The organism is Nostoc sp. CALU 1950 (assembly GCF_051172895.1).
Classification (GTDB): Bacteria; Cyanobacteriota; Cyanobacteriia; order Cyanobacteriales; family Nostocaceae; genus Nostoc; species Nostoc edaphicum_A.
Genome location: NZ_JBDNJQ010000002.1, coordinates 1 through 115343 on the forward strand (window position 1 = coordinate 1; position 115343 = coordinate 115343).

Sequence of the window (115343 nt, forward strand, 5' to 3'; positions counted from 1 at the left end):
CTAAGGCTATATATGTCATATGTATAAGTGGCCAAATATCTAATGCTGTTTTACTAGCACGCAACCGAGCGAATCCTTGCAGATAACTGCGCCAAAATCCTAACAAGAATAGCCCTAACCCTAAAAAACCCAAATCCAGGCAAATAGCTAGATAACCATTGTGGGGGTGGGTTGGCACCCATCCAACTATGCGCCAAATATAAGCAGATTCGCCATCCCATCCTTGCCAGAATCCGCCATAACCATAACCAAGCCAAGGATGTTTCAAAATCCTATCGATCACTAATGGCCAAATTTCTGTTCGGCCTGTCAGTGTAGCATCTTTACCAACTGAAGTGAACAGGACATCAGAGTTATTGGAAAACCAAAAATAGAAAGTTTGGATGATAGTTGCCACCATTACTAGTGTTGGTATCATGACCTGGTATGACCAACGCCAAATTTGAAAAGCAAAAAATGCCAATATTAAAATTAATAGATTAAGTAGAGATGAAGTGGAAGAGGAAAGTATTAAGAGTAGTATTGATAAACTAAACCCCCCCCAGAAAAGCCAACTACGTCCTTTAGCTTGATAAGCAAGGATAAAAAAAACTATACCACTAATTACCATCCTGCCTCCCAGACCGTTTTTGTGCGCGAATACTCCACGCCACATTGGGCTACCAAGATCGGTCTGTATGCCGTATTTAGGCAAGGCTATAGCAAAAACGAAGCTCAATACTATAATAATTCCAAAGTTACAAGCAAGTAAATGTAATTGCTCTTTTAAGGTGTATCGGGAGGCCAAATATATACCAAATAAACTGGAATTAACTAGTGTAAAACTATTTTTTAATGTTGTTGATGGCTCGAAAGACCAGGTGATAGAAGCAACTGTTAATATGATTAAATAAAAAAGCCAAATGTCGTTACTTAATATAAAGAAGTAAAGAGTTTTTTTCCAACGCAGGACTATTAGTAAGAAGGTAACTAAGTATATTAAGAAAAAAATAACCCGTATTAAGGAGCTATCATATTCTGCCAAATCATTCTGTCCTGCTCCTCCTGACAGAATGAGGTTTAAGATTGCCCCTGAATACATCAGCAAAGATACAATTGTGAATCCCTGCTCCGCAAAAATTAGTATTTTTCTCATACAGTAATTTTAAATAGATCGTGAACACTTATCTGTATTTGAAGAAGAATTCAGAAGTCAGAATAAAGACGCTCGCGGACTCGCTATCAGTCGGGGATTCAGACCCGCGACTAAATTGTTGCCACCACCAAGTTTTCAATTTGGTGGGGGTGCAAAAACGCCGATTATTCAGACGCTCCTGCGTCGCTAACGCTGCGAAGCACCGCCAGTCATACAGAAAACATTGCTGAATTCTGACTCCTGACTCCTGAATTCTGTTCGATAAAGAATCGAAGGAAAAAACTGGGTGGTTAACAACGAATTTAAACAAGAACTTAACACTGCATAAAATGACTTGCATAAAATATAAAATTGGCGGACAAAATTTTTGCCTTGTAACTAGAGATATTCTAGAGGATCTTGTTCAGGAGCCTAAAGAGTAAGACGAATACAGGTGATTTTCGACTATTTGCTAGGTAAAGGTAGATTTTAGTTAATTTAAGCATCATACTTACGTATTTAAAACGTATTATGTTAACTTACTAACAAAATACTTGCGTACTTAAAACATATTATTTTAACTTATGCTGTAATAGCTTAGTTTTTGAATCAAAATTAGCTCCATATTATTGCTCGATATAATCGAATACTTCGTCCTTTTGTTCGCAAGCTATTTATTTAGAATCGCTGTAAATTAACTAAATATTTATTTTTGCGTATTCATTTCTCTATGATAGATTTCGGCTGTTTGAGCGGCAATATTTGACCAATTTAAATCTTGCTGACAACGAGCTAGTGCGGCAGTTTGCATACTTTGTTGCAAGCTGCGATCGCGTAACAAACAAATAATAGCATCCGCTAGAGTTGGAACATCACGGGGTGGAACTAACAAACCATCTTTTTTGTGCTGAACTATCTCACTCAATCCCCCCACATCAGTAGCTACGATCAGCGTTCCCATTCCATAAGACAAGGCTGCCACACCACTTTGAGAGGCTTCGATATATGGCAAAACTGTTACTGTGCTACGTTGAAATAGATTACCTACTTCTTCAAGGGGGATAAACTCATTAATAATCTCGTAGCGTTTTTCATCATAACCATTAGGGAAATACTGGCTAATGTTTCCTCCCCTTCCAGCAATAATCAGCTTGACTTCAGGTATAGATTCAGCAATTAAGGGCATAGCATCAAGCAAATATTTTAATCCCTTATAGGGTAAGATACGTCCAAAAAATAGCAAAGTATATGGCTCACGGACTTGAATATTTTTATTACCTCGACGCTGATACAAACTACCAAGTTCCCCATGAGGTAAAACATTGACTTTCTCTTGAGGTATACGAAATTGTTCAATAAGAATGTTTTTTAGTTGATGAGTATGGACAATCAACTGTTGTGAACGGTAGAAACTAATACGTCTGGTATACTCAGAACCAAACACACTCATATTATCCCCTGGGTGACGAAATACATCGTGGATAGTTGTCACCAATGGCGGCATTTTGTTGAGTAACAAAGTCCAATCGTACCAAGGATCGTTAGTTTCCTGTACATGTAAAACATCTGGCTGTATATCTTTGATGATACGCATCATAGCGCTCATAGACAATAAGTTGCGTGGGTCGCGAATCCGTGGTTTTTTAAAGCTAATGACGCGGATTCTGGAGTCAAGAACATTGCTACAGACATTTGAGACTTTTTCCGGCTGAATTAGCGTTAAATCAACATATTTAACCAGACTGTTTGCTAATTCGATGGTGTAGTCTTCAAAGGAAAAATGTAGTAAAGCAACCTTGATCATAAAATTAAATTTTTATACAATATTTATTTGTTGATCAGACTTTTATCACTTTATATTTTAAATTTCTATATTTTTTCTGAACTCATACTGAATAATTTTACCCATACAGCCCGGACACCTCCGAACTTATTGATCACTAAGAAACCAGCAAGCAAACTATAAACGCAAGTTAAGATAAGCAAAACAAATATAAAGTCTAGTCTAAATTCTTGTAGTATTAACAATACCAATACCATACCAGCGCTAATTAGCAGGGGACGGCGTATTATTCGCCATACACGCAATGAAAATAACTTACTATAAACAGCATATATGAGTAATGTAAAACCAGTAAAACCCATTGCTAATTGCATAAACACTGCACCCATGAGTTTATATTGTGAAATCAATACTACACCTGATAATATTCCAACAATATTAGTAACGATAACCTGCCGTAAGTTAAATTTTTCAAATCCATTAGCTAAAAGTAGATAGACAAATGTCCGCACAAATGGATAGGTAATGAGCGATAAAGAACTTATCTTCAAAACTAAATTTACTTGATTGAAATTTGGGTCTTTATAAATAAATGTTATTAAATCATTTCCCAGAAAAATTATTACAACAATAAGTGGCAATGATACACACAAAAGCATTTCTATAACGTTTTCAGTAATCTGACGCAACTTTTCCAATCCTAAAGGTACTGCCTTTGTCATAACAGGAAAAGCAGCCATACATATACTATCGCAAACCAATGTGAAGGGCAGCATCAATTGTCCGATTACACCATAAAGACCAACCATCAATTCACTTCCTAATAGTGAGATAATTAAAATGGCCATTCTACTACTAACTATGCCTACTGCATCAGTAAGCATAAATGTTCGAGCAGATTTAAATAAGTGCAATACAAAATCTTGCTTAATTTGCCATTTTGGCTTAATTACTCTTGTAAGCAAAACCCATTCAATTACAAAAACTAAAGTTTCGGAAATTGCTAAAATTCCAGCTAAATAATTTACTCCATAATTCAGATGCAGAAACCAGAGCATTACTGGTAAACGTAAGACGTAGACTGGCACTGTAGAGATAGAAATCAAATTCATTCTCTCTTGAGCCTGAAAAATTGCCTCCGTGATGTTAGAAAGCGAAAACGGAATTATTGTTAATCCCATGATGTAGCAAGTCATTGAAGTGTCTGAATTATATGGCAGTAAAAACACCACAACGACCTGTGCTACATAAGCAATAACGCTTAAAAGTATTTGCAAGAAAGTACCACTCACTAGGTAAACAGGCATTTCTTGTGGATTGCGAGACAGTTCTCGTGTAAACAAGGTTCTTAGACCCTGCGAAGCAATCACCATAAAGATGTAGTAGTAGCTAAATGCTAGTAGATATCTCCCTAATTCATACGCTCCTAGAGTACGAGCTATGGATGCCACTAACACAAAGCTTGTGATACTTTGTACTAACCGATTGATCAACAATGAGAGAGAATTTGTTAGTAGTTTTCGTTGTCCCATTGTCTGTAAGCTATAGTTAAATTGATACTAAGATGAACTTGTTTGCAATATTTTATATTTTATTTTTGGGCAACTAAAAAAATATTGTCTGCAAACAAATAAACTTTTCTCAACAATTTACTAAAAGAACGACGCAGTTTTTTACTAGGAATTACGAAAAGAGCATTTTCCACAATCAACATCAGATTCAAATAGAAAACACCAATTCCTATTATTTCTTCTTCTTTTTTAATGCCCAGTATAGATAAAATTTTTGTCAAGTTAGCTGGAACAGCGCAATAAATACGCTTATATCCAGCCATCTTTAAGGAATCATATAATTCACTATATGTGTACTCTTTCAGATGCATACATTGAGGATTATCATAGCCAAAAACTAATGATATATCGTGAGGTCCTGTATGACAATGAGGTGTTGTAAAAATGTATTTTCCTTGATTAACGAGAATTTTATAAGCACTTTTAAAGTGTGTAATTAAATCGTCTGGATGAAAATGCTCAATAACTTGATTAGATACGACTAAATCATAAAATTCAGTTGGTTCAAAATGGTCTAGATGTACACCATCAGAGTTGCCCCAAGACAAGTTAAGTAACGTATCAGTTACATGTTTTGAACCACGTTCTCTTGTAACTTCTGTAGCTTTGCATTCAAATCCACATTTAGCTAAATATGCTATCATCTTTCCTTTACCAGAACCAACCTCATAAATTTTCTTGGGTGGAGAGCCTATCATTTGTAGCCAAGTTTTATATCTCTCTATGGTAGGTGTGCTATCTACCACAAAAGAATTTTGCCATTCTAATTTACTATAAAGAGTAGTATAGGCTTGCTCAAATACTTCCCATCGATTTTCTGGGTTCGATTCTAAAAGGTCTTTTGTCAATTTTCTTTCTAGCTCCCAATGTTCAAGGATCATTTGCTCCGTAATTTCTGCCTCAGCAGGGATGCAGTAGTTGCGTTTATACCGAGTTATTAGCTCAAGTCCTCTGGGTTCCATAATTAAACTCCTTTAGTTTTACGGGTTGATGTCGAAATGAAATAAAGCAAAGCTTTTTATCCCACTTTATGCTTTTTAATATTTAGATAAAAACATTTTGTCTTAGACCCTGGTAGCCTTATGTATGGATTCAAAGCTAGCTTTTGCAATTTTTAAATTCAGTATTTAATAATTGGTTAGATACAGATCAGACTAATGGAAAAAACTAAATTTATTAGAATCAAAAACATCATTTCTTCACTAAGTTACTTATCTTTACTAAGTTACTTGTTTTTTTCATACTACACTTTTAGTATGCACCTTCTTTTTTCAAAACTACCATAAATGTTTTGAGGAGAATTTCAAAGTCTAACCCAAGCGACCAATTTTCGATGTAGTTAAGATCAAGATTAATAACTTGTTCAAAATCTAAAATATCTGAGCGACCTGAGACTTGCCAAAGACCTGTAATACCAGGTAAAACTTCATGCCTAATAAAATGATGTTCAGAAAACTTATCTACATCTCTAGTAGGTAAAGGGCGAGGTCCTACTATACTCATTTCTCCGAAGATAACATTAAAAAGTTGGGGTAATTCGTCTAAGCTGTAACGACGCAGGAATTTTCCAACACGGGTAATGCGAGGATCATCTTTAATTTTAAAGATAATTCCATCTTTCGTTTCATTTAAAGCTTCTAATTCTTTCTGTAATTTTTCCGCATCAGACCTCATCGTTCTGAATTTCCAGACTTTAAACTGTTGCCCATGTAAACCTATACGAGTTTGTCTGTAAAACACTGTACCGGAAGAATCCAGTTTTATAGCTATAGCTATAGCTATATAAATAGGAAAGGACAACATTACAAATAAAGTCGCTAAACAGAAGTCACAACTACGCTTTATCCAAAAATCTTTACCTGTAATTATCGGACAATCCAAGCTCAGACAAGGCATTCCCCCTATTTTATTAAACTCTACATTCTTATAAATTGGCTTTAATTCCATCGGTAAAATATGTACTTGGATGCCAGATGCTTGAAATAACCAGCATAAAAACATTCTATTTTTTAGAGCATCCCAAGATATAAAAACTTCTGTTATACCTAATTGATTAAGTTGATTCAAGGTTTGCTGACGTTGATATCTGTCTAATGCATTAGCATGTGCAGTTCCAGATACAATGTAGTGCTTTTCTTTTTTGATAAAGCTAGCAATCTGCTCATGATCTTGAGGATCACAAATGATGAAGACAGAAGAACGAACTATTTTCTTCTGCTTACGGAGATATTCAAGAGTAATATTGACAGCGTATCTACCAGTACAAATAAACAATATACTCAGCAACCAAGATAATAAAATTAGTCTTGGGCGTGTAATATCAATAATTGGTTGATACAAAACACAAACAAGTAGTATTAATCCATGAGCAAAAGTTAGCGATTTGATAATATTCAAATAGTCATAGCGTTTTTGACCTTCTCGATAAATACCTTCGAGAGCTAGCGATCCTATTTGAATCCCAATCGTGATTAAAATTGGTAAGTAATTACTAGGTATATCCCAAGCAAAATTGCCATAATCAGATTGATATCCAGCGAAAACCCAAGCTAAGGATAAAAGAGTATAGTCTACTAAAAACAGTGTGATTAATCTTAACCACCACGAACCCTTGCGTACCTTGACCAATGAAGATGCACGTAAATCTAAAGGCACTTCACTCAATTTATTTGTTGCAATGCTTTGATTACTCATAGTTAGTAACAGTTGGTGTAGTTAAAATTTGATGAAAAACTATACAATTGGGCTATCTCACGTTTGACTTTTAAAGAAATCTCTCCTTTATAGTCTACATATTAATCATTTTCTTCAGAGTAACTTTAAGTTCTTGATCAAAAGCATCTTCCAGGATTGGTTTGAGTGTGGCGACTATCCGAAGTCTTAGATTTTTTTGCAGGATAGCATCCAGTGTTTTCTGAAAGTTTTGAGCTTTAATGCCAAGGAAAAGATTTGTTGTTGAGCTAAGTTATTGTTAAATACAATTCCTGGCATTTTATAGTAAAGCAGGTAAAGTAAAAATATTAGAATTTTTAAGGTAGGTAATAAATAGTTGGGCTTAGTGATTGCAGATTATTGCTTCCAGAGTAGAGATACAATGATATCTCTTTACGAATTACTGTAGCATATCTACTTATACTGGCTCAGTTCTGCTTAGAACAGGTTTTGTTTGTTTACGCATAATTACTGATTAACAAAACTTACACACATAACATATAACGAAATGCACCAAAAGTTTGACAATTGTTACAAAGCTTAACATAAATAAACATCGTGGCTGAACTTGGGTCAGCTTCATGGGCATCTCTAGATAATTGGTCACAGACTAGTGAGAATAAATTTTAATAACTGGAAGTAGAATTAGCAATGTGTGGTTTATGTTAGTCTTGTTAAATCTGCATTCTAGACATTTTTGCCTCCTGATAAAGAGTTATTTTTTCTGATATATTTTGGACTGTTATAATCTTGATTATCAAAAAAATTAGACCTTTCGCACAGTAGTATTACCATAAAACAATCAACACTGGATTTGCTGCAAGTCTTTAGTTTTTAGCCAAATAGCTTGAATGGGTGTTTGCTGGGAGAATAAGTAAAGATTTATTCTGTATCTTAGGTTACACTGTCATGGGTGTGAAATCCATGTGCAAGGTTTTAGCTTTATGTATGCTTTATATATAGTAAGATGAAACTCACTTGACGATGGGTTCACTGAGTCAGCATCAAAAAATGTAACTATCTAAAGAAAGATAAACGAGGCTAAAACCCAATACGGTTCAGTTAAGGGCTAATTGTACAAAATTGTGGGTTTACGAGACGCGATAAATCGCCGTCTCTACAAGTGTTTTGGTCTTATCTGAACTGTATTGGGCTAAAACCCTCTTTTTTCCTACTTTCTGCCTCTTTGAAGTTTCTATGCCTGCGTCGGGCTACCCCAACACAGGAAGCCGACGCTCTAACTTCTCTCTGGCTCCTGCCTGATTGCAATGAAAAATCTTTACACTGATTTACTTAACTATTTTAGCAAATCATAATTATAGCTTTACACGATTTTTACATATGCAGAATCACAATGAAGATTCGGTAATAATTATTTTTTCTCTCAGTAATTTTTTATAAAAAAGGATAGAGTCTCTTCAGTATTGAATTTTATCTATTGTAATTTTATAAAGAAACAAAAAATTATTTTTCAACTATTGAACTAAAGCTAAATTAGCTAATATAAAGTCTTATCTGTGTTTATAGTTAATAATTTAAGATTAAAAGTATGAGAATTGTTATATTGATTGCCAATCAATTTGCTAGACATTTAAATACCTGTTTTATTTGAAGATGTATATGAAAACTGCTTGCTAAAAAGCAGATTTGGTATGTCTTTGAGGAAGCAAGCTACACACAGCGACCCCCTCTGAAGGCTATCTAGGATTTGTTTCCGAGCCAGTAGCTTCTACTCTGAAGGATTTGTGTGCAGCCTCAGTTGGTATAAACACATATACAATAAATAATAAAATAAAAAATGGCATTTCCTGATGGAGTTGATATATAGAAAATGCAGATAAGTAGCCAGACTTCAGATTATAAGCAAAATATTCCGTCAGATACCTTAACTCACATCATCGGCACTCAAGTTCTACAGGAATGGAATGATACCCAAGTCGTTTATCATCAGGCTCTATGCATCCATCAAATGTTTGAGATGCAAGTAGAGCGATCGCCCCAAGGCATTGCTGTAGTATATGAGAATACACAACTTACTTATCAGCAGTTAAACCAGCGGGCAAATGAACTAGCGCACTACCTACGTACTTTAGGTGTTGGGCCTGATGTACTTGTGGGCATTTGCCTGGAGCGCTCCTTGGAGATGATCGTAGGACTACTGGGCATTCTGAAAGCTGGAGGCGCTTATGTGCCTTTAGATCCAACATATCCCTCAGAACGTTTAGCTTTCATCTTGGAAGACACCCAAACACCAGTATTGTTAACCCAAGAGAAATTGGTCAAGAACTTGCCACCGCATCAGGCGCAAGTAATTTGTCTGGACTCAAACTGGCAAGGGAATATCCCAAACAGTCAAGAAAATCCTGTAAATGAAACGACGGCTGAGAATCTCATCTATGTAATCTACACATCTGGTTCTACAGGACAGCCCAAAGGTGTAATGATCCCTCATCGTGGGATTTGCAATCAACTCCACTGGAAGCAAACAACCTTTGGATTAACTCACGCAGACAAAGTTTTACTGACTATTTCTTTTAGTTTCGACCCTTCAGTGTGGCAGATATTCTGGCCATTGTGTTTTGGAGGGCAGTTATTCATGGCTCGCCCTGGTGGACATAAAGACCCTGCCTACATTGTACAGGTAATTACTGAGCAGCAAATCACCGTTTTGGCCTTAGTACCTTCCATCCTCCGTGTCTTACTGGAAGAGAAGGGAATTGAGAATTGCCGATTTCTCAGACACATTATCTGCGGTGGTGAAGCTTTACCTGGCGAACTCATAGAACGTTTCTTTGCTCAATTGAATTTGGATAATGTTCTACATAATTGTTATGGCCCGACAGAAGCTTCCATTGATACCACTTTCTGGACTTGCCAGCGCGGCACTAATTACACCATTGCTCCCATTGGTCGCCCGATTACTAATGCAGAGATTCACATCCTCAATGAAAACTTACAGCCAGTTCCTATTGGTGAATCAGGTGAACTGCATATAGGCGGTATTGGTTTAGCGCGAGGCTATCTTAACCGTGCAGAATTGACCACAGAGAAGTTCATTGTCAACCCTTTTAACTCTGAACCTGGGGCACGTCTTTACAAAACTGGGGATTTGGCGCGTTATTTGAGCGATGGTAATATCGAATTCCTTGGTCGGATTGACTACCAAGTAAAGATTCGTGGCTTCCGTATTGAATTGGGAGAAATTGAAGCCAGATTAGGTCAACATCCGGCACTGACACAGGCTTTAGTCATAGCCAGAGAGGATGTTCCTGGGGACAAGCAACTCGTGGCATATATTGTTGCTAGTCCAGAGCAAATTCCTAGTCAGGTTGAATTGCGTCGCTTTTTGGAAGGTCAACTACCTGAATACATGGTGCCCGCTTCCTTTGTATTTTTGGACACCTTGCCACTAAATCCCAATGGGAAAATAGACCGTCAGGCTTTACCAGCACCGGATACATTTGCTCTTAGTCTATCAACTAACTTTGTCCCACCTCAGAATCCTAGAGAAGAAGTCTTAGCTACCATCTGGGCAACAGTTTTGCGTCTGGAACAAGTAGGCATCCACGACAATTTTTTTGAGTTGGGAGGTCATTCACTGCTGGCCACTCAAGTAATGTCTAGGGTTCGCCAAGCCTTTCGGATAGAAATACCGTTGCAACTTTTGTTTGAGAATCCCACGATCGCTACTTTAGCTCAAGCGATGCCTACGGCAACCCGAAACGGGAACGCCCAAAATCAGACTCAAGACAATGATCCCCAAAATCAGACTATTCCTCAAGTAGCCAACCGCGAGTCAGCCCCTTTATCCTTTGCCCAACAGCGAGTGTGGTTTTTGCAGCAGTTGCAACCCAACAGTCAAGCATATATCGTCTCAAATGCACAGCGCTTAACAGGCAAGTTAAATGCAGATATATTGCAAAAGTCACTAGATGCGATCGTTGTTCATCATGAAGCACTGCGAACAAACTTCATCTCATCACTTGATGGTAGTCCCATACAAGTAATTGGTACGCCTCGGCCAGTGGAACTCAAGGTAATTGAGGTAACACAGGAGCAAGTGGAATGTCTGCTAAACCAAGAGGCGCAACGCCCCTTCAACTTAGAAACTGACTTGATGCTGCGAGCTACATTGCTCCAAATAGACCAACAGCAACATGTACTCCTGTTAGTCATGCACCACATCGCCTCAGATGGGTGGTCAATAGGTATTCTCTGGCAGCAGTTAGCAGCTGTTTATGAAGCCTTATTGAGTGGTAAGCCTTCTCCCCTGGCAAAATTGCCCATTCAGTATGCCGATTTTGCCGTCTGGCAACACCAATGGCTATCGGATGAAATACTTTCTAGCCAAATCAACTACTGGAAAACCCAGTTAGCAGGTGCTAATACTGTATTAGAATTACCAACCGACCGACCACGGCCACCAGTTCAAACTTACCAGGGAACAGTGCAATCCCTGATGCTACCCCAAACCCTGAGTGCATCGCTAAAAAAACTCTCACATCAGCAGGGTGTCACCCTATTCATGACATTGCTGGCGGCTTTTGGGACAACACTGCACCGCTACACTGGGCAAGAAGATATTCTCATCGGTTCTCCGATTGCTGGTCGCAACCAAGTTGAAACCGAAGGGTTGATTGGGTTCTTTGTCAATACCTTAGCCATACGTACTAACCTTTCAGGCAACCCAAGTTTCCGGCAGTTACTTAGTCAAGTTCGAGAAGTAACACTAGGAGCTTATGCTCACCAAGACCTGCCCTTCGAGAAGCTAGTAGAAGAACTACAGCCAGAACGAAATCTGAGCCATTCACCGTTGTTTCAGGTAATGTTTGCCTTCCACAATACTCCAAGCGAACTCTGGGAACTTCCGGGATTGAACATTACCCCTCTAGAAGTCCATAACGGCGCAGCAAAGTTCGATCTCACCCTCGACCTGGAAGAAACTTCAGAGGGGATCAAAGGTGGAATTGAATACAACACAGATTTATTCGATGCTACAACTATTGCTCGAATGCTAGGGCATTTCCAAACTTTACTTGAAGGTATTGTCGCCAATCCAGAACAGCATATTTCAGATTTACCTCTGTTAACAGTAGCCGAACAGCATCAGCTACTCAAAGAGTGGAATAATACTGAAGCTGACTATGATTTATCTCAATGTCTGCACCAATTATTTGAAGCGCAGGTAGAGAAAACACCAAATGCGATCGCTGTAAAATTTGCAGACAAGCATCTTACCTACAATGAGCTAAATTGTCGCGCCAATCAGCTAGCAAACTACTTGCAAACCTGTGGAGTCCAGCCAAATGTACTCGTAGCCATTTGTGTTGAGCGTTCCTTAGAAATGGTTGTCGGATTGTTAGGGATTCTCAAGGCTGGTGGCGCTTATGTACCTATTGATCCCGAATATCCTCAAGAGCGTATAGCATATATGCTAGAGGATTGTCAAGCTCCAGTGCTGCTCACCCAAAGTAGTTTAGTGGAGCATCTACCCGGAAAAACTCAGAAAATTTGCTTGGATACCGAGTGGGAAACAATCTCACAACAAAGCGATCGCAATCCCAATTCCAGCGTCAAGCCTCTGGATCTAGCTTATGTAATTTACACCTCTGGTTCCACCGGCAAACCAAAGGGCGCAATGAACACCCATCGGGGAATTTGCAATCGTTTACTGTGGATGCAAGACGCTTACCAACTAAATGCAACTGATAGCGTTCTGCAAAAAACGCCTTTTAGTTTCGACGTTTCCGTTTGGGAGTTTTTCTGGCCCCTATTGGCAGGGGCGCGTTTAGTGATGGCTCAACCAGGCGGACAGCGAGATGCGACTTACTTAATCAACACCATCGCCCAAGAGAAAATTACAACACTGCATTTTGTACCCTCCATGTTGCAGATATTTCTAGAAACCAAAGGGCTAGAATGTTGCAAATCTTTAAAACGGGTATTTTGTAGTGGCGAAGCCTTACCAGTTGACCTTCAGGAGCGGTTTTTTCAGCGGATGGGATGTGAACTACACAACCTTTACGGCCCTACCGAAGCAGCAATTGATGTCACATTTTGGCAGTGTCAAACAGAGAGTAACTTAACAAGTGTACCGATTGGGAGAGCGATCGCTAACACTCAACTTTATATCCTCGACTCCCATTTGCAACCAGTTCCCTTGGGTGCGAAAGGCGAACTTTATATTGGTGGTGTTGGAGTTGCTACAGGTTATCTCAACCGTCCAGACTTAACAGCCGAGCGATTTATTTCCCATCCTTTTAACAAAGGCGAAAAGCTTTACAAAACTGGAGACTTAGCCCGTTATCTTCCCGATGGCAACATTGAATACATCGGGAGAATTGATCATCAGGTAAAAATTCGTGGTTTCCGCATTGAACTTGGAGAAATTGAAGCTTTACTAGCACAACACCCTGGCATACAGCAAACTGTCGTCACAGCTAGATTTGATAATCCACAAAACCAGCGACTAGTCGCCTACATCGTTCCTCACCCAGAACAGACACCAACCATAGACGAACTGCGGCACTTTCTCAAACAAAAATTGCCAGAATATATGGTGCCTAGTGCTTTCGTTTTACTAGACACCCTACCCCTAACCCCCAACGGCAAAATCGACCGTCGCGCTTTACCAGCACCAAACTCAACAAAGCTTGATTCAGAAAACACCTATGTAGCTCCTCGTGATGAATTAGAATTCCAACTGACCAAAATTTGGGAACAAATTCTGGGTGTCCAACCCATTGGCGTCAAGGATAACTTCTTTGAGCTAGGAGGACACTCGATATTAGCAGTAAAACTGTTTTGGCAAATTGAGAAGACATTTAAGAAAAATCTACCTCTTGCGATTCTCTTCCAGTCAGGTACCGTAGAGGCTCTAGCTAAAATCATCTGCCAAGAAGAAGATTTAACAAAAAACTTGGCTTCAGTAAATACCTTGGACAAATCAAAACCTGCCTGGTCATCCCTGGTAGAAATTCAACCCAATGGTTCCAAGCCACCTTTTTTCTGTATTCACGGACTGGGTGGAGAAGTTTTGTGTTTCCGTGAATTGGCAGTGCATCTAGGTTCAGAGCAACCATTCTACGGACTACAGCCACAAGGGTTAGATGAAAAATACCCTTTCCATACGCGGATTGAAGACATGGCAACTCACTATATTCAGGAAATACAGACCCTTCAGCCCAAGGGGCCTTATTTTTTGGGAGGTTATTCTTTTGGAGGTATAGTTGCTTTCGAGATGGCTCAACAACTCCAAGAGCAAGGTGAACAAGTTGGTATTCTAGTTATGCTTGATAGTTGTCGTCCAGGTTATAGTTGGCGGGCATCATTTCTCAAGCGAGGTTTTTTGCATTTAAAGAATATGCTTCAACAAGGGCCTAGCTATCTTTTGCAAAAGGCTGTGAAATGGAGCTATTGGCGTAAGCGGCATCTCCGAAATAAATATAACCGTTACTTGGAAGAGTTACTGAATTTACCTGAGAATGACAAGCACTTAAAGAGTATAGATGCTAATACTCAAGCCATTAGTGAATATATCTTCTCACCTTACCTTGGTCAAGCTATTCTCTTGCGGACAGAGGATGAGAATCGAAGTGAAGCTGTGGGCACACAATACGATCCTCAATTCGGCTGGGATGAGATAGTAAATGGAGAATTAAATATCCATTACCTTCCCGGATCTCACCTTGGAATACTTAAAGAACCCCACGTACAGGTGTTAGCAAAAATATTGGGAAATTGCTTAACTCAGGCGCAGTCTCCAAAGAATTAATTTGAACTTTTTCCCTCGATTCAGGATTTCGAGGGTACGACCGTCAATCGAAGGGTTTTCGAGACGCGATAAATCGCCGTCTCTACAAGTTTTTTGGTCTTATCTGAACTGTATTGTGGTATAATTTTACTTTTTTAGATTTTGGTAGATATACAGTGAAGATATTGTATTTAAATCTATTTCTTTACGCTCATCGTCATTGTCATTAGTATTTTTAAACAGAACTGTAAACGCACCAGCACCTAACTTATCTTGAGGAAACATCCGATAACAATGCATCGTAGTTAAATGCGACTGATATTTGGCTAAATTACTAATTTCTATTGCCTGAAAATGGGGAAAGCGTTCCAAAAACCATTCACATACTTGCTCATTTTCTTCGGGTGAATATGTACAAGTCATATAAGCAAGATAGCCTTGTGATGAAACAATTTTCGCCGAGTTAGCTATAATGCGCTTTTGTCGATTTGCACTCTTATTAATAGCAGTTGGGTGAAAACATCCAGGCGCTTTTTCACCTTTAGCAAGTAAAGATTGTCCAGTACAAGGAGCATCTACTATTACTAGATTGCTAGAGCAGGGAAAAATTTGAGCAAATATACTCGAATCTCTATTAACCACTGCACTAGGGCTAATCTGGCAACGCTTCAAATTAGAAATTAGCATTCCCAGACGTTTGCCAATTACTTCATTACTGATGATTAAGTCAGGTTGTAAAGCTTTCCATGCGAAGATACTTTTACCTCCTGGTGCAGCACACATATCAAAAACTAAACGCACTGACTGAGGAATAGCTAACAAAGTAGTAGCTGCAAACACCGAAGAAAAATCTAAACAATAAAAATATCCTTTTTCATGCAAGGGATGCCGTCCGGGTTTTTCTCCCAAAGATAAGCGGTCTATAGATTGTGGTTGCCAAGAAGTTGGTGTTTCCACTGCAAAAGGCAAAGTTTCTGACTTTTCTTGACACCAAAGAATACTTGGTGAAAAAGGCTGAGGATTCATCAAAGCCTCAATAAATTTTTCTTGATCATCTAGATTAGTGAACAAACGTCGCGAGACTTTAAGTAATAAATTAGAAGGTTTTTCCATGTGAATAAATATAATACCAATTTTCAATTATCTGTAACTTAAGTTTCTTAATTACGAATTACGAATTACAAATTTATAGGTTGTATCACAATCCAAATAAAACTGTTACACAAGAACAATGTAATTAAGGCTTTTGGCTTCATACTCAAAATATAATGACCGCCATTGGGATCGCAATGGCCAAGCTACCCCACTGCACCGGAGAAGGTCATGTTCTTAGATAGTTTTCAGGAAAAATTACGCAAACAAGCACAACTATGGAGGGATGAAGGATTAATTAGTTCTTCGCAATATGAGCAAATAGCAGAGCGTTATCAATTTAAAAACCTGGAAGCTGCTGCACGCGATCGCAACAAAGCGATCGCAATTGCTGTAGGCAGTGTACTTTTATGCTTAGGCATAATTACCTTTGTATCAGGAAACTGGCAAGGAGGATCGCGAGAAGTCAAATTTATTCTGATGATAAGTTTGTTTTTTGCGATCGCAATCACTGGATTTTACAGTTGGAGACCACCTGAAGGAAAGAAGCCAGAACGAAGCAAACGCATACTGGGAGAAGGGCTGCTAATTTTAAGCGCCTTCATCTTCGGTGCAAATTTACTGCTAATGGCCCAGATGTTCAATATCACTGGTTCAGCTTCCCAACTGTTTCTCGCCTGGGGGTTGGGTGTTGTGGTGATGGCCTTCAGTTTGTCCTTAAATTCTTTAGGAGTTCTGTCAATTGTCCTCGTGGAAATTGGCTATTGGACGGGATTAGAAGACTTGTGGTACGCTTCAGGTGAGTTAACTTGGTCGCGCCTAGTAGTCCAGCATATGCCTTTGTTGGCATGGCTGGTATTTGTACCCTTAGCCTACTTCTGTCGATCGCGTTGGATTTTTGGTCTAGCAGCCTTTGTTTTTGCTAGTTCCTTACAAGCCAACCTTAATCCTCTGCCACTGCTGAATTATGCTGATATAGCCCCTTGGGTGGCATCTTTTGCTTTTGCACTCCCACCTGCATTATTCTGGAGTTATGATGACCTGCTGTTTCCAACCATAAATTACAGGTTGTTTCAATCTCTAGCCCGTAATTTAGCGTTGGTAAGCTTCGGCGTTGTCTTTTACATTCTGTCTTTTCGTTGGGTCTGGGAATCTCCATATAGTTTTAATCAGCCAACGAATTTGACAAACTTGTTCGAGTCTCTGCCGATCATCGATTTGGGGATTCTCAGCGGCTTGGCGGTATTGCAATGGTTGTTTCTACTGCGCCAAAGAAATAACCCTCCGCGTCGAGAAGTAATTTTCACGACTGCTGTCATTAGTACATTTCTTGTCTTTATTACCCTAGTACCTTTTTGGCATCAAACTATCAGCCGGATTGATGAACTTGGCATTTTTATTTTCAATGTACTTCTTGCAACATTAGCTTGGGGACTAATTCAAGAAGGATTGAAATTAAGTAACAGAAGTTCCTTTTGGGGCGGTATGCTGTTATTAACACTGCAAATTATCAGTCGCGTGCAGGAGTACGATACAGACTTACTTTTTAAGTCTTTGGTCTTCGTCCTGTGCGGTTCTGCTTTAATTAGCGCCGGACTCTGGTTTGAACGCCGCCTACCTGGTGGTAGCTCTACAAGTAAAAAGTAGTGCAAAAGATGAAAGAATTCAGGAGTCAGAATTCAGGAGTCAGAATTCAGGAAAAGTTCACTAAATCTAAAATTGAATGATTCCTAACTCTTAACTCCTAACCCCTAACTCCTAACTGAAAATCTCTGTAAGTTAAAGTTTTTAAAGTTTCTCTGCGTCAGTCCTAATCTCATTACTTTGACCTCCTCAAGACCTCTGCTTTTTAGGACTACGCTCATGACTAATAGTTCTTCTGAATCTAAAAATAAAACCTTGTCTCCCGAAGCCGAATTCTCCAGTAAGGTGACTTTTCGGGATTACTTGATTGCCACTGAACAAAAATCGAATAAGCCCTTACCTTTTTGGCGGTTACTAGCTCCCCTGGCGCTGCAAACGGGGTTAATTATGGCAGTACCAGCCCAAGCGGTTTATACAGATGTGACAGGTAAGACGGTGATTTTGCAAACCGTACCTGTAGATCCTAGCAATGTGCTTCAAGGTAACACCTTAGCGTTAGATTACAACATATCCCGTACCGCAAATTTGAGCAGACTGCCTGGTTGGCAACCATTAGTCAGCAAAGGTCGTGGAAGTGGCAGAAGATTGCCTGAAGGAACTAACATCTATGTGATCTTGCAAGAGCAACTATCCTCTGGTCGGGGTGTTCCTAGAGCTTGGAGACCGTTACGAGTAACTAGCGATCGCCCCACAACTCTTAGAGCCAACCAAGTAGCCTTAAAAGGTGTTTATCAGGATGGCTCTGTTAACTACGGCTTGGAAACATATTACATCCCAGAAAACCAACGTCAGCAAATTCGGAACGACTTGCAAGCACAACGCGCTCGCAGGGGACAAGTACCACCCATTGTGGTAAAGGCGAAAGTAGATCCACAGGGTAAAGCAGTGCCAGTTAGTATGTGGGTGCGCGATCGCAACTATCGCTTTTAAGCTCTTAGGCAAATAAACATTGCATGTTTACACGCCAAGTTTTTTTCCAAAGTTCTGAGCGTCGGCTTCCAACGCTCAGAACTTTCTGTTTGTCATTAGATATTTGGTGAAAAAGAATGTAGAGATGCGATAAATCGCGTCTTTAAAAACCAATTATCTACACCAATAACCCTTAACCCAAACCTATTGTCATATATCGCCCAAAACACTTGTAGAGACGGCGATTTATCGCGTCTCGAAAACCCAATTGTAATGATATATCGCCTACATTTAGGATGAAATAGTCCTGGATTAGAGACTTCCAAGAAATAAATTATCCAATATCGTGGGGTGGGCATCTTGTCCGCCCAGTTCATAGGGTGGGCATCTTGCCCACCCCACAAGAATTAGTTGAGTCTTTTTTTTTTATTTATTTGTCAGTCCTTTACAGCAAAGACTCAAAACAGTATATTTCAGAGTAAGATTATCAGCAGGTTTTCGTTGCTGATAATATATGATTTTCCGTGGATTGAGTCGAAAAACAAGGCTAATATTTACGAGATTTTTACCGCTAGTGTTCATAGCAGTAATTGCAATTTGGCAACTTTCCTCAACACAACCCCAGTTATTACAGCAAGAAAGCAATTACGCGATCCATATTCAACAAAAATTTAATCAATCTGGTTTTTATCCCGTTGCCCAAATTCCATCTGCAAACATTTATAAACCTATTGGCGACTGGGTAGGAAGGTTAATTTTACCAACGAAACAGCAATTACAAGATGGTTTAGATTGGGTGTGGATAGAAGTTCAATATGCACCACCTACAGCCCAAAATTTGGTAGGTAAAATTGTGCGTTTGGAATGGAAAAAGAATAAAGATTTGCTTGCTTTCGATCAAGCGGTAACACAAGATATAAATTTCACTCCTGAAGTGATTAAAAGTCAAAAACAAGGAAATATTCATCCTTTTCGACTAAATGGAGTTCGTCAGGTAGGGATTTTACGCTCTTTGGCTGGTGCAAATCCTGATGATGAAACAATTGTTGCTTTAGATTCAAGTACAATCATTGATGCAAGTAAAGAAAAAGCTATTTTGCAAATTGAACGCGAACCTATTTTGGCAACTGGTAGGTTTTATGGCTTGGTAAAAATAGTTAAACCGATTAAATCTAGTTATAAAAATAGTTTATCTCCAGAGCCAAAACAGGATAACGATTATTTTTTAGTACAGCATTATAATCCGATTTCAAATAAGTTTGATGGTCTTCAAGAAACTATTCGTATTCCCCAACAAATAATAGATCAGCGAAATTTTGCTCCTTCAAGTTTGCAGCAAATCGAACAATCACCTGCTGGTGAAGATGGGTGGTATATTTATGGCGCTCCCGATGCAAAGGGCGTATTTACCGTAGTAGCACTTGCACCTCGTTCTCTATTTCAAATTCAACCCAATCAAATCATTACTGGTGAAGAATTAGGGCTAAATTACATCCGAGATGTAAATTGGCAAAATACCGAGAAAAATAAAGGTAAATTGAATACTGTATTATTAAAATCTGTAGAAACGCAAAATTTACTTAATCAATCTATATCAACATGGCAAGAAGGCAATAAAGCTATTGTTCTACACCTATTTGGTGGAATTGGCGGAAGTAAAGGTGAATCAGTGGGAGTACCTTATACTATCACCGGACATTTTGCTTTTGGAATTGCAGAAGTTGTCCGCGACGAGTTTACTAATGAATTACGCTTCGAGACTAAATACCACCAAATTTATGCCCATAACCCTGATGGCATTATTGCCGGAACGCATACATGGGCTGATTATATGGGTAATTTACAACGTGGTTGGTTAGCAACACGTCCAGTATCGGATATTCTCATCAAATTCGACCCTGTAACGCAGGATTATGATTTTGATGGTGTTAAACTTTCACCTTTAGAAGAATTCCAGCAACAATTAAAGGTAACAATGGCACGTTATCGGGTTGGCGATGGAACTGGTGGCGCAATGGTGTCACCTGCGACTTCATGCGTCCAAGACTCAAACCAAGCACTTTATGCTGCGATATTGGCAATTAAAAACCAAGTTGCTACAACTCCTCAAATTCAAACTTGGGTACGCACAAACCCCAATCACCCGCAAACATTACGCTTTCAGCAGCTAGTTGAATTAGGTCAATCTTTAGAACAACAGTTAGCACCCTTGGGTATAGTTCGCGCTGATTGGCATAGTCAAGCAGGAATACTCGCAGGTACGGGAATAGGAAAAGCATTTCAAGATCGTAGTATTTGGGCTGGTTTGACAACATGGCGAACAATAATGCCTAGACTTGCACACGACGACCTTGCCGCAATATTTTTAAAGCATGGTGCAATTATGCAAGTATTGCGGACTAATCAAGTCGGTGGTTGGGAACCTAATATTACACCCATTGCTCCAACAGTACTTCTGGGACAAATTAAGATTCCCTTTACCAATATTTCACCACTTTCAATTCTTTTAAATCGCACTTTAGCGTCCTTAGTATTTCCAAGGCTAAAAGATTGGTTCGTTGTTGTTGTACTGCTGATAATTTATAGTATTATTGCTCTACTTTATGGTTGGAAATTTGGATTTTTACAGATAGAAGTTTGGTCTGCAAATTGGATTGATAAATGCTTGTTAATACTGCGTTGTCTATTTTCACCTGCGATTGTTGAAGAACTATTTTTTCGCGTTTTTTTGCTTCCTCATCCTAGCGAAATCAACAACTGGCTCCAATGGTCTTTGTGGGCAATAGTGAGTCTATTTTTATTTATTTTGTATCATCCATTGAATGCTAAAACATTTTTTAAAGCTGGAATATCCACATTTTATAATCATATTTTTCTTGTTTTAGCTGCATTTTTAGGAATTATATGTACTGTTGCATATACCCTAACAGGATCTTTGTTTGTAATAGTTTTAATTCACTGGGTTGTAGTAGTAGTTTGGTTAATTGTTTTTGGAGGAATTAGAAAATTAGATAATCATCAAAAAATTCAGTAAGGAGGCAGGAGGCAGGAGTCAGGAGGCAATAATGCTCGGTTAAGGCTAAAACTAGATGCCCATATTTAGCATCACTAAATCTAGGACAACCTTACCCCAGCCGCCTTTTTGCAAAAACCGCAGAATTTTTTATTAGCGATCGCACTACAACTAGTATTCCGCAACACACTTCTAAGGCACAATCAGCACTGGGCAAGGAGAAAGGTTAATCACGCGGGTGGTAACACTATCATCCGCTCCCTCTTCAGTCAAGCCTAGCCCCCGACAGCCCATGATAATTAAATCTGCCCCGATTTCATCAGCAACATCGCAGATAGTAAAAGCTGGTTTGCCTTGCCTTTCCAGGATTTCAGATTGAATTCCTTGCCCAGAAAATAAAGATTGGGCATTTTCTAGCAGTTTAGCAACTACCTCTGGCGACACCATCGGATCGGCACTAGGCGCATCTGGAGGTGGTTCTTCTACCACAGACAGCAGCACCAAGCGACTGCTGTACTTTTTAACTACGTTGGTAACAACGTCAGCAGCTTCCCGCGTTTCCCGACTTTGATCAATAGGAAATAGTACTGTCTTAAATATATCTGTCACTTGGGTACCCCTGACTCCGGTAAAATCTTGATGGTTCTACTTTCAAAACAATAACAAAAAGGCAATCAGGAGAGTTTGGTGTGTCCAAAAAAAGTTTAGCAAGTTTATCTTCGGCTGATATCTCTGGGAAACGTGCCTTAGTGCGGGTTGATTTTAACGTGCCTGTGGACGATCAAGGCAACATTACCGACGATACTCGCATTCGCGCCGCTCTACCAACCATCCAAGATTTGACGCAGAAGGGAGCTAAGGTCATTCTCGCCAGCCATTTTGGCCGTCCCAAGGGTGTGGATGACAAATTACGCCTAACTCCCGTTGCCAAGCGTCTGTCTGAGTTACTGGGGCAAGAAGTCATTAAAACTGATGACTCTATTGGCGATGAAGTTGCAGCTAAAGTTGGCGCTTTGCAAAATGGCCAAGTGCTGTTACTAGAAAATGTCCGTTTTTACAAAGAAGAAGAAAAGAACGACCCAGAATTTGCGAAAAAATTGGCAGCTAATGCTGATTTTTATGTAAATGATGCTTTTGGTACTGCACACCGCGCCCATGCTTCTACAGAAGGTGTGACTAAATTCCTCAGTCCTTCTGTGGCTGGATATTTGGTTGAGAAGGAATTGCAATATCTGCAAAACGCCATTGAAAATCCCCAACGTCCTTTAGCGGCAATTATTGGTGGTTCCAAAGTTTCCAGCAAAATTGGCGTAATTGAAACACTGCTGGAGAAGTGCGACAAGCTGATCATCGGCGGTGGGATGATTTTCACCTTCTACAAAGCCCGTGGTTTGAATGTTGGTAAGTCGTTGGTGGAAGAAGACAAGCTGGAACTAGCGAAGTCTTTGGAAGCTAAGGCTAAAGAACGTGGTGTTGCTTTATTGCTTCCTACAGATGTGGTATTGGCAGATAACTTTGCCCCAGATGCCAATTCTCAAACCGTTAGCATTGAGAATATCCCCGATGGTTGGATGGGTTTGGATATTGGGCCAGACTCGGTGAAATTTTTCCAAGAAGCCCTTGCAGATACCAAAACGGTAATTTGGAACGGGCCAATGGGTGTGTTTGAGTTTGATAAGTTTGCAGCAGGTACGGAAGCGATCGCTCATACCCTCGCCGAAATCGGTAAAACTGGCACAACCACCATCATTGGCGGCGGTGACTCAGTAGCGGCTGTGGAAAAGGTTGGTTTAGCCGATCAAATGAGCCACATCTCCACCGGCGGCGGCGCTAGCTTGGAGTTACTTGAAGGTAAGGTATTGCCTGGAATTGCAGCTTTAGATGATGCGTAATTAGGAATTGGGGACTAGGGACTAGGGACTGGGGAATAAGATTAAAAATACTATTTTCCAATTCCCAATTCCCAGTACCCAATACCTAAGCCACTACATGAGAAAAATATATGCAACCTAAATGGCTGGAATGGACGCAAAAGTTACAAGCGATCGCTCAAAATGGGTTAACTTATTCTGAGGGCGTGTTTGATATTGAACGTTACAAACAATTACGAGCGATCGCCACAGAAATTATGGCGACTTACTCAAATGTAGAACACAGCTATATCCTCGATTTATTTAGCCGTGAAATAGGATATGCAACTCCCAAAGTTGACGTGCGGGCAGCTATTTTCCGTGATGACACTATATTGTTAGTCAAGGAAAGAGTAGACGGGTGCTGGAGTTTACCTGGTGGATGGGCTGATGTTGGTGAGTCGCCCAGTCAGGTAGTTGTGAAAGAAGTATATGAAGAATCTGGATATCAAGCACGCGCTATTAAACTTTTAGGAGTCTATGACAGAAACAAACAGGGACATCCACCATTACCGTTTTATGTCTACAAACTGTTTTTTCACTGTGAACTCATTGGCGGTTCTCCATCATCAAGTATTGAAACTGAAGATGTAGGTTTTTTTCCTGAAGATGGGTTACCAGAACTTTCTATTGGACGTGTGACACCAGCGCAAATCACGCGACTTTTTCAACATTATCGCCAACCAGATTTACCGACAGACTTTGATTAGTAGTTCCTTCAATATTTAATATACTTTGCCAAATTTTTTAGGCAATATACTACTACACAAATTTCCTATCTACACTAATTAACTATCCCTCTTTCGTCACTTTCTTTCGGCAACACAAATTCTGAAACCTTTATTTAAAACCTATCTTCCGCACCCTTAACTGTCACAAAGTGAAATTACGGAGAGAGAAAAGTCAAGAAAGAATAAAAACAGACATTTGAAGTTAAAAAAAGATATGAGCCATCATGAATCAGAAAAAAATGGCATCAAAACTAATTATCAATAAGGAGCAATAAGCACTGGTAGCATTGAGAGAAAGTCTAAGATAAATAAATGAAGATGTTAAAGGCTCAGAGCATAAATGAAACTAATAGAATGAAGTTAAAACATAAATTATTGACATGGTGAAATAGAGCTATTAATCAAAGAGATTAGCTAATTATCCGGCAGAAATTAAATTAATAGAGATAAGAATTATGGGGCTAATTGATAATAAAATAAACAACTATCTGGCAAAAGATTTAGGATAAAATCTCTTTCCTGAGTCCAATTAGAGATGTATTTTCCCTGGTTAATTTCAACTAAATGAATAGACTGAAAGCATTGAAATATCCAACGTAAAGTGGGGCGGTTAGTCGATTTGCCCAACTGATTCTTAATCGTTGATTGAGCATCTTTGAGTGCGGCTCTGATTTGACGTTGAGCCAAGGTATAAACCAGCAGACATAAACCCATAATCATTGCCAAAGACTCAATTCTTTCTGGACTATAATAAAAAATATTGTATCTAGCCCTTTTATAAATAGTTTATCCATGACTCTCCCCAGTTTATCGTCGTTGAGATATTCTGGTTTTACTCCGGCTCCTATTAAATGTTCACAGGCTATTGTTTCAAAATATTTGGGGAACATATATAAAGGTTGAGATACAAATCCTAACCCGTTCAATATCATTGCTTTCACAACATGACCAGGACTGACTTTTTCTCCTTTTTCCTTACCAATTAATTCATTGATTATTTCTACTACTCCTATCTCGTCTATTATCCCTGCTACTATTCCTAGATGGTCTATGTTTTGAATTTCCATTTCTTGTGGTTTAATCACAACATAATTCTCCACAACTTCTGTTGTGATTAAACCATTTCTTTTTCTGTTATCAATTAATTTTCTGAATCTTGACGTTTCCCTTTCTTTTGTCTTTTTTACAAAACTTCACTTTATCCCCCAATCCCCAGATTAATGCTACTTATTCTTATTAATCTTCCTCGCCCTTGAATTATCTTTAGTTCTGGCGTACTACTTTGACGGCCTTTTTTGATTTGTGACAGTTTAGGGTGCGGAAGGTGGGTTAAAAAGGTTTTTATAGCAGTCCTAAATCATTCGTGAAAAATTAGATCCCCGACTTCTTAAAGAAGTCGGGGATCTGGACAACGCAAATTTTCACAACTTTCACGTCGCGCATCTCGGTTCAATACCTAGTAGGGACTATTATGTTCCCGGACGAGAGCGAATATGATCGGGTATATGATGTCGATCGCCTAATATTTCTAACAAAGGCCCATGAACGTCAAATTTAACCATACTTACCGACGCAACCAAGATATTCACCCGATAGCGATAGCGTCCCAAATCAATTCCCAGTAAACTGCAAAGCGTAATCCGAATCGTGGCTTTATGGGAAACTACTAAAACATTACCGTGGGGATATTTTTCTTGAATTTCAGCAATTACAGGCATAGAACGGTTAGCAATATCTACCGCAGTTTCTCCACCTTTGGGTGCATTCCAAGCGGGTTCTGTCAACCATTTTACATAGTTTTCTGCGTAATTCTCTTGGGCAAACGATTTACTCTTAGCTTCCCATTCGCCGTAACTACCTTCTCTAAGTCCGTCACGCAACTGCATATCCATACCGATAGCATCACAAAATGGCTTGGCAGTTGCAATTGCGCGCTTCATCGGGCTGACATAAACAGCCTCCCACTTCAATTTTTGATAAACATCGGCAAAACTCTTTGCCATCTGCATCCCTTCAGAAGTCAACTCTGCATCAGTTTCACCGCAGAAATTACCACTTTGACTAAAAGTAGTTTCTCCATGTCGCAGTAAATATAAATTGAGTGTCATAGTTTGTATTGCGATTGGGATCAAGGAGTTTGTGCAAAAATAAACTACCATCAATCTCGCAATCAAGTCTGTGATACCAGGACAAAATAATCAACCAAAAAAGTCAATCAACTACTACAAACTTTTGAAATCGAAGACAACTAGTACAGCACGGCGGAAATAAACCACCCATTCTCAATCAACAAAACCTTTACGCTGTTTTAATTTTTAATTTTTAATTTTTAATTCCGCCTTGCGGTACTAGGGCGTTGTCTCCTGTGTCGGTGTCGGTGTCGGTTCAGGTGTGGAGGTTTCTGTGGGAGTTGGTGTAGGTGTTTCTGTGGGTGTGGGAGTTTCTGTGGGTGTTTCTGTAGGCGTTGGTGTTTCCGTGGGCGTTGGTGTTGGCGATGGGGGAGGGGTGGGATTTTCTGCTGTAATACTGAGTTTATAATCTACTGGTTTCGATGCTGTGGAAACCACGACAAACTCGTAAAATCCGTTTTCTGGTAATTTAATTGACAAACTACGCTGGGTAGAATCTTCTAAAAATCGAATTTTGCCAGAGGGTGAATAGACTGATAACAAAACTTGGGAATTTGCTTGTAGGTTCAAGTCTAGAGATTGGTCTTTGGCAAGTTCAGCAATGAATACTTTACCACCACCAGGTTGGAGAGTACCACTGACTGTTTTACCAGTAGCCCCCGGATCAAAGACAATTTTCTGGAAAGCACTACCGGCGAGAATAGCACTGAGTTTATCGCTAACAAATCCGTACCAAACTTGTCCAATCGGCTGCTCTTGGAAATTTTTACCCCGCTGCTCAGGGAATACACGTAAGAAAACCGCATCTCCTAAATCATACAAAGAACGACTACCAACGTTAATTTTATTGACTTCCACTTTCCAGCGATCGCGTTCAGCAGTTGTGTAAGTTCCCAACTGTCGTCGTGTATTGGAACTCAATGGTGCAAGTTTTTCCAGCAATTCTGAAGCTGTTTTATCCCATTCTGCCCGCAAACCTTCATCTTCAGGGCCATTGCTGAGAGTACGTCCTCGCAAACTGGGATTTCTATCCCAAAAAACTTGATTCACCAAATTCACGTAGAAGTTAGAACTAATACCCAACTGTTGACGGCGATCGCTTAATTTTTCTTTGCGTTCCCGTTCTGCTGGTGAATATTGCGCTAAGGGATCGGTTGGTTGTTCACTGGTTGGAATTGGACTGGCTGTAGGTGTAGGTTCGACTTCACCGACATCTCGCCTGCTATTCAATCCCCACGAAATTAATCCAACACTACCAACGACTAACGCCGCCACAAGGAAGATTTTTGTTGGTGTCCACCAGCTTGTGGGTTGAGGAGATGGGGAGGATGGGGAGGATGAGGGGGATGGGGGAGGTGGAGAGACGGCGACGGTGGCGGATGTGGCTTGTGGTTGTGGTGGTGTGGGGTATTGAGTTGGGGGAAAGTTAGCTGGGGGCGAGTTGATAGCTTGGAGTACTTGACGGGCTGATTGATAGCGATCGCTTGGTCTAGCAGATAGCATTTTATCTAATACCTCTGCCAAAGTTTGACTCAGGCTTACTTCCCGTCGCCACTGCCAACTAAGAGTGTAGGTATCAATTAATTCTTGAGGTTGTTTCCCTGTCAGTAAAACCAACATGGTTGCTGCTAAAGCATACAAGTCGCTGTGGGGAGATACTAGCCCAGTTTGCATCTGTTCTGGAGGCGCAAATCCTATCTTACCTAGTAGGGTTGGTGATGGGGAAGATGCAACTACGCCGGGTTGGTAATATTGGGAAGCAACTACTGCTACTACTTGTTTGACACCGCCAAAATCAATTAATACTGGCAGTTTGTCAACAGTGCGAAGCATTAAATTATCTGGAGAAATATCTCGATGAATTACTCCTAGTGAGTGGATGTATTCCAACACTGGCAAAATTTGCTGCAATAATTGGCGTACTTCTACTTCTGTAAAGCGCAAACCTTGCTTTATCCGAGCATCTAACAACGAGTTGTAAGTTTCCCCTTCTACATAATCTTGCACCAAAAACAGATATTCTTTGCCTCCTAAGTTCATCCGCAGCAGTTCCCGGAAGCGGGGAATTTGGGGATGTTGCAGTTTATAAAGAACACTCGCTTCCCTCTCAAACAGTTCTTCAGCTTTTTGGACAACGTAAGCGGTTTGAACTTGGGGAGAGAATTCTTTTAAAACACAAAGTTCGCGGAAACGGTTGACATCTTCAGCTAAATAAGTGCGTCCAAAGCCACCCTGGCCAATTTGACGTACAATCACATAGCGATCGCCTAAAGTTAATCCTGGTTGGATACCATAACTCATGGGCGTATCCAACAAATTTTCACCACACTGGAGACAAAAGCGACTACCTGGAGTATTTTCATGTCCTTTAGAACAATATATTTTAGTCATTAGTTATTAGTCATTTGTCATTTGTTATTAGTAACTCTTCTCCAGTCCCCAGTCCCCAGTCCCCTTACTTGCCAGATTGTACTTTACTGACTTGATCAGCTGCGATCGCATACCAAATTTGACCGAAAGTCTGTTGATTGAGTTTTCCACGCTGCTGATCAGGAAACAACCGATCAAATTTTTCATTTGTGTCTTTGGTCAGCTGATCAATTGTATAGTTCCCAAACTGCCCCGATCGCGCTTGTCTTCTCCATGTATCGTAATCTTTTTGACTATAGTTACCCAATTGCCGACGAGCTGCGGTACTGAGGTTAGCCTGTTCTAGTTTATTCAATAAATTATTAGCAATACCAGACCATTCATCTCGTAAACCAGCGTCTTCAGGTTTAGATGACAGGCTACGTCCTTTTAATTCTGGTTTTTTTGTATAAAATAAATCATCTACTGAGCGAATAAAAAATCCTTCAGAAATTTCTAGCTCTTGGCGACGACTGATAATTTCCTGGAGATTGCTGTTTTTTCCTTTATCGCTGACTGGTTTACCAATCGGATTTGGAAACTGGGGAATTTCCGGTAAGGAAATTGTTGGAATGGTAATTGAAGTTACGCTGCGAATGACTGCATTTACTACCGCCCAAGCACCCGCGCCAGTTAAAACAACTAAAGCCGTCCCACCAAGACTCATCACAAAAGGGCGAATCCAAATAGGTAAAGACATTGGTTTAGCAATGGCTTGCGTTCTGCTCTGGAATCTACTCACAACAGCACTGGCGCGTTGTCTTCCTGGAGCAACGACCATTGTATTGATTTTGCTAGTAATATAATTACCTGGGGATTTAATCGCAGTTGACGATGGTAAATCTTTGAGGGTTTGCTCGGCTCGTTGGTAGCGATCGCTAGGTTTATAAGCCAGCATCTTTTTTAACACCGCTTCCAGTTGAGGACTAACTCTGATTTGTTTTCCCCATCCCCAAATTCCCTGATAGCTGTCGTATAATTTTTGCGGTTCTTGTCCTGTGAGCAACACTAATGTTGTTACCGCCAAAGAGTATAAATCACTACTAAAAAAAGCTTTTCCCTGACGTAGCTGTTCTTCTGGGGCGTAGCCCTTTTTACCTAGCAAAGTATTATTTTCAGCTAGCTTAGTCTGCCAAAAACCTTGAGAAGCCGGCAATTGCTTAACACCACCAAAATCAATCAGCACCGGGAGATTATCAGAACGCCGCCAAATTAAATTATCGGGAGAGATATCACGGTGAACTACATCTTGTGAGTGGATGTAGGATAACACTGGTAAAATCTGTTGCAGTAAAGTGATTACTTCCTCTTCACTAAAGGTTTTTCCTTGAGTTTCCCGCTGTTCTAACAATTGGTAATAATTATCACCATCCACGTAATCTTGTACTAGAAAGAAAAAATCTTTAGTACCGATTTTCACTTGTAGCGAGGCGTGAAAACGCGGAATTTGTGGATGCTGGAGTTTTTTGAGAACATTGGCTTCTCGTTCAAATAACTCTTTAGCTTTTTGTAAATCTTGATGTTCTTGTACTTGGGGTGCAAATTCCTTCAACACACAGGTTTGATGGGATTTATTTATATCCTCAGCCAAATAGGTGCGTCCAAAGCCGCCCTGCCCTAATTGACGGATAATTTGATAGCGATTATCCACAACCTGTCCCACACCAAGAGGTAATGGCTCACCGCAATGGGTACAAAAGCGGTTACTACCATTATTTGTGTGTTGTTTACTGCAATAGAGCTGCATGGTGCCCAAGGATAAATTAAGGTTTTATTGAGTAACTACAACGCGCCTATCCTCATTTTCGGATATCCTACCAAAGGTTAGGAGCATTTGTTTGATGCTGTTAGCGTATAGCTAGGGTTTAGCCCGTGCGATTATTGTTTTTTTAACTCAGCACTAGTTACTCAGCACTCAGCACTGTTTAACGGTGTTGGTTTACTTCAGGATAAACAACAAGCGTCATGAACCACAAATCAAGACAGCAGCAGGTAATTAAAGCATTTGAAGATTTTTTGTCTACCCCCCTAGAAACGCTACTGCAACGGCATCTCAACACTCAAACTTCGGCAGCTTTGAGTTTATTTCACGATGTGGCGGCTAATGTGCCAGCCTACAAGGCTTTTTTAGCAGAAAGGGAAATTAATCCCGCAACTATTCAAACCTTGGAAGAGTTTCAAAAACTCCCAGCGATCGCTAAACAAAATTATATACTGCGTTATCCCTTAGCTGACTTGTGCCGCAACGGACAACTCCAAGGTTGCGACATGATAGCTGCTTCATCAGGTTCCAGTGGGAAACCGACATTTTGGCCTCGTTTTTTCACAGATGAACTCCAAATCGCCACACGCTTTGAACAGATTTTTCACGATAGTTTCTATGCAGATACGAGACGTACCCTAGCAGTAATTTGTTTCACTTTGGGCACTTGGGTAGGTGGGATGTTTACTACTAATTGCTGTCGTTATCTTGCTAGCAAAGGTTATCCCATCACCGTAATTACTCCTGGTAACAATAAAGAAGAAATATTGCGAGTTGTGCAGGAATTAGGTTCAGCTTTTGAACAGGTGGTGTTATTGGGATACCCGCCATTTTTAAAAGATGTGATTGATACTGGTATCGCTCGTGGTGTGGAGTGGCAGCAATATCAGATTAAATTAGTGATGGCGGGAGAAGTATTTAGTGAAGAATGGCGGAGTTTAGTTGGCGAGAGAGTTGGTTCACAAAATCCTTGCTATGATTTTGCATCACTTTACGGCACTGCGGATGCGGGAGTTTTGGGTAATGAAACACCGTTAAGTATCTGCATTCGTCGTTTTTTGGCAGAAAATCCCGATGCAGCTAGAGCTTTATTTGGGGAATCGCGTTTACCCACGCTAGTACAATATGATCCTTGCAATCGCTTTTTTGAAGTTCACGATGGCGGATTGCTGTTTTCGGGAGATAACGGTATTCCCTTAGTGCGTTATGACATTTTAGATACTGGCGGGATAATTAGTTATGATGCCATACTGCAATTTTTAGCAGAATGGGGATTTAATGCTGTTGCAGCGTTACAGAATGAGAGTCACAATTCAGAATCCAACACTCCAAATTCAGAACTCAGCACTCAGCACTCAGCACTCAGCACTCAGCACTCACCTAGAGGTATTCATCAGCTACCTTTCGTTTATGTCTTTGGGCGTTCTAACTTTACAGTTTCCTACTTTGGCGCAAATATCTATCCCGAAAATGTGACGGTGGGATTAGAGCAACCAGGAATTCAAGAATGGGTGACGGGTAAATTTGTGTTGCAGGTGAAGGAAGATGCAGATAAGAATCGATTTTTATCTGTGGTTGTGGAGTTAGGAGCAGGGGTAGAGTGTAGTGAAGATCAAAGAGTTGCGATCGCATCTTCTATTCTTTCACAACTGCTACGTCTCAATAGCGAGTTTGCTAATTATGTTCCGGCAGAATATCAAACACCACAAGTTACGTTAGCGCCTATGGGGGATGCAGAATATTTTCCGATTGGGGTTAAGCATCGTTATACGCGTAAATAGCGATGAATTAGCAAGAAGACGCGATGAATCGCGTCTCTACAAGGGGGGATGGGGTGGTTGTTCGCGATCGTGTTCCCAATTGATTGGGTTATTGATAATATATTGTCTAATGCGATCGCGGGCGAATTCATTACGAATTATGTTGTCATGAAACCTTTCTTGCCATCCAAAACCTTCATATATTTGATTAATTTCAAATGAACATCGTCCTTTGTACCACCTAACAATTTTAGAAAGAGAATTTTTAGACAACATCGGATTAAATAACCCAGTAACCCCACCCCGTTGCCCATCCCCCCGTTGACTTGTAGAGACGCGATTCATCGCGTCTTCTTGCGTTTGATTATTCATCACGTCCTCTTCTCGTATTTGATTAATAACCAAAATCCCATGAATATGATTAGGCATGACGCAAAATGAATCTATCTGGCAATTAGAAAAATGATTAGGAATCTCGTACCACAATTTCTGAGCAATTTCTCCAATTGATGATATGTGCATTTCACCCTGTACAACCTCACCAAAAAAGCATTTTTTACCGTCGGTGCAAATAGTAATGAAATATCCGGCATTGCTAGCATAACTCCATGCTGGTAAACGTGTTGAATCAATTCGATATTTACCTTCGTATTTGGGTTTATTGTTTTCTGGTTGAGGATCGGAATGATTCATGATTACATCTTTGATTGATACAAAAATTTATGCAATTATTGCTTTGCATTGATGTAATTGCCAACCCAAAAAACTCGGAATTATTTGCGGTATGTAAATGTTGGGAAGGAGGAAGACGCGATGAATCGCCGTCTCTACAAGGGGGGCGATCGCCTCTGTCGCAGTTTCTTCTAAGATAACCAAAGCACTTGGAAGATTTGATGCATAATAAAAACTAAACCTTGAAATTATGAAGTAGGCAATGAATACTACCGATAATTCTCCGATGGATGATGGGTCATCAGCAGATTTGATCTCTGTCGCAGAGTTACAGCAACAGCTTAATGACTTACTCCAGCAACTATCTCCAGAGCGATTACGGGTGCTGACTGATTTTGCTGCTTATTTGGCAAATGCTGAAAGCGAAGCTGCAACCCAAGAACTTTTGGCAATTCCTGGATTGTTAGAGCGAGTTAAGCAAAATCAAGTAACGCCTAAAGCCCAATACACCGCCTGGAGAACTCTTCGCTCTGATGTATGAAGTTATTCTTCATCCCGATGTCCAAGAAGTTTATGTCAATGCTGACAAAGCTTTTGCTAAGAAAATTGCCCGATGTTTGCAGCAGCTAGAACAAACTCCTCGATCGCACCCCAACATTAAAGCCCTGAAGGGAGATTATGCAGGTTACTATCGCTACCGAATCGGGGATTACAGGGTCATTTATTCTATAGACGATGAAGTTGTGCAGGTACTTGTTGTGGCGATTGCTCATCGCAGTGAGGTATATAAACCATAAAGGCGATCGCTTAATTAATTCATCGCGGCGATCGCATTCCCATTCTGTTCGCAATATCTGTTTTATTATTAGGGGCGATCGCATAGCGTTGTAGAGACGGCGATTTATCGCGTCTCAAAAACCTGTTTCCACATTTCCCTTATGTTTTGGCTAGAGGAAGTATTTTTCTTTCCTACTCTCCATCTTTCACTTTCTCTTGTTGATGCCAAGCTTGATAAAAAGCCGGATAGGTCATATTTTCGGCGCAATGGTAGAGTGTCCAATAGCAATCAAAGTAGAAAGCACGATTATTTTGACAAACTGAATCTTGTAAGTAGAAACTTAACTTGGCAACTGCTAAAGAAAATAGATTATCTCTAAGGATTATTCCTAAACATGCAACAGGACTAACAAATCCAACTAAGCCATCATTGTCTATTAAATTAATGATAAACTTAAATACATTTTCATTGCCAATACCAATAGCTGTTAAAGCCGAGATAGCATGTTCTTTAATTGCATAATTTTCACGATATGCATGATTATTGATGATTAAAATCAGAATACTTATTAACTCTGGATTACCACTTCCAATTCTTCTTACATATTCAAGAGCCTTAAACAAAAGGTAGCGATCAGAGTCTTCGTTGGAATGCAGCGATCGCTTAAGAACTTCAATAATGGGAGGAATAGCCTCTGGATTCCCAGTAATTATTTTCTCTAATCTCAACATGGTCTCAACCTGTTGTGGAATACCATCCTCAATATTGTTTAGGGAGTAAATCAAATCTATTATTTCTTCTTTACTAATATGATTCTCTTCTTCGAGTGCTTCAGACGATATTTCAATAGGTCGTGAATCCAAAAACACATGCCGTCTTATAGCTTCAACTTGTTCGTTAAATTCACGATTATTCAACCAAAAAGGTGGAACAAAGTAATCATCGCTATTATTAATTAGTTCCTTAAGGACTTCGCAAGCTTCAAAGTTATCAGGAGAAAAATCTAATAAAGTTAATGCAACTTGTCCAAGAATTATTTCATCGAATTTATTACTATTTTTATCAGTAAGTTGTCTGCGAATTTCTTTATCTTGGCATAAATGTAACAATTTAGTAAGTTCAATAACAACTTTACTGCGGTCAGTATCTCGAATTATTGTTCGAGCTTTTTTATCAAGTGGAAGGAAAGACCGCCACCCATGTTTAGTAGTATCAAAGTAACCAAAAGCCCATTGAACTATCTGTGCTACTATTTCATCACCACGACTACAATCCCTAAATTCTGCAATACAATTGGCTGCTAAAAAGTAGGCTTGAAACCAATAAAATTTGCCGAAACCATCATCAAATTCTACCAACGCCTGAATAAACTCTTCTTTCTCTTCCCCCGCCACATCCTTACGCCCCAACCACAGCAAAATCACCTCTTTCCACTGCGGGGCAAAAATGCGATAAACGCCTTGCGCGGGGTTGTCGGGAACATGATTCAGAAACTCGTGCCAATTCTCAACTGCCAACGCTGCAAAATATTCCTCAAATGTGGGATGGTAGAAAGCGTAAACTTTCTCTTTCGTTGCTGATTCCGCAGCCAGTCCAACTTCATTTAGCCATCCCAACTTTAACGCTAACCAAAATAAAGAATTTTGCTGTTTTGGATCGCTTAATTCCTCACGCACAAACTTATGCCGTAGCCGAAACCGTGACGTTTCTTGATCAATTGCCCGTTTTGCCAAACGTCCCAACGCTGCGTTTAATTCCTCTTGCTGTTGTTCGGTGGTAGGGAAGCGGTTTTCTTTCCACTTGTAAACCTCTTCCACAAACTGCTGATAAAGTCGGGCTTTAGTTTCCGGTAAACCTTTATCTGAACCTTGCCAAGTGCTACACAACAGCGCCAACCGCAAAGGATTTTTAACTAAATCTTGGATGCGCTGACGTTCAGCTTTATCTAATTCCTGCCATAATCTTTCCCCTTTGTCTGCATCCTTGTTGTGAAACCAACGCCCAATAAACTCTTGCACTTGTTGCGGATATTCAAAATTGAGTAACCGATACGTCTCAAAATTTTCTAAAGCGTTGGCGTTTGCTTCCCAAACATTCACCCGACAAGTCAGCACAACCCGCGCATTTTTCACCCATCCCGTCAACTGCTGGGAAATCTCAGTTAATGGTTGGGGTGAAGACATTTCATCTGCTGCATCCAACAACAACCACACACGATTATTCTTGAATAAATCTGCGAAAGCGTTTTCCTGTTCTTCTTTTACGCGTACCACTTCCAAAGCATTCTTCAGCCAATCTTGCAGCAGATAATTTTCTACTCTCTTTCCTTGCAAGTCTGCCAAAGAAATCCAAATTGGTAAACCCAGATTGTTGTTTAATATCCAAAAAGCTATAGTTTGCAACTGAGTAGTTTTTCCCGCACCCGGTTCCCCAATTAAAGCGATGCGGTGTCCTTGAGTTTTACCAACACCATCACGGATAATTTGCTCTAAAAAAGCCTCATGTTCAAATCGCTGCTTTTCTTCATAACTCGGTTCGTAAAGTCGCGAACCTTGTTCTGCGGAAATATCCTCGCTGCACTTCTTCGGTTTGTTACGCTCCACCAATGCTAAAGGGACATGAATTGCCTCTAGCTCAAATTTCATCTCATCATCAGCAAACAGTAATTCATTTGTGGTGAGACGCTTGTGCTTTTCCAGCATAGCGCGGCATTTTTCTTGCCAATCCAAGCTATTATCTGTTGTTTCTACCTGGAATGTTTCTTTTAAATTCGTCTTTTGGTGTTCCCTCCACTTCTGCTTAACCACCTCCAGATTCTCTTTTATCGTCGCTGTCTGATGTTTTAGCGTCAGGGTAAATTTCCAATAACCTTGACTCTTTGTAGATTTTTGGTCTTCTCGCACTCCCAACTCTTTCAACCAGTCGAGTGCAGTTTGAAGCTCGTCTAATTCTCTTTTTTCCTGAGAAACGTTAAATTCTGCTTTCTGCGGGGGAAGTTTTAAAGTTTTGCCAGCATCTTTAATCTGGTTGAGTAAATATTCCTTCTTTGTACCAACTTCAGTTGTTTTGCTTCTGTTTCCTCTTGTCTGTTCGCTTTTATATCCGGTAATTCGCAGCTTATCAGCATTCCAGACAACGCAAAGTGGAAATTTTGATTCACAATCTTGCTCTACCGACAGTTGCAGCAATGCTTCTACCAGACTGAGTACATTCTCTAAAGCTGATTTATCTGCACGAATATTTCTTGACATCAGCCAAATAATTTTGAATTACCCAAACAAACAAGCTTCCCCAAGCCGCAAAACCTGACGATACAAGCATTATAGATGTTGCGTGGGGGATGTGTCTGGGGAAATACCCAAAAAAATAATTGACCTTGTAAGCCTAAAAACAAGGTGAATTCAGATGTCAGCTAAAAAACGTGGTACAAATGCAAGTCAAAAAGCGATGTCTACGAGGGCCACTGAGCGCAGCCGTTCGCGCAGCGTCTCGCAGAGAAGTGCGGGCTACGCCTACGCTTTCTTACTAATTCTGCAAACAATATTAATTGGTGTAAATGCCGAAAACCGCATTCAGCAAGGAGACTCACCAATCGAGGTTTTAATCTGGATGATTAATCAGTGTATTCCAGTCTTGAAACAAGCCAGCAGTTTGCAAGAAAAACAGAAAAAGAGCTTGTTACCTAAACATCGCCATTCTGAGGATCAATAATATCACAAGCCCCTCTTTGCTTGCAGAGAGGGGCTGTGGCTATATTGGTTAATTTATATAGGAATCCGGTTTAATTGTGTGAAAAAATCTAATAACAATTTAATTAATGATTGCAACACATCCTTGGTTTAAGACGCGATGAATCGTGGGATGAAGAAGACGCGATGAATCGCGTCTCTACAAGATGTATGGTCTATTTGTTACGTTTCTCGATTGCGTGCAATCCGGTTCGGATAGGGTTTTTTGATAAAAATTATAATAGATGACAAAAACGCCTTGTAGAGACGGCGATTTATCGCGTCTCTCTTGCTCGTCCACAACACAAGCCCATTCGTTCAGAACACCACCCCATTTGTCTAGAACACAACCCCATTCGTTCACAACACAAGCCCATTCGTTCAGAAAACCACCCCATTCGTCCAGAACACAACCCTATTCGTTCAGAATACGAGCTTATTCGTTCAGAACACAACCCTATTCGTCCACAACACAAGTTTATTGTCGTGTAATTACTGAACCAGCAATCCAATCTTATTACAAAAAACACCTTTTTTTGCAAGTTTTACTGAACCACTACATCGCTCCATTGAGACACTCTAGAAAGATAAAGTTTAGTAAAAAGTCTGCATTGATGCCACGCCAAAAAAGAAGCTCTACCGTGCTAGAAAAAACCGAACAGAGAGTAATCGGATTTAAATCAATTAATTCCAGCCTCGACTTTGGTGATTCGATCAGCTTAAACCATTTAACCGAGTTAACCGGGCAACTCCGCAACCAGATTGACCAGTATAATATGATGCTAACTGCCATTGACACAGCAAAGGAACAAATAGAAACCCTTGAAAAGACCATTCGCGAAACTTCAGAGCGCTTAGTCAGTGGTGTAGTGTTAAAATATGGCAAAGACAGCCGGGAATACGAGATGACAGGCGGGGTACGCAAAAGCGATCGCATTCGTAAAGCCACCATTACCCGGTTAAAATCCACCGCAGACTCAAAAGCGGCTTCTACACAGACGGCGTAATGAGCAACAAATAGGCATCATTCACCATGAATGATGCCCATGTTATCGAAGTTTTATTCCTCAATCAACTCAAAATCAACCCGTTCATAAATATCACGCAAGGCAATTTGAAATTCAATAGAATCTAAGACTAAAATTGCCTCTTCACCTTCATATTCCTTAAAAATCCATTGACCTTCTGCTTGCTTTGCAAATTGCTCCACAGCAAAACTATACTGGTCAATCATAATATATTCTTGAAAACCAGGGATTGAACGATAATATTTAAACTTATCTGTTTTGTCATAATTTTTAGTTGAATTTGATAAGACTTCAACAATTAATAAAGGATTAGTAATAATCGTTGTACCTGTTCCCTCATAAATAGGCTTACCTTTGATGACAATTACATCAGGATAAGTATAAAGGCGATAACGGGGTATTGATACTTTAACATCAGCCATATATATGTCATAAGCTTGACCTTCTACTGTCAGAGGAAACTTGCGACAAAAATTAAGTGCAATTTTGTTGTGGTTAGTTGTTCCCCCAGTCATGGGTATAATTTCTCCATCTCTGTATTCATTTTTATATTCAGCCTTCTCTTCTAATTCCAAATATTCTTCTGGGGTGTAGTAGCGCTTTTCTGTTTGTAAAACCATATTAATTAACTCATAAAATGGGGGAATGGTTCTGTTATCAATAGCGTAACGTACCCGAAAGATAGCGAAAATAAATAATTTTGTTATACAAATACGGTTGCAGACAATGTAACAATAGCGATCGCAAGCAAATATTTTTAGCCATACCCACCAGTGAACGCCCCTACCAATATCTCTGCACAAACTCAGAATCGCAAAGCGGATCACATTCGGATCTGCTTAGAGGAAGATGTTCAGTCTCATCAAATCACCAATGGACTGGAACGTTATCGTTTCACCCATTCTTGCTTACCCGAACTAAACCACAACGATATTGATGTCAGCACAACTTTCCTGGGGAAACACCTTGGCGCACCCTTATTAATTTCTTCCATGACTGGCGGAACAGAACAAGCCGCAATGATTAACCAACGTTTGGCCCAAGTCGCGCAACACTACAAAATTGCAATGGGTGTTGGTTCCCAGCGAGTAGCGGTAGAAAAACCCCAAGTGGCTGATACTTTTGCTGTCCGCAAGTATGCGCCCGATGCTCTGTTATTTGCCAACTTAGGGGCTGTGCAACTTAACTATAAGTACGGCTTAGATGAATGTTTGCGCGTAGTTGATATTCTAGAGGCTGATGCCCTGATTTTACACATTAACCCTCTACAAGAGTGCATTCAACCCAAAGGTGATACTAATTTTCGGGGCTTGATTGACAAAATATCTAATTTATGCAGTAAACTACCAGTGCCAGTGATTGCGAAGGAAGTTGGTAACGGCATTTCAGCAGCGATTGCACAGAAACTAATTGCCGCTGGAGTAGCAGCAATAGATGTGGCGGGTGCGGGAGGTACTTCTTGGGCAAAAGTAGAAAGTGAAAGGGCAGAAAATCCTTTGCAACGTCGCTTAGGGATGACTTTTGCCGATTGGGGTTTACCGACAGCAGAGTGCATTACAACTATTAGAGCGATTGCACCAGATGTACCCTTAATTGCTTCAGGAGGTTTGCGTCATGGATTGGATGTCGCAACTGCGATCGCCTTGGGAGCAGATATAGCTGGTTTAGCCATGCCTTTCTTGCAAGCAGCAGCAATATCAGAGACAGCAGTTGCGGAACTTGCTGAAGTATTAATCGCCGAAATCACCACAGTCTTATTCTGCACTGGCAACACCATCTTGTATCAGTTAAAGCACTCTGGAAGTTTACAGCGCATAGAATAAATTAAGTAGGTCATTAGTCATTAGTCATTAGTCATTTGTCCTTTGTGAATGACCAATGCCCAATGCCCAATGCCCCATGCTCCATGCCCAATGCCCCATGCCCAATGACTAATGACTAATGACTAACTTTATTAAACAAACTTTTGCTAGTTTAGTTGGCACCTTACTAGGACTAATTATTTTCGGTGGTTTGGGAGCCACTGGACTGTTTCTCCTGATATTGGCTGCTACCTCCTCTAAAGATACTGGGCCAAATGTGAAAGATAAGTCAGTGCTGGTTTTTGACTTGTCAATGAAAATTACTGATGGCGAACCTAGTTCAGACCAACTGTTTCAAAACACAATATCAGGTGTGGATGAAGAAAGAATAACACTCCGCAAAGTTGTGGAAACTTTGGAAAAGGCTCGACGCGATCCGCGAATTATCGGGATCTACCTGGATGCGACAAACACAAGCCAAGCTAGTAACGTCGGCTATGCCTCCCTGAAAGAAATTCGGAAAGCACTGGAAGAGTTTCGCGCTGCTGGGAAAAAAATTGTCGCCTATGGCAGTGATTGGAGTGAAAAAGGATATTACGTTAGTTCAGTGGCAGATTCCATTGTACTTAATCCTCTAGGAATGATGGAAGTCAACGGTTTGAGTTCACAACCAGTATTCTTAGCGGGAGCATTGCAGAAATATGGCATTGGTATTCAAGTCGTGCGAGTGGGGAAATTTAAGGGAGCTGTTGAACCGTTTCTCTTGACAAAGTTAAGTCCAGAAAACCGCGAACAAACTCAGAAATTGTTAGATGATGTTTGGGGAGAGTGGCGCACTGCTGTGGGCGCAAGTCGGAAAATTGAACCTAACCAGTTGCAAGCGATCGCAGATAATCAGGCACTACTAGAAGCCACACAAGCCAAAACCAGCCGTTTAATTGATCAAGTACAATACCCCGATGAAGTGGTAACTGACCTCAAAAAGTTGACAGATAGCGATAAAGAAGACAAAACATTTCGTCAAATTAGCCTGAATAGCTACGCCCAAGTTTCCGGCAAATCTTTGGGTGTAGAACGTAGCTCAAAAAATCAAATTGCCGTAGTTTATGCTGAGGGCGAGATTGTCGATGGAAAAGGAGAAGATGGGCAAGTAGGAGGCGATCGCTTTGCCAAAATCTTCAACAGACTGCGACAAGATCAGGATGTCAAGGCGGTTGTATTACGAATTAATAGTCCTGGTGGTAGTGCTACCGCATCTGAAGTCATGCAGCGAGAAGTGAAATTAACTCGTGAGGCAAAACCAGTTGTAGTCTCAATGGGTGATATTGCCGCCTCTGGTGGTTATTGGATTGCTAGCGACTCCAATCGCATTTTTGCCGAACCAAATACCATCACAGGCTCAATAGGTGTGTTTGGAGTGCTATTTAATGGGCAAAAGCTGGCTAATGACAATGGTATTACCTGGGATTCGGTGAAAACCGCACGCTATGCTGATAGTCAAACAGTTTCGCGTCCGAAATCACCTCAAGAGTTGGCACTTTATCAGCGCAGTGTTAACCGCATTTATAATATGTTTCTGAATAAAGTTTCTCAAGGTCGCAAACTCCCAGAACAAAAAGTGGCAGAAATTGCCCAAGGAAGGGTTTGGTCAGGTGTGGCGGCCAAAGAAATTGGTTTGGTGGATGAAATTGGTGGTTTGAATACTGCGATCGCTTATGCTGCCAAACAGGCGAAACTAGGAGAAGACTGGGAAGTGCAAGAATATCCCCGCACTAGCAGCTTCGGAGAACGCTTTTTTGGGCGTGTAACAGAAGAGGCGCAGACTGTTTTCGGAATTGAGGGTACGCAACTTAAACAATCCAATCCCCTCACCGCTGAATTTCAAAAGCTGCAACAAGAAGTAGAGATTCTGCAAAGGATGAACGATCCACAAGGAGTTTACGCCCGCTTACCTTTCAACTTGAAGATTGAGTAGATGCTGTTTTGAGCATCAGTGGGCAAAAACTCAATACAGTTCAGATAAACCCAAAACGCAGATTGTAGAGACGCGATTTATCGCGTCTTGAAAGACCAATTATCTACACCAATAACTTTAAAGACAGACCAGTACAGCGAGGCCCATGAGTTTGCCTCATCAGCCATAAACCAGCTGACATTTGCTGCCTAGATGTGTAAAGTAGTTGAGAGTCAACTACAATTTCCAACCTTTGACAGAATTTTAGATTTGGAATTTTGCTGAAGCAGCCCGATTAAACAGTGGCTCAAGTATGGAAAAATCTAAAATTTTTTATCCAGACCAAGTGTATTTACATGCTTCTCCAACCTAAAGTCTAAAATACAAAATTGAGTAAAACATCCATCTATGGCTAGAAAAACACAACGTCTTTTGCTGCTAATTGTTTCTTGTAGTATCACTGGTGTAATTTTAGGAGGTACTGCTGGTTGGGCAGAAAGTAGTCTCTGCTTGGGAGACAGTAAAGTTACCAGTGAATGCCTAACCCAAGATCCAATCCAAAAAACTATCCAAGGAATGAGTACTGGATTGGTAGCTGGGGCTGGGGCCGCTTTTGGGGCAGTATGGCAATTACGGCATGAAGATTGAGCATGAACTACCACTAACCCGAAATTTCGGGTTAGATTAGGTTTCTGTACTAATTAGCCAGTGCCTCCACTTTTACTTTCGCCCAGCATAAAGTCATCTGGGTCAATAATCCTGATTTATATAGCTTTGGAAGAATACCGATCTATATAATGCACGAGCAAATTTCTGGTGTTGTTCAGCTAGATATTGAGAAGAGATAAACTGAGCATTGTCCATGAAGCGGTACACCCAGCGACAAAACTCTTCCAGCGATCGCTTAAGAAGTTTAACAATATAATCTATGTAAGTAATTTCTGTGATTATGCCAGAAGAACTGTGAGCCTACAAGTTTCAATCCCTAATAGAGATTTGGTTAATTGCAATCTTAGTGGTAAATGCGATCGCTCTTAGCTGTGGCATAGGAGTATAACGATGAGGATTGGTATTTGGAGTGAAGAATTGGGACATTTCTAAGTACAGAAGTATTTATTTCCATAAATTGGGCAAAATTAATCACCTGTGCCATATTGGTAAAACCCAATACAAGTATGAGATAAAAAACTATGGATTTTATTGATGCGGTTAAAGATGTTGCCCAGCATATTGAAAGACTAAAAGACTCGGTACAAACTGAACAAGCTGCAAAAACTGCTTTTGTTTTACCTTTAATTCAAGCTTTAGGATATAAGATTTTTGATACAACTGAAGTCTGTCCTGAATATATAGCTGCTACACCAGGCTTAAAAGGTGAAAAAGTTGATTATGCTATTTTAATAAATGGAGTGCCATCAATTTTAATAGAATGTAAATTTCATAAAAATGATTTAGCACATCCCAAAAATTGCTCACAATTATTCAAGTATTTTAGTGCAACACAAGCAAGATTTTCGGTGTTGACTAATGGAATCCATTATTGGTTCTACACGGATACAGAAAAAACTCACATCATGGATGAAAAATCTTTTTTTGAGTTTAATATATTAGATTTCAATGAGTCGTCAATAAATGAACTTAAAAAGTTCTCTAGGGAAGTATTTAACCCTGATGAAATGGCTAGTTGTGCAAGACAGCTTTTATATAAAAAGGAAATTAACCGATTAATATCAGAACAGTTTACAAATCCTTCTCCTGATTTTGTTAAGCTCTTTGCTGCTCAGGTGTACAAAGGACACATGGTTGCACCAGTTGTAGAAAAATTTACTGAAATTTTCAAAGGTTGTCTTAAAGATTATATTAACGAGCGAATTAATGACAAGCTCAGATCCGCTATGGATATTGTTGATATTTTTGATACAACAAAAACAGACGTGCCAGACCCACTCAACACCGAAGTTATTGATACTATCGTAACTACAGCAGATGAGATGGAAAGCTTTTACATTATTAAATCAATGTTGCGTGATGTTATCGAATTACCTCGCATTCAGTATAAAGATACCAAAAATTATTTTGGAGTTAACATTGACGGTAAATCTGGCAAAACTATTTGTCGTTTATGGCTGAATTCTGAAAAAAAATCTATTGGTTTTCTGGATATAAATAATAAAGAAGTTAAAACGCCAATTAACTCTTTAGACGAAATTTACAAATTTGCAAAAATATTAAAAGATAGGGCAATATTTTTAGCTAAAAATAAGATACAAGCAGAAGTAACTGAACAATAAAATTTTGATTATGAATTTTTACTACTGCCCGTTGTCGTCAAAACATTGTAGGCTGTGGATCACAGGGTCTACAGTAATGCAATGAAGGTGAATCGGCACGGATGCGCCAAGGTTCTCACTACTGTGCTAACACTTAGCTGCAACAGACTGAATCGATATCTGGGTTAGGATGCAAAGAAGCAAGCGTCTGGGCGCATTGCATTCTTGGTAGCTTATAGAGAAGATGCACAAATTGAGAGCGGGTTAACCTATCTCCATGACTTAGAATTGGAAGTCTGGGATGACACTAAAGCAACTGATTGGTAAAGGCTATAAAAATATGCAGCGAAAAGTACAGCTAGCTGTGCTTTTTTTTAATCTCTCACTATATCAATACTGCGTAGGTTTTGAAGATTCGTAGGTTGGTTTGAAGGTCGTGAAACCCAACAAAGCCTTGAAAATGTTGGGTTTTCTTCCTCAACCAAACCTACCCCAGAGTGCTTTTTTAGGTTTAACCGAGCAGTATTGCTTAAAGTCGTGGAAACACTTAAATATTCTTATAACATACATTATCACTACAAGATGTATTGAATTGCCAACCGTTTCATTATTGGCTTAATACACATAAAACAAGCTTGTTTTGCGTATATTAACTTATTGTTTTTTTGCGTTCTTTGTGAGATGCTCCTTTACATAACAGTTAAATGCATTAAATCGATAGAGTTACCGTATTTAAATAAAAGCCAGAAATATGAAAATCTCTATGAGGCTGAAACTCAAGCCAGCACTGTTGAATTGTAGGGTACGGTATTAGCAAGATTCTCTGCCAAGCCCAAAAATTGCGTAGGCGCAGCCCACCATAGGCATAGCTATTGAGAATAATATCAATAGTTGTTGGTTCAAGAGAAAAGTGAAAGAAAAACCTTTAACCCAAACCCAGTAACCTTTTCCCCAAACCAAATTCTGAGTTTAAAATCCTTAACCGAATAGTATTGGAATTAATCTGATGTCTCAGAGTAAATCTGTAGAACCTGCTTCAGTCCACAGTCGAATACTCGTGCCTCAGCGGTATCACAGGCAACCTGTAATTTCCCGGCTGGTGTCTCGTTATGGTTTAACCGTCAATATCAAAGCTGCATCCCTGACATCAGACAGTGACAGCGATGGCTGGTTTGATTTGGAACTTTCGGGAAATCCCCAAAAGCTGACAAATAGCCTATCTTACTTGCAAGGATTGGGAGTGAATTTGCTGCAACTAGCGATCGCAAACCACATTCAACTCAACCAACACTCTCTACCTTTTCCAAATCCAGCTAGCAAACTGAATCCCAAAGACTCTGCATGGCTGACAAATCAATGGCAAGAACAATTCCAGCAATGGATTTCTCTGGGTCAAACTAATCGATTGCGCTTGCAACTGTGTGTATTAAAATCCTATTACGAAGAACCGGTGATTTCCGAGTTAGTTTCTCGTTATGGACTAACAGTCAATATCACCAGTGCCCTACTTCAACCCGATACCGAAGATGACGGCTGGTTTGACTTAGATTTGTGGGGGAGAACCAAGCAACTCTACTCCAGCCTGAGTTATTTAGAAAAACTGGGGCTACCGATTTGGCTAGATTTGTCTAGCGTTTATAGCGATCGCTAAGGTAAGAATTCAGAATGCTGAAATCATCTAAATTTCGTAGTACCAAATTTCTTCTTCTCGCAACACAATTCGATGCAGGGAGAGACGATTAATCAAGCCCTCTTGCTCAAACTGCCCAAGAACACGAGTGATGGTAACACGAGTTGAACCGAGCATTTCTGCCAAGTCTTCATGAGTCAGACGCATATCTATTAAACGTCCCTTCTCAACTTCCGAACCAAACTTTTTGGATAACCATGCCAACAATTTAATGAGCATAGTATCCACTTTTTTATGGCTACGAATGATCATCAATTCTTGAGCCTGTTGAATATGGGCAAGTAGAGTTTCTGTTAGTTCAGTCCACTCTTCTAAAGGTAAGACTGTTGCCTCCACTTTAGTTAGGCATTCCATCTGATAAGGTTCTATTTTTGACAAAGTTCTGCCAACGACATCTCCAGGGCCCCACAATCCCAGAGCGACAGTTGTACCATCTTCCAGATAGGTAAAAGTTCGGACAAAACCCGTTTCAATCTTCCAAAGTCCGTTTTGATGCTCTGGTAGAAATGACCTACGGGCAAAAACATGCTTAGTATTATTACTGGCGGAGCTAGATAAGCTTGTGTACAAAAACACCATGTTATATAAAACTACTCTCCGATAAACTAACCGTAGTATTATATTTATATCAGGTTCTAAGAACCTATGGATATTTTAAAGAGGGGAGCAGGGAGCAAGGAGCAAGGGAAAAGAGTTTTCCCCTCTGCCTATTTCCCATGCCCCATGCCCAATTCCCAATGCCCCAAATTAAATTCCCGCACCATCAAGAAAATCTTCAATCATCCCATCAGAATTTGTGCTTTTAGGCTTGTTGCAAGGCTCCGTTGGGGACAAGCTTGATTGATCTTGCAACTGCTCAAACTGTTTCTCTAGAGACTTGACGCGTTCAAATAAAGCGCGGATTACTTCAGCTTCTACGTCGCGGACTTTATCATGATCTAGAACATTGCTAGACAAGTTGTTCTGACGAGTCACGCGCCCTGGAATCCCAACTACAGTAGTATTGCTGGGGACATCTCGTAGCACCACAGAACCGGCTCCAATCCGGACGCGATCGCCAATTTGAATATTTCCCAATACCTTTGCACCCGCTCCCACAACTACATGAGAGCCTAAAGTCGGATGGCGTTTGCCGCTTTCTTTCCCAGTCCCGCCAAGGGTGACACCTTGATAAATCAGTGCATAGTCGCCCACGATCGCAGTCTCACCAATCACAACTCCCATCCCGTGATCAATAAACACTCCCTGGCCAATTAATGCCCCTGGATGGATTTCAATCCCGGTTAAAAACCGACTAATATGAGAAATAAACCTTGGTATAAACGGAATTCCAATTTTGTACAGCCAGTGTGCCAATCGATGGCATATTAGGGCTTGGAGTCCAGGGTAACAGAACAATACTTCTAGCCAGTTACGTGCTGCTGGATCACGCTCAAAAATGGTTCGCAAATCGGTTAATAGCATACTCTGTTGAGATTTTTGTTGGTAGGTGAGGCTCTGAAAACAGAAACTCAGGATAATTCCCACAAAAAGATCAAATTATTTATGGGAATTGTGTAAAATAACAATCTACGGTAAGTCGATAGAATATAGTGTTTTTGTGAGTAGTAAGTGGGATGCTATCACATTCCACACTTGGAAAAAATTAATTTCGCATAAACTGCGATAAGTCTCTCAATTCACCGTAGTATGTTGAGTACAGTCTTGAATAGCCAAAACTACGCTCTCTTGGATCTGTCTTCCAAAGTGGAATACGCGCTGCTGGCACTATTAGAACTGGCAAGCCACCACGGAAAAAAACTTCCTCTAACCATGAGCGAGATCACTGCCAAGCAACCCATACCTGAACGCTATTTGGAACAAATTTTGACCAATCTCCGGCGTTCTGGTGTGGTGCAGAGTCAACGCGGCTCTAAAGGAGGTTTCGTTTTAGTTCGTGAACCTTGGCAGATTACACTGCTGGAAATTGTCACTTTGGTTGAAGGTGAGCGGAAAGAGAAAGATACCTCTGACTCTACGACTCTGGAAAAGACTCTGATTTATGAAGTTTGGGAGCAAGCTAACGCTGCCTCAATTGAAGTTTTGGGTCGTTATACACTCCAAGACTTGTGCGAGGAAAGAGAAACTCGCGCCCAGCAAAGCCCGATGTATTATATTTAGACACGACGGAGTACCCACATGCGGATAGCGAAAGATATCACAGAGTTAATCGGCCGAACTCCTTTAGTTCAATTAAATAAAATTCCCCAAGCTTCAGGAGCGGTTGCTCGGATTGTGGTGAAGCTAGAAAGCATGAATCCAGCATCATCTGTGAAAGACCGGATTGGCGCGAGTATGGTGGAAGCGGCGGAAGAAGCAGGCTTGATTCACCCTGGAAAAACTGTTTTAGTAGAGCCGACTTCTGGAAATACAGGAATTGCGCTGGCGATGGTGGCGGCCGCCAAGGGATACCATCTTATTCTAACGATGCCTGACACAATGAGCCACGAAAGACGATCCATGCTCAAAGCTTATGGCGCTCAATTAGAGTTAACGCCAGGGGTAGAAGGGATGCGAGGAGCGATCGCTCATGCAGAACAGCTTGTAGCTAAAACACCCAATGCTTATATGTTGCAGCAGTTCCGTAACCCCGCAAACCCGAAAGTTCACGCCGAAACCACAGCCGAAGAAATCTGGGATGATACCGATGGAGAGGTAGATATTCTGGTGGCGGGAGTGGGTACTGGTGGGACGATTACGGGAGTTTCAGAAGTTATAAAAAAACGGAAGCCGAGTTTTCAAGCGATCGCAGTTGAACCAACCAACAGTCCGGTATTAACAGGTGGTAAATCAGGCCCTCACAAAATCCAAGGTATCGGTGCAGGATTTGTCCCAGCAATTTACCGTTCAGAACTGGTAGATGAAGTGATTCAGGTAGCAGATGAGCAAGCGATCGCTTACAGCCGTCGTCTAGCAAAAGAAGAAGGATTACTATCGGGGATTTCTACTGGCGCTGCTTTATACGCCGCTATTCAAGTAGCACAACGGCCAGAAAATGCAGGTCGTTTAATCGTGATGATCCAGCCTAGCTTCGGTGAACGCTACCTCAGCACCTCACTGTTCAAAGATCCAGAAGAGAATGAGTGGTTGAGTAAAGTTTGATTCCCAATACCAATTTTAGATTTTAGATTTTTGATCTAAGTAGCTAGGCGTAAATAAATTAAAGTTTGTAGTAAGGACTTTAGTCCTGATAATCATTGTTTTGAGCGATGAATCGCTCACTACGAACTAGCATTTTATTTTATGTTTAATTCTATCTACTTACTTAAATCTAAATCTAAAATTGGCTTAATTATCTACTAGAATTTTCACCTATTTCATCGGTACTTTCATTATTTCTCACCAAAATCATTAAACAGACACCACTAGCAGCTAGCTTTATTGGACTTAAAGCTTCACTTTTTAATACAATAAAAGCGCCTAATCCTATAAGAACAAAAGGCACAAGATTATTAACGTAGTGAGTCAATATATCAGCTATGACTCTATTGTTAGTTAATTTGTATGCAGCGTAGCACCAAAGTCCTAACAAGAGAAAAAATGATCCGATAATTACCACAAAACTCTCTAAATTGCTGCTAGCAAATAAAGGCACGTAGACACTAATATTATCGCTACCATTGGCAATTGTAACAGCTGCCACACTATAAGCTTGGGGAGAGAAAAAACTAGTAATTGTTGATGCTTCAGCTTCTTCTGTTGCAGCTACAACTTCTCTTGATGAATCTTCTTCCCGATTTACTAAGCTACTGATACCTATGGAAATTGGGAGTAAACCAAGTAATCCAATCCAGCTTTTTGATAAAACTAACCCACCAAATAAACCTGGAAGACTAAGGATTAACAGAACTGTAAAACCTAGAAACTGTCCAACAACTATATGCCGGGGACGAAAGTTAGTATTTATTTGAGAAAAAAACAACAATAGAATCACAATATCATCTATGTTAGTGGCAATGAACGCAATTGCCCCTGTAGTAATTGCAGTAACTAACTCGTTCATATTTTAAAATAAAGAAGAATTCAGGAGTCAGTAATAATTACTGTGTAATTTTAAATCTAAGTTGTGCCAGAAGCGTGAGGATTTCCCGAATAATTACGAATTACGAATTACGAATTAGTGAATTTGGTATGGTGGTAAATCATCTGACTTTTCACGGCATGTGGAAAAGGTAACGATTAACCTAACCCCCTAACCCCCAACTCGTCGCGGGAAGGGGGAAAATTCAAAGTCTCTCTCCTTTTAGGAGAGAGAAATAGAAGAGAGGTTTTCCAGATACCGTGAAAAGTCAGGATAAATCATAGGTTCTAAAAATACAGGATGAGTAAGCTAGGGACAGCCTTCAGTGAAGGGATAATTGCCTTCATCGCCACTAACATAGATGACATCATTATCTTGTTAATCTTTTTTTCACAAGTAGATGTTAATTTTCGGCGACGGCATATCTTGCTAGGTCAATATGTAGGTTTTGCAGCCATTATCATCGCTAGCTCACCAGGATTTTTTGGTGGTTTGGTTGTACAGCGAGAATGGATAGGATTACTAGGACTGCTACCAGTAGGAATTGGTATTCAACAATTAATATCTAGAAAAGAAGAAACTATATCAGTTCAGACAGTCAGCAGTGATTTTAGACAGGCCACACCGACTAACCCAGTATTGTCTTTTATTTTGAGCGTTTTGCATCCCCAAACCTATAAAGTGGCAGCAGTAACGATCGCAAATGGTGGTGACAATATCAGTATATATATCCCTTTATTCGCTGGTCAGGATCTTGCCAGTTTGGGAGTAATTTTAGGTATATTTTTTATCATGGTAGGGGTTTGGTGTGCGATCGCTTATTTTTTAAGCCGTCAACCTACCATTGCTTATGTTTTAAGTCGCTACGGTAAAGCTGTCGTACCTTTTGTGTTAATTGGTTTGGGTCTGTTCATTATGTATGAACGAGGCACATTTACTCTACTACCTTGGGTGAGAAGTTGATCAATTTTGGATGTTGAATGATGGATTTGGGATTGAAAATCTCAAATTGCTTATACCTGATGAACCAATTTCCAACTCACCATCATCAAAATAGCGTAAATAATAAACCGTAGTGGGCGTTGTGGGGCTATCTGGCAGATTTTAGCACCTAGTAACACTCCTGGTACAGAGCCTAACCATATAGGTAGTACCAAACTCCAATCAACTGTTCCTAAGCTGAGATGACCAAGGGCTGTAAACAGCAGTAAAATCGCTGCGTGCGAAATATCTGTACCCACTAATTTCCGTGCATCCAGGCGGAAAAACCCAATCAGCACTAGGGCAAACATTGAACCTGATGAGACGCTAGTTAGACCGACGAAACAGCCTAAAATTGCTCCCAAAGCGATTGTTAGGAAACGACCAAAGTTAGTTTCTAAATCTAACTTTGGCAGTTCGGGTAAATTAAATTTTGGGAAAAAAGTCAATAACAACAATTGCACTAGTGCCGACACTGTGACTAGCAAAATCATCCCGCCAAGCAAACGGAGCAAGATGTTATCCAGGTTATACTCACCTGTACGTTTAATAAAGTGCAAAATTCCCACCCCGAACAGTGAACCTGGAACACTCCCAAATGCCAACCATTTGACAACTTCTGTGTCAAGGGTTTTCTGTTCCCAATGCTTGACGCTACCAACAATCTTCATCAATGTGGCAGCCACAACATCAGAACTCACAGCAATGGAAGGCGGAACCTGAAAGACAAAAATCAACATTGGGGTGATGAGAGAGGCTCCGCCAATTCCTGTTAAACCAACGATGATGCCAACAAAAAAGCTTAAGAATGGTAGTAACAAATAGTGCATAATCTTTGGGGTTTCAACAATTAGTTATCAGTTATCAGAGTCCTGTTGAGCTTTCCTTCCACTTCTATAAGTGAGCAGTTTCGGTTAAGTAAATCCCCCAACGAAGCTTTGATAACTGTTCACTGACTTAACTACGAGCAGCTAGAACTGAAAGTTAGCTAAAGAGCATCAAGTCAGCCAAACTATAGCCCAGTGGTAAACAGAGCTAGTGATGGCAAATTATTGTGTTTCTCAAGGGATGAGTGACACAAAGGTTATCCAGCTAAAAGTTAGGCAGAGGATTTCTGGACAACTTAAAACCTGTCTGGAAGTTTTTGTAAGCATGACAACTTAACATTTAGCTGAAACAGACTTTGATAACTGCTTATGGGTCAGTTGCTCTGCTAAAATCAACTTCTAACGGGTTTTTCTGCGATTTTACATGTAAAAGCCGGTAAGGCGATACACTTACCGTATTTTACTCGTAAGCATGATTAAACGTCTAGCGTATTCGCGTTGTATATCCTTCAATTATCTGGATAAGACTCCGCAACAGTTTGGACTTGTGGAATTGGTTGCTAAAAAAATACCTAAATGAGTACGATATTTACCTATGCTTGCGATCGCTCTTGAGTAAAGCTTGGCGATTTACTGAAATTCATAATCTAATGTCAGATGACCAATTACTTTCGCTCTAATGTTGACGCAATGGCTAGCTATGTTCCTGGTGAGCAGCCTCAACGCGGCACACAGATCATAAAACTTAACAGCAACGAGAACCCCTATCCTCCTTCCCCAGCGGCATTAGCTGTGTTACGAAATATCGATGGTGAGTGGTTACGGCGGTATCCAGAACCTTTCGGTGGGGAGTTCCGACAAGCTGCAAGTAAAGTTTTAGGAGTTCCTAGTGATTGGATTATTGTCGGAAATGGCAGTGACGAATTGTTGAGTGTAATCATTCGAGCTTGTGCAGAACCGGGGAAGAAAGTTGTTTACCCGATGCCAACTTACGTGCTATATCGCACATTAACAGAAATGCAAGCAGCGGAAATTCTTGAGATTCCCTACAGCGAAGATTACAGCTTACCTTTGAAAGAACTAGTTGCTGCCAATGGGGCTGTGACATTTATTGCATCACCCAATAGTCCATCGGGGCACGTAGTCACAACAGATGACTTGCGAAAATTAGCCAGCCAGTTATCTGGAGTTTTAGTGATAGATGAAGCATATATAGATTTTACCGAAGACAATAATGCATTGGCTTTGGTGAAGGAATACGAAAACGTCATCGTGATTCGGACATTATCTAAGGGATACTCGTTAGCAGGATTGCGATTGGGCTTTGGAGTAGCAAATCCCAAACTGTTGCAGGGATTGTTTAAGGTGAAAGATAGCTATAACATTGATGCGATCGCTTGTGCAATTGGCACGGCTGCTATTACCGACCAAGCTTATAAAAATGCTTGTATAGCAAAGATTAAGGCATCACGGATTAAGTTGGCAAAAGACCTGAAACAATTAGGTTTTCATATTTGGGATTCCCAAACTAACTTTTTGCTGGCACAGCCAAAAGAGGGAAACGCAGAATATCTTTATCAAAAACTGAAGGAACGGGGAATTTTAATCCGCTACTTCAAGCAACCTGGACTAGACGATAAATTACGCATCACTGTTGGTACTGATGAGCAAAATCAGGCTTTAGTAGAGGCACTAATTTGTTTGTTAGAGATTGGGGAATGGGAGCAACCGGAAAAAGTGGGATTATGATGAAGAGGGCAGGGGATGCAGGGGACGCAGGGGATGCAGGGGAGGTAAAACAATGAATAAAGAAGCAATTAAAGATCATAAAGATTTGGGGATTTATAAAATTGCCTTTGAAGCAGCAATGAAAATTTTTGAGCTATCAAAGAAGTTCCCTGTGGAGGAGAGATATTCGTTAACTGATCAAATTCGTAGATCCTCACGCTCTGTTTGTGCTAATTTAGCTGAAGCATGGAGAAAACGACGTTATGAAGCAGCTTTTGTCGCTAAATTAAATGATTGTGAGGCTGAAGCCGCTGAAACTCAAACTTGGATTGAATTTGCTGTCAAATGCAACTACATGAATGTAGAAGTAGGACGAGAAGTTTATGCAAATTACAACCAAGTTTTATCCGGTTTGGTGAATATGATTAATAATCCATCCCCTTGGTTGAGAAATCATTAATCTCCCCCTGCATCCCCTGCCTCCCCTGCTCTTTTCACGATGATCTAACTTTTTCGCGTTGCTCCCACCAAATCTTACTCATATTTTCTTGCCCAGTCCCCTATCCCCTATCCCCTAAAAGTCTGAGAATATCACTTGGAGAATGGGCAATGAAGTCAGCACCATGAGCTTTTAATTCCTCTTCAGTTCCATAGCCATAGGTCACGCCAATGGAAGCGATGTCATGGCGCTTGGCTCCAATGATGTCATGTGAGCGATCGCCTACCATCATCACACTAGAAGATGAAAGATTTTCCGTCACTAAGATGTGATGAATCAAGTCGCCTTTGATGCTCCGGGTTCCGTCAAGTTCACTACCATAAACGCTATCAAAAAGCAACGATAAGTCAAAATATTCAATAATCTGCGTAGCATAAATATATGGTTTGGAAGTCGCAACAAAAGTTTTATAACCAGCAAAACGAATGGCTTTTAGGATTTCTGGAATTTGGGGATAAAGGGAGTTTTCAAACAATCCAATGGTGGCAAAGCGATGACGATACAGTAAAATAGCCTGTTCAATTAAAGTGCCATCTAAGGTGTTGAGTAATTGCGAAAAGCTGTCTTTCAATGGAGGGCCAATACACCAATGCAATTCATCAGCATTCGGTGGTTTGTAACCGAGTTCAGAGAGCGCATATTGAATGCAACCAGTGATTCCAGGCTTAGGATCTGTCAAAGTCCCGTCAAGATCAAAAAGGACGGCGGAAGAAGGCATATTGTATCCCACTGTAATTTGTAATGATGGAATGGCACTAAGAAAAGAGAAAATCGTTGAGGCAGCAGGGGAGCAGAGGAGCAGGGGAGAAAGAAGAAATTTTAGGCATTGCGTTCAGATATTTAGAAATTCCCCTCTGCCCCCCTGCTCCCCTGCCCCTCTGCAATCCCTACGCCGCTTACTTTTCAGCTTAACTTAGTGCCATTCCGTAATGATGCTCTCTACAAGACAAGGAGTAAGCGGCGCTAATGCTGCGCTTTTTGGCTGGAAACCTTTAAATTCCCTTGAATCCCATACTACTTTCTACCTGTTGCTGTGTTGTAGTAGAATTCACCTTACCAGATGCAACTCTCTTAGAAGTCTGAAGCCATGTACCAACTTGGCTCAAGAATATGCCTACTAAAATCAAGCTACCGCCAATATATTGAGGTAGGTTAGGGGCTTCACCCAAAATTAAATATGCTGCGAGGATGCCTACAATTGGGCCAAATGAACCAATTAAGGAAGCCGTAGATACATTAGAAGTTTTCAAGCCTTTAATCCAAAAAGATTGGCCTACCACTACAATCAACCCACCATAGAGAAACATCCACTGCCACAAGAATGGTGATAAGACATCAGCGAAATGATCTCTGCCATAGAGGACTAAAGCAATGAGGAAAAAGATTACGGTTCCTAGTGCAGTCCGAAAGATGCTATAGATTCCCAGAGGAATCTGTGAAAGGTGTTTTTTGCCAATAATCGTAGAAACAGCTATAACCACAGATCCCACTGCTGCCAAAAGTTCCCCTATGCCTAAACCGAAACCTTCCATGTTCATCATGGTTTCTCCTGGAGGCTGAAGGATAATAGTTAGGATAACGCCAATAAAGGCTGCGATCGCTCCGATAAATTCCCAAATATTTACCCGTTCCTTCAATAACCACACTGATAAAGCCAGACTTAGAGGCGGTTCCAAGCGTCCTACCAAGATGACATTGTTCACCCCTGTGAGTGCCAGTGCTTGGAAAATTAAGCCAGGGGCCAATGCTCCCGATAAAATAGCTACTGCTGTCAGACTGACCCAATCCTTCCTTGAAAGTTGCTTCAAAGTAGCCTTGTTCCACTGTCGCCCATAGATTAGGATCAAAAGTATCAAGGCGCAAAGGTTTCCCACGAATAAAACATTACACAAAGAAATTGGATTGCGATTGCCGATGAAATGTTGAGCACCAATTTCTGTTAGCTTCCGGGTAACGGCACTAGATGCTCCAAAAATTAGCATTGCTAGCCAAAGATATGTTTGTCCGGGAATTCTATGGATTAGGCGATGTGGTCTTCTGGGTCTGGTCACAATAACACTACTGCAATGAAAGCATTGCTCATTATATTATGTTGTCCTCATCCACTTCAGAATGAGGTTTTGTTGAGAAAATACTTAAATTATGCTGTGACTTAGAGTTACCATCATTGCCTGAGAAATTGCTGAGAATTAACTAAATTTTCTCAAGGGATAAATTCATGAAAATAGTGGTCAAGTTTCAATAAGCTCTCACTCCTTCCTGAGATGCTTTGGATGTTCAGGATAAAACAAAAAAGAGAAGTAGCAAATGAAACTCGCATCCCTACTTACAAGTGTTGCTTTGGTTGGTTTTTTCACAGTTTGGGACGCACCATTAAAAGCGATCAATCCGTTATTAGTGCAGGCATCAGCAGCCGAAGAATTGTCTGTAGCACAGAAAATAGACTTGCTGACTAAGAATAAAGGTCAGATTGGTAGTGGCGATCAACTGCGTCGTTTCTTTTTTACTGACTTGGAGCCAATCGGTATCCAGCCAGGTGGTGTAAGTCACGTAGTTAACCTTTATAACAAAGCCAATAATGTCACATTTGCTTACTGTTCACACTACGATGTGATTGTTGCCGTGAAAAAAGGTAAGGTGACTAAGTTTGAACCCAGTGAAGTGAAGTAATAATGAAGAGTGCTTAGTTCCGAGTGCTGTTAGCGGTAGCGGGGCGTTTAGCCCGTGCTGAGTTAAAAGACCACGCCACTTGCGGGTGGGGTATCAACCTTCTCCTGACTGTATGATTCCGCTTGACTTTGGGCGGGGCTTTTACCAAGTACATAAACACTGAGTAATTCTTAATTCACTCAGCACGGACTAAACGCCCCGCTACCGCTAACAGGACTCAGGACTCAGCACTGAGTTGGTAAATCTACTTTGATTTCTGAACTAATTTGCGTAGGTAGGCAATAGGCAATAGGCAACAGGAAAGAAGGCTGAATCAGGGTTTTGGCTGTTGTTTGTGTAAGGTCTGTGCTATTCCAAGTCATTGTGGGTTGTTGACCAAAAGAATGGGATACAAGCCCCGTCGTTCTACGACGGCTTTTCTTGATTTCTGATGTACTGCTTTAGGATATCTAATGGCGCACCCCCAACAGACACAGCGAAATAACTAGGACTCCATAAGGCTTCTTTGTGGGGTTTTTTGTATCCGGCTTGCCCATACCTGCGGCTAGCAACACCTTTCAAGGCATTAACTATTTGAGAGATGGACAGCTTAGGCGGATATTCAATAAGTGCGTGAACATGGTTATCCTCGCCGTTAAATTCAATTACTTGAAAATCCATTTTTTTGGCTACTTCTCTAAACGTTTTATCAATTAATTCAAGGCTTTCTTTTGTAAATACAGACCTACGATATTTGGTAACGCAGACCAAATGAATTTTTAAGTCTGTAACAGAGTGTCTTTCTTTGCGGAACTGGCTTGTCACTTTTTGTAGACCAATGTACAATACTTCTACAGACCAATTATACATTATCGATGAAAGCTAGATATCAATTCCGTTTCTACCCAACAGACCAACAACAGCAGCTTTTAGCTCAGTTGTTTGGATGTGTTCGCGTAGTTTGGAATGATGCACTGGCTATTTGCAAACAGTCCGTTAGCGTAGCCTTCGCGAGTACCCGCAAGGCAAAGTTACCAAGTAACAACGACTTGCAAAAGTTAGTGATTACGCAAGCTAAAAAGACTGATGAACGTTTATGGCTATCTGATGTTTCTAATATCCCATTGCAACAATCTGTTGCTGATTTGGGAATTGCCTACAAAAACTTTTTTGATTCCCTTAAGGGTAAGCGTAAAGGCAAAAAGGTCGGTAGCCCTAAATTCAAAAAGAAGGCGCAAAGACAATCAGCGAGATTTAGAATTGGTGGATTCTCAATCAAAGGAGACGAAGTATATCTAGCCAAAATTGGTAATGTTAAGCCTATTTGGTCAAGGCAGCTACCATCTGCACCAAGTAGCGTAACTGTTATTAAAGATTGTGCTAACCGCTATTTTCTCAGCTTTATTGTAGAGATAGAACCTGTTGGTACTGATGCTAAAAACCAAAGCATTGGTATTGATTTAGGGCTGAAAACTTTTGCAGTTATGAGTAATGGGGAGAAAGCAATCAGCCCTGATTACTCGAAGAAAGACCGCAAAATTCGTAAACTACAACGCAAGCTAGCAAGGCAGCAGAAAGGCTCTAAACGTCGTGAACGTACCCGCATAAAAATTGCAAAACAACACAATCAAATCGCAGATACTCGCAAAGATTTCCTGCATAAACTATCAACCAAAGTAGTTAGTCAGAACCAAGCTATTATTTTGGAAGATTTGAACGTGTCAGGAATGGTCAAAAACCGTAGGCTAGCAAGAGTGATTAGCTTGCAAGGATGGCGGGAATTTCGGGTATTATGCGAGGCTAAATCTGAAAAACTTGGTCGAGATTTCAGAGTAATCAATAGATGGGAACCTACCAGCCAAACTTGCTCTTGCTGTGGGTATCGCTGGGGCAAGATTGATTTATCTGTTCGCTCAGTGCTGTGTTTGAACTGCAACACCACACATGATCGAGACGAAAACGCATCTAGAAATATAGAAATGGTCGGCATGGGGCATCGGCACGACCTTAAACGGACGGGGAGCGACTGTCAGACTACTTCGTAGCTAGTTGCTGTGAGCCGTCAAGAATCACCGACGTAGAACGTCGGTGAGTATGTCAAATTGAGATCACAACGTCTGTCTAGGAATTTTGCTATTATTTGCTACTTTGAAATATATGCAAATAATTGAAATTTCTCCATTCCAAGCATTTCGCCGGAGTGTGGCAACGGTGATACAGGTAGTTCCAAAGGAGCTACGCTATGTCGCAATATTGACTTTAGTGGGTGGTGCAGGCCCAGCGATCGCCATTTGGCTCAACAAGGTGATTATTGATGAAATTACTCGCTTATTGAGCATAGGGACAACGCAGAATGCGATCGCCCTGATACTTTCTCAACCGCTGCTACTCTCCAGTATTGCAGGTTCACTGCTGGTTAATTTGGTGAGTGATGCGATCGCTAATATCAATGCTTTTGTATATACTTCCCTGCGCGATCGGATTCTCGGCTTTGCCCAAGGACAAGTGATTGAGAAGGTTGCAACTTTTGAAGATATTGCCCTGTTTGAAACACCCGATTTGCTCAATTTGGTGCAGTTGTCCGAAAAGGGAGTGCAAAGACTTCCAGAGCTTTGTCTCAGGCTTGTGACGCTGTTAGAGGGAATTTTCATCTTCATTCCAGCCATACTGCTTTCGATGTCCCTTGCTTGGTGGGTACCAATAATTTTATTTAGCTGCGTCACCCCTGTAATGTATGTGCAGATGAAATACCGTAAGCAAGCTTGGAGGATAGAAAAAACCCAAGCAAGTGTTCTTCGGGAAATGAACTTGTATAAAACGGTTTTAACTGGGGAGACATACGCTAAAGAAATACGCTTGTTTAGTTTGCAACCCTTATTCTTAGAACGCTGGCACGGACTTTACCGTACCATTTTTAGAGCAATGGAACAGATCCGCCGTCGGGGGACAACAGCGGTTATTGGCTGGTCTTTATTAAGTGGTTTCGGTTTGGCTTTACCGTATATATATGTAGTCCAAGGAGTGCTAGGTGGAACCCATACATTAGGGGATTTAGCACTTTACACTGGGGTAATTTTGGAAGTGCGTCGGAGTTTAGAGAATCTGATGTCTGGTGGATCAGAGTTATATAATATTGCACTGGCAACAACGCCCATTTTCCAGCTTTTGGAGTTAGAGCCGCAGTTGTCCTGTTCTAATCCAGAGTTGCAATCAAAATCAGTCACAAAGGCATGGGGAGAAGTCAGGGAATTAGCTGCTAATAATAAGAACTTTGAAAGAAATGGGAATCATCATCAGCAAGCTTTATCACGTCTGAATACAACTGAGTATGAACCATCGCAGACAGGCATTTATGTCAAAAATCTTTCCTTCACCTATCCCAACAGCAATCACGCAATCCTGAAAAACATCAATCTGACGATTCACCCCAACGAGATGATTGTATTAGTGGGTGAGAATGGTGCTGGCAAGACGACATTAGCAAAGCTATTATGTCGCCTTTATGATCCTAGCCAAGGTGCGATTATTTGGAATGGGCAGGATTTACGATCGCTCCCCTTAGAAGATTTGCGATCGCGAATTGATGTAGTCATGCAAGATTATGCTCGTTTTCCGACTACTGTGCGGGAAAATGTTGCCTTTGGGAATTTACCTAAAATGCAGGATGATGCCGCTATCACGGAAGCGATCGCTGAGGCTGGTTTGGCGAGAGTAATTGAAAAGCTAGATCAAGGTTTGGAAACTCTCTTAGGCAAACAGCTAGAAGGCGGTATTGATTTATCAGGGGGACAATGGCAGAGATTAGCGATCGCTCGTGCTTTGTTGCGACTCTCTCCAGCCGAACTCCTCATACTTGATGAGCCAACAGCGAACCTTGATCCGAAAACAGAACATGAGATTTACGACATTTTGCGTACCCTGGCGAAGGGGAGAATAGCCGTTGTAGTCAGCCATCGCCTCGCCTTAGCAAAATTAGCAGACCGAGTAGTAGTACTAGAACACGGTCAAATTATCGAGGTAGGTACTCATGATGAACTTATGGCACTAGGCGGACAGTATCACTTGATGTTTACTCGTCAGGCTAGTAGTTACAACTAAGTGGGGAGTAAAGAAGGGAATAGGGTACAGGTTACAGGGTACAAATTATTCCCTATTACCTATCACCTGTCACCTCTCCCCTAATCCCAATGCCCCAATTTATTCTGGTAACTTATATTGCTCCACAATACGCTTGGCAAAATCTGGAACGTGCGCTTCTAATTTTTCTGGATGATTCCGCTTTACATACAAATAATTCCGAGTGAAGTGAGAATCAATGGAAAACCGCGCATATTCTAAACCCTTGGGGCCAATCTTTTCAATCACCACACCCATGAGTTTTGCTGCCCACATCGGGAGGGTAACGCCTTTATCGTAAGCGGGAATACTTTGCTGTACGGCTTCTTTCCGGTTGCCTTTAGATGTCACTGGTTGAGTGTCTAACTGGTCTTTCACCAAGTCCAGCATTTCCTTACCAGTGTCATTTCTGACTACAATCCATTGCCAGCCGAAGGGTGCGCCCATATAGCCAACGACTAAATCGGCTAAGGAGTTGACGTAATCAAAACAACTCATACAAGATGGGGCAAAAACATCTTTGAGTTTGTTGGTCTTCAAGCCAAAGAAAGGCACTGTTTCAGATGAGCCATCCTCATGTTTGAAGTGAACCCGGAAGTCTTGCATGAATTCATAATGCACGACTGTATCTGGCGATCGGCTGGTGGTTTCTAAGAATTTTTGCAGTCCAGCGCGGTTAACATTGTCTACGCAGGGCGTACCCAAAACATATAGCTTTTCTAAACCAAGTTGTTTTTCTACGGCTCGTAATGCCTGGATTTGGCAACCAACACCAATTACCAACAGCCGCTTCATCCCTGATTTTTCTATCTGTTCCAACACAGAAAGGTTTGGGGAAAGTGTTGGTTTATTTACCCGCGCTGCTAGTATTTCTTCTGGAGTCCGAGCGATGACGGGCATGGGTTGAAAACGGTCTTCTTTAGTGTTTTGCACACACACCACACCTTCAACTAAGCCGCGATTGAGCATTTCAATGGCGATGCTACTAACAATACCCGTCCATTGTGCGCCTTCGATGGGCTGTTGTTTCCGCGCTGCCATCATGTCTTGGTGAACACCAAAGTAGAGTTCATCGGGGTTGTCGAGATGGCGCGATCGCGTGTGCGTTTCTGCTTCAAGTTCGCCTATCTGCTGATTAATAAAAGCGCAGGCTTCCTTGACATAATGAATATAGTATGTATCACATAGTCCGCACTCGCTACAGAGTTCTTTTGCAGGGCGGCGGCTGGTAGGTTTTAAGGCTCTGGCTTTTTTGTGAGGAGAAACTGAGGTCATATAAACTTTTTGTTTTATCCAGGAATCGCTTTTATTACAATACCTTCACTAGCTATGAACTTGACGATAGAGATTGAACTGGGGATTGGGGATTGAGACTAGTAGTCTGTCAACCCAAAAATGCTAAGTGAGGACTGGGGAAAGGGGAAAGGGAAAAGGGTAAGAGATTTAAACCCTTTCCCCCTTCCCCCTTACCCTTTACCCCGCCAAGTTCACTTGGCGAACTACTAGTACAGCACGGCGGAAATAAACCACCCATTCCCAATCAACAAAACCCTTACGCTGTCTTCATTTTTAATTTTTAATTTTTAATTCCGCCTTGCGGTACTAGGCTGTTGACTTTGGCTATTTTTCGGAAATTTTCCGAAAAATTATTTGTGCTGGTTTTTGTTTGTGTGAAAGCGCCTGCACGGTAATAAAAGAAATTCGTAGACAGGGAGAGACACTAACCATTATCATCATCACAGCTCGTAAAGACGATCAAAAAGGAGCGATCGCATTCAAAAATGGAGCAAATGACTATATTACCAAGCCATTTCGCTTCAGTGACTTGCTGGAACGAATTAAAATCCATCTAAGTCGTGGTTGAGTATGAAACAGCACAGTAAGTTCGATAAACTGACTTCTAAGCAATCGAATAACCGCTTGCAACTATCAAATAATCTCACTGCACATACAAGTATTTCTAGACATTGGTTTAGTTATTTGAAGGTTGGTCAAAAGATCGGTATTGGATATGCGCTGCTTGTGAGCATCGCCGTGCTGGGAACTACTATGGGTTTTGTGATTGCAGATTATTACAAGCAGAAAGCGCAAAAGCGGGAAGATGCAGCATTTGAAGAGTTATATCAAGCGTCTCAACTAAAAACGAGCGTATTTTATGTCCGCACCACCCAACATCAACTGATTCTCTACATGGATAGACCTAAGCTATGGGAAAAAAATTATACTCAATTAATTGAGCATGTTGCCGAAGCCCGACAACTTTGGTTTGAATTAACAGCAAATTACACCATTAACAAGCCCACCATGTATGGTTCTGTAAGTAGGCAGAAAACAGTTTACCCTTTGTTGCAGAATTATCAAGGTTTTAGCGCTTATTTACAACGCACAGAAGCTTTTTTTAAAGAGAATAATCCCAATAATTTATCACCGAGCGACATTAAGACAGCACAAACTCAATTGTTTAATTTTATGCATGGCTCGTCGGTTTTTTTGATGGATGACTTTCTCAATGACATCAGCAAGCTTGTGAAAGTTACAGCCGAGGAGTATCAGCAAGCAAAGCTGGAACTACAAACGGCGGAAAAATTACGTTTATACATTATCGTTGGTAGCCTGTCACTATCAATTGCGATCGCTACATTATTAGCAATTTACACCAGTCGCGCCATTGCCCGTCCCATTCAAGCTGTCACCCATATTGCCCAACAGGTTACAGAAGAATCTAATTTCGATTTACAAGCACCCGTCACAACTAATGATGAAGTTGGCATCTTAGCGACTTCTCTGAATCGTCTTATTCAGGAAGTTCAGCAACTCATCAAAGCCCAAAAGGATGCTAATGAACAGTTAGAAGTATACAGTCAGGTGCTAGAAAAGAAGGTACGCGAACGGACGCGGGAGTTAGATGAGAAAAATCGCTGTTTAGAATTGGCGTTAGAAGAATTACGTTCCACCCAAGCAAATCTCGTAGAAAATGAGTGCAGGGAGTAGGAGGAATACGGTTCGGGGAAAGGGGAAAAAACTTTAGTAAGTATTTCCCAGTGCGATCGATCGCACTAGCCATATCAACTTTTTCCATCCCCGTGGGGAGAAAGACATTAGGACTTAAGAATTGACAAGAAAGACCAAATATGGATGATTTGAAAAACCACATCCAATACTGTTCGGTTGAGCAATAGACGCGATAAATCGCCGTCTCTACAAAAATCAGTCCTTGTAGAGACGGCGATTTATCGCGTCTTTGTGATCTAAAGCGGTAGGGCGCAGAGCAAAAAATTTCCTCCTTAACTAATTTTGAGTTTCCATCCCCTTTCGGGGCGATGCGATCGTAAAGCTAAAGGTATCCGTTGGATTGACTGTAACGAAATGTTGAAGTTTCCATCCCCTTTCGGGGCGATGTGATCGTAAAGAATATAATCCGTTTTCTACAACTCCTAAACTTTAGTTTCCATACCCTTTCGGGGCGATGTGATCGTAAAGACAAAGAATTATATTCCGGGAGCATTTTCCTGAATATAATTCGTTTCCATCCCCTTTCGGGGCGATGTGATCGTAAAGATAAAGATTTTTTCTGATGATCAATCGCGATGCTGCATTGACGTTTCCATCCCCTTTCGGGGCGATGCGATCGTAAAGAGTTCACTTCTGGAAGCCTTACAGGAAGAGGGCTTGAGATACCCAAATCGACACCACTTTTTTGAGTGTCAATAACTCCCAAAAGATTCTCAATAACTCTTCACCTTCACAGGCTGGAAAGCTTGCTGTGTAAATAATCGACACCACTCAACGAAATTATGCGGTTTTCAAGGTTCTGGCAAGTGGTGTCGATGAGTTCAACACATTTGGAAGAAGGGTATAGCATTTTACCTATGATTGTCAAGATTTTGTCAATCTGACTCCTGTTAGCGATAGCGGGGTGTTTAGCCCATTCTGACTTCTGAATTCTTCTTCAAATCAACAATTTTCTCCTGAAGTTTCACAAGCGCCAATACTCACCCAACGGCTAGAACCATCTTCCCAATGTTCTTTCTTCCATATTGGCGCATTGTGTTTGAGCGTATCAATAGCATATTGGCAAGCTTCAAACGCCTCACTCCGATGAGGACAACCCACTGCTACTAAAACGCTGATTTCCCCAACTCGCAAACGTCCAACGCGATGATAAATCGCTACTCGATTCACATCAGAGGTAGATAAACGAATATCAGCAGCAATTTGATAAAAGATCCGCATTGCCATCGGTTCGTAAGCTTGATACTCTAAAGCAACCACAGGTTTACCATCGGTTTGATTGCGAACCATACCACTCATCACAACCACAGCACCGTTGGCTGGATCATCAGACTTGGTATAGATTTCTTCGAGAGATAATGGTGCAAAGGTAATGGCAAAACTATCTTCGGATCTTGGTTTAACAGCAGAGGCTAGTGTAGTCGTCATAACTGCATTGATATGATGTGGGCTTTTTCTATTCTCTCTGAACTGAGCATTGCTGGTCTATGTTTTATAAGAAGAATTCAGAACTCAGGAGTCAGAATTCAGTATGAATTTTGAACTTCATAGTGGATTAATCCAGGGGTTTAAGACCCCCACTAAATCTACATATTTAGTGGTCTTCAAGACAGTGGCGGGTCTGAATCCCGCACTTATTCATTCTGACTCCTGAATTCTGACTTCTGAATTCTTCTTCAAAAATTTTCTTGCCTATTAGGAAAGCAATCAAGGGTTAAAATTCTCTTCTTAGAGTAAAAATGGTTTTTTCTGTTAGCGAAAAATAATAATGCCGCAAATCTTCTAAAATTTACTGAAAATAACCAAATTGCACTGTTATCCTCCTCAATGCATATTACTATAATTAAAGCGGTCAAGTTATCTGCTTGTTCGCGTATTGAAATAATTGGATAGTCATGGACATTTAAGAGGTTGTTTGAAAAGTGTTTTGCTGTGACTTTAGGCAGTTTTAGATTCCCCCTAACCCTCCTTAAAAAGGCTACGGTTGTACACAAGTCTAAAAAAGCTCGATTTCCCTTTATTCTCTCGTTGATCTCGTTGATCTCGTTCCCAGTCTCCGACTGGGAATGGGTTATTAGGGGCTGCTGCCTCTAGTCAGACATTGAGTCAGAGACTCAATGAATGCATTCCCAGTCGGAGACTGGGAACGAGGAAATGAGGAAAGTCTTATTAAGCTAGGTTTTTAGGAGTTGTGTGTACACCGTAGCTAAAAAAGGGGGGAACCAAAATCAAAGTCCTCCAATTTATCGGGGGATTTAGGGGGATCTAAAATTTTTGATACCGAAAAGAGGACTTTTCAAACATCCTCTAAGATATTGATGGCAATCCCCACCTACAGAAAGGGCGATAAATAGACGTTTCTTAGTAACACGAGGACAAGTTGTCATTCAGCAATAGTTAGGAACAATTTAATGAAATCTTTCGTGTGTAACAATGAATCAGCGAGACTTGAGGCTTTGCGTCAGTACCAGATTCTCGACACTCCACCAGAAGAAGCATTCGACGATCTAGCGTTCTTAGCCGCACAGATTTGTAACACACCGATCGCCTTGATTAATCTAATTGACGCTAATCGTCAGTGGTTCAAAGCCAAGGTGGGGTTGAATCTCCAGGAAATGCCACGAAATAAGGGATTCGATTCGATTTGTATGGAAAGTGGCGAAGTTTTGATTATTCCCGACACCTTAGCCGATAAACGATTTGCGACAAATCCCCTAGTTACCTCTGCTGAATTTGCTGTGAGATTTTATGCTGGCGTACCTTTGTTAGCGCCGGGAGGAGAAGCGATCGGGACTCTGTGTATAGTTGATCGCGTACCACACCAAATCAGTCCCCAACAGCTGGAAGCACTGCAAACTCTGAGCCGTGTGGTAGTTAGACAACTAGAAATTCGGCGGAACTCAGTTGAACTGGCAACCGTAAAACAGGAGTATAATCAGGCACGGGAAGCATTACAACAAAGCGAATCTACTTTGAGCAGCTTCTTTAACAGTTCGCCAATGATGATGGGAATTGCCGAGTTGGTAGATAATGAAATCCTGCATATTTCGGATAACCCCGCCACAGCTAAATTTTTTGGACTCACGCCAGAAGCAATGCAAAATCGGCTAGCGCGAAACATGGGTGCAACAGATAAGCGTGTTTCCCAGTGGATACGTTGTTACCGTCAAGCAGAACACAGTCAATCACCTGTCAAGTTTGAATATTCTTACGATACTCCCCAAGGTGAAATATGGATATCAGCTACAGTCTCAACAATTGCGGTAAGTTCCGGTAGTCGTCCGCAATTCGCATACATAGCTGAGGATATTACCGAACGTAAGCAAGTAGAACAAAAAATCTGCGAACAAGCAGCATTGCTGGATATTGTCAGTGATGCGATCGCTGTACAAGATTTGTCTAACAAAATCTTATTATGGAATAAAAGTGCTGAAAAACTTTATGGCTGGAAGTCAGAAGAAGCTATAGGTAAGCAGTCCGATGACCTTTTATCAATTGAATCTTTGACGCAACACCTAGAAATTTGTCAGACCGTTTTAAAAAATGGTTTTTGGCAAGGTGAGTTACACAAAAGCAGCAAATCTGGCAAAAAACTGATTGTTGAAAGTCGCTGGACGCTGATCAAGGATGAGCATTTTCAAGCTAAATTAATTCTTGTCGTTGATACTGATATTACCCAGATAAAACAACTGGAAAAGCAATTTTTCCATGCTCAACGTATGGAAAGTATCGGTACTCTTGCTAGTGGGATTGCTCACGATTTAAATAATTTGTTGTCACCAATTTTGATGTCAGTGCATCTGCTCAAAGCTAAAAGCTGCGATCAACAAATTAATCAAATGCTATCAATAATAGAAAGCAATGCCAAACGTGGTGCTGATTTGGTTAAGCAAGTGCTGTCATTTGCGAGGGGAATTGAAGGTGATGTTCAAGGACAAACGGCTACGCGTCAACATACCGTGCTTCAACTCAAGCACCTTATTTTAGAAATGCGGCAAATTATCTCACAAACATTTCCTAAATCAATTGCAGTGTACACCGAAATTCAGGAGGAATTGTTACCTATTTGTGCCGATAGTACCCAACTGCATCAGGTACTCATTAATTTGTGTCTCAATGCGCGGGATGCCATGCTTACAGGTGGAACTTTAACAATATCTGCTGAGAATATTTGGATTGATGAAACTTATGCGAGTATGCATATAGAAGCTACAGTTGGTGCTTACATTATCGTGACAGTTGCTGATACAGGATTTGGAATTAGCAAAGAAATATTAGACAGAATATTTGAACCATTTTTTACAACAAAAGAGTTGGGAAAAGGTACAGGACTTGGACTATCAACAGTCATGGCAATTATTAAAGAACATGGTGGTTTTATCACCGTATCAAGTTATGTAGGCAAGGGAACAGAATTTAAGGTGTACTTGCCAGCAGTTAATCAAGTTCCAACGCAGTCGTTAGAAGATATAGAAATACCGATTGGTTCTGGAGAATGCATTTTAGTTGTAGATGATGAAACTGCCATTCAGGAAATTACTAAAACATCCTTAGAAAACTATAATTACACTGCGATTACTGCTAGTGATGGGATGGAAGCATTAGCAATTTATGCCCAGTATAAAGATAAAATTAGTGCTGCTATTATTGATATGATGATGTCCAAAATGGATGGAGCAACTACCATTCGCACATTGCAAAATATCAATCCGCTATTGCCGATTATTGCTGTTAGTGGACTGCTAACAAGTGAGCAAGTACCAATCGATAAAACAGCTGAGTACACGGCTTTTTTACCTAAACCTTACACAACACAAGAATTATTGAAAACCCTAAATGCAGTTATTAGTCATTAATCTGCACTATCTATAGGAATCCGCTTTGATTTCTGAAATTATTTGCGTATGTAGGCAATAGGAAATAGGCAATAGGCAACAGGAAATAAGTCTCTTCAAGTTGTACTGAATTTTTTCAAAAATCAAATAGGAGTCTTATAGCCGATCGCAGTCATATCTACCTTTAATCTCTTGATTGAAAAAGCTGCCAATTGAGTTAGAAGAATGTAAATCTTCCCAAGTATCCTCGTCTATGCCTAAGTATTGATAAACAGCACCACTTTGAAACTCAACTTGCAAAATCTGTTCGTTGCGATCGTAGCCTACAGCCATAGCCATTGATGAGACAACTGGTAGCATGACAATTGGTTCTTCTTCAAATGGCAATGCAGGTGTTTCTGCGATCGCTTCGTTAAGTTCTTGCAATCCTTCATAAGCTTCTATTGGCGCCGGAATTTCCAAAAACTCTAGTTCATTGCCTCGGTCGAGCAACAACTGCAAATATCCGTCAGAGTGAGCGATCGCAACTAAACTGCTCAAGTCTACCTTAGATAGCTTCATTTATATGCTCTCCTGTTGGCATAGTCGGGAGTGTTAAAGTTTTATGCAACACTTACGTGTTTTATAGTACAAATATACTATAAAAGCATTTGGCTGTCAAGCTTGCTAAAACACTGAGTAAAGAATATGTCAGAACAGACCTTCATTCAAACTGACTTTGAGCGATCGCAGGACATTAACTCATCTCACAGCTTTTCGAGTCATTAGTCATTAGCACCAATGACAAATGACAACCCTCACTAGTACAGCACGGCGCAAATAAACCACCCATTCCCAATCAACAAAACCCTTACGCTGTCTTCATTTTTAATTTTTAATTTTTAATTTTTAATTCCGCCTTGCGGTACTAGTTCACCCTTTTGGGTGAGTCATATATCAACCGATCAGATGACCTGACTGAAGGAAGCTGAGATTAATAATAAAGAGGAATCTATTACTAAGGAAGACCGATCGCATTTTACCTAAGAATAACTTATGAAACTTGCTACCTTAATAAATTCTGCACTAATTTTTGCTTCTATTACTCTTGTACCTGGAATCGCAAGCGCTCAAACAGCTACTACAAACACCAGTGAAACAATAGTTATTAACTCTAACAATTTATCCAGTAACTCTACTGCTGTTAGTTACCTCCAGCCTTTCAACCTAGTTACTTTTGCTTATCAAGGAGGTCTGCAACAGCACGGCATTCCTAGCGGCGGAGAGCTAGTATTTAAAACTTTGAACAGAAATATTATTGCGAAAGATGTGGTTAAGGCTGCTGTTAATGCAGATAAATTACCATCACAAGTTTTAAACGACCAAAGTTATCTCAGTGCTGTTAATTTAGAACTTAACGCATTGCCCGATTATGCTGCTGCTGACTGATTTGGTTTTTCTTATAGAACCGATTTGGCATCTAACATTTTCTAGCATTTTTCCATAATAAAAACTAAGGGTCTGCTAAATTTAACGCCCAAATCCTTCTGATGCATATTGCAAATAAACTTCCGCACCAGTCCAAGAAAATATATTTAGATTTGTTGTAGCCAAAGATGGCATAAATATTACTTCCCATCCTCCAATATTAATGTAGACTCAGCAGTACGCCCAAATTCTTCTGGTGCATATTGCAGGTGAACTTGGGCACCAGGCCAAGAGAATGTCCCAGGTGTTACAGAACGAACTAAGTAGTGCAAGCTATAAACTCCTGGTTCGAGGTGGTCGGCGTAGGCGATAATGCGATCGCGGTAGATATTTCTAAAACCAAGTTCCCAGCTATCGGCTTTTGCTTGTAATGCGGCTGTGGTAGTTTGAAAACTTGCATCCACCGCCTCAAAACCTGATGGTAACGGATCTTTAATTACTATATGATCCACAGGATGATCGGCGATAATTTCTAAACCAATATCAAACACCTGTCCAGAGGCTAAATTTAAAGGTTTATCAAAAGCGTAAAGACCTGTTTTTTGCAGAACTTTCTCTTCATTTAATTTGCTAATTTCTCGTGTTACGCGTAAACCATTAAATCTGCCTGGTTGATTTCCCTGTAAGCGGTAATTATAAGCAACCAGATAGTGCAAAGTGCCATTACCTGATTTTTGCAACGTTAAATCATTACGTCCACGGGGTAATAGATTCATCGGCACAATTAGTTGTAAGCTAGGATTTTGATATCCATTAAACTTATTTTCCCCTAACTTATTACCAGCTAATTGCACTGTGGCAACAAAATTAGGTGGCGTGGGTTGCAGTTGGCTATATTCTACCAAAGCTGTTAATGCTTGGGCATTATTATAGTTAGTTTGCCATGTGCCATTCCGTCGCAATGCAAGAAGACTTTGGAATAACTTATTGATAACTTCGGGTTTACTCTGCTTGGCAATAAATAATCGTAAAGCTTGCGCTTGCGTCGTGGTAGATGAACTCATCCATCCCCAACTAGTTGGTAAACTCACAACTGCTGTCCGACCAGTTTCATATATATTCTGTTGCAGCTTGTTCACTAATTGTTGAGATTCGTCTTGCCATTCTGGGAATTGAGATAAGTATCGTGCTAGTTTAATTTGAGTTACTACATCAAAGTTATTGCGCTGTTCATAAATATCTGCAAGAAAAGTATTGCGTTTTTCACCCACTTCTGACAAAGCAATTAAAGCATTAAGTTGCAGTTGTCTTTTACAGAGTAGTTGTTTGCAAAACTCATATTCTCCAGGATTCGCCAGAACTTTTTGCAGATAAACTTTCAGGCGAGACAGCATTGCAGAATCGACTAAATTCGGGAACACCTGACTGGCTTTAGCCAAAGATTCAGCCGTGTATGAAGAAACCCAAGGGTCTGATTTTTCTTGTCCGGGGAAAGCAGCAAAACCACCATCGGCTATTTGGAGTTTTTGTAATTTTTCAATTGCTTGATTTGCCTTTTGGCTAGGATTAAATTCTGCAAATGTCTGACCATATTTTTGGGCAATAGTTTGCAGATTAGCCGCAATTATTAACTGACTTGCAGCCGGTTCTGTAAATGGCAAATCCTCATCTTCTAAAACTTGTTTTGCTGGTGCTTGAATCTCCGGTATCAAAGTACTCGCCAACTGAATATCTAAACCTCCTGCACCGGGGAAGGTATTTTTATCAATATTCAGGGGAATCTTCACCTGTTTTTCAGTGACACCAGTTTCAACGACTTGTTCTGTAATTTCAATTGGCTTAATTTCCAAAGGTACTTCAAAAGCATCTGCGGCTGTGCCATTTAGCTGAGTGGTAAAGCGAACTTTACCAGTTCCCACACTATCCGCCAGCATGGGAAAGCGATAAGCCTGAGTTGCGGATTCAGCTTTGGTTTGCAAAGCAGTAGTTGTGGGGTTTTTATCAGCAAACTTCACATTACCGCTAAGTTCGCCATTTATTGAGAGATTTCCTGTATTCCCAGTGTTGTTAGTTACGGATAAACCAGCGAGGATGCGATCGCCTGGACGGGCAAATTGTGGCAAGATGGCATTAGTTAGCAGTGGCTTGGTGCTGATAAACGTCGCCTCTCCATTCCCGAAACGCAGATTTCCATCGGTGGCCACAGCCATTACGCGCCATGTAGTTAAGTCATCCGGGAGTTTGAAAGTTATCTGTGCATTACCATTTGCATCCGTAAGGACAGAACCGTTGTAGTAAGCTAAGGCTTTAAAATCGGTGCGAGTGCGAGTATTTGCTGCACCAGTTGAGAAACCACCGCCATAACCCCAACCTTTGGGTTTAGCTACATCTTGCGCTTGTAATATGACATCTGGCCGATTATCGCTAAAACGGGTAGATATTGGCTGTTCTGCATAAACTGTATCTACCAAATTTGGCGGCCGATAACCAGAAAGTTGTAATACCGCCTCATTTACCACCATGACTGTAAATTGTCCTTTGGTGGGGTTTCCTTGATTATCTTTTAGTTCTAGTTGTACTGTTTCTTCTGCACCAGGTTCTAATGATGCTTGCACTGGCTTAACTTGCAGTTTTAAATACTTATCTTCTAAGTTAACTTTAAAAGGTGTAAAACCAATCTTCACTAAGTTATCTAAACTTCCCGCTTCCACTTGGTTTATGGGTTTACCTTGTCTTACTAACACAGCTTCAATGGCTGCATTAGGCAGCATTTCTGGCGTAACTTGAAACTGAATTTGTGGTGCGCCTCCCTGAACTTTGATAATCTGCTGATAAAGAGGTTTGTCTTTTATCACAGCAAAGTACAATTCTGCTTCTGGATAGGGAGATTGAATTAGTACAGTAGCAGTTTCACCAGGTTTGAACTCTTTTTTATCTAATTTAACTTCTAAGACATCTTCTTCTCTAGAACCCCAAAATACTGGATTTTCTCCAGTTGCCCAAATTTGTAAATCTGTGGCACTTAATTCGTTTTTGGCATCGCTAAAATTAACTCTAATCCGATATGAGCCAGATTCCGATGCTGTTAAGTTTACCGATTGCGGATTGCTAGCAGATGTAATTTCTGCTTGTCCCACTGTTTTATATTCAATTTGATTTTTTGCTGTCCGGCTACCTTCCACCAACTGCGTGACGCTGCTGTATTTTATTTGTTGTAATTCTAGCCGCACCCGTTGACCTGTTATCGGTTTTCCTGTAGGGTCAGTAACTATCACTTCAGTGGAAAAAGCCTTACCAGCATCAGCGATGAAATTGCTTTTTAACCCAATGAGACGATTACTCGGTAAAGCAGTAAAAGTTTTGGAATTCGCTACAGATAGATTAGAAACATCTGCAACTTCCACATCTACCCGGTAAGTCATCGGATATGGTAAATCATTAGCCACATTCACAGTTTGACTACTTTTACCATTAGCATCTAGCTGGGCATTATTTTGCAATACATCACTAGATATAGTAGGGGTTTCCTCTGGCCATAACCATTGCCTACCAAAAGTAAATCCCTCCCAACCTTTAGGAACAAAATCAGTCTGTTGGCGAGTGATAAAATATTTTGCTTCACCACCTTCTACAGGTGGGCCAAACAAATAATTGCTTGTAGCATTAATATCAACTTTCTCGTCAATAAAAGCAAATTCTTTATCTAAATTGAGTTCGACTTTAAAGTTGGGTGGCTTAAACTCAGCTACCCGAAATTCTCCAGAAATTTCTTGTCCATTCTTCCCCTTCGCCTGGATGGTATGGTAGCCTAAGCGCTCAGTAGTCTTGATTGGCAGTTCCAGAGAAAATGTGCCAAATTCATTTGTAGTTTGCGTGCCTAAATTGGTCTTTTGTCCATCAGGATTTACCAAGGTTAATTGGTAAACAGCATTTTTATCTTGCTGAATCGCCCCATTTTGTAAATAGTCAGTAAAACCAGTTAACCAAGCTTTTTCGCCTGGTTGATATAACTGTCTATCTGAGAAAATTACCCCGCGTGATTCGGGCTTATTATTTTGCCAACCCGCATCAATACCATATCCATAAACACCGCTATATTCTTCTGTTCTAGCGAATGCCCAATCTTGATTTTCACGGGCAATTACTAATAATTGTGGTGATTTACTAGAGCTTTCATTCCCAGAATAACATTGCTGTAATCCTTCATCAACAACTCTAAAAATTCCATTTTCATCAGTTTTACCCGTTGCACAAGGTACTGGTTCTGGGCGAGATTTTGCTTGTAATTTTGATTGATAAATTTCAATAGCGCTATTTTTAACTGGTGAACCATCTGTAAGATGATTGACGCGAATTAACCCTGACTCAGGAAACCACTGAGTAAATACACCCAAATTCGTCAATTCAACCATTCCATAAGTCGTAGGTTCTCGCCACAGTTCCTTGCCATTCTCTTGGTATTTATTAGTGCGGGCTTGCACTCCATAAGCTAACATTCCCGTAGCCGCACTTATTTTTTCCCGGAGAGGAACAGCAATATCAACTGATTGATTTTTCTTACCTGATACGTTAAAACTTTGCCATTCAGAAGGTTTTGGTAAGAAATCGTTACTATAATTAAAATAAACTAAATCTGTCGGTTGAACTACTCGATAAGCTGCTTTGTATTTTGACTCTGGCAGATTTCCCGTACTAATATTTAGCTGTAAATCTTTACCTGTGGGGAAAATATTCAAATCTGATGGTACCCAGATATCCCCAGCTAAATCTCCAGTATCATATTTCAGTGTTAGAGGTTTACCTAAAGTTTGTCCAAACTTATCTTTGAGATTTCCGCCAATAGTAATTGTATAAGTCTTGGCAGGTTCTAGCGCATAAGGATTGATGCCAACAATTTTATCCTCATCATTAACTTGTAGATTTCTCGAAATGTCTTTTGGTGCTGGATTAATAGTAATATTTTCTTTAGCTGAATCTGCCAACAAGATATTATTAAATTCTAGCTGCGGACTGCCTTTAATAAATCGTCCAAATGTTCCTCCTGAATCTGGCTGTCCGTAAAAGTTAATTTTCTGAAATGCTAAAGGCGAATAAGTTGCTAACTTACTGACAAATTCTTTCTCTGTCGATAAATTACCATAAGCAGGACGTATTCCGGGAGAAAATACTAGGCGATAGCTGGTTGCTTTTTCCAGATTTTGTTGTGGGATGAGGTTATAAATCCAATTGCGTGCCGAAGGGTCAAATTTTTCTAAAGGTTCTTGATTTTCTAATGGTTTTTCTTCTTTGTTTAACTCGACTTTGAAGCCTACACCCTTGTCTTTTCCTTCAGGAATTAACTTTAAATGTTCTTGTACAGAACCTAAATCCAATTCGACATTGGAAGTAAACTGTAACTTTTGTTGTAAATCAATTGGTTCAATATCAGCCTTCTCAATGGGATTAACACCGGGTAAATTAGTCAGGTTGATAGATTCGGTGTTGAAAGTCCAAGGCAAATCTTTGTCTAGGCGATGATTTTTTAAATCGGCTAAACCTGCTTTGAGAGTGACTTGAAATCGTGTCGCTATTGGCAATGCTTTATCAGCTTGAAAACCCACCATGCGCGGTGTTAAAAAGCGAAATTGACCGGGTAAAGGCGGCCAAAGGGCAAATTTTTCTAATATTTTCTGCTGTTCGGGGCTATCAAGACTTTCAACTGGGATTAAAGCTTCTTTAAAACGGATGCGGATTTGGTTGAGAGGTTTGGCATCCCCAATGGGACTTATTTGTTCAACCCAATCAGGTAATTTTGGTGGTGTAAGCGAGGAAACTGCTGGGAGTTGTTCTTTACTTGAGTTGATACCAAAAAAATTACACCCTGCCATCCCTAATATAAATGTAAATAGAAGAAGAAACTGGATTGTTTTTTTCCGGCTTGAAGAACGTCTATTTTTTTTTAATGAGCTGCCAATAAGACCAAGAACGCGATAGGTTATTTTATGGTAGAAACGCAGTAAAACTCTGATAATCATCTTTTTAGTAATTCAAAATAAAAAATTCACAAACTATAGCAAATAACAATTTGCATTGCTTCATGAGTGGGCAATGCCAAGACTAATAAAGGACGCAAGATAACTAGTTATTTATACCCCACCTTAAATGTAATATATGTTTATTTACATAGATAACTAATCTACTGGAATTGTTCCAAAAATGACTACAATTCTTAACCATAAAGAAATATTTAATTTTCGCAAATATTGATTTAATTTTGCTAATTTATGACAAACAAATTATTAAGTATTTGACATATTACCTGATGTAGATGTAATCATTGCGTCAAAATTAAGGTAAGTTTTCTTGGACAGGGGATTCCCTGATGAAACGAATTTTACGCTCGCTACTCAAAACTAAGCACAGTAGTAAAATTATCCTGGCTGTGCTGCTAATCTGTCTGGTTGTCCGCCTCCTACCTTATTTTGCGCCCATTCGTGCCGCAGATATTGCCCAAAATCAGTTGGCAATGCAATTTAGCGATCGCAATGGTTTACCATTAGGAACACTACTCACCCGTGACCAAGAGCATACATCAGTAGTACCACTAAATCAGGTTTCGCCCCAGTTTATCTATGCCATTCTAGCCGCCGAAGATAGCAGCTTTTACCATCACGGGGCGTTGGATATGAAAGCTGTTATCCGCGCCAGCAAAGAAGCCATCCACGCTAAAAGAATTGTTTCCGGCGCTTCCACTATTACTATGCAGTTAGCGCGGATGTTAGATCCTGTGCCGCGTACTCTGTCAGGTAAAATGCAAGAGATTTGGCTATCTTGGCGGTTAGTAGCTGGGATGAATAAAGATGAAATTCTCTCTGCATACATCAATCGGCTGCCAATGGGAGGGAATATATATGGTGTGGAAGCAGCCGCGCAGACTTATTTTTCCATCCCAGCCAGTGAATTGAATCTTGCCCAAGCTAGTTTGTTAGCTGCTATTCCCAATAATCCCACATACTTTAATCCTTATCAGCATTGGGAACGGTTAAAGCAGCGGCAAAAATACGTCCTTAATCGGATGGTACTAGAAAAACATATTAGTGGTGCGATCGCAAATCGAACATCCACTGAAAAGGTTGTATTTCAGTCTAGCCAACGAGGAATTATCGCCGCACCACACTTTTTATTTTGGTTAGCAAATCAAATCCCCCCTAGCAAGCCTTACAAAGCGGAGAACCAAGCCCCCCTTTTTAAGGGGGGTTGGGGGGATCAATCCGTTATTCGCACGACTATAAATCGCCCTTTACAGCAGTTTGTCGAAGCACAAGTACAGCAGGTAATTTCTTCCCTAGCCGCAAACAACGTCCATGATGCAGCGGCGTTGGTGATTGACAACCGCACTGGTGAGGTTTTGGCTTATGTCGGTTCGCCTGATTACTTTAATGAAGCCAAACTGGGACGCAATGATGGAGTGCAAGCGCTACGTCAACCAGGTTCTACCCTCAAACCTTTTGTCTATGAATTAGCTTTAGAAAAAGGTTTAATTCGCCCAAATACTATTTTGGCAGATGTACCCGCCCATTACGCAATTCCTGGTGCGAAACTTTATAGCCCAACCGATTACACCGAAAGCTTCCTTGGCCCTGTGCGGGTGCGAATCGCTTTAGCAAATTCTCTGAATGTTCCCGCAGTCCGTGTGTTAGAAAAAGTAGGTGTGCAGACTTTCCTCGAACGTCTGCATCAATTGGGATTTGAACACCTCAATCAAACTCCAGAACATTATGGTTTGGGTTTGACTCTCGGTAGTGGTGAAGTCAGTCTTTGGGAATTAGCCCGTGCCTACCTGACCATAGCACGACAAGGAGATGCGACTCCTTTAGTAGGCACATTTTCCAATTCCCCACTTCCGACTCCCGACTCCCGACTCCCCAACGACACAATATGGCAATTAATCACCAACATACTCAGTGACAGCTATGCTCGTGCAACAGCTTTTGGTGTAGACTCTGTGTTAAATTTACCCTTTCCTGCTGCTGTTAAAACTGGCACTTCTTCCAATTTTCGCGATACTTGGACTGTTGGTTTCACTACAGATTATACCGTCGCTACTTGGGTAGGCAATTTCAACGGTGAACCAATGCGACAAGTTTCAGGTGTGACAGGTGCAGCACCCCTGTGGAATCGGATTATGTTACATCTGCACGAAAATCAAGAACCAGCAGGTTTTCCGCCTCCAAAAGGTTTAGTGCAATTACCTGTTTGTGCAATTTCAGGATTACGACCAACACCAGATTGTACATCAGTGGTGCAGGAATATTTCTATCCTGAAGATAAAAGTAATTACGAACGTGAAAATCAATTCAATTTGCCACCAGAATATGATGAATGGTTGGCAAAACAACAGCAATCGAATTTTAATTCTACTAATTTGAGAATTTTATCTCCACATCATGGCGATTTATTTTTACTTTATCCAGGTGAAGAAACGAAGCAAAAACTCGAATTTAAGCTAGTGGGAAATAAATCTGCACCTGTGGAATGGTGGTTAAATGGTGAAAAGTTAGATACAAATGCAACTAATTCTTTATTTTGGAATTTGCGTCCTGGTAAATGGACTTTGGAAGCGAGAAGTGGAGAAATGAGCGACAAAGTAAGTTTTAAAGTTGAGTTGGCAAATATTAAACCCACACGTCGGGGTTTTTCTATTATTAATTCTTAGGGAAATAGCATATAGCAATCCTAAATGAGTTGTGAAAATTTGTGTTGTCCAGATCCCCGACTTCTTTGAGAAGTCGGGGATCTAATTTTTTATGAATGATTTAGGACTGCTATAGACATCTTCTAGATTTAACGTGAGTTCGATGAACCTCTCCCTCCCAGCCTCCCTCTCCGAAACGGAAAGGGAGGAGCAAGAAAAATTCCGCTTTTTGCTCCCCTCTCCGCGTCGGAGAGGGGCTGGGGGAGAGGTCAAATAAGACTTGTCGAACTCACGTTTTTATTCCTTCTTCCCAGTCCTTTACCTCTACGAGTGATTAAGAAATCAAAGACGCTCGATAGCGCAGCGTTAGCGACGCAGGAGCGTCTGACTCGCTACCGCTTCGCTATCGGATTGCTATATTTGTTTAATGTGTCTGCTTGATAGGAATCTCAATCACAAACTCTGTACCTTTTCCTGGCGCAGAAATACACTTAATTCTTCCTTTATGTTTATCTACTATAATCTGATAACTAATAGATAATCCTAAGCCAGTACCTTTCCCTATAGGTTTAGTAGTAAAGAAAGGGTCAAATAATCTAGTTTGAACTTCCTCAGTTATTCCTGAGCCATTATCTTTAATGCTAATAATTATCCAATTTTCATTTTTAACTTGAGTATGGATAATAATAGAACTAACCTGTTTTTCAGTCTCTCCTTGTAAACAGTATATTTCTGGTTGATATAAAGCATCAATAGCATTACTCAAGATATTCATAAATACCTGATTCAATCCCCCTGCATAACATTCCACAAGTGGTAAGTTACCATAATTTTTGATAATTTTAATTTCCTGTTTTTTATGATTTTCTTTTAACCGATACTGTAAAATCAATAGCGTGCTATTAATTCCTTCATGAATATCAACCAGTTTCATTTCGGCTTCATCAAGACGCGAGAAGTTCCGCAAAGTTAGTACAATTTCGCGAATACGTTCAGCACCAACTTCCATTGATGATAATATTTTCGGCATATCATCAATAATAAACTCTAAATCTATCTTATCAATTAGAATATTTATTTCTGGATTTTCACTACAATATTGTTGCTGATACAGGTTAATTAAAGTTAGTAATTGCTGACTATATTCTCTAACATGGAGTAGGTTGCCATAAATGAAATTAACTGGATTATTGATTTCATGAGCAACACCAGCAACTAACTGACCTAATGAAGACATTTTTTCAGTTTGAACAAGTTGTACTTGAGTGTGTTGCAATTCTTGTAGTGTCTGTTGTAATTGAAAATTTTTGTATTTTAACTTCGCTGTTCTCTCTGCAACTTGTATTTCCAATCTAGAGTTAGTTTCTTCTAAAGCAGCTTGAGCAAATTTTTTATCTTTTAAGTATTGCTGCAATAAATGCAATACTAAAAGCCATGCCGGAATCAACATTGCTAAACTTATAATAGATTCTGAAATTGCCCATAATATTCTTTGATAATATTCATCAACTTTCTGCTTTAACTGAAGCGAAATATTCTGCTGCCTTTTAGCAACGCCATTAGCATAAATCTGTTTATTGGTTTCATATTCACTGCTAGAAAGTAGTAAAATTGCTTCCTCTTTTTTGTTTTTATTAACTAAATCAAAAGATTGATATTCTATTGCAACCAAACGTTGATTAGCAGCATCAATTTTTTTGGCATCCTCATTTTTATATGCTTTAGGAGCCAGTTTAATAGATTCTTTTATAGCATTATCAAGTTTCGGTTCAAATTGGCGATACCGTTGTTCCCAAAAAACGTTACCTGTAGCAGCATTCATGCGGGCTGACATCGTTAATACTTCATCAAGATAGGTAATTTCATCACTCAGTGTTTGCAGTTTAAATTCATATTTAGTAATACTATTAAAACTATGATATGCTTGCCAGTTAAGCCAAATTTGAGGGATAAATAAGAGCAATGTCAACAGGACTGTTACAGTTACAAGTTGAGAGGAAACAAATCTAAGTTTATAAGATAGGTGCATTTTGATAGTATTTTTAGATAGATTATAGTTGAGTACTAACCAAATTTAATCCTCTCCTAAAACTTTATTTCAACAGTATTAATACTTAATAAAATGGTTGAAAAATTTATGGCTGATTTTGGTAAAATTCAAAAATAATCTCATTTATTTAATTAACTTAAATTCTTTTGCCAGAGACAAAACATAAATTATCAAGTTTTTTCAACCTCGAAACTCAAAAGTTGGACTCCAGAATCCGAAACTTGCACTCAAAATGTTGCTGCAATAGCTTTATCATGGTTTAGTTGATGGGCTGTTTTCCACAGTCCTGAATTCGATTTAGGCAACGAATTAGATGCCAGAAAGTGTCAAACTAAATATTAAGTCTATAGAAAAGCCGCAAACTCAAACTATGACTCAGCAACCAACAGATTTAGACAATAAAGCTGTATTTGAGCAGCTATGGGAGATTACCAAGGAACTCCGCCAAAAACTGGAGGCTCGTTTTCAGTTACATCCAGACCCTTCTGTTGAAAATTTACAGCAATACAGCAGTCTCGATGGCAATATAAAGGGTTCACTCACCGCTTTTTCTGGGGGAGAAATTGATTGGTTAGTGCATTCGTGGCTAGGAAACGCGGAAAAATCAAACTTTAGCACCATGCGTCTCACCACTTGGTTGAAGTCGCATATCCAGGTTCCGCATTTGGCGTTTGAGTTTGGCACACTTCCAAATGCAGATATTTTCTTTTATATAGATTACATTCCCCGGACTGAGCTTTTAACCGATTTAGCATATCTCGATCACTACTACGAGCCAGTTAACCAAACATTTTTAAAGTTGCAGGAAGATTCACGGCTCAAGTTATTTACCAGCAAAAGTGCATATATTCGCCTGTTTCAATCGCCTGCTAGCTTGTGCTACACAGGCGCACCTACCTTTGAGACTATCGAACTAACTCGCACACTTGCACACGAAACACTTGATCGCTGGCTAGCTTGGGTAGATGCAGCGGAACCTGTGCCAGAAGATGCACGCACCGCTTTAGCTGCTCGTGATTTGTTGCTCCGCCGTACTGGTGCTGAACGCGATCCAGGTAATAAATTTGCCGCACAGATGTTTGGCTCGGAATTGACAGATAAACTTGTGCGATCGCTCTGGGGTGGCGATCGAATTGGTCATTAGTCATTTGTCCTTTGTCCCTTGTTAGTTATCCTTTGTCTTTTGCTGATGACCAATACTTCTCTACGAGAGGCTGCACTAATCGGCAAAGCTCAGTACAAGTGACCAATAACCAATGACCAATGACAAATGACAAATAATCCAGAATTCTACCGGGCTTTAGCACTGCAAGTTACCTGTTATGCAGTCAACCAAACAAGCGATCGCCAAGAAGCGCGATCGCTCATGCAAAACTCCATCAACCGCCTAGCCCAACAAATTGCTGCCAGTATCGCTTTTATCGGCTTCGATTGTCGTTTAATTGTACTGCCAGAATATTTCCTCACGGGTTTTCCGATGGGAGATTCTCTAGCAGGATGGGCAGAAAAAGCTTGTATAGAAATGGCTGGTGCTGAGTATGAAGCGCTGGGTAAAATTGCCCAAAAGCATCAAATATTTTTGGCTGGTAACGCCTACGAAATTGACCCCAACTTTCCCGGCTTATACTTCCAAACCTGCTTTATACTTGACCCCTCTGGCTCAATCGTCTTGCGATATCGGCGGCTAAATTCCTTATTTGCTCCCACACCCCATGATGTTTGGGATAAATATCTCGACTGCTATGGTTTAGAAGGAGTTTTCCCCGTAGCCAAAACTGCGATCGGTAATTTAGCTGCTTTAGCCTCAGAAGAAATTTTGTATCCAGAAGTGGCGCGGTGTTTGGCAATGCGAGGAGCAGAGATTTTTGTCCATTCCACCTCCGAAGTATACAACAAAAACCTCACCCCCAAAGATGCAGCAAAAATCACTCGCGCCGTCGAAAATATGGCATACATGGTTTCAGCTAATACCGCAGGCATCGCTAATATTGCCATCCCCATCGCTTCGGCTGATGGTGGTTCTAAAATCATTGACCATCGCGGAATCGTATTAGCAGAGACAGGTGCAGGCGAGAGCATGGCAGCATTTGCAGAGATTGATTTAGGAGCATTACGCCGCGATCGCCGCCGACCGGGGTTAAATAATTTACTTAGCCGCCAGCGGTTTGAACTATACGCCGAAAGTTATCAGCAGTCACACTTTTACCCCGCTAATACTATGCTGGAGGGAGAAGTAGACCGCAAACACTTCTTGCAAACACAGCAAGCCACCATTGAGCGGTTAGCCAAACTGGGGATAATTTGAATTTGAATTTGGGAATGGGGCATTGGGCATAGGGAATGGGGATTAGGAAGTAACAACAAATGACCAATGACCAATGACTAATGACTAATGACCAATGACCAATGACCAATGACAAATGACCAATGACAAATGACAGAACCAATAGAAGTCCGCAATCCCCGAACTGGTAAATTTGACTACGTAATTATCCCGCCGCCTCCAAGGCTGGTGGTGCAGCAATGTAAGCGCACGCGGAGGGCACAAGTTCGCTGGCAGCAGTTGGGTTTAGAGGGGAGAATTGAAGCTTTACAGCAGTGGAAGGAAGCGATATTATCTGGACGCGATCGCCTCACAGAAGCTTTGGTAAATGATACCGGAAGATTGTCAACCTCAGTATTAGAAATAGATTCCTTCCTCTCTAGCATCGATCGCTGGTGTAGGTTAGCACCGGAATTGCTGCAAGAATCTACAAAAAATACCGCCATTCCCTTTATTGCTTTGCAACAAACATCCGTTCCTTATCCCCTAGTTGGGGTAATTAGCCCGTGGAATTTTCCGCTGTTACTATCTACCATTGATACCATTCCAGCATTGTTGGCGGGTTGTGCTGTGATTGTCAAACCCAGTGAAATTACTCCCCGCTTTGTAGCGCCACTAATTACAGCACTCAACACTGTTCCCAAACTGCACGATGTCTTAACTTTTGTGGAAGGAGCAGGCGCAACCGGATCTGTTTTGATTGAGAATGTAGATTTAGTATGTTTTACAGGCAGTGTAGCCACGGGGAGAAAAGTTGCACAGGCAGCTGCAAAACAGTTTATTCCAGCTTTTTTGGAATTAGGAGGAAAAGATCCTGCGATCGTTTTAGAATCAGCCAATTTAGAATTAGCAACCTCAGCAATATTATGGGGTTCCGTCGTCAACACTGGACAGTCATGCCTTTCAATTGAGCGAATTTACGTTGCAGACTCTATATTTGAAAAGTTTTATCATCAACTAGTAGCCAAAGCACATCGCCTTGAACTAGCCTACCCTACGGTTGAAAGTGGAGAAATAGGCCCCATCATCGCCGAAAAACAAGCAGCTATTATTAGCGATCATCTTCTAGATGCAGTGGAAAAGGGAGCAGTAATTCACTGCGGTGGTGTAATTGAAGACTTAGGTGGGGGTTGGTGGTGCCGTCCAACAGTTCTCACCCAGGTTAATCATTCTATGAAAGTGATGACCGAAGAGACTTTCGGCCCGATTATGCCAGTAATGCCTTTTGGCACAGTAGAGGAAGCAGTATCTTTAGCCAATGACTCAATTTATGGATTGAGTGCTGCTGTATTCGCCTCAGAAGCCGAAGCTTTAGAAATTGCCCAACAGATAGATGCAGGTGCTATCAGTATCAATGATGCCGCACTCACGGCAATTATGCATGAAGGAGAGAAAAACGCCTTCAAATTCTCCGGTATGGGAGGATCACGCATGGGTGCGGCGGCGTTGAAACGGTTTATGCGAAAAAAAGCTATTTTAATTAAAACTAACGCTACTAATGACCCTTGGTGGTTTGATAATGGGGAGTAACCAATGGCGTAGCTTACCGCCATACTCCTTTAGAAAAGCAAGCTACGCAAAGCGTCTCCAAGAATTGGCATCGCATTCTGTTCAAAATATTTGTTTTACCAGAAGCGATCGCTTCGCCCATAGTTTCGTCCACGATAATCAAAGCACCTGGAAGAATTTTGATATTTTTGGTTCAGAACACGAGTCCATTCGTTCAGAACACGAGTCCATTCATTCAGAACACGAGTCCATTCGTTCAGAACACGAGTCCATTCGTTCAGAACACGAGTCCATTCGTTCAGAACACGAGTCCATTCATTCAGAACACGAGTCCATTCGTTCAGAACATGAGTCCATTCGTTTAGAACACGAGTCCATTCGTTCAGAACACGAGTCCATTCGTTCACTTGGTCAGTAGTGCGGTGTTGAAGTATGGCAAAGACAGCCGGGAATATGAGATGACAGGCATCGCTGTTTGTTTCCTTGTCGTTTAACAATTAGTTGCACACTATAATAAATAGGGCGATCAAATGCTTTACTTGAAAGCTTGCCTGTATGTCTTATCCAAAACTAAGTGACGAAGAAATTATCCAACGTGGTAAAGAATTCTACGAAAAACATATCCGTTCCCAAGTTGAGACAGTAGAGAATATTGGCAAATTAATTTCCATCAATGTTGAAACAGGTGAATATGAAATTGGTGATGATTTGTTGGTAACAAGCCGTCGTTTGCAAGCCAAACAGCCTGATGCAGCAATTTGGGCAGAAAGGATTGGTTATGATGCCGTGTATGCTGTTGGTGGTTCATTAGTCAGGACGATACATTGATACATGGGACGGTGGTTGGGCTTCAAGCACGAATAAGTGTTTTGGTTTGTTTGGAAGACAAGTCAGATGTAGAAATTGAGTTTGTTATTGATACGGGGTTTGAAGGTTTTCTTACCTTGCCACCTGATCTGGTTGCAAAACTTAGCTTGCCATATATTGCTAAAATTCAAGCAAATCTTGCCGACAACTCCAAAACTACAACAAATGCTCATGCGATAAAGATTGTTTGGAACGGTACGGAGCGAGAAGTCATCGTGTTGGCGATGGGTCGTCGTCCTCTCCTGGGAACTGCACTACTTGCAGATTATCATCTCAGCATTGATTTTTATGAAGGTGGTACTGTCCTGGTTGATGAAATTTTGTAATCTTGTCAAAGTAAGGCATTCACGGTGAATGATGCCCATTGCTTGGCATAGGCGTAGCCCGTTGGAGGCATCGCATCAATGCTTCGCTTCAATTTTGGCATCTCTTAAGACTTTCAGCCTTAATTGAATCCGAGCAAAATAACTACATTTGCTCGTCTGGTTTTGCTGTTCTCAAACCAACCAAAATTGAGCTAGAAGTTTTATTAATCTATTTGCGATCGCCCATTGTCTGCGAAATTCTGGATCTTCATACGACTGCCAGTATGTACCCAGCAATCTCAACTGAGGATTTATTGAAGATTCCAATCACTCTACCGAAAGAATCTACTCGTCAAAAAGTTACAGAAAAGGTCAGGGAATCTCGCAAAGCACGGGAGCAATCCAAGCAACTGCTAGAAATTGCTAAAACAGGAGTAGAACGAGCGAGCGAAACCGATGAGGCGGCAGCAACGGCTTGGATCAATCAGCAGCTTGAAGTTATAGAAGTTATACCAATTTGAAAAAAGAATGCGACAAATAGACCATTTGTAGAGACGCGATTCATCGCGTCTTTACCCAATGATGTGTTGCAATCATTAATTGAATGGGTATTATTATTCTAATTCCAGAAGAGGAAGTTCTGAACGATCAATCTCAAGCAGAAGTCTTAGCAGATTTCCGGCAGGCTTGGCACGAAGCCATGACTGGGCAAACTATCCCGGTGACTCAACTTTGGGAAGGGCTGGAAAATGACTGCGATCGCTTGGAAGAAAAACGGAATTCGTTATACTTCGCGTCAAGTTAGGCCAGCGATGATTAAAGCCCAATATAGTTCAGATAAGACCAAAACACTTGTAGAGACGGCGATTTATCGCGTCTCGAAAACCCAAAATTTTTGCCATTAGCCCTTAACCCAAGCGTATTGGATTAAAGCCATCTTTGATAACCTTCCCCACTCCCCACTCATAATATGCGAACATAATTAAGTTGTAGCTGACTACCTGCACAGAGGTTAAAAGTGGATACCGTTGCAATCCCTGTTCTGAATTGCCCAGTAGATACCACGGTCACTGGCTTAAAGGTTCCAGGCATTGTAATAAAACACCCTGGTTGTACAGCGAAAACTTTTGCCGATTACTTTACTCGATTTTTCCAAATGTTAGAACAATAAAAGGTGAATTGCAATGTCTAATATTCGAGAAGGTATGCCCGTACTCGCCCGTCATGAAGGAGATTGGGTAGGAACTTATACATTAATTGATACAACAGGAAAAATTCTTGACAAGTATGAATCTCACTTAACTTGTCAATTTCCAGAAAATGGCCCTCATCCCTATTACCAAATAAATCGCTACAAGTGGTCTGATGGGAAACGAGAGGAGTATGAATTTCCAGGAATATACAAAGATAATAAGCTCTGGTTTGATACCGATCGCATTGAAGGAAAAGCCTGGGAAGCCGATGATTCCATTGTTATTTTGTGGTTTACTTATAAGACAAACCCAGATATGAGCTTATATGAAATGATCTACATTAGTCCTGACAATAACAATCGCGCCCGCACTTGGCATTGGTTTAAAAACAATCAAATCTTTCAACGCACTCTAATTCAAGAAGAACGGCTAAGATAGTAATTTCTCCTTTCAGAGATAATCCGTCATTATTCTCCAGTCCGCGCAGGCGGACTTTGTTTGTGTAGCCACGACTTCCAGTCGTTAGGCTTTAATCTCAAATTTCAACTTAGTAAGGTACACGCATGGCCAAAGGTGACAAAATAAACTTTTCTACTCCTAGCGGTTTCCCAGAATTTCTGCCTAGCGAAAAGCGTCTAGAATTATATTTGTTAGATATCATCCGTAGAGTTTTTGAAAGCTATGGATTTACGCCCATCGAAACACCTGCTGTAGAACGTTTAGAAGTGCTGCAAGCTAAAGGGAATCAAGGCGATAATATCATTTATGGAATTGACCCCATACTGCCACCAAATCGGCAAGCCGAGAGAGATAGATCGGGCGAAACTGGTTCAGAAGCCAGAGCTTTAAAGTTTGATCAAACAGTTCCTTTGGCGGCGTATATTGCCCGTCACTTGAACGAATTAACCTTTCCCTTTGCCCGTTACCAAACGGATGTAGTTTTTCGGGGAGAACGGGCTAAAGATGGGCGTTTTCGTCAGTTTCGTCAGTGCGATATTGATGTAGTTGCTCGTCGTGAACTCAGCTTGCTTTATGATGCTCAAATGCCTGCAATTATCACTGAGATATTTGAAGCAATTAATATTGGCGATTTTCTGATTCGCATCAATAACCGAAAAGTTCTGACTGGTTTCTTTAAATCACTGGGAATTGCCGAAAATCAAATTAAATCGTGTATTGGTATTGTTGACACACTAGAAAAGATTGGTGAAAGTAAAGTAAAACAAGATTTAGAAAAAGAAGGAATATCAGCAGAACAGGCGCAAAAAATTATTGAGTTTATTAAAATAGACGGTTCGATTGATGACGTATTAGACAAGCTCAAGCATCTCGCCCAAAATCTGCTAGAAACCGAGCAATTGAGCTTAGGTATTACCGAATTAGAAACGGTAATTGCAGGGGTGCGTAATCTCGGAGTTGCCGAAAACCGTTTCTGTATTGATTTATCTATTGCCCGTGGTCTTGATTACTATACTGGCACAGTTTACGAAACAACCCTATTAGGACATGAAGCTTTAGGTAGTATTTGTTCTGGTGGTAGATATGAAGAATTAGTCGGGGTATTTTTGGGCGAAAAAATGCCTGGTGTCGGCATTTCTATTGGCTTAACTCGCTTAATTAGTCGCTTGTTAAAAGCTGGTGTTCTTAGTACTTTAGCTGCTACGCCAGCCCAAGTGATGGTAGTGAATATGCAAGAAGATTTAATGCCCACTTATTTAAAAGTTTCTCAACATCTGCGTCAGGTGGGAATTAATGTTATAACTAACTTTGATAAGCGTCCTTTGGGGAAACAATTTCAATTAGCAGACAAGCAAGGAATTCAATTTTGCGTAATTATTGGTTCTGAAGAAGCCGCGGCACAAAAATCCTCGCTCAAAGATTTGAAGACAGGTGAGCAAGTAGAAGTGCTACTAGAAAACTTGGCTGAGGAAGTTAAAAAAAGGCTTACTTAAAAGTTGATTTATAAAACAGGAGTCAGAATTCAGAATTCAGAATTTAGAATAATCTACCCATAAAGGGATAGAGTTTTAAGGGGAGAATATTTTAATTTTTTCGCCCACTAAACACTCGCTTTTAACCAATATTCGTCACCCACTCGTACAGATTCATACCTGTTTTCTGACTTCTGAGTTCTGAATTCTTCTTATAAAGTAGCGACTGTCTATTGCAATCTGCTTCATATACCCTACTTATTTAGAAGTCCTTTATGAGTTTGTCTGATCTCCCTAATCTCTGGGTTCCTCTAGCACTTTTAGGTTTAATTGTTATAGCTGCTGTATTTTTCAGCCGCAGCAATTAAGTAGCCTATTAAGAACCATCTCGCAGAAAATCTTCATCAACAGCGACTACTTGGTACGATAAAGTACGGAGTGTAACAACTTAACTCTCAAGTGGATAGAAAAGGAATGCGTATATGGGAAAAGGGAGATTAGAAGCATTCAGCGATGGAGTGATTGCCATCATCATCACTATCATGGTGCTAGAAATCAAAGTGCCGCATGGGTTAGATTTAGCTGCGCTACGTCCGCTAATCCCGATATTTCTGAGCTACGTCCTGAGTTTTATTTATATCGGCATCTACTGGAACAATCACCATCACCTACTACAAGCAGTCCGACAGGTTAATGGGCGTATACTTTGGGCTAATCTGCATCTGCTGTTTTGGTTGTCGCTAATCCCCTTCGTCACTGGTTGGATGGGCGAGAATCACTTTGCCGCCATGCCAGTTGCCCTTTATGGTACGGTGTTGTTGTTGAATGCTATCGCTTACTTCATTCTTACCCGCACCCTCATTTCTCACCACGGTAGGGATTCAACTTTAGCGATCGCAGTTGGTGAAGACTTAAAAGGAAAAATATCGGTGGTATTCTATGCTGTAGCAATTCCACTTGCCTTTGTGAACTCATGGTTTGCCTGTGCATTGTACGTTTTAGTCGCAATCATCTGGCTGATTCCAGATCGTCGCATTGAGAAGACTCTCACTTCCTAAACGAATTACGAATTACCTAAGTTGTTGCATTTAATTTGTACATTTACCTGATGACAGTTAACGACTAATTTCACCAAAACAAAAGGCATAGCCGTTATCTTCTGGTGAACACATGGTCAAAACCTCTGTATAAAAAATCAAGAACGCGAAGTATCTTTTAAGACGCTTCGCGTTTGTATGCTAAAAAATATCGCCTAATTGATTGTTGTCTTAAGCTGCAACTTTTTCCTCAAATGGTTTAAAAGTCTTTTTGCTAGCGCCGCAAATCGGACATTCCCAGTCTTCAGGAATTTCTTCAAAAGGTGTACCAGGTGCAATCCCCGAATCAGGATCGCCAGCAACGGGATCGTAAATCATACTGCATTGTTTACAAATCCATTTCCGAGTTTGAGGTTCTTCACCAGCAACTCTGGTTGCTGCTTGTCCTCCGTTTAATACTTCTAAGGCTTCAGTGTAGCGATCGGCGTGGTAATTTTCGATGAATTTTAACAAGCCAAAACGGTGTGCAGCTTCCCGAAATGTGTTGGCATGATCGGTAGATTCTTGAACTTGTTTGAGAAATTCTTCAGCCGCAGGGTTGTCGCGATCCCGTTGGGCATCTGCGGCAAACTCTGGATACATTGTGGTATATTCATAAGTCTCGCCTTCAATTGCCAAAGATAAACAGCGAGATACAATTTCCCGTTTTTGTTCATCAGTTAAAGCAGCCGAATCTTCTACCACAAGTTCTGGATGCAGCAACTTAAAATGTGCAAAAGCGTGTTCAGTTTCTTGATCTGCTGTTTCTTTAAAAAGTTTCGCCAAGTCTGTAAACCCAAGTTTACGCGCCACCTCAGCAAAAAACAGATACTTACGATTTGCCATCGATTCACCACCGAAGGCAGCTTCTAAGTTTTGAAGTGTAGTAAAGTTGGACAAATCCATAATTTTTTAATGCCTGATAAGTGATATTTAGTGCAAAAGCACAGACTCTACAACCGGATAATCAGCCGTTATTTGTATAAGTTATAAATGCTTTATACAAACTTTGTCATCCCATCTTTAGCAATCCGTTTTAATCGAAAGCCAGCACGGCTGTGTTCTCCTACTTGGACAATTATAAAACCGAAAAATTGTGCAACTGACAAATTATATTTTTGATTTAGAGATGGCTGTGATTGCTTTAATTTGTCTGAAGTTCTAAAAATGGATAGTCGGTGTATCCTGTAGCATCAGGGGCATAAAATGTTTTTGGATCTGGAGCGTTCAAATGTGCATTAAATTTTAAGCGTTTTGGTAAGTCAGGATTAGCAAGATATAACTTGCCAAAAGAAACTAAATCTGCATTGCTACTGGCAAGAATGCTATCTCCTGTTTGGCGATCGTAGCCACCATTAGTAATCAAAGTACCTTGGAATATTTGCCGAAAGTAGGGTGTAACTGGGTTCATGACTTCGCGGGTTGCTAAATCGACTTCGTTCGGTTCCATCAGGTGAAGATAGGCAAGTCCAAAGGGGTTAAGAGCATTGATTGCATAACCAAAAGTTTCTTGAGGGTTAGAGTCATGCATTCCATAAAAAGTGTTACTTGGCGAAAGTTTGATACCAACCCGGTTCCCACCCCAAACGCTAGCGACTGCTTCCACAACTTCTAAAAGGAATCGGCTACGCTTTTCTATTGAACCGCCATACTCATCTGTGCGCTGGTTAGAGCCATCTTGGAGAAATTGGTCGATTAAATAACCAAATGCACCGTGAAGTTCAATCCCATCAAAACCAGCCGCCAAGGCATTTTTGGCACCTCTGCGGAATTGCTCGACAATCTCGGAAATTTCTGGGGTTTCTAAAGCGCGGGGAGTTTCCAACGATACTTTACCTATGGGTGTATGGAGTGAGCCAATCCCTGCGATCGCACTGGGAGCAACTGGCAATTCTCCATCAAGTAAAGCCGAGTGAGAAACTCTCCCAGAATGCCAAAGTTGCAAAAAAATTCTGCCCCCTTGTTCGTGTACTGCATTAGTTACCAACCGCCATCCTGCCACTTGTTCTTCTGAGTAAATTCCTGGACAGTTAATGTATCCTAAACTCAGAGATGAAACCATCGTACATTCGGTAACGATCAGCCCAGCACTAGCGCGTTGGGTGTAGTAAGTTGCCATTAGCGAGTTGGGGATGCTTGCAATTGCCCGCAAACGCGTCATCGGTGCCATTACAATCCGGTTTGGTAAGGTGTAAGGGCCAAGCTGAACTGGTGTGAAAAGATTGATATTGGAATTCATAGCTTAAATTTCTATTACGGCATTGCACATTACTGGCTGAGGTTTTGAAACATATCGCTTTCATCGGCAGAGTTTTTCCTCACGCAATTCCACCGTTTACACGGATGTTTTGCCCAGTGATCCACCTAGCTTCGTCGCTAGCGAGAAACGCTACTACATCGGCGATTTCTTGCACATCTCCCAGTTTGCCAAAAGCAGCCATTTGGGCTAAACGGTCTATCTGTTCTTGCGTTTTGCCTTCTCGAAACAGTTCTGTATCGGTGGGGCCAGGAGAAATAACATTAACTGCGATCGCTTTTGCACCTAATTCTTTAGCTAGTACCCGCGTGATTTGTTCAACAGCACCCTTGGTTCCTACATAAGCGCTGTAAGTTGGCAGCATCATCGCCGTAGTAGATGAGGAAAAGTTGATAATCCGTCCCCCCTCTGCCATGTGTTGCGCGGCTTGTTGACAAGCAAAAAAAGTACCTTTGACATTAATGGCAAAAATCTTGTCGAAATCTTCTTCACTCACCTGAGTAATTGGTTTATAGAAGGCAATTCCGGCATTGTTGACCAAAATATTGACTTTACCAAAGCGTTCGAGTGTTTGCTCAAATAACCGTTGGATGTCGGGTACTTTGCTAATATCAGCTTGGATAGCGATCGCACCTACTCCCAACTTTTCAATTTCTGCAACAACTTCCTGTGCTTTGACTGCATTACCTGCATAGTTAACGACAATAGATGCACCGTTGCCAGCTAACTTGAGAGCGATCGCTCGTCCAATTCCCCGCGATGAACCAGTGATAATTGCAACCTTCCCTGTCAAAGACGCCATAGATTAATCGAGTTTTATTTTGGTTAATCAAAATAATTATCTGCTGTTAACGTACTGTATCAAGGTTAAATTTAGGGAATTGGGCATTGGGCATTGGGCATTGAAAAGAGGTAGAGGGGCAGGGAGCAGAGGAGAAAGAAGGTAATTTTTTATCCTCCCCCTTGCCCCCAGCCCCCTGCTCCCCTGCTTCTTCCTCATCTCCCTTGTCTCCCTCATCTCCCCCTGCCTCCCCCACTCCCCACTCCTCTTAATTAAGATTCTGGAACGATCGCAACACCATCCCTAAGATTGAGCAAACCTGAGATAATAACTTTATCTTCTGGCTGTAATCCTTCAATAACTTGGTAATTATTATCTTTGATCTCGCCTAGCTTCACTCGCTTTTGCCGAGCTACTTGTTGAGATACGCCTTGGGGAGATGTTTCTGTTTCAACTACATAAACAAAAGTGTCCCCACCTACACGAGTCATTGCTGTTGTGGGAATTAAAACTCCGGGGCGTTGATTCCAGAACACTCTAGCCCTGACCAATTGATCTGCACGTAACTGACCTTTAGGGTTATCAAAAAGTGCTTTGATCAGTATTGTTTGTGTTTCAGTACTAGGATTAGGTGCAATGTAAAATACCCTACTTCTACCCAGCTTTTGACCTTGTGTGTTCATGACCTCCACTGGCATTCCCTTACGCAATTGGGGCGCCTGCTGTAGTGGCACAGAGATATTCACTTCTAAAGGTCGATTTTGGGTGATATTAACTAATGGTGTAGAAGTATTAACTAAATTACCGACTTTCACAGCGATGTTGCCAACAGTGCCACTAAAGGGAGCGGTAATTTTGTCGGACTGGGGCTGTTGTGTTTGAGTATTTACATTAGCTTGCTGCAAGGTTTTTTCAGCTTGCAATATATTAGCTCGTTGTGCTTGAATCCTAGAATCAATTGCATTAAGACTAGTTTTAGCATTAGCGAGCCTATTAGCGAACTGATTGCTAGTTTGTCGAGACACAGCTCCTTGTTCCGCTAGAGCAAGAAACTTTTCGTAATTTTGCTCATACAATTGCACATTTGCAATATATGATGGTCGTTCTGCTTCCAGAGATTGGAGTGTAGCGCGGGCATTTGCCAGTTGCATTAAAAATGCTGGAGGTACAGAATTTTTAAGAGCGATCGCTGCTTGTGGTGTACGATCTACTTGGAGAATCGCCGCTCCTTCGGCTACTGGATCTCCCGATTTCACAAGTACCTGGGTAACTTGGCCCTGAATCCTCGGCTGGAGCGTAACTGAGCGCTGGGATTTCAGGCTAGCAATAAAATCTGAACTTTCCTCAATGATGCCGCTTTGTACGGTGGATATTTTGACTCTTACCCCTTGAGGTTGAGGGTTAGCAGTTGAAGGTGCTGAATTTTGCGGAGTGAGCAAACGCCAAACTATAGTTACTCCGCCCCCTAACAATAGTAGTGCTGCTAAAAATAACCAAAGCCACCGCCGTTTTCCAGAAGGTGGCTCAAATGAGGTTTGTGGAGCTTTTTCTCCAAAATCAGTTTGAGGCTCAGGGGATGTCATGGCTTTTGAGGAACTTAAGGAACAAATTGACTAGAATTCAATCAAAATTTCATCTGTTTATCTTGAAATTACTGATTTAGCATGAGGTTTTGTGGCAAATTATGTGTTACCCCATTCAAATATACAGTTTTGATGATTCTGTCTAAATCTACCGAAAGGTGAATCCCTAATTTTCCATCCAGTTATCAAGAAAGGCAGGAAGCAGAAAGCGCAGCATGAAAAGTGCTGAGTTCCTAAGCTTAGAGTGAAAAGACCGCGCCACTTGCGGGTGTGGTATAAACCTTCTCTCTATAAGAAGATTCCGCCCACACTCTTGCGGGGCTTTTACGCCCTGTGCGAAGTAGTGAGTACTTCTTAAATTTACTCAGCACTCACCACTCAGCATTCAGTACTGAGTTGGTAAAACCTTCTCTTCTCTTTCAGAGACGCTAACGCGTAGCTTGCTTCCACGAAGTGGTACGAGAGGAAACGCCTTCGGCATGGCAACTCTTGGAGACACTGCGCGTAGCTTGCTTCGACCTAGGAGTACGCTCAATTCCTAATAATAACTATTGCCAGAACTTTTCTGAGCATTACCAACTATGCCTAATATATTCAACCGAGAAATTTTCAGGTTATCTAAAGCTACTTTTAGGATTGAGGAATTTGTTTTATGAATCCTGACTACTATCAAAAGCCCATCCGTGTGGGGTGCTATCAGGCTAGCATCGGCTAAACCCACCAAGGGAGGGACATCATAAATCACTAGGTCAAAATTGTTGTGGAAATCTGCCATTAGTTGCTTCATTTTTTGAGATGAGAGCAATTTTGTGGGATCGGGTGGTATTGGCCCAGCGGTGATTACAGATAATTGGCTCATGGAAGGTAGTTGTCGCGTTACTTCCCCCACTGGCAAGTTGGTAGAAATTAAATTACTTAATCCCCATAGATTATTTAAATTTGATAGGTCATGAATTATGGGTTTACGAAGATCAGCATCTACAAGTAGGACTCGTTGCCCCATTGCTGTAGCTATTTGAGCTAAATGGAGGGCAACCGTAGACTTACCATCACCAGGCATAGCTGAACTAATAACTATGGAGCGAATCGGGCGATCGGAACTGAGTAGTTGAATATTTGTATAAAGTACCCGTAGGGCTTCTGAAAAGTTGCTAGAAGAGTATCCATCTTCTTGATCTGGTAAAACGGCCAACCCAGCAATTCCCTGAGAAAAAGAATTTGGTATAGTTGCTAAGGGAATCTTTTGATTAAAAGTGGGGTTTTGCTTAGTTTGAACTTGCTTTTCAAAAGGAATATTTCCTAACAATGGCTGTTTGAGCTTTTTTTTCAGTTCATCAACAGTATGGTAGGTATTATCTAGCTTTTCTACAAGTAAGACAATACCAATTCCTGAGAGGATGCTTGCAACTAATCCCAAGATAAAACTGCGCTGGGTATTAAAGGAAGAAATAGGAATCTCTGATGTAGTTGGTGCCTGAAGTAATTGCCAGCCAAGCTCTGTTTGAGATATTTCAATTTGGAGATTTTCGCGGGTTGATAGAAACCGATTTAAACTCTCAGTAGCAATTTGTAATTTGCGCTGCAATTCAGTGTACTGTCGTGTTAAAACTGGCAGTTGCTTCCGTCGTTGTGCAAGTTTCTGTTCTATTTTGGCAAGTTCTTGGCTTTGTACTTCTAAAGTCTGAAGCTGTGTCGCTACTTCGGCAAACTTTACACCCAATAAGCGCTCTGACTCTTGACGCAGCAAAGGTAAAAGACTAGCTCGTTTCTCTTTCAATGTTTGAATGCTTGGATTCTCTTCTTGCAGACGAGTTGATTCTGTAGCAATCAGAACATCAAATTGGCGTATTTGAGTAATCAACTGTTGATATAAAGGAGCATTATTCAGCGTTGTCGTTACGCCATTTTCTCCTTTTAAAATAGCAAAATTAGCACGAGTTTGGGCTAACTGTAGATCAACTTTTTGTTTTTGTTGAGAAAATTCAACAGCTTGTGAAGCAATTTGTGTTGCTTGGGTTTCTGGATCGTTAAAATTGTACTTTTGTCGAAAAACTTGTAATTCTTTTTGGATCTGATCGACCCGATTTTGTATAAATGGCAGTTGTTTTTCAACAAACTGAACCCCTTGACGTAATTTGGTTTGCCTCCTGAGTTGACTGTAGTCTAAGTAATTCTCAGCAATTCGCTCCAGTACAACTTGAGTCTGCTTTGGATTGTCACTTCGATAGCGAACTTGTATAATTTTGGTTTCATCTAACCGATTAATAGTCAGAGATTCGAGAAGAGAATAATAGTTGATTTCGGGATAGGAAGCTTGCAACTGTTTGAGAGTGCTTCTCATCAGTTCAGGACTTTTGAGAACTTGAATTTGGCTTTCATAATCTAGACTGGATTTCTGGGAGTTATTAGCTTCTTTAACAACATCCACAGATCTGGTGTCATCATTTACAGGTTCCACTAGCAGTTGAAAACTGCCTTCATATTCTGGGGGCTTCCGGTTTACCACCAAGTTAATCACTACAAGTGTCATCACAGCAATCGTTACACTTGCCATGAGTAGCGATCGTCGCTGTAAAATACTCAGAAATTCTTGAAAGCTCCAGTCGTCTTCTTGTTCTTCAGCCCACGGAACAAGTTGATTTTGAGGAAATGGAGGCACAGAATTATTACCGTTATCAGAACTGGAGGATTGGGAAGAATAATTCTCCATTATGCACTTAATATTTGATAATACATTAGACAGGATTAGTATAAAGGGTTTTAAAAGCTTCAGTGAGATAGCTTTTAGATACAAGCATTAATATTGATTAGATAAAGTTGTAATAACAGTCCAGTATTTGTTCTTGAATGCATGACGTAATAAGGAAGTATGGGTAAATATCAATACCTATCGAGTAAGTATTTTTAACTTCTGGTGTGATGTAAGGAAGGGGTAAATTTAAACCCTTTACCTTTTCCCCTTTAGAGGATGTTTGAAAAGTTTCTCTCTGTAACTTTAGGCACTTTTGATCCCCCCTAACCCCCCTTAAAAAGGGGGGAACTGGAGTCAAAGTCCCCCTTTTTAAGGGGGATTTAGGGGGATCTAAAACTTTTGATACCGACAAAAGGACTTTTCAAACAACCTCTTAAGCAAGAAGTATTGGGGTATATTGTGCCGACTTACTTACAGAAAGTCAAAAATATAAATCTCCAGATGTTTTTGCTAAAACCATACTAGTATAATTTACGGTTTGACAGTCAAGACAAAAGATGAATAGTCCGTTTCAGGTATTCAAGCTTGATTTTTCGATACTTAGGTGATTTCTCAAAATAAATTTACCTGTGAGAAAGGCGAACAGCCGTTCTCCACTACGATGGAATGATGTTGTGTGGTAATTTTTATTCTGGAAATCACCTTCCTTATTCAGTGATCCCTGAGTTGGGTTACGCCTACACTACTTATCAAAGGACGATTGAGAAAAGCCTGAAACCTCCTATTTCCGTCAAATACATGGTAATTATTTTGAACAGTGCTAAATAAAAATGTTTATTTTATAAAGATTTCGTATAGATACATTTTGATTACATAAAATTTTGATGAAGCAGAGGATTCAGTATTGAAACATGATATTGTAAAAATCGAACACAACACGTAAATTTAGGTAGATGCTAAAAACTCTAACTATAAAGATACGTATAATTACAAAAGCTTCAAACACTATTCTTTAGAAGAAAACATACTAGGCTCTAAGTCAATCAACAATGATATATGTGAATTTATCGTAGGATGTCTGAAAAGTATATTTTGTCTCATGCTGTCGCTTAGTTACTCAACCTATGTGGCAAAGTGCAGTTTTAGCGTAACATTTTGTTAGCGTTTTCAAGAAAGAAGAGAACTATCTCAGTCCTATTAAAAATTAGGATTCCTATGTTTGATACACTAGCCTTAACTTACTTCGACTTAGGAGTATAGTTAGTTTTATTATGATCAAAATGACAAAGTATATATGTTAAATTCTCAAAACATCCTCTTAGCCAAGTTTGTTGACAAATAGAGATTACTACTGTTAAATCTCTATTTGTAAGTGCCAAGTAAATAGCATAGTCCCCTAAGAAGGGTCTAACACAAAAAATATTATCTGCACTAGTAGAAAATATTTTGTTGGTTGTTAAATGTCTTCCTCAATATTTTTGTGTCTCAATATCTATAGATAACTATAGCAAATCTAAAATTGAATTGTGATAAAAAAGGGAGACTAAAATTATTTTTTTATAAGCTTTTCAGGCTTTTTCTATCTCACAAATGACTTAGAGTTGCTATTTATAGATACCAACTACAAAAAGTCAATATTATTTGAATTCAGGTTTGGTGAATCGTAATATTTGTATGTATTTGGTATACATTTGTGTAAACTAATAAATATTTTTGTAAAAAGGACTTTCAAGTGATGTAAATTAACTAATTAGCTGCTATTACCTATTACTTAGTGTAATTCTAAATTTATTCAAATTTTTCTAATTGTGGGTAAATTATGCAATAAAAATAAATTATCAATCTGGCTTAAATTCCTTGCCTAGATAGTTTAGAGTATAGATGGAATTTACATTACATATACTCTAAACTAGTCTAGAGTTAGCTGAAAACATTTATTGATGATCGGAAAATTAAGATTAAAATTAATAAATGACTTTAATAAATTGATTTCAGTGGTATATTAAAAAATTTATTTTAGACTAGGATATAGCCTATGAGACTTAATGAATGGATTAATCAGAAATTTTTACAATCCGTTTCTACGGAGTTAGATACAACTAATAAACGTTCTGTCAAAAGTAAACAATCAATTAAATTGTCTGTAATTACCCAATTTTTTCCTCCAGACTATGCTGCAACTGGACAGTTGATCGAGGAACTAGTGAACCAGTTAAGACCCCAAGGGGTGGATATTGAGGTTTTTACAAGTCAGCCAGGATATGCATTTCGTTCTGATACGGCCGCAGCAGTTGAATTGGCTGATAAAATCCGAATTCAGCGATCGCGCACTGCCCAACTCTGGCCAGGAAGGATTCGTGGCAAGGCCATCAATGGCGTCCTATACACCTTACGTGCTATGCTCTATCTGCTCAGAGCTTGGCGTCGCAACAATATATTATTACTAACTACAGCTCCCCCATTTTTGCCAGTTATAGGATATTTGGCTTATGTTTTGTTCCGATTGCCCTATGTGTGCATACTTTATGACCTATACCCTGATATTGCGATCGCACTAGGTGTAATTTCAAAGCGTCACTGGCTAGTACGCTTGTGGCGTGGGATCAACAAACAGGTTTGGTTAAAAGCTAAGGCAATTATAGTACTTAGTCCGGCGATGAAACAACAGATAGTAGCACATTGTCCCGAAGTAGCTGATAAAATCTCTGTAATTCACAGTTGGGCTAACCCAGAAGCGATCGTGCCCATTGCCAAGAAAGAAAACTGGTTTGCTTGGAAGTATAACTTAGTTAAAAAATTTACCGTACTCTATTCTGGCAATATGGGCCGCTGCCATGACATTGACACCATGTTGGAAGCTGCAAAGCTACTAGAAGATGAGCCAATTCAGTTTGTCTGCATTGGTGGTGGTGCCAAACGCGATGAATTAATCATGGAAGTAGATCGATTAGGGTTGAACAATTTTACCTTTCTACCTTATCAAGATAAGCAAGTGTTACCATATTCCTTAACAGCTTGCGACCTATCACTAGTGAGTGTAGATGCAACTACAGAGGGTTTAGTTGTTCCCAGCAAACTATATTCAGCTTTAGCTTCTGGGCGACCAATAGCAGTAATTTGCTCAAAGACTTCATATCTTAGAGAACTTATGGCTGACGCCAATTGTGGTGGGACATTTGACAATGGAGATGGTCAAGGTCTAGCGCAATTTATTCGCTTTCTCAATCGAGATCCACAAATAGGAGAGGAGATGGGCAAAGCAGGTCGTCAATATTTGCGATCGCACTTCACACCAAAAGTTATCTCTCAACAATACTTACATGTTTTGCAGCAGGCACTATTCTCTGACGAGATCAGAACTATGTCTCAAAGCGATGTAAAGTAAGGACATTGGAATTAATTGAATATTTTTGCAGCATTTTTTAGGAGTTGGGCTTCGATGGTCTTATTGATCTCAGTCCCTCCAACACAGCCTTCCTTGCTCATAGTTTTTGTCTATACAGGAGGTGAAATTGCAGAAAAGGTGTGACCGAAATCGGAAACGTTCCAAGCGACGGGCTATTTATTGCCCCATTCATAGCTGTCATATCGATAGCGTCAGTCAGAAATATAAAATGTTTGCTGACCAAGCAGGTCAATTACAACAACGAGGGATGAGCCGGCGGAATGCGTTGATGTTAGTCGCGAATCAAACCACAGTGCCTATAGAAGGGGAATGGTTAGAGGCTTTTTGGTGTGACGAGTGTCAGCAAACAACTTGGTATCACATTCACAAGTGTAGCGATCGTAGTTATGAAATTTCGATAGCACCACAAGAATTATGGCAGCAAGTAACAGGAGTGATTGATTCTCTGGGGAACCCTTCTGTTGGGGAGTTTACTCGTAAGAGTGCCAGACATGTTGGTTATCAAGGTATTAGAGGTTTCCAGTTTGTGAGTTAAGCCTTAAAGATGAATTTCAAATTCAAGTTTTTTCTCTTCCTGAAACACTAGAACCAGTTTGCATTAACATAAGATAACTCGATGAAGAAAGCTCTGATTTGTGGAATATCGGGTCAGGATGGAGCTTACCTGACACAGTTCCTTTTTAATAAAGGCTATTTTGTCTGTGGTACTTCACGAGATGCCCAGATTTCCCCATTCCGAAACTTAGTTAGCTTAGGTATCAAAGACCAAGTAAAGTTAGAGTCAATGGCTCTAAATGACTTTCGCAGTGTGTTGCAAGTTTTGACAAAAATCCAGCCCGATGAGATTTACAATTTGGCAGGACAAAGTTCAGTTGGTTTGTCTTTTGAACAACCAGTAGAAACTTTAGAAAGCATAGCCACTGGTACTCTCAATTTACTCGAAGCTATTCGTTTTTTGGGTGTTCCAATCAAACTATATAATGCTGGTTCCAGTGAGTGTTTTGGTGATACTGGCGAAATCGCCGCTGATGAAACAACGCCATTTCGACCCAGAAGCCCTTATGCTGTCGCTAAAGCCACTGCTTTTTGGGAAGTTGCTAACTACCGAGAAGCTTATGGTTTATTTGCCTGTTCTGGAATTCTGTTTAATCATGAATCTCCTCTACGTCCTGAAAGATTTGTGACGCAAAAGATTGTTGCCGCTGCTTGTCGCATTGCTCAAGGTAGTAATGAAAAGCTGTATTTAGGCAATATACAGATTCAGCGTGACTGGGGTTGGGCACCAGAGTATGTTGAGGCAATGTATCTAATGCTTCAACAGGAACAGCCGGATGATTATGTGATTGCTACGGGAAAAAGTTCTTTATTAGAAGATTTTGTAGCAGCAGCATTTGCATCTGTAGATTTAGATTGGCGTGACCATGTTGTGATAGATAATAGCCTGCTGCGACCTACAGATTTGGCAGTGGGTAGGGGTAATCCAGCTAAGGCGAAGAACAAGCTGAGTTGGCAGGCGAAATACAAGATGCAGGATGTGGTGCGGATGATGGTGGAAGCTGGCTTGTCCAAGCAACTGTAGTGACATTATTTGTTGAGGTTCATCTGAGTGAAACACCCTGTGATGATGTTGCAATACTTTTAGCATGAATAGGATCATATCTTCAAGAATTAAGCGTTGGTTCAATGTCGTTAGCACTTTCTTAATAGGTCAGGGATCTGTTCAAGCTATCAATTTAGTTACAGGGTTTTTTCTATTACGTTGGATGAGCGTAGAAGATTTCGCTCAATACAGTGTAGCATTTGGTTTCCAAAGTACAGTGGGTATTTTAGTAGATGTAGGGTTCACCGGTTCGATAATTACTCTTGTTGGCGATCGTGGTGCGGATAAAGCAGTTGTTGGTAGCTATATCTGCTCGGCCAGGTACTTTCGCAATCGTATGCTAGCTTTGTTAATACCATTATCTGCTGTTGGATTTTTTCTGTTGACAGCCCGACAACACTGGAGTTTACTAACTTCAGTATTACTGTTTATTTCAATTGTCATTTCGATTTTTTTTAACGGAGAACGTGGCTTTTATCTAGGACCTTTATTGATCCATCAAAAGCTGAATCAGGTCTACTCTACCCAAATTGTTAGTTCGGTGGTTCGTCTAGGAATTTCCTATCTTTTTAATCTGATGTCGCTACTATCTGCTTGGGTTAATGCATGGGTCAGCGCATTCTCTATATTTCTGAATTGTTGGTCTTACCGCCGAGATTCTAAAGGTATTTATATTGAGCCTGTTAAAGCTGATCCTAAAGTCACTCGTCAGATGGTTAAATATATATCTCCTTTAATACCAGGGATAATTTTTTATGCATTTCAAGGGCAAATCACAATCTTCCTAATTAGTATTTTTGGTCAAACTCAAAATATTGCAGAAATTGCGGCTCTAGGTCGTCTCGGACAACTATTCGCTATATTGACAACATTTAACTCTGTTGTCATTTCACCTTACATTGCTCGTGTTGCCAAGCAGAAAATAGCTAAACGTTATTTCCAAGTTATGGGAATAGCGATAATAATTTCGGCATTCATCTGCTTATTTGGATTTATGTTTCCAAAAGCAATTCTTTGGATTCTTGGTTCCAAATATCAAAGACTAGGTTTCGAGGCTAGTTTAATTATTGTGGCATCATGTATAAATTATATCAATAGTGTCGTTTGGACTATTAATAAATCCCGACAATGGATATATCTCTGGCATACCTCGTTAATGGTATCGCTCACAATTTTAGTACAAGTATTTTGTATGATAAACATGAAACTAGACAGCACCATCAATATGATTATTTTTTCAATTATTACCTCTGTCGTTTCTCTATTGGTTAGTCTTATAGGTTCAGGATATGGATTTTATAAGGGAACTATGAATGAATAATTCTAGGATATAGAAAAGTTATTTGTTAGTAAAATATGTCTCCAGATAATCCTATTTTTAACCAAAGAGTAACGATTAATCCTTATAGAGGTTTTGCTCGTGGATGTTTTGAACTCTGGAAGAGGTTTGAGTGGGATCTAAATCCAGAATCATGGAAATCTCGAAGTAAACTAAAAACTTTAAAAAATAGCTACTTAGGGCAAAAAGCTGTTATTTTATGTAATGGGCCAAGCTTGCTAAAACATGATTTATCTATTCTTAATAAGACTTTTACATTTGGATTAAATAAAATTAACCTTATCTTTGATAAGTCTCCATTTATTCCCTCTTGTATTGTCTCAATAGACCCAATTGTCCTTGGGCAAAATGCTGATTTCTACAACCAAACTGAAATTCCTCTTTTTCTAGAAAGAATCTCTAGTTCACTAATCAAGCCTCGATCTAACATTACATTTCTTTATTCTTCTAACTCAAATGCTTACCAATTCGCTAGAGACTGTTCACTCAATATTGGTCAAGCAGGAACTGTTACCTTTGCAGCACTACAACTCGCATTTCATATGGGATTTAGCGATGTTGCCCTGATTGGATGCGACCATAATTATGGAGAAAAAGCACCCCCAAACACGGTTCTGACATCAGATGGGGCAGACCAAAATCATTTCGATCCAAATTATTTTTCGATAGGAATGAAATGGCAAGTGCCTAATATGGCAGTGCTTGAGCTTGGATACACTATAGCCCGAAATGCTTATGCTGCTTATGGGAGACGTGTTGTCAACTGTACTGAAGGAGGGAAATTGGAGGTTTTTGAAAGAATGAATCTTAATTCATGGCTCGAACAAACCCTCTCGAATTAATTCATTTTTTACAAACTGACAAGGTACATGGCAATAAAATGATTCCTGTTTTTGAGCCAAAAAACAGACAAAAAATTAAGGAGTTATCATGAAGTGGCAAATTTTGGATTGCACCCTCCGTGATGGAGGATACTACAATGCTTGGGATTTCAGCCCACAACTCATCAAGGACTATCTCCAGGCAATGTCTGCTATTTCGATCGATTATGTCGAGTTAGGCTTTCGTTCCTTTGATCAAAAAGGGTTTAAAGGGGGTTGTGCATACACAACTGACAATTTCATCCGTCAGTTTGAGATCCCAGAAAATCTGAAAATTGGTGTTATGGTTAACGCCAGTGAATTGGTTAAGCATCCTGACGGTGTAGTTGGTGCGCTTGCCCATTTGTTTAAGCCTGCATCAGAATCTCCTGTTACTTTAGTACGACTTGCTTGCCACTTTCATGAATTTGGAACTGTATTGCCAGGTTGCCAATGGCTGAAAGAACAAGGCTATGTAGTCGGCATCAACTTAATGCAGATTGCTGACCGCAGCGTAGAAGAGATTACAAATGCAGCACATCTAGCGAATCAGTATCCGCTGGATGTGCTTTATTTTGCTGATAGTATGGGCAGTATGAACCCGGAACAAACTTCTGAAATTATTCATACATTGCGAATAGTTTGGCAGGGTGAGTTAGGCATTCATACTCACGATAATATGGGGCAAGCACTAGCCAACTCTTTATGTGCCTTACAGGAAGGAGTCAGCTGGATTGATAGTACCATTACGGGTATGGGGCGAGGGGCAGGTAATGTAAAAACTGAATACTTGGTGATAGATTTAGTGCCAATGTGGCAGGAGCGATCTTGTAATATCACACCGTTGATGAAGGTTATCGGCAAGTATTTTAGTCCCATGCAAAAAGAGTATGGCTGGGGAACCAATAGTTATTACTACCTTGCTGGTAAGCATGGTATTCATCCTACCTATATTCAGGAAATGCTGACCGATTCCCGCTACATTGAGGAAGACATTCTGGCAGTGATTGATCACTTAAAATCAGTGGGCGGAAAGAAATTTAATCTCAATACGTTGGAGGCAGCGCGACACTTCTATGTTGGGGAACCACGAGGCAACTGGATACCCGCCAGTTTAATTGCAGAGCGAGAAGTCTTGATTCTAGGGACAGGACCTGGTGTTGGAAGGCATCAGCAGGCAATAGAGCAGTATATTCGTGATAAGCGTCCTTGTGTGATTGCATTAAATACCCAAACGCACATTGAGCCAGAGTTGATCGATATTCGTGCAGCCTGTCATCCTGTACGTCTCCTTGCTGACTGTGCAGAGTATGGGAATTTGCCACAACCCCTAATAACTCCAGCATCGATGCTACCAGATAGTGTACTTGATGCATTGGACGGTAAGAAACTATTAGATTTTGGTCTTGTAGTTCAAGCAGATACTTTCCGCTTTGAAGCCAATTACTGTATTTTACCGAACTCACTCGTGATTGCTTATACCTTAGCAATTGCTACAAGTGGAAAAGCATCTCGTATTCTTTTAGCGGGATTTGACGGTTATGGTGCTGATGATCCCAGAAATAGTGAAATGACTCAATTACTAAATCTCTATCAAGAAAATACAAGTTCAAGACCACTATTAGCTGTAACACCAACTCGATATCAAATTAGTAAGTCTACGATATATCAGATGATATAGAATCCTTTGATGAAGATGAAAATGACATGTTTTCTGCCGTGCCGGAAAGGAAGTGAGAGAGTACCTAAAAAAAATATTCGCCCTTTTGGAGGGTATTCTCATGGACTAATTGAACTTAAGTTAATGCAACTGAGCCAAGTAAAGTTTATCAATGAAATTGTCTTATCTACTAATGATGATGAGTTGATTAAGTTTGCCAAATCAATTGACTTAAAAAACCTCTGTATTCATCAGCGGGATGAAAAATTAGCGTCTAGTCAAACTAGTACCGATGAGTTGATTAATCATGTTGCTGATTTAATTCATGAAGGACATATCTTGTGGACTCATGTTACTTCACCTTTTTTGACTGCTAATGCTTATGAAAGGATTATTCAGAAATATCTTGAAGGTTTGGAGCAAGGCTATGACTCACTCATGACAACATCATTGATTAGAAGTTTCGTTTGGAATAGTACAGGACCACTAAATTACGACAAAAGTATCGAAAAATGGCCAAGAACTCAAACTCTTGAACCACTACATGAAATTAATAGTGCTATTTTTTTAGGGCATATCGATATCTACAAATTTTTACAGGACAGAGTAGGTGTAAGACCTATATTGTATCCACTGAATAAAATAGAAGGATTTGATATTGATTGGTCTGAGGATTTCTTGATGGCTGAATATTTATTGAATGCTAAGATTGCCAGTATTTGAGGTGGATATGCACTTATCATTGCCAAGTTACAAAACATTAGTCTTTGATTGTGATGGTGTAATCTTAAACTCCAACAAGTTAAAAACAGAAGCATTTTATCAAGTAGCTCTGCCTTATGGTGAAGATGCCGCTCAAGCGCTAGTCAATTTTCACGTTCAAAACGGTGGAATTTCCCGATATCGCAAGTTTGAGTATTTTCTTCAAACAATTATTGGAGAATACAGTCAGCCTGAAACATTAAATGAGTTGCTGTTAGCTTATGCTTCTACAGTTAGAGTAGGTTTGCTGACTTGTTCACTTGCTCCAAGACTTCTAGAACTACGGAATTATCTCCCTAATACTCGATGGTTAATAGTATCAGGAGGGGATCAATCCGAACTTCGTCAAGTCTTCACTACACAAGGTATTGCTCATTTATTTGATGGGGGAATTTTCGGTAGCCCTGACACCAAAGAGCAAATCCTTCTTCGGGAAAAAGAGCGAATAAATCTCATCACTCCTGCCTTATTCTTGGGCGATAGTCAATATGATTACTTAGCTGCTAGTCAAACAGGTTTAGACTTTATTTTCATCTCAGGTTGGACTGAGATGAAAGGATGGCTTGAGTTTTGTTCAAGATTTAATTTGCCATATATTGAATCTATTGATATGCTAATTCCTTCAATCTAAAATGAAAAACAACAATCAATACAACATTAGCAATATTTTTAATTTAGTAAAATATGCGAACAACATTATCTTATTAGACTATGGTATATTTATTTTCTCTCTCCTCTCATCAATTAACCATATCTTCACCAAAAAATGGTAATCAATATTAATCAATCCAATAGACCTTTTTTGATGGCAATTAAGCCTCTATGGATAAGAGAAAAGTTCTTCTGGAAGCTTTATTCTCGCAACTTAGACAGGTACTCTTATCTGTTTGACAATGCAACTCTAGAATTTGCTCCACATATATCTTTAAAGTTAATGGAAACAGATGTCAGCCACAAAATGCTCGCATTTTGTGGCTTCTATGAATTACTAGTATCTCGCCGTATCACCAAACTAGCAAAGCTGGGTGGTTTAATGATTGATGTGGGAGCCAATTACGGATACTATTCATGTCTTTGGGCTGGTGCTGGAGGTAATAATAAAGTGATTGCATTTGAAGCGTCACCTAGAAATTTATCAGCTTTGAAACATAACCTGTTAAAGAATAGGCTTGAAACTCAAGTTGATGTACATGAAACTGCTGTAGGAAAAGAAAAGGGTGATTTATTTTTCGATATGGGACCAAAAGAACAGAGTGGATGGGGAGGACTTCTGTATGAGTTAAAATCTGATGCGATTAAAGTTCCCGTTATATCTCTGGATGCAATTTTTTTAAAGAGTGATTATCAGAATATAAATGTACTCAAGATAGACACAGAAGGTGCTGATACTTGGGTAATTCAGGGAGCAGAGCAATTATTGCGATCGCATCGAATTCGGCACATTTTTTTTGAGGAAAACATTGTACGGATGGAAAAACTGGGTATCAAGCCTGGGGAATCACAAAAACTACTTAGAGATTGTGGATATCAGCTTGACAGGATTGGGGTAAATGAATGGTATGCATCGTTGATATGATAAAAAAAATTTGATATCTAAAGTACATATGTCAGCATTCATTATCTTTTTGATGGCTATCCAATTCAACGTTTGTGGTAAATGAAAAAAACTAGCTATTTCCTCATTTGTAAAACTTCTAATTTTATAGTATTTGATGGTAATTTATTCAAGTCATGTAATTTCCATTGTCCCTAGATTACCTCCTGCAATTGATGGTGTAGGGGATTATGCGATGAATCTAGCTTGTCAGCTTCGCCAAGATTTCAATATTCAAACTCATTTTGTTGTAGGTGATACTAAATGGAATGGTGCAGCAGAAATTGACAGTTTTCCTGTTAGACAAGTTAGCGATCGCTCTCCAGATACACTGCTAACTTTATTATCAAATGATTGCTCCTCTCCTATACTTCTACATTATGTAGGCTACGGCTATGCTCAACGAGGTTGTCCAATTTGGTTAGTCGATGGGTTACAGCGTTGTAAAAGTTTATTTCCTAAGCGATCGCTCGTTACCATGTTCCATGAAGTCTATGCTTCAGGCCCACCTTGGGCTAGCTCTTTTTGGTTATCAGCCTTACAGAAAAATTTAGCAGCACGTTTGGCACAAATGAGCGATCGTTCTATAACTAGTAAACAAAGTTATGGCGAACTTCTGTATCAACTGAATCCCACTAAACAAACTGAAATTACTTGCCTTCCTGTATTTTCCAATATTGGGGAACCAGAATACTTGCCAAATCTATCAGAGCGATCTCCTCGACTAGTGGTTTTTGGCAGCCGTAACTCTAGGCTACAAGTTTATAATCAATGCCTCAAAGCCTTAGAAGAAACCTGCCAAAGTTTAAAGATTAAAGAAATATTGGATATTGGTGTACCAACCGGTTTGGAACTTTCTGAAATTGGAGAAATTCCTATCATAGAAAAAGGGGTGGATAAAGCAGAAGAAATTAGTAAAACTTTGCAGGATTCTATCGCTGGATTTTTAAATTTTCCTCCCCCTGAATACTTAGCAAAATCAACTATTTTTGCTGCTTACTGTGCCCATAGACTAATTCCTTGTATGGTGATTTCTAGTAAAGTACCGATAGACGGTCTTGAAAAGGGTAAACATTACTGCTCTGCTGATAACCATAGTAATGAACTACGCTTAAAGCAGGGACAGAATATTGCAGATAATGCTTACAGATGGTATCAAACCCATAGCCTTTCAGTGCAAGCCAAAATTTTCATGGATAACTTGATATTGCCACAGCAATAAAAACAAAAAAATACTTATTATGATTCAAGCATTCGTTCGTTAAATATTAATTAATTGTATTGGACAGAAAATAAATTATGTCTATTAGTTTTTCAGTAATTTCAAATCAAACAATATTAGGTAAGATTTTGAGATTTCCTGCTTCTAGATTAGAAACGATTTATGGCGAAGATATCCAAAATTCTAATGAAATAATTGCTTACTTCAATGGCTGATCCAGCAATCTTGGAAAATATATGAGTGACAATGTTCATAAATATCGAGTTTTAATAGTTGCTTCTCATCCTGTGCAGTATGCTGCTCCACTGTTCAGGCTCATGGCGAAACATCCTAAACTGGATATTCAAGTAGCTTATTGTAGTCTACAAGGTGTTAAAGCAGGTTTTGATGCAGGGTTTAATGTAGAAGTTAAATGGGATATACCACTACTAGATGGTTATCCTTGGGTGGAAGTTGAAAATAATTCTCCCAAACCTAAACTTAACAGTTTTTTTGGACTAATAAACCTAGGTTTATGGAACCTGATCAGAAAAAATAACTTTGATGTGGTCATTGTTTATACTGGCTACAACTATTTTAGCTTTTGGATTGCAGCAGCGGCAGCTAAACTGAATAAATGCAAGTTTGTATTTAGTACAGATACCAGTGGTATTGAACCTCGAAATAAAAAAATATGGAAAATTTGGTTAAAGAGTGTTGTACTGCCACCTATTTTTAGGTTTGCAGATTTTGTCTTTGTCTCATCAACATTAGGTAAACAAATGCTTCAGAAACTAAGCGTTCCTGAAGAAAATATTATATTAACTCCATTCGCAGTTGATAATGATTGGTGGACTTTTCAAGCTAGACAGGTGGATGTCAAAGAAGTTCGTCAGCAATGGCATATCCCAGAAAGCGCAACTGTTATTCTATTTTGTGCAAAACTCCAACCTTGGAAACGTCCTCAAGATATTTTAAGAGCATTTGCTCTAGCTAATGTGCCAAATAGTTATCTTTTATTTGCAGGGGAAGGAAGTTTAAAAAATGAACTAGAGTTAGAATCTGAATCTTTAAGGATAAAAGATAGAGTCAAGTTTCTGGGTTTTGTAAATCAGTCCAATTTACCCTCAATTTACCGCTCTGCCAGCTTATTCATCTTACCGTCGGATTATGAACCTTTTGGAGTAGTTGTCAATGAAGCAATGCTTTGTGGCTGTCCTGTAGTCGTTAGTGATCGCGTAGGTTCTCGCTACGATTTGGTTCAACACGGTAAAAGCGGTTTTATTTATCCCTGTGGTGATGTAGAAGCATTAGCCAAAATTCTCCAAGAGATCCTTCCCGATCATAATTTTTTGCAGAAAATGGGTACTGCTGCAACTCATTTAATGGAGTCTTGGTCACCACAGAAGAACATAGAAGCGATTGTAAAAGCTCTAGACAAGTCTATAGCTAGCAAGTAAATGAGGTTGACCTACTCTAAATTTTAAAATAGCTTTGTTTGACCACAAATTTAGATTTTAGGCTTTATATAAACGGTAACATCAAATACAATCAAGTAAAAAATACTAATAAAAACACACTAAATAACGAGGGCTATCCATTAACAGGAACACTTATTTATCGTAATAGCACAAGATTTGTATCTCGCTTGTTAGAAACATTAGTCCCTAATGAAGTTTCTGGTGATACTCTATGTATGCTAATTAAAAAGAAAACTTAAAAAATACAAACATTGATGAAAATTCTTATATATTCACCTTCCTTTCACCCTAAAATTGGCGGATTAGAAACAATAATTTCTATTTTAGCTTACGAATTCACATACCAGGGACATGAGGTTAAGGTAGTATCACAAACCCCAGCAACAGACTTCAAACAATTTCCTTTTGAAGTTATTAGACAACCAACTAGACAAAATGTATTGCAACTAACTCATTGGTGCGAGGTGTATTTCCAAGGTTGTGTAAGCTTAAGAGGGATTTGGCCTCTACTATTTATACCTCGCCCTTTAGCGATAACTCATCAAACTTGGTATTGCCGCGCTGATGGGAGTCAGCATTGGCAAGATTACCTAAAAAAAATGGTTACTCGTTTCGCGACTAATATATCAATTAGTCATGATATAGCTAAAACTATACCAACCACATCTACTGTAATTCCTAATTCTTACCGAGAAGATATATTTTATGAAATGACAGATATTCCCCGTAACCAAGAACTTGTTTTTTTAGGGCGGTTGGTTTCTGATAAGGGGGTTAATTTATTACTTGATGCATTATCTGAACTCAAATTCATGGGACTCACCCCCCAATTGACTATTATTGGTAATGGTCTGGAAGAACCTAAATTACGTCAGCAAGCAAAAGACTTAGAAATTTGCGAGCAAGTTAATTTTGTTGGAGTAAAAGTTGAACATGAATTAGTTAAATTACTCAATGCTCACCAAATTATGGTAGTTCCATCACTTTGGAATGAACCCTTTGGTATTGTTGCTTTAGAAGGAATTGCCTGTGGCTGCGTTGTCGTGGGTTCAGAAGGAGGGGGCTTAAAAGATGCAATTGGCTCCTGTGGCGTTACATTCCCCAATGGAGATGTTGAAAAATTAACTAAAACCCTCTTTAATTTACTGACCCATCCTGAACAACTGACAACCTACAGAGAAAATGCCAAATTACACTTAGCACTCCACACCAGTAAAGCCGTTGCCAAAGCATATCTTGAAGTTCTAGAGGCAGTAGTTAAATGATTTTACTCATTGCTTTAGCAGGAGTAGCGGCGATTATTGGCCTATCATCTCTAGACTGGCGACGTGCTGTTAAAGCTGTATTGGTCATTGTCGTTTTAGAAGGAGTATTACGAAAGTGGGTACTACCTCAAGCAAGTGACATGATTTACTTTCTCAAAGATTTAGTCCTCCTTGGAGCATATCTTAGGTATTACCTGGGTTCTGAACCGAAATATCCTTTGAGATTGACCTTTTTCAATATTGCTTTATTTATGTCACTTTGCTGGTGTGTATTCCAAGTCTTTAACCCTAGTTTAGGCTCACCCATAGTTGGTTTTTTTGGACTGAAAGCATATTTATTTTATGTTCCTTTGATGTGGATGCTACCCAGCCTATTTCAATCAGAGGAAGAATTATACAAATTTTTACGCAACTATTTACTCTTATTAGTTCCAGTTTCTCTTTTAGCGATCGCTCAATTTTACAGTCCTATCAATAGTCCTATCAATATATACGGTGGTGGTGTTGAAGCCCAGGCCGTTGTTGATGGCAATCCTAGAGTTACAGGTACATTTCCTTACATTGTTGGCTATTCTACTTATCTGTCTATTTGTTTTACCATACTTATTCCGCTTTTATCCCTGCCACAAACAAAAATATGGAGTTTATTAACCTTAGTAGAAGTGTTATTGGTTGCTGGTACTTCTTTCATGACAGGGGCGCGTGGTTTGCTATTATTTGAAACTTTGTTCTTGGTGGGATACTTTTGTCTTCTATGGTTAACAAAACCTTCCATAGCTGTACGCTCGACAAAACAGTTTATCCTACCAATAGTTTTGATAACAGCTGTACTACCCATCTTTTTCAATAAAGCAATAGAAGCATTTTCTAAACGTGCAACTACATCTGATAACTTTACTGATCGTGTCTTCTCTGCTTTTAGCGAACCTGTACAAGCTACGAGATGGAAAGGATTTGATAGCTATGGAATTGGAGCAACCCATCAGGCTGTATCTACTTTGCGTAAGTCTTTAGGGCTATCTATTGGTGAATCTCTTCCACCATCTGAAGGAGAAATGGGGAGAATAGTTCTAGAAATAGGACCATTTGGCTTTGTTATATGGTACGGACTACGTTTAATCTTAATTTTTTCTTTATTAAGAGTTTTTTTAAAATTGAAAACTCCTTTCTTACGAAACTTAGCTCTGGCTGCCTTCCTATTACATGCTATTAGTTTAACTGCTCAGTTAGTCTTCAATAATACATTGGCAATTTACTACTGGTTCTTTAGTGGTTTCCTGTTATTACTTCCAGAATTGGAATATCGGCAATCGTTATCTCATAGACACCAAACAAAGCAACGATATGTCTAAACCAAGCATTTCCCTAGTCCATCACATTAATCCTTCCTTTGCTAAAAATGCCGCATTAGCATTAGCAGAAGCTAAATTGCTAAAAGAGGTTATTAGTACAATTGCTTATAATCCAGAAAAATCTAAGTGGAAATATTTTAATTTTTTACCGAAAAGATTGAATTCATTCATTACTAATGAACTAAGCAGACGAACTTGGAATGCTCCAAATGAAACACCAATTAAAACTTATCCCTGCCAAGAAGTAATACGAATATTGTTGTTACGAATTCGACTAGGCAATAGTTTATTTTTTAGAAATATAGATTTAGTAAACTGGGTCGATGTATCCCTAGATCATCAAGTTGCTAAATACCACCTTAAAGGTTTAAATGCTATCTACAGTTATGAAGATATGGCTGCAACTACATTTCATAAGGCTAAAAACCAAGGAATTATCTGTCTATATGATTTGCCTATTCCCTACTATCAAATGACTGGCAATATCATGCGCCAAGAAGCTGAACGCTTCCCAGAATTAGCTCCAGTAATTCAATCTATTCATGAACCTACCTGGAAAATTGAGCGCAAGAAACAGGAAATTAAACTGGCAGATCATATCTTTGTGGCTTCTTCTGTAACAAAACAATCACTGCTAGACATTGGTGTAGAAGCTGAAAAAATCAGTGTTATTCCTTACGGCGCTCCAGTAGAATACTTCCAACCCCAACCTAAACCAGACAATTGCTTCCGTGCCTTATTTGTCGGTCGTGTTTCCCCTCGTAAAGGTGTTCATTACCTTCTACCAGCTTGGAAAGACTTAAAACTAAAAGATGCAGAATTAGTGTTAGTAGGACAGAATCTTTTTCCTGCGGGTTGGTTAGAACAGTATAAAGATATTTGCCGCCATGTTCCTTCAGTTCCTCATTTACTTCTCAATCAATATTACAGCAGCGCGAGCGTTTTAGTTTTTCCTTCTTTAATTGAAGGGTTTGGGCTAGTATTATTAGAAGCAATGTCCTGTGGCATTCCTGTAATTACAACTCCTAACACAGCAGGCCCTGATATTCTAACAAATGGAGTAGAAGGATTTATCATTCCCATTCGGGATGTGGAAGCAATCAAAGAAAAACTGCAATGGTGTCATTCTCATCCCCAAGAGTTAGCAGAAATGGGACGAGCCGCCCGACGCAAAGCTGAACAGTTAAATTGGGGTCTGTATCGACAACGTTTAGCAAACCAAGTGCGATCGCTACTTACAACATAAACTTTATA

At 40.2% G+C, this 115343-nt stretch carries 89 protein-coding genes and 1 pseudogene (1 of these 90 running past the window's edge); 54 read left to right on the top strand and 36 right to left on the bottom strand.

Translation table 11 applies throughout. The features are described from left to right. The 5 genes from ABF638_RS00715 to ABF638_RS00735 form a co-directional block, all read right to left on the bottom strand. The coding region (locus ABF638_RS00715; RefSeq protein ID WP_435019346.1) for an O-antigen ligase family protein at positions 1-1135 on the bottom strand (1135 nt) is incomplete at its 3' end. Positions 1136-1820: 685 nt separating this feature from the next. Beyond that, entirely contained in the window at positions 1821-2918 is a 1098-nt protein-coding gene (locus tag ABF638_RS00720) for a glycosyltransferase family 4 protein (protein ID WP_435019348.1), read from the bottom strand. Between the two features lie 65 nt (positions 2919-2983). Next, entirely contained in the window at positions 2984-4429 is a 1446-nt protein-coding gene (locus tag ABF638_RS00725) for an oligosaccharide flippase family protein (RefSeq protein ID WP_435019350.1), read from the bottom strand. A gap of 59 nt (positions 4430-4488) precedes the next feature. Beyond that, the gene (locus ABF638_RS00730; protein ID WP_435019352.1) at positions 4489-5430 is read right to left on the bottom strand and encodes a class I SAM-dependent methyltransferase; all 942 of its coding nucleotides are present in this window, start codon (positions 5428-5430) and stop codon (positions 4489-4491) included. Between the two features lie 289 nt (positions 5431-5719). Beyond that, entirely contained in the window at positions 5720-7162 is a 1443-nt protein-coding gene (locus ABF638_RS00735; RefSeq protein WP_435019354.1) for a sugar transferase, read from the bottom strand. A 1912-nt stretch (positions 7163-9074) separates the two neighbouring features. On the opposite strand from ABF638_RS00735, the gene ABF638_RS00740 reads away from it, so the two are divergent. After that, entirely contained in the window at positions 9075-14954 is a 5880-nt protein-coding gene (locus tag ABF638_RS00740; RefSeq protein ID WP_435019556.1) for an amino acid adenylation domain-containing protein, read from the top strand. Between the two features lie 126 nt (positions 14955-15080). Here ABF638_RS00740 and ABF638_RS00745 read toward each other — a convergent pair whose 3' ends face one another. Further along, entirely contained in the window at positions 15081-16046 is a 966-nt protein-coding gene (locus tag ABF638_RS00745; RefSeq protein ID WP_435019558.1) for an RsmB/NOP family class I SAM-dependent RNA methyltransferase, read from the bottom strand. A gap of 210 nt (positions 16047-16256) precedes the next feature. Between ABF638_RS00745 and ABF638_RS00750 the strand changes: the two genes are divergently transcribed. The 3 genes from ABF638_RS00750 to ABF638_RS00760 all read left to right on the top strand — a co-directional run bounded on the left by ABF638_RS00750 (position 16257) and on the right by ABF638_RS00760 (position 21612). Then, on the top strand, positions 16257-17672 hold the full coding sequence (locus ABF638_RS00750; RefSeq protein ID WP_069074730.1) for a DUF2157 domain-containing protein: 1416 nt from the start codon (positions 16257-16259) through the stop codon (positions 17670-17672). A gap of 216 nt (positions 17673-17888) precedes the next feature. Further along, positions 17889-18599, top strand: a complete 711-nt coding sequence (locus ABF638_RS00755; RefSeq protein WP_435019357.1) for a GDYXXLXY domain-containing protein — start codon at positions 17889-17891, stop codon at positions 18597-18599. 493 nt (positions 18600-19092) lie between these two features. Next, positions 19093-21612 carry a CPBP family glutamic-type intramembrane protease gene (locus ABF638_RS00760; protein ID WP_435019359.1) on the top strand — a complete coding sequence of 840 codons (2520 nt, stop codon included), beginning with the start codon at positions 19093-19095 and terminating at the stop codon, positions 21610-21612. A 171-nt stretch (positions 21613-21783) separates the two neighbouring features. Here the strand turns inward: ABF638_RS00760 and ABF638_RS00765 are convergent, their stop codons facing one another. Further along, positions 21784-22191: a universal stress protein gene (locus ABF638_RS00765; RefSeq protein ID WP_179069103.1), complete on the bottom strand. Its 408-nt coding sequence runs from the start codon at positions 22189-22191 to the stop codon at positions 21784-21786. Positions 22192-22280: 89 nt separating this feature from the next. Here ABF638_RS00765 and ABF638_RS00770 point away from each other — a divergent pair, with 89 nt between their 5' ends. Then, on the top strand, positions 22281-23483 hold the full coding sequence (locus tag ABF638_RS00770) for a phosphoglycerate kinase (RefSeq protein WP_193948422.1): 1203 nt from the start codon (positions 22281-22283) through the stop codon (positions 23481-23483). Between the two features lie 110 nt (positions 23484-23593). After that, the gene (locus tag ABF638_RS00775; RefSeq protein ID WP_435019361.1) at positions 23594-24211 is read left to right on the top strand and encodes an NUDIX hydrolase; all 618 of its coding nucleotides are present in this window, start codon (positions 23594-23596) and stop codon (positions 24209-24211) included. Positions 24212-24685: 474 nt separating this feature from the next. Here ABF638_RS00775 and ABF638_RS00780 read toward each other — a convergent pair whose 3' ends face one another. From ABF638_RS00780 to ABF638_RS00800, 5 genes and pseudogenes are all read right to left on the bottom strand, one after another. Further along, complete coding sequence (locus ABF638_RS00780; RefSeq protein ID WP_435019363.1) at positions 24686-24958, bottom strand: hypothetical protein; 273 nt, start codon at positions 24956-24958, stop codon at positions 24686-24688. A gap of 20 nt (positions 24959-24978) precedes the next feature. Further along, positions 24979-25317, bottom strand: a pseudogene (locus ABF638_RS00785) (DUF4277 domain-containing protein); the annotation flags it as partial. Positions 25318-25701: 384 nt separating this feature from the next. After that, the gene (locus ABF638_RS00790) at positions 25702-26340 is read right to left on the bottom strand and encodes a histidine phosphatase family protein (RefSeq protein ID WP_435019365.1); all 639 of its coding nucleotides are present in this window, start codon (positions 26338-26340) and stop codon (positions 25702-25704) included. A gap of 240 nt (positions 26341-26580) precedes the next feature. Continuing rightward, positions 26581-28752 (bottom strand): protein kinase domain-containing protein, encoded by a 2172-nt coding sequence (locus ABF638_RS00795; RefSeq protein ID WP_435019367.1) that lies wholly within the window; start codon positions 28750-28752, stop codon positions 26581-26583. A 64-nt stretch (positions 28753-28816) separates the two neighbouring features. Continuing rightward, positions 28817-30517 (bottom strand): protein kinase domain-containing protein, encoded by a 1701-nt coding sequence (locus ABF638_RS00800; RefSeq protein ID WP_435019369.1) that lies wholly within the window; start codon positions 30515-30517, stop codon positions 28817-28819. Between the two features lie 218 nt (positions 30518-30735). On the opposite strand from ABF638_RS00800, the gene ABF638_RS00805 reads away from it, so the two are divergent. Continuing rightward, the gene (locus ABF638_RS00805; protein ID WP_435019371.1) at positions 30736-32313 is read left to right on the top strand and encodes a phenylacetate--CoA ligase family protein; all 1578 of its coding nucleotides are present in this window, start codon (positions 30736-30738) and stop codon (positions 32311-32313) included. 36 nt (positions 32314-32349) lie between these two features. On the opposite strand, the gene ABF638_RS00810 is transcribed toward ABF638_RS00805, so the two are convergent. Next, entirely contained in the window at positions 32350-32985 is a 636-nt protein-coding gene (locus ABF638_RS00810) for a transposase (protein WP_435019373.1), read from the bottom strand. A 27-nt stretch (positions 32986-33012) separates the two neighbouring features. Beyond that, positions 33013-33168 carry a hypothetical protein gene (locus ABF638_RS00815; protein ID WP_435019375.1) on the bottom strand — a complete coding sequence of 52 codons (156 nt, stop codon included), beginning with the start codon at positions 33166-33168 and terminating at the stop codon, positions 33013-33015. Between the two features lie 58 nt (positions 33169-33226). Here ABF638_RS00815 and ABF638_RS00820 point away from each other — a divergent pair, with 58 nt between their 5' ends. Together ABF638_RS00820 and ABF638_RS00825 are read left to right on the top strand one after the other, a co-directional pair. Then, on the top strand, positions 33227-33505 hold the full coding sequence (locus tag ABF638_RS00820; RefSeq protein WP_069074722.1) for a hypothetical protein: 279 nt from the start codon (positions 33227-33229) through the stop codon (positions 33503-33505). Continuing rightward, complete coding sequence (locus ABF638_RS00825; protein WP_190959222.1) at positions 33498-33761, top strand: type II toxin-antitoxin system RelE family toxin; 264 nt, start codon at positions 33498-33500, stop codon at positions 33759-33761. Before ABF638_RS00820 ends, ABF638_RS00825 begins: the two co-directional genes overlap by 8 nt. A gap of 172 nt (positions 33762-33933) precedes the next feature. Here the strand turns inward: ABF638_RS00825 and ABF638_RS00830 are convergent, their stop codons facing one another. Further along, positions 33934-36993, bottom strand: coding sequence for an NACHT domain-containing protein (locus ABF638_RS00830; protein ID WP_435019378.1), 3060 nt, complete (start codon positions 36991-36993; stop codon positions 33934-33936). Between the two features lie 154 nt (positions 36994-37147). Between ABF638_RS00830 and ABF638_RS00835 the strand changes: the two genes are divergently transcribed. Beyond that, entirely contained in the window at positions 37148-37453 is a 306-nt protein-coding gene (locus ABF638_RS00835) for a hypothetical protein (RefSeq protein WP_435019380.1), read from the top strand. Positions 37454-38084: 631 nt separating this feature from the next. Next, positions 38085-38477 (top strand): hypothetical protein, encoded by a 393-nt coding sequence (locus ABF638_RS00840; RefSeq protein ID WP_435019382.1) that lies wholly within the window; start codon positions 38085-38087, stop codon positions 38475-38477. A 53-nt stretch (positions 38478-38530) separates the two neighbouring features. Here ABF638_RS00840 and ABF638_RS00845 read toward each other — a convergent pair whose 3' ends face one another. Further along, positions 38531-39118, bottom strand: a complete 588-nt coding sequence (locus ABF638_RS00845) for a Uma2 family endonuclease (RefSeq protein ID WP_435019384.1) — start codon at positions 39116-39118, stop codon at positions 38531-38533. Positions 39119-39271: 153 nt separating this feature from the next. On the opposite strand from ABF638_RS00845, the gene fni reads away from it, so the two are divergent. From fni to ABF638_RS00860, 3 genes are all read left to right on the top strand, one after another. Further along, positions 39272-40321: a type 2 isopentenyl-diphosphate Delta-isomerase gene (gene fni / locus ABF638_RS00850; RefSeq protein ID WP_435019386.1), complete on the top strand. Its 1050-nt coding sequence runs from the start codon at positions 39272-39274 to the stop codon at positions 40319-40321. Positions 40322-40439: 118 nt separating this feature from the next. Then, positions 40440-42275 (top strand): signal peptide peptidase SppA, encoded by a 1836-nt coding sequence (sppA, locus tag ABF638_RS00855; protein WP_435019388.1) that lies wholly within the window; start codon positions 40440-40442, stop codon positions 42273-42275. 387 nt (positions 42276-42662) lie between these two features. Further along, positions 42663-42902: a hypothetical protein gene (locus ABF638_RS00860; RefSeq protein WP_435019390.1), complete on the top strand. Its 240-nt coding sequence runs from the start codon at positions 42663-42665 to the stop codon at positions 42900-42902. 364 nt (positions 42903-43266) lie between these two features. Here ABF638_RS00860 and ABF638_RS00865 read toward each other — a convergent pair whose 3' ends face one another. Continuing rightward, entirely contained in the window at positions 43267-43407 is a 141-nt protein-coding gene (locus tag ABF638_RS00865; protein WP_435019392.1) for a hypothetical protein, read from the bottom strand. Positions 43408-43444: 37 nt separating this feature from the next. On the opposite strand from ABF638_RS00865, the gene ABF638_RS00870 reads away from it, so the two are divergent. Then, positions 43445-44545 carry a type I restriction endonuclease gene (locus tag ABF638_RS00870; protein ID WP_435019394.1) on the top strand — a complete coding sequence of 367 codons (1101 nt, stop codon included), beginning with the start codon at positions 43445-43447 and terminating at the stop codon, positions 44543-44545. 985 nt (positions 44546-45530) lie between these two features. Beyond that, on the top strand, positions 45531-46175 hold the full coding sequence (locus ABF638_RS00875; protein ID WP_435019396.1) for an NIL domain-containing protein: 645 nt from the start codon (positions 45531-45533) through the stop codon (positions 46173-46175). A gap of 27 nt (positions 46176-46202) precedes the next feature. On the opposite strand, the gene ABF638_RS00880 is transcribed toward ABF638_RS00875, so the two are convergent. Then, positions 46203-46793 (bottom strand): Crp/Fnr family transcriptional regulator, encoded by a 591-nt coding sequence (locus ABF638_RS00880; protein WP_435019398.1) that lies wholly within the window; start codon positions 46791-46793, stop codon positions 46203-46205. A 168-nt stretch (positions 46794-46961) separates the two neighbouring features. Beyond that, entirely contained in the window at positions 46962-47678 is a 717-nt protein-coding gene (gene cysE, locus ABF638_RS00885; protein WP_435019400.1) for a serine O-acetyltransferase, read from the bottom strand. 225 nt (positions 47679-47903) lie between these two features. Here cysE and ABF638_RS00890 point away from each other — a divergent pair, with 225 nt between their 5' ends. Next, on the top strand, positions 47904-48374 hold the full coding sequence (locus tag ABF638_RS00890; protein ID WP_435019402.1) for an RrF2 family transcriptional regulator: 471 nt from the start codon (positions 47904-47906) through the stop codon (positions 48372-48374). Positions 48375-48392: 18 nt separating this feature from the next. Continuing rightward, positions 48393-49355: a cysteine synthase A gene (gene cysK / locus ABF638_RS00895; protein ID WP_435019404.1), complete on the top strand. Its 963-nt coding sequence runs from the start codon at positions 48393-48395 to the stop codon at positions 49353-49355. Between the two features lie 190 nt (positions 49356-49545). On the opposite strand, the gene ABF638_RS00900 is transcribed toward cysK, so the two are convergent. Further along, positions 49546-50256: a cadmium resistance transporter gene (locus ABF638_RS00900; protein ID WP_435019406.1), complete on the bottom strand. Its 711-nt coding sequence runs from the start codon at positions 50254-50256 to the stop codon at positions 49546-49548. 318 nt (positions 50257-50574) lie between these two features. Between ABF638_RS00900 and ABF638_RS00905 the strand changes: the two genes are divergently transcribed. Next, the gene (locus ABF638_RS00905) at positions 50575-51237 is read left to right on the top strand and encodes a cadmium resistance transporter (RefSeq protein WP_435019408.1); all 663 of its coding nucleotides are present in this window, start codon (positions 50575-50577) and stop codon (positions 51235-51237) included. A 50-nt stretch (positions 51238-51287) separates the two neighbouring features. Here ABF638_RS00905 and ABF638_RS00910 read toward each other — a convergent pair whose 3' ends face one another. Continuing rightward, complete coding sequence (locus tag ABF638_RS00910) at positions 51288-52085, bottom strand: sulfite exporter TauE/SafE family protein (RefSeq protein WP_435019410.1); 798 nt, start codon at positions 52083-52085, stop codon at positions 51288-51290. Positions 52086-52739: 654 nt separating this feature from the next. Here ABF638_RS00910 and hisC point away from each other — a divergent pair. Both hisC and ABF638_RS00920 read left to right on the top strand, forming a co-directional pair. Further along, entirely contained in the window at positions 52740-53831 is a 1092-nt protein-coding gene (gene hisC, locus ABF638_RS00915) for a histidinol-phosphate transaminase (protein WP_435019412.1), read from the top strand. A gap of 52 nt (positions 53832-53883) precedes the next feature. Continuing rightward, positions 53884-54270 (top strand): four helix bundle protein, encoded by a 387-nt coding sequence (locus ABF638_RS00920; RefSeq protein WP_435019414.1) that lies wholly within the window; start codon positions 53884-53886, stop codon positions 54268-54270. A 100-nt stretch (positions 54271-54370) separates the two neighbouring features. Here the strand turns inward: ABF638_RS00920 and ABF638_RS00925 are convergent, their stop codons facing one another. Further along, positions 54371-55027 (bottom strand): HAD family hydrolase, encoded by a 657-nt coding sequence (locus tag ABF638_RS00925; protein ID WP_435019416.1) that lies wholly within the window; start codon positions 55025-55027, stop codon positions 54371-54373. A 274-nt stretch (positions 55028-55301) separates the two neighbouring features. Further along, the gene (locus ABF638_RS00930) at positions 55302-56360 is read right to left on the bottom strand and encodes a DMT family transporter (protein ID WP_435019418.1); all 1059 of its coding nucleotides are present in this window, start codon (positions 56358-56360) and stop codon (positions 55302-55304) included. A 256-nt stretch (positions 56361-56616) separates the two neighbouring features. Between ABF638_RS00930 and ABF638_RS00935 the strand changes: the two genes are divergently transcribed. Then, entirely contained in the window at positions 56617-56979 is a 363-nt protein-coding gene (locus ABF638_RS00935; RefSeq protein WP_435019420.1) for a hypothetical protein, read from the top strand. A 224-nt stretch (positions 56980-57203) separates the two neighbouring features. On the opposite strand, the gene ABF638_RS00940 is transcribed toward ABF638_RS00935, so the two are convergent. After that, the gene (locus ABF638_RS00940; RefSeq protein WP_435019422.1) at positions 57204-57341 is read right to left on the bottom strand and encodes a hypothetical protein; all 138 of its coding nucleotides are present in this window, start codon (positions 57339-57341) and stop codon (positions 57204-57206) included. Positions 57342-57384: 43 nt separating this feature from the next. Then, positions 57385-57783: an IS200/IS605 family transposase gene (gene tnpA, locus ABF638_RS00945; protein WP_435019560.1), complete on the bottom strand. Its 399-nt coding sequence runs from the start codon at positions 57781-57783 to the stop codon at positions 57385-57387. A gap of 50 nt (positions 57784-57833) precedes the next feature. Between tnpA and ABF638_RS00950 the strand changes: the two genes are divergently transcribed. Beyond that, positions 57834-59003: an RNA-guided endonuclease InsQ/TnpB family protein gene (locus ABF638_RS00950; protein WP_435019424.1), complete on the top strand. Its 1170-nt coding sequence runs from the start codon at positions 57834-57836 to the stop codon at positions 59001-59003. Positions 59004-59115: 112 nt separating this feature from the next. Next, positions 59116-61056, top strand: a complete 1941-nt coding sequence (locus tag ABF638_RS00955; protein WP_435019426.1) for an ABC transporter ATP-binding protein — start codon at positions 59116-59118, stop codon at positions 61054-61056. Between the two features lie 99 nt (positions 61057-61155). Here the strand turns inward: ABF638_RS00955 and ABF638_RS00960 are convergent, their stop codons facing one another. Further along, a complete protein-coding gene (locus ABF638_RS00960) occupies positions 61156-62349 on the bottom strand; it encodes a Coenzyme F420 hydrogenase/dehydrogenase, beta subunit C-terminal domain (protein ID WP_069071007.1) in 1194 nt (397 codons plus the stop codon). Positions 62350-62740: 391 nt separating this feature from the next. Between ABF638_RS00960 and ABF638_RS00965 the strand changes: the two genes are divergently transcribed. Further along, positions 62741-62938 (top strand): response regulator transcription factor, encoded by a 198-nt coding sequence (locus tag ABF638_RS00965; protein ID WP_238845849.1) that lies wholly within the window; start codon positions 62741-62743, stop codon positions 62936-62938. Positions 62939-62940: 2 nt separating this feature from the next. Then, positions 62941-64065 (top strand): HAMP domain-containing protein, encoded by a 1125-nt coding sequence (locus tag ABF638_RS00970; protein ID WP_435019429.1) that lies wholly within the window; start codon positions 62941-62943, stop codon positions 64063-64065. Positions 64066-65028: 963 nt separating this feature from the next. On the opposite strand, the gene ABF638_RS00975 is transcribed toward ABF638_RS00970, so the two are convergent. Then, complete coding sequence (locus ABF638_RS00975; RefSeq protein ID WP_069069579.1) at positions 65029-65514, bottom strand: molybdenum cofactor biosynthesis protein MoaE; 486 nt, start codon at positions 65512-65514, stop codon at positions 65029-65031. Between the two features lie 983 nt (positions 65515-66497). On the opposite strand from ABF638_RS00975, the gene ABF638_RS00980 reads away from it, so the two are divergent. Continuing rightward, a complete protein-coding gene (locus ABF638_RS00980; protein WP_435019432.1) occupies positions 66498-68942 on the top strand; it encodes a hybrid sensor histidine kinase/response regulator in 2445 nt (814 codons plus the stop codon). Positions 68943-69077: 135 nt separating this feature from the next. On the opposite strand, the gene ABF638_RS00985 is transcribed toward ABF638_RS00980, so the two are convergent. Beyond that, positions 69078-69482 (bottom strand): KTSC domain-containing protein, encoded by a 405-nt coding sequence (locus tag ABF638_RS00985; RefSeq protein WP_435019434.1) that lies wholly within the window; start codon positions 69480-69482, stop codon positions 69078-69080. Positions 69483-69956: 474 nt separating this feature from the next. Here ABF638_RS00985 and ABF638_RS00990 point away from each other — a divergent pair, with 474 nt between their 5' ends. Continuing rightward, complete coding sequence (locus ABF638_RS00990; protein WP_420760007.1) at positions 69957-70349, top strand: hypothetical protein; 393 nt, start codon at positions 69957-69959, stop codon at positions 70347-70349. A gap of 179 nt (positions 70350-70528) precedes the next feature. On the opposite strand, the gene ABF638_RS00995 is transcribed toward ABF638_RS00990, so the two are convergent. Further along, complete coding sequence (locus ABF638_RS00995; protein ID WP_435019436.1) at positions 70529-76195, bottom strand: Ig-like domain-containing protein; 5667 nt, start codon at positions 76193-76195, stop codon at positions 70529-70531. 494 nt (positions 76196-76689) lie between these two features. On the opposite strand from ABF638_RS00995, the gene pbpC reads away from it, so the two are divergent. Next, positions 76690-79023: a penicillin-binding protein 1C gene (gene pbpC / locus ABF638_RS01000; protein ID WP_435019438.1), complete on the top strand. Its 2334-nt coding sequence runs from the start codon at positions 76690-76692 to the stop codon at positions 79021-79023. 403 nt (positions 79024-79426) lie between these two features. On the opposite strand, the gene ABF638_RS01005 is transcribed toward pbpC, so the two are convergent. Then, entirely contained in the window at positions 79427-81031 is a 1605-nt protein-coding gene (locus tag ABF638_RS01005; protein ID WP_435019440.1) for a sensor histidine kinase, read from the bottom strand. Between the two features lie 334 nt (positions 81032-81365). Between ABF638_RS01005 and ABF638_RS01010 the strand changes: the two genes are divergently transcribed. The 3 genes from ABF638_RS01010 to ABF638_RS01020 all read left to right on the top strand — a co-directional run bounded on the left by ABF638_RS01010 (position 81366) and on the right by ABF638_RS01020 (position 84905). Next, positions 81366-82196 (top strand): red chlorophyll catabolite reductase, encoded by an 831-nt coding sequence (locus ABF638_RS01010; protein WP_435019442.1) that lies wholly within the window; start codon positions 81366-81368, stop codon positions 82194-82196. Positions 82197-82322: 126 nt separating this feature from the next. Beyond that, positions 82323-83357 (top strand): nitrilase-related carbon-nitrogen hydrolase, encoded by a 1035-nt coding sequence (locus ABF638_RS01015; protein ID WP_435019444.1) that lies wholly within the window; start codon positions 82323-82325, stop codon positions 83355-83357. Between the two features lie 129 nt (positions 83358-83486). After that, the gene (locus tag ABF638_RS01020; protein WP_435019446.1) at positions 83487-84905 is read left to right on the top strand and encodes an aldehyde dehydrogenase family protein; all 1419 of its coding nucleotides are present in this window, start codon (positions 83487-83489) and stop codon (positions 84903-84905) included. 95 nt (positions 84906-85000) lie between these two features. Here the strand turns inward: ABF638_RS01020 and ABF638_RS01025 are convergent, their stop codons facing one another. Beyond that, complete coding sequence (locus ABF638_RS01025; RefSeq protein ID WP_435019448.1) at positions 85001-85381, bottom strand: hypothetical protein; 381 nt, start codon at positions 85379-85381, stop codon at positions 85001-85003. Positions 85382-85439: 58 nt separating this feature from the next. Between ABF638_RS01025 and ABF638_RS01030 the strand changes: the two genes are divergently transcribed. The 7 genes from ABF638_RS01030 (at position 85440) to ABF638_RS01060 (ending at position 90238) form a co-directional block, all read left to right on the top strand. Beyond that, a complete protein-coding gene (locus ABF638_RS01030) occupies positions 85440-85712 on the top strand; it encodes a hypothetical protein (RefSeq protein WP_435019450.1) in 273 nt (90 codons plus the stop codon). Positions 85713-85762: 50 nt separating this feature from the next. Beyond that, entirely contained in the window at positions 85763-86077 is a 315-nt protein-coding gene (locus ABF638_RS01035) for a clan AA aspartic protease (RefSeq protein ID WP_435019452.1), read from the top strand. Between the two features lie 38 nt (positions 86078-86115). Then, on the top strand, positions 86116-86577 hold the full coding sequence (locus tag ABF638_RS01040) for a hypothetical protein (RefSeq protein WP_435019454.1): 462 nt from the start codon (positions 86116-86118) through the stop codon (positions 86575-86577). A gap of 83 nt (positions 86578-86660) precedes the next feature. Then, positions 86661-86861, top strand: a complete 201-nt coding sequence (locus ABF638_RS01045) for a hypothetical protein (RefSeq protein ID WP_435019456.1) — start codon at positions 86661-86663, stop codon at positions 86859-86861. Between the two features lie 379 nt (positions 86862-87240). Then, entirely contained in the window at positions 87241-87687 is a 447-nt protein-coding gene (locus tag ABF638_RS01050; RefSeq protein WP_435019458.1) for a DUF3598 family protein, read from the top strand. A 125-nt stretch (positions 87688-87812) separates the two neighbouring features. Then, positions 87813-89201: a histidine--tRNA ligase gene (gene hisS, locus ABF638_RS01055; RefSeq protein WP_435019460.1), complete on the top strand. Its 1389-nt coding sequence runs from the start codon at positions 87813-87815 to the stop codon at positions 89199-89201. A gap of 461 nt (positions 89202-89662) precedes the next feature. Then, a complete protein-coding gene (locus ABF638_RS01060) occupies positions 89663-90238 on the top strand; it encodes a TMEM175 family protein (RefSeq protein ID WP_435019462.1) in 576 nt (191 codons plus the stop codon). A 210-nt stretch (positions 90239-90448) separates the two neighbouring features. On the opposite strand, the gene ABF638_RS01065 is transcribed toward ABF638_RS01060, so the two are convergent. From ABF638_RS01065 to ABF638_RS01085, 5 genes are all read right to left on the bottom strand, one after another. Further along, positions 90449-91162: a rubrerythrin family protein gene (locus tag ABF638_RS01065; protein WP_435019464.1), complete on the bottom strand. Its 714-nt coding sequence runs from the start codon at positions 91160-91162 to the stop codon at positions 90449-90451. Positions 91163-91400: 238 nt separating this feature from the next. Beyond that, positions 91401-92495: an alkene reductase gene (locus ABF638_RS01070; RefSeq protein ID WP_435019466.1), complete on the bottom strand. Its 1095-nt coding sequence runs from the start codon at positions 92493-92495 to the stop codon at positions 91401-91403. Positions 92496-92574: 79 nt separating this feature from the next. Further along, a complete protein-coding gene (locus ABF638_RS01075) occupies positions 92575-93315 on the bottom strand; it encodes an SDR family oxidoreductase (protein ID WP_435019468.1) in 741 nt (246 codons plus the stop codon). Positions 93316-93566: 251 nt separating this feature from the next. Then, entirely contained in the window at positions 93567-94877 is a 1311-nt protein-coding gene (locus tag ABF638_RS01080; protein ID WP_435019470.1) for an efflux RND transporter periplasmic adaptor subunit, read from the bottom strand. Positions 94878-95415: 538 nt separating this feature from the next. Next, positions 95416-97587 carry a GumC family protein gene (locus ABF638_RS01085; protein WP_435019472.1) on the bottom strand — a complete coding sequence of 724 codons (2172 nt, stop codon included), beginning with the start codon at positions 97585-97587 and terminating at the stop codon, positions 95416-95418. A gap of 2017 nt (positions 97588-99604) precedes the next feature. On the opposite strand from ABF638_RS01085, the gene ABF638_RS01090 reads away from it, so the two are divergent. The 15 genes from ABF638_RS01090 to ABF638_RS01160 form a co-directional block, all read left to right on the top strand. Continuing rightward, the gene (locus ABF638_RS01090; RefSeq protein WP_435019474.1) at positions 99605-100954 is read left to right on the top strand and encodes a glycosyltransferase family 4 protein; all 1350 of its coding nucleotides are present in this window, start codon (positions 99605-99607) and stop codon (positions 100952-100954) included. A 127-nt stretch (positions 100955-101081) separates the two neighbouring features. Continuing rightward, a complete protein-coding gene (locus tag ABF638_RS01095) occupies positions 101082-101510 on the top strand; it encodes a hypothetical protein (RefSeq protein WP_435019476.1) in 429 nt (142 codons plus the stop codon). Positions 101511-101591: 81 nt separating this feature from the next. Next, the gene (locus ABF638_RS01100; RefSeq protein ID WP_435019478.1) at positions 101592-102554 is read left to right on the top strand and encodes a GDP-mannose 4,6-dehydratase; all 963 of its coding nucleotides are present in this window, start codon (positions 101592-101594) and stop codon (positions 102552-102554) included. A gap of 64 nt (positions 102555-102618) precedes the next feature. Next, a complete protein-coding gene (locus ABF638_RS01105; protein ID WP_435019480.1) occupies positions 102619-103896 on the top strand; it encodes a lipopolysaccharide biosynthesis protein in 1278 nt (425 codons plus the stop codon). A gap of 35 nt (positions 103897-103931) precedes the next feature. Then, positions 103932-104756 carry a 6-hydroxymethylpterin diphosphokinase MptE-like protein gene (locus ABF638_RS01110; protein ID WP_435019482.1) on the top strand — a complete coding sequence of 275 codons (825 nt, stop codon included), beginning with the start codon at positions 103932-103934 and terminating at the stop codon, positions 104754-104756. An 88-nt stretch (positions 104757-104844) separates the two neighbouring features. Then, positions 104845-106455 carry an aldolase catalytic domain-containing protein gene (locus ABF638_RS01115; protein WP_435019484.1) on the top strand — a complete coding sequence of 537 codons (1611 nt, stop codon included), beginning with the start codon at positions 104845-104847 and terminating at the stop codon, positions 106453-106455. Positions 106456-106476: 21 nt separating this feature from the next. Beyond that, the gene (locus ABF638_RS01120) at positions 106477-107157 is read left to right on the top strand and encodes a cytidylyltransferase domain-containing protein (RefSeq protein WP_435019486.1); all 681 of its coding nucleotides are present in this window, start codon (positions 106477-106479) and stop codon (positions 107155-107157) included. Beyond that, positions 107135-107827, top strand: a complete 693-nt coding sequence (locus tag ABF638_RS01125) for an HAD family hydrolase (RefSeq protein WP_435019488.1) — start codon at positions 107135-107137, stop codon at positions 107825-107827. Before ABF638_RS01120 ends, ABF638_RS01125 begins: the two co-directional genes overlap by 23 nt. A 135-nt stretch (positions 107828-107962) precedes the next feature. Further along, positions 107963-108772, top strand: a complete 810-nt coding sequence (locus ABF638_RS01130) for an FkbM family methyltransferase (protein WP_435019490.1) — start codon at positions 107963-107965, stop codon at positions 108770-108772. A gap of 136 nt (positions 108773-108908) precedes the next feature. Then, on the top strand, positions 108909-110012 hold the full coding sequence (locus tag ABF638_RS01135; RefSeq protein WP_435019492.1) for a glycosyltransferase family 1 protein: 1104 nt from the start codon (positions 108909-108911) through the stop codon (positions 110010-110012). A gap of 236 nt (positions 110013-110248) precedes the next feature. Next, complete coding sequence (locus ABF638_RS01140) at positions 110249-111451, top strand: glycosyltransferase family 4 protein (RefSeq protein WP_435019494.1); 1203 nt, start codon at positions 110249-110251, stop codon at positions 111449-111451. Between the two features lie 275 nt (positions 111452-111726). Then, on the top strand, positions 111727-112737 hold the full coding sequence (locus ABF638_RS01145; RefSeq protein ID WP_435019496.1) for a glycosyltransferase family 4 protein: 1011 nt from the start codon (positions 111727-111729) through the stop codon (positions 112735-112737). After that, positions 112734-114089, top strand: a complete 1356-nt coding sequence (locus tag ABF638_RS01150; RefSeq protein WP_435019498.1) for a hypothetical protein — start codon at positions 112734-112736, stop codon at positions 114087-114089. Before ABF638_RS01145 ends, ABF638_RS01150 begins: the two co-directional genes overlap by 4 nt. Then, the gene (locus ABF638_RS01155) at positions 114082-115335 is read left to right on the top strand and encodes a glycosyltransferase family 4 protein (RefSeq protein WP_435019500.1); all 1254 of its coding nucleotides are present in this window, start codon (positions 114082-114084) and stop codon (positions 115333-115335) included. The genes ABF638_RS01150 and ABF638_RS01155 overlap by 8 nt, the downstream gene beginning before the upstream one ends. A gap of 7 nt (positions 115336-115342) precedes the next feature. Beyond that, a protein-coding gene (locus ABF638_RS01160; RefSeq protein WP_435019502.1) for a glycosyltransferase crosses the window boundary here: on the top strand, position 115343 shows a 1-nt sliver of it. Its footprint extends 1148 nt past the window's final position; a 1-nt sliver of its 1149-nt coding sequence is all that appears in the window; its start codon straddles the right edge of the window (only 1 of its three bases is visible, at position 115343); the stop codon falls past the right edge of the window.

Excerpts from the sequence above, each read along its gene's own strand:
- ABF638_RS00720 (WP_435019348.1), bottom strand. The coding sequence starts at position 2,918 with ATGATCAAGGTTGCTTTACTACATTTTTCCTTTGAAGACTACACCATC.
- ABF638_RS00725 (WP_435019350.1), bottom strand. The coding sequence starts at position 4,429 with ATGGGACAACGAAAACTACTAACAAATTCTCTCTCATTGTTGATCAAT.
- ABF638_RS00730 (WP_435019352.1), bottom strand. The coding sequence starts at position 5,430 with ATGGAACCCAGAGGACTTGAGCTAATAACTCGGTATAAACGCAACTAC.
- ABF638_RS00735 (WP_435019354.1), bottom strand. The coding sequence starts at position 7,162 with ATGAGTAATCAAAGCATTGCAACAAATAAATTGAGTGAAGTGCCTTTA.
- ABF638_RS00745 (WP_435019558.1), bottom strand. The coding sequence starts at position 16,046 with ATGGAAAAACCTTCTAATTTATTACTTAAAGTCTCGCGACGTTTGTTC.
- ABF638_RS00750 (WP_069074730.1), top strand. The coding sequence starts at position 16,257 with ATGTTCTTAGATAGTTTTCAGGAAAAATTACGCAAACAAGCACAACTA.
- ABF638_RS00755 (WP_435019357.1), top strand. The coding sequence starts at position 17,889 with ATGACTAATAGTTCTTCTGAATCTAAAAATAAAACCTTGTCTCCCGAA.
- ABF638_RS00760 (WP_435019359.1), top strand. The coding sequence starts at position 19,093 with ATGATTTTCCGTGGATTGAGTCGAAAAACAAGGCTAATATTTACGAGA.
- ABF638_RS00775 (WP_435019361.1), top strand. The coding sequence starts at position 23,594 with ATGCAACCTAAATGGCTGGAATGGACGCAAAAGTTACAAGCGATCGCT.
- ABF638_RS00790 (WP_435019365.1), bottom strand. The coding sequence starts at position 26,340 with ATGACACTCAATTTATATTTACTGCGACATGGAGAAACTACTTTTAGT.
- ABF638_RS00795 (WP_435019367.1), bottom strand. The coding sequence starts at position 28,752 with ATGACTAAAATATATTGTTCTAAAGGACATGAAAATACTCCAGGTAGT.
- ABF638_RS00800 (WP_435019369.1), bottom strand. The coding sequence starts at position 30,517 with ATGCAGCTCTATTGCAGTAAACAACACACAAATAATGGTAGTAACCGC.
- ABF638_RS00805 (WP_435019371.1), top strand. The coding sequence starts at position 30,736 with ATGAACCACAAATCAAGACAGCAGCAGGTAATTAAAGCATTTGAAGAT.
- ABF638_RS00810 (WP_435019373.1), bottom strand. The coding sequence starts at position 32,985 with ATGAATCATTCCGATCCTCAACCAGAAAACAATAAACCCAAATACGAA.
- ABF638_RS00820 (WP_069074722.1), top strand. The coding sequence starts at position 33,227 with ATGAATACTACCGATAATTCTCCGATGGATGATGGGTCATCAGCAGAT.
- ABF638_RS00825 (WP_190959222.1), top strand. The coding sequence starts at position 33,498 with ATGTATGAAGTTATTCTTCATCCCGATGTCCAAGAAGTTTATGTCAAT.
- ABF638_RS00830 (WP_435019378.1), bottom strand. The coding sequence starts at position 36,993 with ATGTCAAGAAATATTCGTGCAGATAAATCAGCTTTAGAGAATGTACTC.
- ABF638_RS00835 (WP_435019380.1), top strand. The coding sequence starts at position 37,148 with ATGTCAGCTAAAAAACGTGGTACAAATGCAAGTCAAAAAGCGATGTCT.
- ABF638_RS00840 (WP_435019382.1), top strand. The coding sequence starts at position 38,085 with ATGCCACGCCAAAAAAGAAGCTCTACCGTGCTAGAAAAAACCGAACAG.
- ABF638_RS00845 (WP_435019384.1), bottom strand. The coding sequence starts at position 39,118 with ATGGTTTTACAAACAGAAAAGCGCTACTACACCCCAGAAGAATATTTG.
- sppA (WP_435019388.1), top strand. The coding sequence starts at position 40,440 with ATGACTAACTTTATTAAACAAACTTTTGCTAGTTTAGTTGGCACCTTA.
- ABF638_RS00860 (WP_435019390.1), top strand. The coding sequence starts at position 42,663 with ATGGCTAGAAAAACACAACGTCTTTTGCTGCTAATTGTTTCTTGTAGT.
- ABF638_RS00865 (WP_435019392.1), bottom strand. The coding sequence starts at position 43,407 with ATGGCACAGGTGATTAATTTTGCCCAATTTATGGAAATAAATACTTCT.
- ABF638_RS00870 (WP_435019394.1), top strand. The coding sequence starts at position 43,445 with ATGGATTTTATTGATGCGGTTAAAGATGTTGCCCAGCATATTGAAAGA.
- ABF638_RS00875 (WP_435019396.1), top strand. The coding sequence starts at position 45,531 with ATGTCTCAGAGTAAATCTGTAGAACCTGCTTCAGTCCACAGTCGAATA.
- ABF638_RS00880 (WP_435019398.1), bottom strand. The coding sequence starts at position 46,793 with ATGGTGTTTTTGTACACAAGCTTATCTAGCTCCGCCAGTAATAATACT.
- cysE (WP_435019400.1), bottom strand. The coding sequence starts at position 47,678 with ATGCTATTAACCGATTTGCGAACCATTTTTGAGCGTGATCCAGCAGCA.
- ABF638_RS00890 (WP_435019402.1), top strand. The coding sequence starts at position 47,904 with ATGTTGAGTACAGTCTTGAATAGCCAAAACTACGCTCTCTTGGATCTG.
- cysK (WP_435019404.1), top strand. The coding sequence starts at position 48,393 with ATGCGGATAGCGAAAGATATCACAGAGTTAATCGGCCGAACTCCTTTA.
- ABF638_RS00900 (WP_435019406.1), bottom strand. The coding sequence starts at position 50,256 with ATGAACGAGTTAGTTACTGCAATTACTACAGGGGCAATTGCGTTCATT.
- ABF638_RS00905 (WP_435019408.1), top strand. The coding sequence starts at position 50,575 with ATGAGTAAGCTAGGGACAGCCTTCAGTGAAGGGATAATTGCCTTCATC.
- ABF638_RS00910 (WP_435019410.1), bottom strand. The coding sequence starts at position 52,085 with ATGCACTATTTGTTACTACCATTCTTAAGCTTTTTTGTTGGCATCATC.
- hisC (WP_435019412.1), top strand. The coding sequence starts at position 52,740 with ATGACCAATTACTTTCGCTCTAATGTTGACGCAATGGCTAGCTATGTT.
- ABF638_RS00920 (WP_435019414.1), top strand. The coding sequence starts at position 53,884 with ATGAATAAAGAAGCAATTAAAGATCATAAAGATTTGGGGATTTATAAA.
- ABF638_RS00925 (WP_435019416.1), bottom strand. The coding sequence starts at position 55,027 with ATGCCTTCTTCCGCCGTCCTTTTTGATCTTGACGGGACTTTGACAGAT.
- ABF638_RS00935 (WP_435019420.1), top strand. The coding sequence starts at position 56,617 with ATGAAACTCGCATCCCTACTTACAAGTGTTGCTTTGGTTGGTTTTTTC.
- ABF638_RS00940 (WP_435019422.1), bottom strand. The coding sequence starts at position 57,341 with ATGACTTGGAATAGCACAGACCTTACACAAACAACAGCCAAAACCCTG.
- ABF638_RS00950 (WP_435019424.1), top strand. The coding sequence starts at position 57,834 with ATGAAAGCTAGATATCAATTCCGTTTCTACCCAACAGACCAACAACAG.
- ABF638_RS00955 (WP_435019426.1), top strand. The coding sequence starts at position 59,116 with ATGCAAATAATTGAAATTTCTCCATTCCAAGCATTTCGCCGGAGTGTG.
- ABF638_RS00960 (WP_069071007.1), bottom strand. The coding sequence starts at position 62,349 with ATGACCTCAGTTTCTCCTCACAAAAAAGCCAGAGCCTTAAAACCTACC.
- ABF638_RS00970 (WP_435019429.1), top strand. The coding sequence starts at position 62,941 with ATGAAACAGCACAGTAAGTTCGATAAACTGACTTCTAAGCAATCGAAT.
- ABF638_RS00975 (WP_069069579.1), bottom strand. The coding sequence starts at position 65,514 with ATGACGACTACACTAGCCTCTGCTGTTAAACCAAGATCCGAAGATAGT.
- ABF638_RS00980 (WP_435019432.1), top strand. The coding sequence starts at position 66,498 with ATGAAATCTTTCGTGTGTAACAATGAATCAGCGAGACTTGAGGCTTTG.
- ABF638_RS00985 (WP_435019434.1), bottom strand. The coding sequence starts at position 69,482 with ATGAAGCTATCTAAGGTAGACTTGAGCAGTTTAGTTGCGATCGCTCAC.
- ABF638_RS00990 (WP_420760007.1), top strand. The coding sequence starts at position 69,957 with ATGAAACTTGCTACCTTAATAAATTCTGCACTAATTTTTGCTTCTATT.
- ABF638_RS00995 (WP_435019436.1), bottom strand. The coding sequence starts at position 76,195 with ATGGCAGGGTGTAATTTTTTTGGTATCAACTCAAGTAAAGAACAACTC.
- pbpC (WP_435019438.1), top strand. The coding sequence starts at position 76,690 with ATGAAACGAATTTTACGCTCGCTACTCAAAACTAAGCACAGTAGTAAA.
- ABF638_RS01005 (WP_435019440.1), bottom strand. The coding sequence starts at position 81,031 with ATGCACCTATCTTATAAACTTAGATTTGTTTCCTCTCAACTTGTAACT.
- ABF638_RS01010 (WP_435019442.1), top strand. The coding sequence starts at position 81,366 with ATGCCAGAAAGTGTCAAACTAAATATTAAGTCTATAGAAAAGCCGCAA.
- ABF638_RS01015 (WP_435019444.1), top strand. The coding sequence starts at position 82,323 with ATGACAAATAATCCAGAATTCTACCGGGCTTTAGCACTGCAAGTTACC.
- ABF638_RS01020 (WP_435019446.1), top strand. The coding sequence starts at position 83,487 with ATGACAGAACCAATAGAAGTCCGCAATCCCCGAACTGGTAAATTTGAC.
- ABF638_RS01030 (WP_435019450.1), top strand. The coding sequence starts at position 85,440 with ATGTCTTATCCAAAACTAAGTGACGAAGAAATTATCCAACGTGGTAAA.
- ABF638_RS01045 (WP_435019456.1), top strand. The coding sequence starts at position 86,661 with ATGGGTATTATTATTCTAATTCCAGAAGAGGAAGTTCTGAACGATCAA.
- ABF638_RS01050 (WP_435019458.1), top strand. The coding sequence starts at position 87,241 with ATGTCTAATATTCGAGAAGGTATGCCCGTACTCGCCCGTCATGAAGGA.
- hisS (WP_435019460.1), top strand. The coding sequence starts at position 87,813 with ATGGCCAAAGGTGACAAAATAAACTTTTCTACTCCTAGCGGTTTCCCA.
- ABF638_RS01060 (WP_435019462.1), top strand. The coding sequence starts at position 89,663 with ATGGGAAAAGGGAGATTAGAAGCATTCAGCGATGGAGTGATTGCCATC.
- ABF638_RS01065 (WP_435019464.1), bottom strand. The coding sequence starts at position 91,162 with ATGGATTTGTCCAACTTTACTACACTTCAAAACTTAGAAGCTGCCTTC.
- ABF638_RS01070 (WP_435019466.1), bottom strand. The coding sequence starts at position 92,495 with ATGAATTCCAATATCAATCTTTTCACACCAGTTCAGCTTGGCCCTTAC.
- ABF638_RS01075 (WP_435019468.1), bottom strand. The coding sequence starts at position 93,315 with ATGGCGTCTTTGACAGGGAAGGTTGCAATTATCACTGGTTCATCGCGG.
- ABF638_RS01080 (WP_435019470.1), bottom strand. The coding sequence starts at position 94,877 with ATGACATCCCCTGAGCCTCAAACTGATTTTGGAGAAAAAGCTCCACAA.
- ABF638_RS01085 (WP_435019472.1), bottom strand. The coding sequence starts at position 97,587 with ATGGAGAATTATTCTTCCCAATCCTCCAGTTCTGATAACGGTAATAAT.
- ABF638_RS01090 (WP_435019474.1), top strand. The coding sequence starts at position 99,605 with ATGAGACTTAATGAATGGATTAATCAGAAATTTTTACAATCCGTTTCT.
- ABF638_RS01100 (WP_435019478.1), top strand. The coding sequence starts at position 101,592 with ATGAAGAAAGCTCTGATTTGTGGAATATCGGGTCAGGATGGAGCTTAC.
- ABF638_RS01105 (WP_435019480.1), top strand. The coding sequence starts at position 102,619 with ATGAATAGGATCATATCTTCAAGAATTAAGCGTTGGTTCAATGTCGTT.
- ABF638_RS01110 (WP_435019482.1), top strand. The coding sequence starts at position 103,932 with ATGTCTCCAGATAATCCTATTTTTAACCAAAGAGTAACGATTAATCCT.
- ABF638_RS01115 (WP_435019484.1), top strand. The coding sequence starts at position 104,845 with ATGAAGTGGCAAATTTTGGATTGCACCCTCCGTGATGGAGGATACTAC.
- ABF638_RS01120 (WP_435019486.1), top strand. The coding sequence starts at position 106,477 with ATGACATGTTTTCTGCCGTGCCGGAAAGGAAGTGAGAGAGTACCTAAA.
- ABF638_RS01125 (WP_435019488.1), top strand. The coding sequence starts at position 107,135 with ATGCTAAGATTGCCAGTATTTGAGGTGGATATGCACTTATCATTGCCA.
- ABF638_RS01130 (WP_435019490.1), top strand. The coding sequence starts at position 107,963 with ATGGTAATCAATATTAATCAATCCAATAGACCTTTTTTGATGGCAATT.
- ABF638_RS01135 (WP_435019492.1), top strand. The coding sequence starts at position 108,909 with ATGGTAATTTATTCAAGTCATGTAATTTCCATTGTCCCTAGATTACCT.
- ABF638_RS01140 (WP_435019494.1), top strand. The coding sequence starts at position 110,249 with ATGAGTGACAATGTTCATAAATATCGAGTTTTAATAGTTGCTTCTCAT.
- ABF638_RS01145 (WP_435019496.1), top strand. The coding sequence starts at position 111,727 with ATGAAAATTCTTATATATTCACCTTCCTTTCACCCTAAAATTGGCGGA.
- ABF638_RS01150 (WP_435019498.1), top strand. The coding sequence starts at position 112,734 with ATGATTTTACTCATTGCTTTAGCAGGAGTAGCGGCGATTATTGGCCTA.
- ABF638_RS01155 (WP_435019500.1), top strand. The coding sequence starts at position 114,082 with ATGTCTAAACCAAGCATTTCCCTAGTCCATCACATTAATCCTTCCTTT.